98 protein-coding genes and 6 pseudogenes (2 of these 104 running past the window's edge) are annotated in these 113142 nt (G+C 68.4%); 69 read left to right on the top strand and 35 right to left on the bottom strand.

The genetic code is table 11. From position 1 onward, the window contains the following. The 3 genes from B7D75_RS13820 to B7D75_RS13810 all read right to left on the bottom strand — a co-directional run. A protein-coding gene (locus B7D75_RS13820) for a hybrid sensor histidine kinase/response regulator (RefSeq protein ID WP_107114125.1) crosses the window boundary here: on the bottom strand, window positions 1-2571 show its 5' portion. The gene continues 681 nt to the left of window position 1, outside the view; only the first 2571 of its 3252 coding nucleotides appear in the window; the start codon lies at window positions 2569-2571; its stop codon lies beyond the left edge, outside the window. 81 nt (window positions 2572-2652) lie between these two features. Continuing rightward, on the bottom strand, window positions 2653-3852 hold the full coding sequence (locus B7D75_RS13815; protein ID WP_079383563.1) for an EAL domain-containing response regulator: 1200 nt from the start codon (window positions 3850-3852) through the stop codon (window positions 2653-2655). After that, entirely contained in the window at window positions 3849-6656 is a 2808-nt protein-coding gene (locus B7D75_RS13810) for an ATP-binding protein (protein ID WP_053813928.1), read from the bottom strand. Before B7D75_RS13810 ends, B7D75_RS13815 begins: the two co-directional genes overlap by 4 nt. A 322-nt stretch (window positions 6657-6978) precedes the next feature. On the opposite strand from B7D75_RS13810, the gene B7D75_RS13805 reads away from it, so the two are divergent. Next, on the top strand, window positions 6979-7599 hold the full coding sequence (locus tag B7D75_RS13805; protein WP_374954562.1) for a hydrolase: 621 nt from the start codon (window positions 6979-6981) through the stop codon (window positions 7597-7599). 63 nt (window positions 7600-7662) lie between these two features. On the opposite strand, the gene B7D75_RS13800 is transcribed toward B7D75_RS13805, so the two are convergent. Then, window positions 7663-8586: a LysR family transcriptional regulator gene (locus tag B7D75_RS13800; RefSeq protein ID WP_012075784.1), complete on the bottom strand. Its 924-nt coding sequence runs from the start codon at window positions 8584-8586 to the stop codon at window positions 7663-7665. Between the two features lie 375 nt (window positions 8587-8961). Between B7D75_RS13800 and B7D75_RS13795 the strand changes: the two genes are divergently transcribed. From B7D75_RS13795 to B7D75_RS13725, 14 genes are all read left to right on the top strand, one after another. After that, complete coding sequence (locus B7D75_RS13795) at window positions 8962-9558, top strand: transglycosylase SLT domain-containing protein (protein WP_105446857.1); 597 nt, start codon at window positions 8962-8964, stop codon at window positions 9556-9558. 605 nt (window positions 9559-10163) lie between these two features. Further along, complete coding sequence (locus tag B7D75_RS13785) at window positions 10164-11600, top strand: undecaprenyl-phosphate glucose phosphotransferase (RefSeq protein ID WP_034081581.1); 1437 nt, start codon at window positions 10164-10166, stop codon at window positions 11598-11600. After that, the gene (locus B7D75_RS13780) at window positions 11600-13066 is read left to right on the top strand and encodes a mannose-1-phosphate guanylyltransferase/mannose-6-phosphate isomerase (RefSeq protein WP_058129491.1); all 1467 of its coding nucleotides are present in this window, start codon (window positions 11600-11602) and stop codon (window positions 13064-13066) included. The genes B7D75_RS13785 and B7D75_RS13780 overlap by 1 nt, the downstream gene beginning before the upstream one ends. Beyond that, window positions 13066-13635, top strand: a complete 570-nt coding sequence (locus B7D75_RS13775) for a glycosyltransferase family 2 protein (protein ID WP_107114124.1) — start codon at window positions 13066-13068, stop codon at window positions 13633-13635. Before B7D75_RS13780 ends, B7D75_RS13775 begins: the two co-directional genes overlap by 1 nt. A 29-nt stretch (window positions 13636-13664) precedes the next feature. Then, window positions 13665-14435: a polysaccharide biosynthesis/export family protein gene (locus B7D75_RS13770; RefSeq protein WP_003089227.1), complete on the top strand. Its 771-nt coding sequence runs from the start codon at window positions 13665-13667 to the stop codon at window positions 14433-14435. Between the two features lie 14 nt (window positions 14436-14449). Further along, window positions 14450-16438 carry a GumC family protein gene (locus B7D75_RS13765; protein WP_012075778.1) on the top strand — a complete coding sequence of 663 codons (1989 nt, stop codon included), beginning with the start codon at window positions 14450-14452 and terminating at the stop codon, window positions 16436-16438. Beyond that, window positions 16438-17625 (top strand): glycosyltransferase family 4 protein, encoded by a 1188-nt coding sequence (locus B7D75_RS13760; protein ID WP_105446856.1) that lies wholly within the window; start codon window positions 16438-16440, stop codon window positions 17623-17625. Before B7D75_RS13765 ends, B7D75_RS13760 begins: the two co-directional genes overlap by 1 nt. Continuing rightward, on the top strand, window positions 17615-18943 hold the full coding sequence (locus B7D75_RS13755) for a glycoside hydrolase 5 family protein (protein ID WP_034081580.1): 1329 nt from the start codon (window positions 17615-17617) through the stop codon (window positions 18941-18943). Before B7D75_RS13760 ends, B7D75_RS13755 begins: the two co-directional genes overlap by 11 nt. Before the next feature lie 8 nt (window positions 18944-18951). Continuing rightward, window positions 18952-20160 (top strand): glycosyltransferase family 4 protein, encoded by a 1209-nt coding sequence (locus B7D75_RS13750; protein WP_053817213.1) that lies wholly within the window; start codon window positions 18952-18954, stop codon window positions 20158-20160. Next, the gene (locus B7D75_RS13745; protein WP_034081578.1) at window positions 20151-21254 is read left to right on the top strand and encodes a glycosyltransferase family 4 protein; all 1104 of its coding nucleotides are present in this window, start codon (window positions 20151-20153) and stop codon (window positions 21252-21254) included. Before B7D75_RS13750 ends, B7D75_RS13745 begins: the two co-directional genes overlap by 10 nt. 2 nt (window positions 21255-21256) lie before the next feature. Further along, window positions 21257-22693 carry an O-antigen ligase family protein gene (locus tag B7D75_RS13740; protein WP_034081577.1) on the top strand — a complete coding sequence of 479 codons (1437 nt, stop codon included), beginning with the start codon at window positions 21257-21259 and terminating at the stop codon, window positions 22691-22693. 1 nt (window position 22694) lies between these two features. Beyond that, window positions 22695-24104 carry a murein biosynthesis integral membrane protein MurJ gene (murJ, locus tag B7D75_RS13735; RefSeq protein WP_105446854.1) on the top strand — a complete coding sequence of 470 codons (1410 nt, stop codon included), beginning with the start codon at window positions 22695-22697 and terminating at the stop codon, window positions 24102-24104. A gap of 82 nt (window positions 24105-24186) precedes the next feature. After that, window positions 24187-25254 (top strand): acyltransferase family protein, encoded by a 1068-nt coding sequence (locus B7D75_RS13730; protein WP_033999848.1) that lies wholly within the window; start codon window positions 24187-24189, stop codon window positions 25252-25254. Between the two features lie 135 nt (window positions 25255-25389). Beyond that, complete coding sequence (locus B7D75_RS13725) at window positions 25390-26391, top strand: DNA topoisomerase IB (RefSeq protein WP_105446853.1); 1002 nt, start codon at window positions 25390-25392, stop codon at window positions 26389-26391. On the opposite strand, the gene B7D75_RS13720 is transcribed toward B7D75_RS13725, so the two are convergent. Together B7D75_RS13720 and B7D75_RS13715 are read right to left on the bottom strand one after the other, a co-directional pair. After that, entirely contained in the window at window positions 26392-26685 is a 294-nt protein-coding gene (locus B7D75_RS13720) for an inner centromere protein (protein WP_003113727.1), read from the bottom strand. It abuts the gene before it with no gap. A 71-nt stretch (window positions 26686-26756) separates the two neighbouring features. Then, entirely contained in the window at window positions 26757-27218 is a 462-nt protein-coding gene (locus B7D75_RS13715; RefSeq protein WP_003151882.1) for an Lrp/AsnC family transcriptional regulator, read from the bottom strand. A gap of 139 nt (window positions 27219-27357) precedes the next feature. Between B7D75_RS13715 and B7D75_RS29935 the strand changes: the two genes are divergently transcribed. From B7D75_RS29935 to lpdA, 5 genes are read left to right on the top strand one after another with little or no spacing between them, the layout of a single operon-like run. Continuing rightward, window positions 27358-27486 carry a hypothetical protein gene (locus tag B7D75_RS29935; protein WP_255286380.1) on the top strand — a complete coding sequence of 43 codons (129 nt, stop codon included), beginning with the start codon at window positions 27358-27360 and terminating at the stop codon, window positions 27484-27486. A 41-nt stretch (window positions 27487-27527) separates the two neighbouring features. Continuing rightward, on the top strand, window positions 27528-28760 hold the full coding sequence (locus tag B7D75_RS13710; RefSeq protein ID WP_003151886.1) for a 3-methyl-2-oxobutanoate dehydrogenase (2-methylpropanoyl-transferring) subunit alpha: 1233 nt from the start codon (window positions 27528-27530) through the stop codon (window positions 28758-28760). Continuing rightward, complete coding sequence (locus B7D75_RS13705; RefSeq protein WP_012075766.1) at window positions 28757-29809, top strand: alpha-ketoacid dehydrogenase subunit beta; 1053 nt, start codon at window positions 28757-28759, stop codon at window positions 29807-29809. The genes B7D75_RS13710 and B7D75_RS13705 overlap by 4 nt, the downstream gene beginning before the upstream one ends. Continuing rightward, window positions 29810-31093 (top strand): dihydrolipoamide acetyltransferase family protein, encoded by a 1284-nt coding sequence (locus B7D75_RS13700; protein ID WP_105446851.1) that lies wholly within the window; start codon window positions 29810-29812, stop codon window positions 31091-31093. 3 nt (window positions 31094-31096) lie between these two features. Next, window positions 31097-32491: a dihydrolipoyl dehydrogenase gene (lpdA, locus tag B7D75_RS13695; protein WP_043100235.1), complete on the top strand. Its 1395-nt coding sequence runs from the start codon at window positions 31097-31099 to the stop codon at window positions 32489-32491. Between the two features lie 133 nt (window positions 32492-32624). Here lpdA and B7D75_RS13690 read toward each other — a convergent pair whose 3' ends face one another. Further along, window positions 32625-33443 (bottom strand): Cro/Cl family transcriptional regulator, encoded by an 819-nt coding sequence (locus B7D75_RS13690; protein WP_107114123.1) that lies wholly within the window; start codon window positions 33441-33443, stop codon window positions 32625-32627. Between the two features lie 168 nt (window positions 33444-33611). Between B7D75_RS13690 and B7D75_RS13685 the strand changes: the two genes are divergently transcribed. From B7D75_RS13685 to pvcD, 6 genes are all read left to right on the top strand, one after another. Then, window positions 33612-35057 (top strand): alanine/glycine:cation symporter family protein, encoded by a 1446-nt coding sequence (locus tag B7D75_RS13685; RefSeq protein ID WP_034081569.1) that lies wholly within the window; start codon window positions 33612-33614, stop codon window positions 35055-35057. Between the two features lie 97 nt (window positions 35058-35154). Further along, window positions 35155-36141 (top strand): asparaginase, encoded by a 987-nt coding sequence (locus B7D75_RS13680; protein ID WP_012075762.1) that lies wholly within the window; start codon window positions 35155-35157, stop codon window positions 36139-36141. A gap of 214 nt (window positions 36142-36355) precedes the next feature. After that, window positions 36356-37342 carry a paerucumarin biosynthesis protein PvcA gene (gene pvcA / locus B7D75_RS13670; RefSeq protein WP_012075761.1) on the top strand — a complete coding sequence of 329 codons (987 nt, stop codon included), beginning with the start codon at window positions 36356-36358 and terminating at the stop codon, window positions 37340-37342. Between the two features lie 17 nt (window positions 37343-37359). After that, entirely contained in the window at window positions 37360-38235 is an 876-nt protein-coding gene (gene pvcB / locus B7D75_RS13665; protein WP_053813922.1) for a paerucumarin biosynthesis oxygenase PvcB, read from the top strand. Between the two features lie 51 nt (window positions 38236-38286). Beyond that, window positions 38287-39789, top strand: coding sequence for a paerucumarin biosynthesis protein PvcC (pvcC, locus tag B7D75_RS13660; RefSeq protein WP_034081567.1), 1503 nt, complete (start codon window positions 38287-38289; stop codon window positions 39787-39789). Next, entirely contained in the window at window positions 39782-40438 is a 657-nt protein-coding gene (gene pvcD, locus B7D75_RS13655) for a paerucumarin biosynthesis heme-binding protein PvcD (protein WP_053813921.1), read from the top strand. The genes pvcC and pvcD overlap by 8 nt, the downstream gene beginning before the upstream one ends. 34 nt (window positions 40439-40472) lie before the next feature. On the opposite strand, the gene ptxR is transcribed toward pvcD, so the two are convergent. Continuing rightward, complete coding sequence (ptxR, locus tag B7D75_RS13650; RefSeq protein WP_012075757.1) at window positions 40473-41411, bottom strand: HTH-type transcriptional regulator PtxR; 939 nt, start codon at window positions 41409-41411, stop codon at window positions 40473-40475. A gap of 575 nt (window positions 41412-41986) precedes the next feature. Between ptxR and ptxS the strand changes: the two genes are divergently transcribed. The 8 genes from ptxS to B7D75_RS13610 all read left to right on the top strand — a co-directional run bounded on the left by ptxS (window position 41987) and on the right by B7D75_RS13610 (window position 51186). Next, a complete protein-coding gene (gene ptxS, locus B7D75_RS13645; protein ID WP_012075755.1) occupies window positions 41987-43009 on the top strand; it encodes a transcriptional regulator PtxS in 1023 nt (340 codons plus the stop codon). 71 nt (window positions 43010-43080) lie between these two features. Then, window positions 43081-43863, top strand: a complete 783-nt coding sequence (locus B7D75_RS13640) for a sugar phosphate isomerase/epimerase family protein (protein ID WP_034081566.1) — start codon at window positions 43081-43083, stop codon at window positions 43861-43863. Next, window positions 43856-44806: a sugar kinase gene (locus B7D75_RS13635; RefSeq protein ID WP_053813920.1), complete on the top strand. Its 951-nt coding sequence runs from the start codon at window positions 43856-43858 to the stop codon at window positions 44804-44806. The genes B7D75_RS13640 and B7D75_RS13635 overlap by 8 nt, the downstream gene beginning before the upstream one ends. Before the next feature lie 62 nt (window positions 44807-44868). Next, the gene (locus tag B7D75_RS13630) at window positions 44869-46176 is read left to right on the top strand and encodes an MFS transporter (RefSeq protein ID WP_107114122.1); all 1308 of its coding nucleotides are present in this window, start codon (window positions 44869-44871) and stop codon (window positions 46174-46176) included. A gap of 18 nt (window positions 46177-46194) precedes the next feature. Further along, window positions 46195-47181, top strand: a complete 987-nt coding sequence (locus tag B7D75_RS13625) for a 2-hydroxyacid dehydrogenase (protein WP_107114121.1) — start codon at window positions 46195-46197, stop codon at window positions 47179-47181. 179 nt (window positions 47182-47360) lie between these two features. Continuing rightward, complete coding sequence (locus B7D75_RS13620; RefSeq protein ID WP_107114120.1) at window positions 47361-48077, top strand: gluconate 2-dehydrogenase subunit 3 family protein; 717 nt, start codon at window positions 47361-47363, stop codon at window positions 48075-48077. A 2-nt stretch (window positions 48078-48079) separates the two neighbouring features. Beyond that, the gene (locus tag B7D75_RS13615; RefSeq protein WP_003110747.1) at window positions 48080-49855 is read left to right on the top strand and encodes a GMC family oxidoreductase; all 1776 of its coding nucleotides are present in this window, start codon (window positions 48080-48082) and stop codon (window positions 49853-49855) included. An 11-nt stretch (window positions 49856-49866) separates the two neighbouring features. Then, complete coding sequence (locus B7D75_RS13610; RefSeq protein WP_107114119.1) at window positions 49867-51186, top strand: cytochrome c; 1320 nt, start codon at window positions 49867-49869, stop codon at window positions 51184-51186. A gap of 104 nt (window positions 51187-51290) precedes the next feature. On the opposite strand, the pseudogene B7D75_RS13605 reads toward B7D75_RS13610, so the two are convergent. Further along, a pseudogene (locus B7D75_RS13605) lies at window positions 51291-51431 on the bottom strand (LysR family transcriptional regulator); the annotation flags it as partial. Window positions 51432-51433: 2 nt separating this feature from the next. Then, entirely contained in the window at window positions 51434-52639 is a 1206-nt protein-coding gene (locus tag B7D75_RS13600; protein WP_107114118.1) for an MFS transporter, read from the bottom strand. 146 nt (window positions 52640-52785) lie between these two features. On the opposite strand from B7D75_RS13600, the gene B7D75_RS13595 reads away from it, so the two are divergent. The 3 genes from B7D75_RS13595 to B7D75_RS13585 all read left to right on the top strand — a co-directional run bounded on the left by B7D75_RS13595 (window position 52786) and on the right by B7D75_RS13585 (window position 55716). After that, complete coding sequence (locus B7D75_RS13595) at window positions 52786-53376, top strand: TetR/AcrR family transcriptional regulator (RefSeq protein ID WP_003150295.1); 591 nt, start codon at window positions 52786-52788, stop codon at window positions 53374-53376. A 5-nt stretch (window positions 53377-53381) separates the two neighbouring features. Then, window positions 53382-53897: a GNAT family N-acetyltransferase gene (locus tag B7D75_RS13590; protein ID WP_107114117.1), complete on the top strand. Its 516-nt coding sequence runs from the start codon at window positions 53382-53384 to the stop codon at window positions 53895-53897. Between the two features lie 121 nt (window positions 53898-54018). Continuing rightward, complete coding sequence (locus tag B7D75_RS13585) at window positions 54019-55716, top strand: peptidoglycan D,D-transpeptidase FtsI family protein (protein ID WP_053817206.1); 1698 nt, start codon at window positions 54019-54021, stop codon at window positions 55714-55716. A gap of 7 nt (window positions 55717-55723) precedes the next feature. Here the strand turns inward: B7D75_RS13585 and soxR are convergent, their stop codons facing one another. Then, window positions 55724-56194 (bottom strand): redox-sensitive transcriptional activator SoxR, encoded by a 471-nt coding sequence (gene soxR / locus B7D75_RS13580; RefSeq protein ID WP_012075745.1) that lies wholly within the window; start codon window positions 56192-56194, stop codon window positions 55724-55726. A gap of 77 nt (window positions 56195-56271) precedes the next feature. Here soxR and pumA point away from each other — a divergent pair, with 77 nt between their 5' ends. After that, window positions 56272-56649 (top strand): monooxygenase PumA, encoded by a 378-nt coding sequence (pumA, locus tag B7D75_RS13575; protein ID WP_003150300.1) that lies wholly within the window; start codon window positions 56272-56274, stop codon window positions 56647-56649. A 24-nt stretch (window positions 56650-56673) separates the two neighbouring features. Here pumA and B7D75_RS13570 read toward each other — a convergent pair whose 3' ends face one another. After that, on the bottom strand, window positions 56674-57735 hold the full coding sequence (locus B7D75_RS13570) for an NAD(P)-dependent alcohol dehydrogenase (RefSeq protein ID WP_003150303.1): 1062 nt from the start codon (window positions 57733-57735) through the stop codon (window positions 56674-56676). A gap of 214 nt (window positions 57736-57949) precedes the next feature. Here B7D75_RS13570 and B7D75_RS13565 point away from each other — a divergent pair, with 214 nt between their 5' ends. The 5 genes from B7D75_RS13565 to arsH all read left to right on the top strand — a co-directional run bounded on the left by B7D75_RS13565 (window position 57950) and on the right by arsH (window position 61779). Continuing rightward, window positions 57950-58837, top strand: coding sequence for an AraC family transcriptional regulator (locus B7D75_RS13565; RefSeq protein WP_033999866.1), 888 nt, complete (start codon window positions 57950-57952; stop codon window positions 58835-58837). 90 nt (window positions 58838-58927) lie between these two features. Continuing rightward, window positions 58928-59278, top strand: coding sequence for a metalloregulator ArsR/SmtB family transcription factor (locus tag B7D75_RS13560; protein ID WP_053813915.1), 351 nt, complete (start codon window positions 58928-58930; stop codon window positions 59276-59278). A 13-nt stretch (window positions 59279-59291) separates the two neighbouring features. Then, window positions 59292-60575: an arsenic transporter gene (locus B7D75_RS13555; protein ID WP_034081556.1), complete on the top strand. Its 1284-nt coding sequence runs from the start codon at window positions 59292-59294 to the stop codon at window positions 60573-60575. Window positions 60576-60604: 29 nt separating this feature from the next. Continuing rightward, complete coding sequence (locus B7D75_RS13550) at window positions 60605-61075, top strand: arsenate reductase ArsC (RefSeq protein WP_043100213.1); 471 nt, start codon at window positions 60605-60607, stop codon at window positions 61073-61075. 11 nt (window positions 61076-61086) lie between these two features. Further along, a complete protein-coding gene (gene arsH, locus B7D75_RS13545) occupies window positions 61087-61779 on the top strand; it encodes an arsenical resistance protein ArsH (protein WP_043100211.1) in 693 nt (230 codons plus the stop codon). A 12-nt stretch (window positions 61780-61791) separates the two neighbouring features. On the opposite strand, the gene B7D75_RS13540 is transcribed toward arsH, so the two are convergent. Next, window positions 61792-62646, bottom strand: a complete 855-nt coding sequence (locus B7D75_RS13540; RefSeq protein WP_107114671.1) for a helix-turn-helix transcriptional regulator — start codon at window positions 62644-62646, stop codon at window positions 61792-61794. Window positions 62647-62933: 287 nt separating this feature from the next. Between B7D75_RS13540 and B7D75_RS13535 the strand changes: the two genes are divergently transcribed. The 6 genes from B7D75_RS13535 to B7D75_RS13510 are packed head-to-tail and all read left to right on the top strand — an operon-like array spanning window position 62934 to window position 68314. Next, window positions 62934-63362 (top strand): hypothetical protein, encoded by a 429-nt coding sequence (locus B7D75_RS13535; protein ID WP_012075738.1) that lies wholly within the window; start codon window positions 62934-62936, stop codon window positions 63360-63362. Window positions 63363-63368: 6 nt separating this feature from the next. After that, window positions 63369-64826 (top strand): M48 family metalloprotease, encoded by a 1458-nt coding sequence (locus tag B7D75_RS13530; protein ID WP_043100209.1) that lies wholly within the window; start codon window positions 63369-63371, stop codon window positions 64824-64826. Continuing rightward, window positions 64823-65488 carry a hypothetical protein gene (locus B7D75_RS13525; protein WP_034081553.1) on the top strand — a complete coding sequence of 222 codons (666 nt, stop codon included), beginning with the start codon at window positions 64823-64825 and terminating at the stop codon, window positions 65486-65488. The genes B7D75_RS13530 and B7D75_RS13525 overlap by 4 nt, the downstream gene beginning before the upstream one ends. Next, entirely contained in the window at window positions 65485-66147 is a 663-nt protein-coding gene (locus tag B7D75_RS13520; protein ID WP_043100207.1) for a hypothetical protein, read from the top strand. Before B7D75_RS13525 ends, B7D75_RS13520 begins: the two co-directional genes overlap by 4 nt. After that, on the top strand, window positions 66148-67692 hold the full coding sequence (locus tag B7D75_RS13515; protein WP_058129505.1) for a M48 family metallopeptidase: 1545 nt from the start codon (window positions 66148-66150) through the stop codon (window positions 67690-67692). After that, entirely contained in the window at window positions 67679-68314 is a 636-nt protein-coding gene (locus B7D75_RS13510; RefSeq protein ID WP_034081551.1) for a hypothetical protein, read from the top strand. The genes B7D75_RS13515 and B7D75_RS13510 overlap by 14 nt, the downstream gene beginning before the upstream one ends. Before the next feature lie 8 nt (window positions 68315-68322). Here the strand turns inward: B7D75_RS13510 and B7D75_RS13505 are convergent, their stop codons facing one another. The 9 genes and pseudogenes from B7D75_RS13505 to B7D75_RS13460 all read right to left on the bottom strand — a co-directional run bounded on the left by B7D75_RS13505 (window position 68323) and on the right by B7D75_RS13460 (window position 79960). Next, on the bottom strand, window positions 68323-68610 hold the full coding sequence (locus B7D75_RS13505; RefSeq protein WP_053813910.1) for a hypothetical protein: 288 nt from the start codon (window positions 68608-68610) through the stop codon (window positions 68323-68325). 120 nt (window positions 68611-68730) lie between these two features. Continuing rightward, on the bottom strand, window positions 68731-70863 hold the full coding sequence (locus B7D75_RS13500; protein WP_107114116.1) for a TonB-dependent receptor family protein: 2133 nt from the start codon (window positions 70861-70863) through the stop codon (window positions 68731-68733). 129 nt (window positions 70864-70992) lie between these two features. Then, entirely contained in the window at window positions 70993-73404 is a 2412-nt protein-coding gene (locus B7D75_RS13490) for a glucose/quinate/shikimate family membrane-bound PQQ-dependent dehydrogenase (protein WP_034081548.1), read from the bottom strand. A 153-nt stretch (window positions 73405-73557) separates the two neighbouring features. Then, window positions 73558-74916, bottom strand: coding sequence for a carbohydrate porin OprB (gene oprB, locus B7D75_RS13485; RefSeq protein ID WP_107114115.1), 1359 nt, complete (start codon window positions 74914-74916; stop codon window positions 73558-73560). Between the two features lie 459 nt (window positions 74917-75375). After that, window positions 75376-76827, bottom strand: coding sequence for a carbohydrate-binding protein (locus B7D75_RS13480; protein WP_003157560.1), 1452 nt, complete (start codon window positions 76825-76827; stop codon window positions 75376-75378). Between the two features lie 201 nt (window positions 76828-77028). Then, window positions 77029-77256, bottom strand: a pseudogene (locus tag B7D75_RS13475) (YbaK/EbsC family protein); the annotation flags it as partial. Window positions 77257-77403: 147 nt separating this feature from the next. Beyond that, window positions 77404-78021, bottom strand: a complete 618-nt coding sequence (locus B7D75_RS13470) for a LysE family translocator (protein ID WP_003157563.1) — start codon at window positions 78019-78021, stop codon at window positions 77404-77406. Window positions 78022-78116: 95 nt separating this feature from the next. Continuing rightward, the gene (locus tag B7D75_RS13465; RefSeq protein WP_107114114.1) at window positions 78117-79340 is read right to left on the bottom strand and encodes an MFS transporter; all 1224 of its coding nucleotides are present in this window, start codon (window positions 79338-79340) and stop codon (window positions 78117-78119) included. Continuing rightward, complete coding sequence (locus B7D75_RS13460) at window positions 79340-79960, bottom strand: serine hydrolase (protein WP_107114113.1); 621 nt, start codon at window positions 79958-79960, stop codon at window positions 79340-79342. Before B7D75_RS13460 ends, B7D75_RS13465 begins: the two co-directional genes overlap by 1 nt. Before the next feature lie 114 nt (window positions 79961-80074). On the opposite strand from B7D75_RS13460, the gene B7D75_RS13455 reads away from it, so the two are divergent. From B7D75_RS13455 to B7D75_RS13445, 3 genes are all read left to right on the top strand, one after another. After that, entirely contained in the window at window positions 80075-80968 is an 894-nt protein-coding gene (locus tag B7D75_RS13455; protein ID WP_107114112.1) for a LysR family transcriptional regulator, read from the top strand. 103 nt (window positions 80969-81071) lie between these two features. Then, window positions 81072-82370 carry an NAD(P)/FAD-dependent oxidoreductase gene (locus B7D75_RS13450; RefSeq protein WP_012075724.1) on the top strand — a complete coding sequence of 433 codons (1299 nt, stop codon included), beginning with the start codon at window positions 81072-81074 and terminating at the stop codon, window positions 82368-82370. 33 nt (window positions 82371-82403) lie between these two features. Continuing rightward, window positions 82404-82769, top strand: a complete 366-nt coding sequence (locus tag B7D75_RS13445) for a cupin domain-containing protein (RefSeq protein WP_043103636.1) — start codon at window positions 82404-82406, stop codon at window positions 82767-82769. Window positions 82770-82904: 135 nt separating this feature from the next. Here the strand turns inward: B7D75_RS13445 and gntR are convergent, their stop codons facing one another. Then, window positions 82905-83936 (bottom strand): HTH-type transcriptional regulator GntR, encoded by a 1032-nt coding sequence (gene gntR, locus B7D75_RS13440; protein WP_034082904.1) that lies wholly within the window; start codon window positions 83934-83936, stop codon window positions 82905-82907. Window positions 83937-84128: 192 nt separating this feature from the next. Here gntR and B7D75_RS13435 point away from each other — a divergent pair, with 192 nt between their 5' ends. The 4 genes from B7D75_RS13435 to B7D75_RS13420 all read left to right on the top strand — a co-directional run bounded on the left by B7D75_RS13435 (window position 84129) and on the right by B7D75_RS13420 (window position 88053). Next, a complete protein-coding gene (locus tag B7D75_RS13435; protein ID WP_107114111.1) occupies window positions 84129-84650 on the top strand; it encodes a gluconokinase, GntK/IdnK-type in 522 nt (173 codons plus the stop codon). Window positions 84651-84740: 90 nt separating this feature from the next. Then, window positions 84741-86093, top strand: coding sequence for a GntP family permease (locus B7D75_RS13430; protein ID WP_003156838.1), 1353 nt, complete (start codon window positions 84741-84743; stop codon window positions 86091-86093). 26 nt (window positions 86094-86119) lie between these two features. After that, complete coding sequence (locus B7D75_RS29575) at window positions 86120-86263, top strand: hypothetical protein (protein WP_162840001.1); 144 nt, start codon at window positions 86120-86122, stop codon at window positions 86261-86263. Window positions 86264-86427: 164 nt separating this feature from the next. Beyond that, complete coding sequence (locus B7D75_RS13420; protein ID WP_053813905.1) at window positions 86428-88053, top strand: NADP-dependent glyceraldehyde-3-phosphate dehydrogenase; 1626 nt, start codon at window positions 86428-86430, stop codon at window positions 88051-88053. A 155-nt stretch (window positions 88054-88208) separates the two neighbouring features. Here the strand turns inward: B7D75_RS13420 and B7D75_RS13410 are convergent. The 3 genes and pseudogenes from B7D75_RS13410 to B7D75_RS13400 all read right to left on the bottom strand — a co-directional run. After that, window positions 88209-88409 (bottom strand): annotated as a pseudogene (locus tag B7D75_RS13410) (ATP-binding cassette domain-containing protein); the annotation flags it as partial. Further along, window positions 88406-89473: an acyl-CoA dehydrogenase family protein gene (locus tag B7D75_RS13405; RefSeq protein WP_034082909.1), complete on the bottom strand. Its 1068-nt coding sequence runs from the start codon at window positions 89471-89473 to the stop codon at window positions 88406-88408. The gene B7D75_RS13405 and the pseudogene B7D75_RS13410, both read right to left, overlap by 4 nt. A gap of 49 nt (window positions 89474-89522) precedes the next feature. Then, complete coding sequence (locus B7D75_RS13400; protein WP_107114110.1) at window positions 89523-90083, bottom strand: carboxymuconolactone decarboxylase family protein; 561 nt, start codon at window positions 90081-90083, stop codon at window positions 89523-89525. Between the two features lie 104 nt (window positions 90084-90187). Between B7D75_RS13400 and B7D75_RS13395 the strand changes: the two genes are divergently transcribed. The 9 genes from B7D75_RS13395 (at window position 90188) to B7D75_RS13355 (ending at window position 100563) form a co-directional block, all read left to right on the top strand. After that, a complete protein-coding gene (locus B7D75_RS13395) occupies window positions 90188-91093 on the top strand; it encodes an AraC family transcriptional regulator (RefSeq protein ID WP_058135923.1) in 906 nt (301 codons plus the stop codon). 118 nt (window positions 91094-91211) lie between these two features. After that, window positions 91212-92117, top strand: a complete 906-nt coding sequence (locus B7D75_RS13390; RefSeq protein WP_033997601.1) for an AraC family transcriptional regulator — start codon at window positions 91212-91214, stop codon at window positions 92115-92117. Window positions 92118-92274: 157 nt separating this feature from the next. Then, entirely contained in the window at window positions 92275-93585 is a 1311-nt protein-coding gene (locus B7D75_RS13385; RefSeq protein ID WP_053813902.1) for an ABC transporter substrate-binding protein, read from the top strand. 75 nt (window positions 93586-93660) lie between these two features. Next, a complete protein-coding gene (locus tag B7D75_RS13380) occupies window positions 93661-94590 on the top strand; it encodes a carbohydrate ABC transporter permease (protein ID WP_012075710.1) in 930 nt (309 codons plus the stop codon). 10 nt (window positions 94591-94600) lie between these two features. Next, window positions 94601-95434, top strand: coding sequence for a carbohydrate ABC transporter permease (locus tag B7D75_RS13375; RefSeq protein ID WP_107114109.1), 834 nt, complete (start codon window positions 94601-94603; stop codon window positions 95432-95434). Window positions 95435-95473: 39 nt separating this feature from the next. Further along, on the top strand, window positions 95474-96586 hold the full coding sequence (locus B7D75_RS13370; protein WP_043103483.1) for an ABC transporter ATP-binding protein: 1113 nt from the start codon (window positions 95474-95476) through the stop codon (window positions 96584-96586). Window positions 96587-96608: 22 nt separating this feature from the next. After that, window positions 96609-98084: a mannitol dehydrogenase family protein gene (locus B7D75_RS13365; protein ID WP_107114108.1), complete on the top strand. Its 1476-nt coding sequence runs from the start codon at window positions 96609-96611 to the stop codon at window positions 98082-98084. Then, window positions 98081-99589, top strand: coding sequence for a xylulokinase (gene xylB / locus B7D75_RS13360; protein WP_079381744.1), 1509 nt, complete (start codon window positions 98081-98083; stop codon window positions 99587-99589). The genes B7D75_RS13365 and xylB overlap by 4 nt, the downstream gene beginning before the upstream one ends. Before the next feature lie 41 nt (window positions 99590-99630). Then, window positions 99631-100563: a carbohydrate kinase family protein gene (locus B7D75_RS13355; RefSeq protein ID WP_053813899.1), complete on the top strand. Its 933-nt coding sequence runs from the start codon at window positions 99631-99633 to the stop codon at window positions 100561-100563. A gap of 110 nt (window positions 100564-100673) precedes the next feature. Here B7D75_RS13355 and B7D75_RS13350 read toward each other — a convergent pair whose 3' ends face one another. Beyond that, window positions 100674-101909 (bottom strand): NAD(P)/FAD-dependent oxidoreductase, encoded by a 1236-nt coding sequence (locus B7D75_RS13350; protein ID WP_034082315.1) that lies wholly within the window; start codon window positions 101907-101909, stop codon window positions 100674-100676. A 486-nt stretch (window positions 101910-102395) separates the two neighbouring features. Between B7D75_RS13350 and B7D75_RS13345 the strand changes: the two are divergent. Both B7D75_RS13345 and B7D75_RS13340 read left to right on the top strand, forming a co-directional pair. After that, window positions 102396-102536 (top strand): annotated as a pseudogene (locus tag B7D75_RS13345) (ABC transporter permease); the annotation flags it as partial. 177 nt (window positions 102537-102713) lie between these two features. Then, the gene (locus B7D75_RS13340) at window positions 102714-103841 is read left to right on the top strand and encodes a glycerophosphodiester phosphodiesterase (RefSeq protein ID WP_107114107.1); all 1128 of its coding nucleotides are present in this window, start codon (window positions 102714-102716) and stop codon (window positions 103839-103841) included. A 65-nt stretch (window positions 103842-103906) separates the two neighbouring features. Here B7D75_RS13340 and zapE read toward each other — a convergent pair whose 3' ends face one another. Further along, window positions 103907-105061 carry a cell division protein ZapE gene (gene zapE, locus B7D75_RS13335; protein ID WP_107114106.1) on the bottom strand — a complete coding sequence of 385 codons (1155 nt, stop codon included), beginning with the start codon at window positions 105059-105061 and terminating at the stop codon, window positions 103907-103909. A gap of 89 nt (window positions 105062-105150) precedes the next feature. Further along, window positions 105151-105347 (bottom strand): annotated as a pseudogene (locus B7D75_RS13330) (PAAR-like protein); the annotation flags it as partial. Between the two features lie 273 nt (window positions 105348-105620). Between B7D75_RS13330 and B7D75_RS13325 the strand changes: the two are divergent. Then, window positions 105621-106259, top strand: a pseudogene (locus B7D75_RS13325) (LuxR C-terminal-related transcriptional regulator); the annotation flags it as partial. Window positions 106260-106998: 739 nt separating this feature from the next. On the opposite strand, the gene B7D75_RS13320 reads toward B7D75_RS13325, so the two are convergent. The 3 genes from B7D75_RS13320 to B7D75_RS13310 all read right to left on the bottom strand — a co-directional run bounded on the left by B7D75_RS13320 (window position 106999) and on the right by B7D75_RS13310 (window position 110261). Further along, on the bottom strand, window positions 106999-109314 hold the full coding sequence (locus B7D75_RS13320) for a xanthine dehydrogenase family protein molybdopterin-binding subunit (RefSeq protein ID WP_107114105.1): 2316 nt from the start codon (window positions 109312-109314) through the stop codon (window positions 106999-107001). Then, the gene (locus B7D75_RS13315; RefSeq protein ID WP_003154695.1) at window positions 109311-109781 is read right to left on the bottom strand and encodes a (2Fe-2S)-binding protein; all 471 of its coding nucleotides are present in this window, start codon (window positions 109779-109781) and stop codon (window positions 109311-109313) included. Before B7D75_RS13315 ends, B7D75_RS13320 begins: the two co-directional genes overlap by 4 nt. 243 nt (window positions 109782-110024) lie before the next feature. After that, window positions 110025-110261, bottom strand: coding sequence for a hypothetical protein (locus B7D75_RS13310; protein ID WP_003154697.1), 237 nt, complete (start codon window positions 110259-110261; stop codon window positions 110025-110027). A 289-nt stretch (window positions 110262-110550) separates the two neighbouring features. Between B7D75_RS13310 and B7D75_RS13305 the strand changes: the two genes are divergently transcribed. Further along, entirely contained in the window at window positions 110551-110793 is a 243-nt protein-coding gene (locus B7D75_RS13305) for a DUF1654 domain-containing protein (protein WP_003154699.1), read from the top strand. Window positions 110794-110858: 65 nt separating this feature from the next. On the opposite strand, the gene lldA is transcribed toward B7D75_RS13305, so the two are convergent. The 3 genes from lldA to B7D75_RS13290 form a co-directional block, all read right to left on the bottom strand. Then, window positions 110859-112010: an L-lactate dehydrogenase LldA gene (gene lldA / locus B7D75_RS13300; protein ID WP_012075679.1), complete on the bottom strand. Its 1152-nt coding sequence runs from the start codon at window positions 112008-112010 to the stop codon at window positions 110859-110861. 96 nt (window positions 112011-112106) lie between these two features. Beyond that, window positions 112107-113027: a LysR substrate-binding domain-containing protein gene (locus B7D75_RS13295; RefSeq protein WP_058135938.1), complete on the bottom strand. Its 921-nt coding sequence runs from the start codon at window positions 113025-113027 to the stop codon at window positions 112107-112109. Window positions 113028-113068: 41 nt separating this feature from the next. Continuing rightward, a protein-coding gene (locus tag B7D75_RS13290) for a hypothetical protein (RefSeq protein ID WP_003151868.1) crosses the window boundary here: on the bottom strand, window positions 113069-113142 show its 3' portion. It continues 250 nt past the right edge of the window; 74 of the gene's 324 nt are visible here — the last part of the coding sequence; its start codon lies beyond the right edge, outside the window; it ends in the stop codon at window positions 113069-113071.

Below are 113142 nucleotides of genomic sequence, written 5' to 3'. Positions count from 1 at the left end.
GTTGTCCTCGGCGACCAGTACCCGCAGTTCGAGCTTCCGCGAGCGCAGCGCGGGGTCTGGCGCCACCGCCTGCGGTATCTCCTTCCCCAGGGCCAGGGCCACGGCCCGGCCGATGCCCGCCAGATCGTGCAGGCTGACATGCCAGCCGTCTTCACGGAGTTCCGGCTGGCTCGGCGCCGCCGGCGAGGCGCAGACCCGCGGCCCGGACCAGCATAGGGTCGCGTTCGGCGCCGGCAGCAGATCCAGCAGCACCGTCTGGCCAGGCTCCGCGGGGCAGGACGCGCCGCCGGGCACGGTACAGCCCCAGCGCGCCAGCCAGCCGCTCAGGCTGTCGGCCAGTTCGCGCACCGGCGAACGCACCAGAACAGTTCCCTGTAGCCAGCGTTCCGGTTGGCGGGCCAGTCCCTCCGGTTCGGTCTCGGGCAGATCCAGCACCAGGCTGAAGCTGCTGCCCAGCCCCGCTTCGCTGACGACACGCAGCGTGCCACCCATCATCTCCGCGAGATGCCAGCAGATCGACAGGCCCAGCCCCGTGCCGCCGGCATGGGGCATTCCGGGCACCTGGTAGAAAGCCTCGAACAAGCGTTTCTGCTGTTCGATCGCGATACCGATGCCGGTATCGGCAACCTGCCACTGCAAGGCGGCCCGCCCGTCCTCCCGTGACAGCAATTTCAGGCGCAGGACCACACGACCGATATCGGTGAACTTCACTGCGTTGCTCACCAGGTTGGCGAGGACCTGGCGGATCCGCGCCACGTCGCCGATCAACTGCGCGGGTACGTCGGGGTCGATGCAGGCATAGAATTGCAACCCCTTGGCCATGGCGCTGGCGGAGAAGCTGCCAAGCACTTCCTGCGTGAGTTCCAGTGGATCGAAGACGACAGGCGCCAAGGCCATCTGCCCCGCCTCGATCTTCGAGACGTCCAGTACATCGCTGATCAGTTGCATGAGCGTCCCGGAGGCGCCCTGGATGGTCCGCAGATACGCGCGCTGCCTCTCGTTCAGCTCGGTGAGATCGAGCAGTTCGAGGGTGCCGAGGACACCGTACAGGGGAGTACGGATCTCATGGCTCATGCTGGCCAGGAACAACGTCTTGGCCTGGCTGGCAGCGTCAGCCGCCCGCTTGGCGCTAGCCAGCGCCGCCTCCGCCTCGCAATGCACGGTAATGTCGTTGAACACGCACAGCACCGCCTCCGTGCCGGCATAGCGGGTCGCGGCGAAAGCCGCCTGCAGGTAGCGCCCGCCGACCTGCACACAGATGCCTCCCGCCACCTGCCCCTGGGCGTCGAGCAGTTTCCAGCGGGACGTCAGGGCGAGGATCTCCGCGGCCCCGCCCAGCCACTGGCCGGCCAGTTGGTTGCAGGTCACCAGTTGCCGCCCATCCTGGCTGAGAACCACCAGCGCCACCGGCGCGGTCTGGATCAGTGTCCGGCTGAACGTGTCGCTCTCGACGAGTTGCTGGTGCGCCCGATGCGCGGGATGGACGACGCTGCGCGCGTACCAGCGCAGGCCGAGCCAGCCGCCCAGGACGAGCGCCGGAACCAGCAGCAGGCCGGCCAGCAGCCATTGGGCATGGCGAAAGAAACTGGCATAACCGATACGGTAGACCGCGAGCCAGCCGCCTGCGGGTTGGCTGCGCAGTTGAATCGCCACCCCGTGGCGGGTGAAGTTCAGGCCGTCGCCAAGCCCTTCGGCCGGCGTCTCGCCCACCAGCAGATCGCCCTCCGGCGAAACCAGGCTGTACGAGTCGAACACCGGACGCTCCATCAATTGCTCGAAATCGTTGATCCTCCGCAAGTCGAACAGACTCGCGGCAACGATCAGGTGGTTCGGCTCATCCCGCCACCACAGGGCTTCCGGCAGATCGATCCTGACGATTCCCAGCAGTTCGGGCGCCTGCCCCCGATAGCGGTCCGCGCGCACCCAATGCACAGGGTGGTCGGCGGCGCCCGGCGGCGTTTCGCGCAGGCGCGCCAGCATGCGGTCGACCATCATCGGCTGGTTCTCGCGCAGCCTCTCGCGTTCCGCCATGGCGTGGATCGCCGGCACGGCCAGGCGGGTACTGCCGGAAAGATCGTAGATCAGCAATTGTGGCGCGGGGTATGCCGAAAGGCTCCAGAAGCCGCCGTAGAAGTTGGCGAGCAGGACGCCCAGGGAGAACGGCCCCCACGACGCATTCCTGTCGACCCCGTGGCGAGTGGCCAGGAGGAACGGCATGGCAAAGGAAAATTCCCGCCCCTCATAGACCTCGACACCTTCTTCCCTGGCCAGGAGCCGCCGTTGCAGGGGCACCACGTCATGGTCGTGCTTCTGCGTGGCCTTGTCGCTTTTGCGTGCGATGCGCACGAGGAAGGCCTCGTGTTCCCGTATGTCGCCGATCAGCCGGGTGAAGTGGAAGGAAACCTTGTCCTCCTCTTCCTGGAGCAGTCGCCCCAACGACCAGTAGCAGATGCTGAACAGCAATACGGTCAATACCGCCACGCAGAGCAGCCCGATGTTCAGGCTCCGCGAGACGCTCGCCCACTTGAGCAGCAGCTTGTTGTCATGTTCCAGGATACGGACGGACTTCACGGGATGCAGTTTCCTCCAGCGACGCTGGCGCGCTGACTGTTGCTGGCTGCGATCGACTCCGCGATGGTCGGGTGGCCGGCGTCAGGCAAGGGGGCTGGGTCCGTCCTCCCGCAGTTGCTGCTCGAACACGTGCGCCGGCACCGCCTCCGAGATGAGGAAACCCTGCGCCCGGTCGCAGCCAAGGCGACGAAGAAGATTCAACTCCTCGCAGGTCTCCACCCCCTCGGCCACCACGTCGAGATTCAGACGATGGCCGAGCTCGATGCAGCTGGTGACGGCTGCATTGAGGCCGTTGTCTTCCACGCATCCATGTATGAGGGAGCGATCGATCTTCAGCTCCGTGAAAGGGGTCGTGACCAGGTTGAAGAATGAGCTGTAGCCCTGACCGAAGTCGTCCTGGGCCAACCCGAACCCCTTCATGCGCAAACGGCAGGCACCGGCATAGTAATTGCTCGACAGGGTGGCGACACTGCTCTCGGTCAACTCGAAACACAGCGAGCCGGCGCTGGCGCCGCGACTGCCGACGAACTCGCAGAGCCGGTCCGGAAGATCCTGGCTGTCGAGCAGGTGCGGCGGCAGGTTCACCGAGACGGGAATCTCGTAGCCCGCCCTGCGCCACGAGGCCTGGGCCCGCAGCGTCTGTTCGAGTACGCGCCAGAGCAGTGCCTCGTGCAACCCCGAGGCATCGATATCGCTCATGAAGCATCCTGGCAGCAGCAGCCCCCGCTGCGGGTGGTTCCAGCGTATCAATGCCTCCGCCCCGACCATGCGTCCGGTGTGGAGGGACTTCTTGGCCTGGAACCAGGTCACCAGCTGCTCGTTGTGCAGGGCGTCCAGCAGCGCCGTCCGACCATGGGGCAGGTCATCGGCCTCAGGCTCCAGGTCCTGCCTCAGGCATTTCTCCAGCTGTTCAAGGAGCTGGCCGATGGCCTTGGGCAAGGTCGGCTTGGGCAGCAGGTCGATCACCGAAAGCCCGAGGCTCTGGGCGACCCGGCTGGCGCTGAGCAGCATGCGCTGGGACGAGGAACTCATCAGCGCCAGTTTGGGACGATGCTTGAGATACGGCAGTTGCTGGATCATCTGGATGCCATCCATGCCCGGCATCATCAGGTCGCTGAGGACCAGGTCGAACCTCTCCCGCTTCAGGCAAAGCAATGCTTCGGCACCGTCGCCGGCCCCCATCGGGCTCTGCACGCCCCGTTCGCGAAGCAGGTTGAGCAGGTACTCGCGCTGGAACGGCTGGTCCTCGACGACCAGCACCCGATAGGATTTCAAGTTCATCGATCCACCTTGAGGATATCGATCAGGCAGTTCTGGAGCGAATCCAGATCCACCGGTTTGACCAGGCAATCGCTCATGCCGGCGGCGAGGCAACGCTCGCGCTCCTCGCGCATGGCATTCGCGGTTGCGCCGACGATGGGCCGTCGGTAGCCGCGCCGGCGGAGCTCCGTCGCCAGTTGATAGCCGTTCATGTTCGGCATGTTGATATCGGTGAGCACCACGTCGAAGTCACCCGACAGGCATCGCTGCAGCGCCTGCCGGCCATCGAAAGCCAGTTCCACGACACAACCCAGCGCTTCCAGCTGATCGCGCAGGATCAACTGGTTGATCGCATTGTCTTCCGCCACCAGGATGCGTATCCCCAGGTTGCTCAGGGGCGCGATCTGTCCGTGGACAACCGCGCTCTCGCTGACGCAGCCCTGGGCAAGGCCCAACGCGCGACGCAAGCCGCCAAGGCTGTTCAGGCCCACCAGCCAGTCACAGCCCTGGGCCTGGGGCTCTACGCTCCCCTCCGGGGAAAGTACCACCCTGCATCCCGGCCATCGCGCCTGCATCGCCGCCGTACCCGGCAGCAACACTTCGACCAGCACGCTGCTGGCGTCCGCCTCGTCGAGGGTCGACGGCGTGGCGAGGTGGGCCCGGCCTCCCCAGCGGGCGATCCAGCCGCACAGGTTTTCCGCCAGGTCACGGGCTGGCGCCATCACCCGGATGTCCCGCCCGGCCAGTTCCTGCGGTTCCGCCTGTACCGCGATGCGCTCGAGTGGCAGCCTCAGGCTGAAACTGCTGCCCAGCCCCAGTTCGCTGACCAGCCTCAGGTTGCCGTTCATCAGTTGCGCCAGGCGCTGGCTGATGGACAGGCCCAACCCCGTGCCGGCCACCAGCTGTTCGGAGCGACGCACCTGGTAGAACGGGTCGAACAGGCGGTGCTGGTCCTCGGCGGCGACACCCGTCCCGGTATCGTTGACCTGCCAGGTCAGCATCACGCATTCGGCATCGACCACGCTGGCCTTCAGGCGCACGCTGATATGCCCGTTGTCGGTGAACTTCACCGCATTGCTCAGCAGATTGTTGAGTATCTGCCGGATGGAAGCCGCAGCCCCACGCATGCGCTCCGGCAGCTCCGGCGAAAGACAGGCATACAGTTGCAAGCCCTTGGCATGCGCAGCGGCGGCGAACGACTGCACGACCTCTTCGGTCAGCTCGACCGGGGAGAACTCCATGGACTCCAGGTCCAGTTGGCCGGCCTCGATCTTGGATACGTCGAGTACATCGCTGATCAGTTGCAACAAGGTCGCCGAAGAGCGCTGGATCGCCTGCAGGTAGCCGGCCTGCTGGCGGCTCAGCTCGGTGCGCCCCAGCAGTTCCAGGGTACCGAGCACACCATAGAGCGGTGTACGGATTTCATGGCTCATGGTGGCGAGAAACAGCGTCTTGGCTTCGTTGGCCGCGTCCGCCAGCAGCTTGGCCCGGGCCAGTTCCGCCTCGATCTGCTTGCGTGCGCTGATGTCGCTGAAGGCGCAGAACAGTACGTCTTCACCCTTGTAGCGGGTGATGGTGTAACTGAGGTACAGGTGCAACCCGGCCTCGGTTTCCAGCTCCTCCCCGGCAGGCTCGCCGCCTTCGGCGAAGGCCCGGGCAATCCAGCCCGGCGCCGCGCGGCGGACCACCTCGCCGCCCAGCCATTGCCGCGCCTGCGGATTCTCCAGGACCACCGCGGCGTCGGCGCGGCGCAATACGCAAAGGGCCACGGGAGCAGCCTGGATGACCGCCCGGGAGAAAGCCTCGCTTTCCTTGAGCGCCTCGAGACGCTGCGCCGCCGGCTTCATCAGGCGCTCTTCGATACGCCTGCCCAGCCGACGGAGCAGCGTACCCACGCCGATGGCCAGCGAGAACGCCAGCAGTAGCGGCTGCCACAGCGCCAACAGCAGCCGTTCGATACCGATGCAATAGACCAGCACCCAGTTCGAGGAACCTATGTGCTTGAGCAGCGCCACGTGCTGCGGCATGGGAGCGGAACCGATGAAGCCGAAGCCGTCTCCCTGCGCGAGCGCGCGCAGCTCCTCCGCGCGCAGGCTTCCATCCTCCTCGGCGAAGGCTACCTGCCCGTGCCCGTCCAATAGCAGATAGCTGCCTGCGCCAGCCCTGCGCAGTATCGCGTCGAGTATCTCGCCATGGATCTCCAGACCCAACCAGCCACCTCCATGCCCGCCGTCCAGGGCCTCGAAGAGGAACAGGCGCCGACGCTCTCCGCCCTCGGCCAGCCAGTGGATGCGCGCCGCCGGCGCCGCCTGCGAGGCTCGGTACAGCGCCTCGGCCAGCGCGGCGGTAATCGGCGATTCGGAGCCAACCCCGGAGACCAGCCTGTGGATCGCCGGTCCGTTTCCGGCATCGACGGCATACAGCAGCCCCAGGCGCTTGTCCCCGAGTTCGGCAAGCTCGCGGGCAGACAGCAGGAGCCCTTGTCCGCTGCCACCCAGCGGCAGTATGGACGGCGGGAGCGCCTGGCCATCGTTCGACGCTTCGCTGACCAGCGCCCTGCCTGCCGCCAGGGGCACGACACTGCCGCTCAGATGATCGAGCAGCGCTTCACGCTGGCCGAGATAGAGCTGCGCCTCGTACATCGCCGCGTTCATCGCGCGTCGAGCGAGCGACACCTGGTGGTTGAAAGCCATGTTCACGGTGAACGCCAGGCCACACAGCAGGCTCAGCATCAATGCGCCACCGAGCATGCGCAGCAGCTTGAGCGCGGCACTCGGAGTGGAAAACCCGCTATCCAAAGGCTGTAGGAAATTCTGCAACTTCATGCCGAAAGACTGACGGCATGAAGGTAACCCCTCAATCAGACGTTTCTTATTGTGAATTCGCGCACATTGACACCCGCGGATGCGCCTTGACTATGCAACCCGCTCCCACCCGCATGACTCGACCACAGGCGACACCAGCCGACCCGGAAAGACAAGGTTCCGCTCACCGCCCCGGGCCTGGCGTTTCGGCGATGGCGCCGCCCGGCGTTCCTGAAAACGGAACCTCGTTTCCATTTTTACGCCGTTCCGAAGTCCGCACGCATGGACAAGACTGGCGGCGCCACAAGGCCAATCTGACAACGAGGAAAGAACCATGCGCTACATCGGACTCGAGGCACTCCTGACCCCCGAAGAGTGCGTCATGCTGCTGATCGACCACCAGCCCTATCAACTGATGAACCTGCACAGCCATGAACCGAGCATGGTCATCAACAACGTCACCGGCCTGGCCAAGACCGCCAGGGCGTTCGGCATTCCGGTGATACTCACCACGGTCGTCGAGGATCGCGGCGGCCACCTGATCGCCCAGTTGCAGGAGGTCTTCCCGGAGCAACGACCCATCGACAGGACCTTCATCAACACCTGGCAGGATGCGCGCGTGGTGGACGCGGTGCGGAAGACCGGGCGGAAGAAGCTGGTGATGGCCGGCCTGTGGACCGAGATCTGCCTGGCGATGCCGGTCATCCAGGCCCTGGCCGAGGGCTATGAGGTCTACTTCGTGACCGACGCTTCCGGCGGGGTGAGCCCGGAGGCCCACGAAATGGCGGTGCGCCGCATGATCCAGGCCGGCGCCACGCCCATCACCTGGATGGCCGTGCAGGGCGAGCTGCAGCGGGACTGGGCGCGCGAGGACACGGCCGGCGCCGTCAACGCGGTGAATGCCGAGCATGGTGGCGCCACCGGTGTGGCCTTCGCCTGGGAAACCCAGCTTCTGGACAGCTGAGGCGCCTCGCGCCGGGAGCCCCGGACAGGCTTCCGGCGCCATGCCCTGCCGCCTCCGGCGAATTCAAAGCTCTCCCAGCAGCTCGCCAAGCTGCCGGTCCCATGCCGGTGGCTGGCCGATCCGCTGCGCGAGAAACTCGACGAACGCATTGATCTTCGGCGAGGCGCGCTGCGCTCGCCGGTACACCACCGAGATCTCGCCGCCCGGAGGCACGCAGCCGGGCAGGACGATCTCCAGTTGCCCGGCCAGCAGGTACGCGCCGGCGAGGAAGGTGGGCATGATGCTCAGGCCGACACCGGCGAGGGTCGCGCCCAGGAGGATGTCCGCGTTGTCGGAGCGCATCTTGCTGCGGATCCGGAAGGACTGCTCCCGGCCCTCCACGCCCAGCCTCCACATGCCATGGTGGGCGCGGCGCATGGAAAGCAGGCCGTCGTGTTCGCGCAGCTCCTCCGCGGACGCGGGGCGGCCTTTCCTGTCCAGGTAGCCAGGACTGCCGCAGATGACGTGGCGGTTCGCGGTGATGCGCCGGGCCACCAGCGCGGAGTCTTCCAGGACCCCGACCCGGACCGCGGCGTCGTAGCGCCCCAGGTTGAGGTCGACATGGCGGTCGTCGGCGTCGATGTCCATCTTGAGCTCGGGGTAGATCAGCGAGAATTCGGCGATCAGCGGCGCCAGGTGGGCGACGAACGCCACCGGCACGGCGATCCGCAGCACCCCGTGCAAACCACCGTCGAAGGACTGGATGGACTCTTCCATGTCGCGCACGTCGCCGAGCACCTGCACGCAGAAGTCATGATAGTGGCGCCCCAGCTGGGTGACCCGGAACACCCGTCCGCGCTCGATCAGCACCACCCCCAGGTGCCGCTCCAGCTGCTGGATGCGCTGGCTGACCACCGACTTGGCGGTTCCCAGCCGACGCGCGGCCTCGGAGAAGCTGCCCGCTTCCACCACAGTGACGAAACTGGCCATGTCCACGAACTTGTTCATCGCCGCCTCCTGCCTGGCGGGGCCCGGCCCCCGGACTCGAATGGAAGCACCGGCCGACCGGTGCGGAAGGCGGTCATGATTGGTCGTCCGGCGCCGGCACGGCAAGACTGCGGCGAACGGTTTTCTCGATCATCGGGTTCGATTTCCCAGAACGCCTCGCCGAACCAGGGCCCGCCCCGCCGCACGCCGGCTCGTACATTGGCGGGAGCCTCCTTTCCGACAGCGCGGCCCGGTGTCGGCGGGCGCCGTGGCGCGTCCGGCACGATGAGCATGCCGTTCGTCCGGCGCGCGCTCGCCGATTCATATGCGTCCCGAAAGAATGTATAAAGCGCCAGCGTTCCGCGATCCCGTCGCCTGCCAAAGGAATCCCCGTCAATGCTTCGGCTCTCGATGCCGGCCCTGCTCCTGGCTCTTGCCGGTTGCGCCAGCAAGCCTCCCGCCAACCCCGACAACCTCTGCGAGATCTTCCGCGAGAAACCGAAGTGGCACGAGGCGGCGCTGAAGATGCAGCAGCGCTGGGGCGCGCCGATCCAGGTGCCGATGGCGATGATGTACCAGGAATCGTCCTTCCGGCATGACGCCCTGCCGCCGCGCTACTTCTTCCTCGGCTTCATCCCCTGGGGCCGGGTCAGCTCCGCCTACGGCTACGCCCAGGCCAAGGACGAGACCTGGGCCGACTACAAGCGCGAGGCCGGAGGCTGGGGCGCCAGCCGCGACGACTTCGCCGACGCCCTGGACTTCATGGGCTGGTACATCCAGAAGAGCCAGCGCGTCAACGGTGTGTCCAAGTGGGACGCCTACGGCCAGTACCTGAACTACCACGAAGGTTGGGGCGGCTATCGCAACCGCAGCTACGACGCCAAGCCGTGGCTGAAGAACGTCTCGCAGAAGGTCCAGTCGCGCGCCTCGCTGTTCGGCGCCCAGTACCGCAGCTGCCAGCAGGAACTGTCACGCGGCGGCTGGTTCTGGTAGCCCGTCCGCGCGCGATACGGCTTCGCTCCCGCGCCACGGCCAGCGTCCCGCGATGGATGGCGGGGCGAGTTCGTTGACGGCCGGATGGAGGCAGCTCCAGGCCGGATCGGCGCTTTCGCACTGCCAGCGGCCACAGGAACGCCACCGCGCGCTCCCCCTTCACGCGACTCCCTGGGGAACCGGCGCGAAAGCGTGTCGCAGAGCGTGGGTCGACATGCCCTGCCTGCGCGCTTTGGCCAGGCCGTGGCCATAGGTTCGCGACGCTCTCTTTCACTCGCCCGCCGCCCGTCTCCGCCGCCGCCCAGCTTCCCGGGCCAGAGCACCCGCGCATTGGCGACGCCAGTTTCCCTCGTCTACTGTTTGCATAAAAGTTTGGCGCCATAAATTCGTCAATAAATTGACTAAAAAAACTTACCCAGACTACGGTTATTTTCCAGGCAATGCTAAGATAGCTATCACAAAGCCACTATCGACGAATGAACCTATTCGACGGGAAAATGACTAATCCCTGTGGCAAATGAAAAAAAGTCACTAATTTGACGCTTCATCGCCTTGCTCTTCCCTATCCACTCAATGGACTGCCTGTGATCGGCAGAGCAAACAACATGCATTCGAAGTCGGTAGATAGCCTGTCGCTGACACGGGCTGGATTCATCGAGTACTTCCTGGTAGCGACCAAGCTGGTACACGCGCTCACCGCCATCGCCCCGGCGCTGTTCCTGCTGTACTACCCGGGCCTGGTGCCCGTCGAGCTGCGCAGCGACATGCTCGGGCTGCTGCTGTTCTTCGGCGCGCTCACGGTGATCATGTTCCAGGCCCTGGATGTCTATTCCGACGATATCTTCAGCAACCGCCTGCGCTTCCGCATCATGTTCTTCGCCTGGGCCTCGGCGTTCTGCCTGCTGCTGTTCATGTACCAGGGCCTGGGCCTGTTCCCCTACCTGAGCAGCAAGCTGGTGATCTTCTGGTTCACCGGCAGCCTGCTGCTGTTCGGCGTGCAACGCCTGCTGGTGCTGCGCCTGTACCGGGCCTGGATGAAGCGCGGCATGTACCTGCAGCGCACGGTGATCCTCGGCTTCACCGAGAGCGGCATGCACCTGGCCGAATACCTGATGCGCAACCACGACATCCGCTCGGGCATCATCGGCTTCATCGACGACCGCTCCGAGCGGGTCCCGGAGAACTACAACTCGCTGCCGCTGCTGGGCAACACCAAGGACCTGGAGAAGCTGATCCGCCAGGAACAGGTCGACCAGGTGCTGGTCGCCCTGCCCTGGTTCGCCGAAGGGCGCATCGGCGCCATCGTCCACCGCCTGCGGCAGTTGCCGGTGAACGTCCTGCTGGTGCCGGACATGGCTGCCTTCCGCCATGCCCACAACCGCATCGTCGATGTTTCCGGCATCCCCATGTTCAACGCCTCCGAACTGCCGCTGCGCGGCTGGTCGCCGCTGATCAAGCGTTGCGAGGACCTGGTCCTGGCCAGCCTCGCGCTGCTCCTGTTCGCCCCGTTGATGGCGCTGGTGGCGCTGGCGATCAAGCTCGACTCCAAGGGCCCGGTGCTGTTCCGGCAGAAACGCTACGGCTACAACAACCGGCTGATCTGGGTTTTCAAGTTCCGCTCGATGTACGCGGAAAAGGCCGACGCCAACGCCGAGCGCCAGACCACCCGCGACGATGACCGCATCACCCGGGTCGGCCGCTTCATCCGCAAGACCAGCATCGATGAGCTGCCGCAGCTGTTCAACGTGCTCGCCGGCAGCATGTCGATGGTCGGCCCGCGCCCCCACGCCACGGCGACCAAGGCCGCCGGCATTCCCTTCGAGGAAGCGGTCAGCGAGTACAGCTCGCGCCACCGGGTCAAGCCGGGCATCACCGGCTGGGCGCAGATCAACGGCTACCGGGGTGAGACCGACACCCTGCACAAGATCAAGAAACGCGTGGAATACGACCTCGAATACATCGCCAAGTGGTCGGTGTGGTTCGATCTCTACATCCTGTTCCGTACGGTGCCCGCCGTACTCCTGACCAAGGAAGTCTACTGATGAACGCCGTCGCCCCGCTGATTCCCTGCATCGTTTCCGGCGGTTCCGGGACCCGCCTGTGGCCGGTTTCCCGGGAGAGCATGCCGAAGCCCTTCATGCGCCTGGCCGATGACCAGAGCCTGTTGCAGAAGACCTTCCTGCGTATCGCCGGGCTGCCGGACGTCGCCCGCCTGCTCACGGTGACCAACCGCGACCTGCTGTTCCGCACCCTCGACGACTACCGCGCGGTCAACCGCAGCGGCCTGGCCCAGGACCTGCTGCTGGAGCCGGTGGGACGCAATACCGCGCCGGCCATCGCCGCCGCCGCGCTGCATGTGCAGGAACACTTCGGCGACCAGGCGCAGTTGCTGATCCTTCCCGCCGACCACCTGATCCGCGACGAGCAGGCCTTCGCCGCGGCGGTGGCCGAGGCTCGCGAACTCGCGGCACAGGGCTACCTGGTCACCTTCGGCATCACCCCGGAGCGCGCCGAGACCGGCTTCGGCTATATCGAACAGGGCGCCCCGCTGGGCAACGGCTTCCGCGTCGCGCGCTTCGTCGAGAAGCCCGACCAGGCCACCGCCCAGTCCTACCTGGACAGCGGCAAGTACCTGTGGAACGCCGGCATGTTCTGCTTCCAGGCCGCCAGCGTGCTGGCGGAACTGGAGCGCCACGCGCCGGACGTGCTGGTCGCCGCCCGCGCCGCCCTGGCCGACGGCAGCAGCCTGGAGAACGGCCAGTGCCGCCAGCGCGAGCTGGCCGCCGGGGCCTTCGCCGAGGCGCCGGACATTTCCGTCGACTATGCGCTGATGGAACGCTCGGACAAGGTCGCCGTGGTGCCCTGCTCCATCGGCTGGAGCGACATCGGCTCCTGGCAGGCGCTGCGCGAGCTGAGCCCGGCGGACGAAAACGGCAACCAGGTGCGCGGCGAAAGCGTGCTGCACGACGTCAGCAACTGCTACATCGACTCGCCGAAGCGCCTGGTCGGTGCCGTCGGCGTGCACGACCTGATCATCGTCGACACCCCCGACGCCCTGCTGGTGGCCGACGCGGCGCGCAGCCAGGACGTCAGGTTCGTCGCCCAGGAACTCAAGCGCCGCGGCCACGACGCGTTCCGCCTGCACCGCACGGTCAGCCGGCCCTGGGGCACCTACACCGTGCTCGAGGAAGGCCGCCGCTTCAAGATCAAGCGCATCGTGGTGCGGCCCAAGGCCTCGCTGTCGTTGCAGATGCACCACCATCGCAGCGAACACTGGATCGTGGTCAGCGGCATGGCGCTGGTGGAGAACGGCGAGCATGAATTCCTCCTCAATACCAACGAGTCCACCTTCATTCCCGCCGGCCACAGCCACCGCCTGAGCAACCCGGGGATCATCGATCTGGTGATGATCGAGGTGCAGAGCGGCGAGTACCTCGGCGAGGACGACATCGTCCGCTTCAACGACATCTACGGTCGCGCCCCCGCCAGCGACGAGAAGAAAGCCTGATGCGCTGCGCCCTGGTCATTCCCACGCGCAACGCCGGCGCGCACCTGGACCGGCTGCTGCCGGCGCTGGCCGCGCAACGGCGGCAGCCGGACAGCATCCTGGTGGTGGACAGCCGCTCCAGCGACGACACGGTGGAGCGCTTCCGCGCCTTCGGCGCGCGGGTCGAGGTCATCGAGCCGGCCAGCTTCAACCACGGCGGGACGCGGCGCTGGGCCAGCCAGCAGGTCGAGGCCGACGCGCTGATCTACCTGACCCAGGACGCCATTCCCGCCTCGCCCGACAGTTTCGCCAACCTGCTCGACGAGCTCTACGCCGAGGCCGACATCGGCGTGGCCTACGGCCGCGAGCGCTGGATACGTGCCGCCTTCGGCGGCGCGGGTGGCGAGGGCAAGCGCTATGTCCTCGCCGAGATACAGGCCTTGCGTGCCGCCGGCGCCCTGTATCGCGTACCTGAAATAGCGCTGCGTAGCGCGTTCAAGCTGCTCGGCTACCGCCTGGGCCAGCTGGAACGCCACCTGCCGGTCGCCCTCAAGCGCCGCATCAGCATGTTTCCAGGCTACTGGAAGTGAACATCATGACCTACAGGAAGTGCCCCCTCATGAAACGCACCCTCCTCATGCTCGCCATGCTCGCCCTGGCCGCATGCAACACACCCGCACGGATACCCGCACCGGACAGCGACACCGTGGACAGCGGCAAGCGCGCCCTGGAGGAGCTCGCCAGGCTGCCTCCGGCGATGGAACGGGTGCGCGTCGGGGACACCCTGCGGATCGTCCGCGACGCCGGTGAGATGCCCACCCTCTCGGCGTTCAATGTCGCCACCATCTACGAGCTGACGCTCTACACCGTGCTCAACGACGGCAGCATCTACTACCCGTTCATCGGCCGCATCCAGGCCGCGCATCGCACCCCGCAGGAGATCGCCAACGAGCTGACCACCAAGCTCGCGCCGATCTACCGCGAGCCGCGGGTCACGGTGAACATCAACCAGGCGCCGGGCAACACCGTGTTCGTCGGCGGCGCGGTGCGCAACCCGTCGGCGGTGCCGATCCCGGCGGCCAACAACATGGAGCAGGCGATCCTCGGCGCCGGCGGCATCCTGCCGGTGGGCGACGCCCGCCGCGTGGCGCTCATGCGCGAGGATTCCGAAGGCCGCTACCACGCCTACTTCCTCGACTTCAGCCAGTTGATGAAGATCGGCCCGGAAGGCCGCAAGCCCCTGGCCATGCAGCGTGGCGACATCGTCTTCGTGCCCAAGTCGATGGTCGGCGATCGCATCGAGGGCGTCGACGTCTACCTCAACCAGTTGCTGCCCTTCGCCAAGTCCATCGGCGTCGGCGTCAGCTACACCGTCAACAACGATCGCTGAGGAGCGCCATCGCCATGATAGAAATCCGTTCCTTGCGTGACCTGTTGCGCCTGCTGTTCATCTACCAGCGCGAATTCAAGCTGGCCGCCCTCAGCGCGCTGGTGATCATCGTCCTCGGCGCCTTCCTGCTGCCGGCCAAGTACGAGTCCAACGCGCGCCTGCTGGTCAAGCCGGGCCGCGACTCGACCCTGCCGATCGAGATCAGCAACCGCCAGGCGCTGGTCATGCCCAGCACCCAGCGCGACCCGATCGTCGACGAAGAGCGCCTGCTCACCGGCCGGCCGATCGTCCGCCAGGTGGCCGAGCGCTACCTCGAGGTGCTGGCCAACCGGCCGCCGCCGGAGGGCCTGTGGAAGCGCACCAAGTTCTATGTGAAGAAAGCCGTCGGCGCGGTGTTCGACGGGATACGCGTGACCCTGGAAACCTTCGGCGTGATCGAGGAAACCACCGCGGTCGAGCGATTGGCCAAGGACCTGGAGAAGAAATTCGAGGTCACCCACGCGGCCGGCTCGACGGTGATGGAGATCAGCTTCACCTGGAGCGAGCCGGAAGTCGCCCAGGAAGTGGTCAAGGCCTGGATCGAGATCTACATGGAGGAGCGCACCCAGGCGCTCGGCCGCAAGAGCCTGTACGCCTTCTACGAGGCGCAGACCGCCGACAGCGCGGCGCAGATCAAGAGCTACAAGGCGCAGATTCTCAAGCATCTCAATGAGATCGGCGCCTCCAGCATCGAGGACCGCCTGCAGGATCTCTCCGAACGGATCAACGTGCTGCGCGGCGAGCGCTTCAACTCGATCCGCCTGATCGCCTCCTCCGACAGCGCCCTGGAGTCCACCCGCCAGCAGCTGAAGGGGTTGCCGCGGGAAATCGTCACGGTGCGGCAGATCGCCCTGAACCCGGCGCAGCAGGACCTGCGCCGGCTGCTCAACCAGAAGCGCCTGGAGCGCGCCGACATGATGCGCACCTACACCGACGACGCGCCGCCGGTGAAAGCCCTGGATGCGTCGATCCGCGCCCTGGAGAAAGAGGTCCGGGACGAAGGCGCCACCGTGCAGAGTTCCGAGGACCGCGCGCCGAACACCCTGACCACCCACCTGGAGCGCGTGCTGCTCGACGAGACCAGCAACAACGCGGCGCTGCGCACCCAGCTCGCCGAGCAGGAAAAGCAGCTCGCCGAACTCGAGGCGCAACGGCGCGAGGCGCTGGATATCGAGCCGACCCTGGCGCGCCTGCAGCGCGAGCTGAACGCCACCGAGCGCAACTACGCGCTGTACGTCGACAGTCTGGAGAAATCGCGGATCGACCGCGAGCTGGACAAGAGCCAGATCAGCAACATCTCGGTGATCGAGGAAGCCACCTACAACCCCGGACGGATCTTCCCGAAGACCCTGCTGATGCTGTTCCTCGCCGTACCCTTCGGTCTCGCCGTCGGCCTGCTGGTGGTATACCTCTGCTACCTGCTCGACCAGCGCATCCACGATGGCGGCCTGGTCGAGGAGAAGTTCGGCCTGCCGCTGTGGACCACCCTGCCGGAGCTGAGCGACAGCACCGCGGAGAGCAGCAACGCCTTCACCGCCAGTATCTACCGGCTGTACGGGCTGCTGCCCTACGCGCGCATCGAGGAAAAGGGCCTGACCCTCGGCCTGACCTCGGCGCGCCACGGCGAAGGCGTGACCTTCATCATCGAGCAGCTGCGCCGCCTGCTGGAAGAGAACGGCGTGCGCGTGCGGGTCGGCGGCGAGCCGGCCCAGCCGGGCGAAGTGGTGTTGCTCGACGCGCCGGCCCTGCTGGACAGCCGCGAGGCCTTCATCGCCCTGCGCCGCGCCGACCTGATCGCCCTGGTGGTGGAGGCGCAGAAGAGCACCGTGCCGGTGGTCGAGCATGCGCTGACCATCCTCACCACGGCGTTCGGCAAGGTCGACGGGATCATCATCAACCGGCGCCGCTTCGAGGTGCCGAGCAAGGTCCTGCAGACCATCGCCCGCTACCGGAGCGCGTTCTGATGCGCATCGCCCTCCTCGCGCCCCTGCCGCCGGAAAAGAATGGCATCGCCGACTACGCCAGTCATTTCCGCAACGCCCTGCAGGGTCTCGGCATCGAAGTAGCCACGCCGCTCGCCGGCGTGGCGGCCGACAGCGCGAACATCGTCAGCCGGCTGGACAGCGTCGACTGGAACGCCTTCGACCTGGTCCATGCCGAACTCGGCGGCGGCCGCCTCGGCGAGTTCATCGCCCTGCGCGAGCTGCGCAAGCGCTTCCCGCGCCTGCCGCTGAGCGCCACCGTGCATGATCCGGAGCGCATGGTCTGGCGCCGCGAGCGCCTGCCCTGGCCGCTGAACCTGCTGGAACACCTGCCCTCTCCGCTGCCCCAGGCCGCCGTGGTGCTCGCCGACCCGCTGACCCTGCGCGAAGAGCGCGCCGTGGCCCAGGGCCTGACGCGCCTGGTGACCCTCACCGGCCTGGGCGGCGAGTGCCTGGCCCGGCGGATGCGCCTGCCGCCCGGGCGGGTCGAGGTGATCAACCATGGCAACCTGGAGATCGCCCCGGTGCCGCTGCCGTCGCTGGAGACCCTGCGCCTGCTGTACTTCGGCTTCATCTATCGCGGCAAGGGCATCGAGGACCTCCTCGAAGCCCTTGCCGACCTGTTCGACAGCGCCCCGGAGACACGCCAGCGCGTGCGCCTGACCCTCGCCGGCGGCACTGCCGCGGAGATGGCCTTCGGCGCCGGCGGCAACTACCTCGACCAGTTGAAGGGGCAGATCGCCGAACTCGGCCTGGCCGAAGCCATCGACTGGAACCTGAACCTGGCCGCCGCGGATATCCCGCGCACCATCCAGGCCCACCATGTGATGGTCCTGCCGTACCGCGAGTCGAAGAAGCTCGGCCTGCTCGGCCAGCAGCGCGGCACCAGCGGCGCGCTGTCCTGGGCGGCGGCCTGCGGGCGCGGGGCGATCACCTCGGACGCCCGCGCGTTCGCCGAGGAAGTCGCCAGCGGCAACGGCGCCATCTACCCTCAGGGAGACGTGGCAGCCCTCTCCGAACAGTTGTTGAACCTCGCGCGCGAACCCCGCCTGGCCCAGGCCTGGGCCGAGCGCGCCGGAGCGATCGGCCATGCGCGGACCTGGCCGCGCACCGCGCTGCGCTTCCAGGCACTGTTCAACGACATGGTGGGAACCGTTCATGGCACGTAAGGGAATCTATCTGGGCGGCAGCGCGCTGCTGCTCGCCGTGGTACTGCTGCTGGTGTTCTGGGGGCGTCCCGCGGACGCCGAGATCCAGGTGCTGAAGGCGCCTCGCGAAGTGGTCTGGAAGGACTTCCTCGGGGTCAACGCGCAATTCCTCTGGTTCAGTCCGGAGCGCTACAACAAGCAGATCGACCGCCTGCAGGAGCTGGGGCTGGAATGGGTGCGCCTAGACCTGCACTGGGACCGCCTGGAAACCGCCGAGGACCAGTACCAGCTGGCCTCCCTCGACCAGTTGGTCAAGGATCTCGAGGCGCGCCAGCTGAAGTCGGTGTTCTACCTGGTCGGCTCGGCCCGCTTCATTACCACCGCGCCGTTCTACTCGCCGTTCCAGGACCAGTATCCGCCGCGCGACCCGGAAGTCTTCGCCCGGCGCATGGCCATGCTCTCGCAACGCTACCCCAGCGTGGCCGCCTGGCAGGTGTGGAACGAACCCAACCTGATCGGCTTCTGGCGGCCCAAGGCCGATCCGGAAGGCTACGCCAGGCTGCTCCAGGCGAGCACCATCGCCCTGCGTCTGGTCGACCCGGACAAGCCGGTGGTGTCCGCCGGGATGGCCTTCTTCAGCGAGATGCCGGACGGCCGCACCATGCTCGACGCCCTCGGTCACCTGGGCGTGGAAAGCCTCGGCACCATCGCCAGCTACCACCCCTATACCCAGTTGCCGGAAGGCAACCATCCCTGGAACCTGGACTTCGTCGCCCACGCCAACCAGCTCAACCGCGCCCTGCGCAACGCCGGCGTACCGGCGATCTGGAGCACCGAGTGGGGCTGGTCGGCCTACAAGGGACCGAAGGAGGCCCAGGACATCATCGGTGTCGAAGGGCAGGCCGACTACGTGCTGCGCCGCCTGGCGCTGATGAGCGCGCTGGACTACGACCGGATCTTCCTGTTCACCCTGAGCGACCTGGACCAGCGCGCCAGCGTGCGCGACCGCGACTATGGCCTGCTCGACCTGGACGCCAATCCCAAGCCGGTCTATCTGGCCCTGCAACGCTTCCTCGAGGTCACCGGACCGAAACTGCGCCCGGCCGATCCGCCGCTCACCGAGGACTTGCCCGACGGTTCCTTCAGCATCGGCTGGACCCGCGAGGACGGCCACCACGTCTGGCTGTTCTGGTCGGCCCGCGGCGGCAACGTGCGCCTCCCGGACCTCAGGCAGGCTACCCTGCACGACCCGCTCAGCGGCAAGGTCACGCCCCTGAGCGGCAACGACGGCCTGGATGTCCCGGTGAAGTCCAGCCTGCAGATGCTGGTCTGGGAGTGAAACCACGCATGCGTATTCTCTGGATCCTGCCCTACTCGCCCTGGCCCACCACCAGCGGCGGCAAGACCCGCCAGTACCATCTGTTGCGCAGCCTGGCGGCGCGCGGCCACCGCATCACCGTGCTGCTGCACAGCAAGCAGCCGGTCAGCGCCGAGGACCGCCGGGCCCTTGAGCCCTTCCTCGAACGCCTGGTCGTGCTGCCGCGCCGACCGCTGCGCAGTCTCTCCACACTGCTCGCCGCGCTGTTCGCGCCCTACCCGCTGCTGGCCAGCGTCAACGGCCTGTCGGCGGCGCTGCAACGCACCGCCACGGAGTTGCTGCGCGAGCCCTGGGACGTGGTCCAGGTCGAGCACAGCTACAGCTTCCAGCCCTACGAACGACCGCTGCGCGATGCCGGCCAGCCGTTCGTGCTCACCGAGCACAACGTCGAGTCGTCCCTCGGCGCCGCCACCTACGACCGCCTGCCGGGCTGGGCGCTGCCCTTCGCGCGTTACGACCAGTGGCGCTACCGCCGCTGGGAACGCCGGGTGATGAGCCAGGCGGCGGCGGTCGTCGCCGTGACCGAGAAGGATGCGCGGCAGCTCGGCGCGCTGCTCGGGCGCCCGGTGCCGGTGGTGGTCAACGGGGTCGACTGCGAGCACTTCGCCGCCGCCCGGCCGACGCCCGAAGCGCAGCGCGTGCTGTTCCTCGGCAACTACGAATACGCACCGAACGTCGATGCCGTGGAATGGCTGCTCGACGAGATCCTGCCGCGGGTCTGGGCGCGCTGCCCCGAGGCGCGCATGAGCGTCTGCGGCTATGCGCTGCCGGCGGTCTGGGCGCAACGCTGGAGCGATCCGCGCATCGAATGGCAGGGCTTCGTTCCCGACCTGCTGCAACTGCAATCGAGCAGTTCGGTGTTCCTCGCCGCGCTGCGCCATGGCGGCGGTTCGAAGCTGAAGGTGCTCGAGGCCCTGGCCGCCGGGCTGCCGCTGGCGAGTACCGCGCAGGGCGTTTCCGGCCTGGAACTGCGGGACGGCGAGGACTACCTGGGCGGCGAAACCGCCGAGCAGCTAGCCGACGCCGTGGTGCGCCTGTTGCAGGAGCCGGCGCAGGCCCGCGCGCTGGGCGAGAACGGCCGCGCCTACGTGCGCCGCGCGCACGACTGGAGCGTCGCCGCCAGCCAGCTGGAACAGGTCTACGCCGGCCTCGCCGAAGGAGCGCCGGCATGCGCATAGGACTCGACTACCGCACCGTCGGCACCTCGCCGCACTCGGGCATCAGCCGCCAGGTCCATGCCATGGAGCAGGCCCTGGAAAGCCTGCCCGGCACGCAGGTGACCCGCTTCACCGTGGCGCCTCTCGACGACCCGCTGCGCCAGCAGGCGGTCTGCCCGCCGTGGGGCTGCCCGCGCACTGCGATGCACCAGCCGCACCAGCGCCTGCGCTTCGAAGCCGGTTTCCTGCCGCGCGCCCTGCGCGAGCAGGGCATCGAGCTGTACATCAGCACCTTCAACATGGGCCTGCCGCTACCGCCGCGTCCGCCGGGCGTGCGCTACGCGCTGCTGATCCACGACCTGTTCCAGGTCACCCTGAAGAACTACCACGCCAACCGCCTGAAGGCGCTGGTCTACCGGGTCAGCGACTACCTGTCGATCGCCTACGCGCTGCGTGTCGCCGACCGCGTATGGACGCCTTCGCAGTACAGCGCCGACGAGGCCGTGCGGCTGTTTCCCGGGGTCGCCGGGAAGGTCCGCGTGCTGCCCAACCAGGTCGACGGCTTCGCCGGCGAGCCCGCCGACCTCTCGGCACGCGGCCTGCCGTCGCGCTACTGGCTGCTGGTGGGTACTCGCGAGTTGCGCAAGAACGTGCCCTGGTTCGTCCGCGCCTGGGCCCGGGCGCGCGCCCAGGCGCCCGGCGTGCCGCCGCTGGTACTGGTCGGCAGCCTCGACCACCTGCCCGAGGAGCAACGCGACCTGCCCGGCCTGCACGCGCTCGGCGGGCTCGACGACGCCGAGCTGCATGCGCTGTACCGCCAGGCCGAGCGGCTCTGGCAACCGTCCTACGCCGAAGGCTTCGGCCTGCCGGTGGTCGAGGCGCTGAGCGTCGGCACGCCGGTGGCGGTGGCCAGCGGCACCTCGCTGGACGAAATCACCCCGCCGTCGGCGCCGCGCTTCTCGCCCACCGACGGCGCCGCCCTGGAACGCCTGATGCTGCGCCTGGCCGATGCGCCGCGCGAAGCCTCGGCGGAAGAGCTCATCGCCTGGGCCGCGCGCTTCAACCGCGAAGCCTACCGGCAACGCCTGGCCGCACTGATCGAGGAACTGAGTTGAGAATGTCGTTGGGAAACCTCGTCGCTGTCGTCTTCGGCCTGGCGTTCGGCGGAGCGCTGCTGATGCTCAGCCCGGCCAAGGCCGGCGCCGCCATGGTCGGCCTGGCGGCCGCGGTCACCATCCTGCGCTTCCCGTTCTGGGGTCTGCTGCTGTTCGCCCTGGTGGCCACCTTCATGCCCTACTCCACCGTCAACGTGGGGATCCGTTCGACGGTCAGCGAAGCGATCCTCGCCCTGACCTGGGGCGCGGTGCTCTGGCACATCTTCCTCTCGCGCCTGCCACCGGCGCCGGCGCTGCGCTACCGCTCCACCGAGCGCATGCTGCTGTGGCTGATGCTGTTCACCGTACTGCCGTTCGTGGTCGGCCAGGTCAGCATCAAGGCCGAGGCCAGCGGCCTGTCGAACTGGCTGCGCTGGCTGCTCAACCTGTCCATCGTGTTCCTCGCCGGACGCCTGCTGGTGGAGCGCAGGAATCGCGAGACGCTGGTCGTCGCCCTGCTGCTGGGCACCCTGGCGATGCTGCTGATGTCCATCGCGGTGTTCATCCGCTACCGCTCGGCATCGGGGATGGCGCCGATCCTGGCGCTGTTCAACTACGCCAACCTGGACACCCTCAGGTTCGGCCTGGAAGCGCTGTCCTCGCGGATGGGCTCGCCCTGGATGCACCCCAACGCCACCGGCGGGATCATGGCCCTGCTGCTGCCCCTGGCGTTCTGCTACGGGGTCGCCAACCAGGGCTGGCGACGCGGCCTGGGCCTCGCCGTGGCGCTCCTCGGTGCCGCCGCGATCCTCCTCGCCAGTTCCCGCGGGGCGATGCTCAGCCTGGCGGTGGTGCTGTTCTGGATGTCCCTGCGCAAGGTGCCCTACACCGGCCGCCTGCTGTTGCTCGGGGTCGGCCTGGTGGTGGTCCTGGTGCTCAGCTACCCGCCGCTGCAGGAGCGCCTGGCTACCATCTTCTCGCCGCAGAACGCCAGTACCGAGGTGCGCTTCGACGAATACCGGATGTTCCCCAAGGCCGTCGCCCGCTATCCGCTGGGCATCGGCTTCAAGGTCGACCCGCCGGTGCCGGGCACCGACCTGCTGGGCATCTCCAACCTGTGGCTGAACTTCATGTACAAGGTCGGTCTGGGCGGCATGCTGCTGTTCATCGCGGTGACCTGGCGCTGGTGGCGCGAGGCGCGTCCGGAGAAAGGCCCGATCCGCCTGACCCGCGACAACGCGATCTGGCTGGGCAGCACCGGCGGCATCCTGGCGGCGCTGGTCAGCGGCCTGTTCGACCACTACTTCAGCTTCGCCGTGGTGATGATCGGCCTGTTCTGGCTGCTGGTCGGGATCAACCTGCTGGAAGCCCGCCGGCTGTTCCCGGAGCGCCAGCCGCAAGTGCGGGCGGTGGGTTATCGCAAACTCAAGCGGCAGCTCGAGCGCGGGGCCGAGGCCTGAGATGCTCGGCTCCGCCTTCTGGCTGACCCTGGCCACCCTGCTCGGCCTGTGCCTGGGCTTCGCCCGCGAATGGCTGCTGGTCGCCTCGTGGGGCGCTGGCGAGCGCAGCGACGCCTTCCTCATCGCCCTGTTCCTGCCCGAGGCCCTGCGCATGTCGCTGGCCGGTGGCGTGCTCAGCGCGGCGGCGCTGCCGCTGTTCCTCGAACGCCAGGGCGCACGCCGTCTCGACTGGCTGGCGGCGATCCAGCCGGCGCTGCTGGGGATCGCCATGCTGCTCAGCCTCCTGCTGCTGGCCGGCGCGCCCTGGCTGGTGCGCTTCCTCGGCCCCGGCCTGGCCGAGAGCGCCAGCGCCCAGGCCGCGGCCAACCTGAGGATCCTCGCCTGGTGCGTGCCGGGCCTGATGCTCCACGCGCTGTTCAGCATCCCCCTGCAGGCCGGCGAGCGCTTCGTCCTCGCCGGACTCGGCTCGCTGCTGTTCAACCTGCCGCCGGTGCTCTACCTGGCCCTGCACGGCCAGGCCAGCCAGCCCGGGCAACTGGCCCTGGCCTGTCTGATCGGCAGCCTGCTGATGCCGCTGGTGCTGTTGCCCTCGCTGTGGTCCGAGGGCTGGCGCCCCTGGCACTGGCGCCTGTCGGGCGTCGAGCTGGGCCAGCTCGGCGGACGGATCGGCCCGCTGCTGCTGAGCAACGCCGCCAGCCAGGGCCTGGCGCTGGTCGAGCGGCTGGTGGCCTCGCTGCTCGGCGAAGGCGCGGTGACCTGGGTCAACCTGGCGCGCAAGCTGATGAACCTGCCGCTGATCGCCCTGATGAGCCTCAACCAGGTGCTGCTCGGCATGATGAGTCGACGCCAGGGCGGCGAGCGCCTGGCCCTGCTTCGCCGCGGCCTGGAGACCGCCAGCCTGCTGACCTTGCCGGCCGGAGTCGGGCTGGTGGCCGCCGCGCCCAGCCTGGTCGCCCTGTTGCTGCCGCAGCAGACCGCCGGCTCGCCGTTGCCGGCGCTGCTGGCCTGGTTCGCCGTGCCCCTGGTGTTCGGCGCCTGGAACGCCCTGCTGGCGCGCTATGCCTATGCCGCCGGCGACACCCGCCTGCCGCTGCGCTGCGAGCTGCTCGGCAGCGCACTGAACGCCGCGCTGCTGGGCGGCCTGCCCTTCGTTTTCGGGCTGCCGGGGATTCCCCTGGCGGCCCTCGGCGGGGTGCTCTGCACCGCGCTGCTGCTGATGCGCCGCCAGGCCCTGCTCGACGCCCTGCCCTGGGCCCGGCTCTGGCTGCTGAACGCAGTCGCCATGGCGCTCGCCGCCGGCCTGCTGTTCCGCATCGACGGGACCTGGCTGCAACTGGGCCTGGGCACCCTCGCCGGTTGCCTGGCGCTGGCCGGCATGGCGCTCTGGCTGCGGCCCTGGCGCACGAGTTGACCCATGGCTCCGGGTAGCGAGCCTGGCCCTGGGGGCCTTCGAACAACCACACCGAGTTAGCGCGTCAAGCGGGAGTTGCAAAGTGAAAAAACGCTGGATTCAGATGGATGTGACCCGCGGCGTGGGCATCCTGATCATCGTCTTCGGCCACAGCTGGTTCGTCGCCAGCTCGCCGAACGTGCTCTATCCGTTGCTGTCGCCGTTCATCCTGCCGCTGTTCTTCTTCATCTCCGGGGTGTTCTTCAGGACCGAGCAGCCCTTCGGCGAAATGGCCCTGCGCAAGGCCGACGCCCTGCTCAAGCCGTTCTTCGTGACCATGCTCGGCTACGTCATCCTCCGCGACCTGCTGCGCGGCCAGCCGCTGCTGCCGGACATCGGCGGGGTCCTCTACGCCTCGGTCGACACCCTGCCCTGGCAGGCGCTCTGGTACCTGCCGCACTTCTGGGTGGCGACCCTGTTCGCCTGGCTCATGCTGCGCGTCATCCAGCGCCTCGGCCTGTCCCTCGGCGCCGCCTGCGTGCTGGTGGGCATGCAACTGGGCCTGGGCATCCTGTTCCTGAAGACGTTCTGGCAGATCCCGGTGGAGTTCGGTGGCGAGCAGTACCTGCTGCCGGGCCTGCCGTTCAGCCTGGACATCACCCTGATCAGCAGCGCCCATTTCATGTTCGGCTACCTCCTGCGCGACGTCCTGCGCCGCCACCAGAGCTCGCTGCTGACCCTGTGCATCGCCCTCGCCGTGACCATCGGCAGCTTCCTCTACTACCCGACCGTGGTGGACATGGCGCAGCGCCGCTACGACCACTGGTTCTGGGCCACCGTACAGGCGGTGAGCGGGGTCTATGTGTGCTGGGCGCTGTCCGGGCTGATGATGAAGCTCGACTGGCTGGGCAAGGCCATGACCTACATCGGCCAGTCGACCCTCATCCTGCTGATCTTCCATGGAGAGATCCAGCACAAGTCCTTCGCCCTACTGGTGCGCCTGGGCCTGGCGGAGCCGGCCGCCGCCTGCGTCGCCCTGGTGGTCTCGGTGATCGCCTCGCTGCTGATCGGCGAGCTGATCAAGCGCGTCGCGCTGCTGCGCGCCCTGTACTTCCCCTTCCCGGTGCGCAAGAAAGCCCTGGCGCCGCAGGGCGGCGGCGAAGCCCGCTGATGCCCGCCCGGGCCGGACGGCGGCGAACGCCCCGCCGACCGGCCCGTCGAGCCGCCGGGAGGAATACGCAGCGCGGTTGAACGTTCCGCCGGACGCAGCGGCCTAAACAGGCAGCGTCCCTTCGGAACCCGGAACATGAGCGCAGCGCCACCGCCACCCCCCGTCCTGCCCGCCGACCTGTGCTACGTCGACGATCGCCAGCCGGGCATTCGCCGGCGCCGCCAGGGCAAGCGCTTCGTCTACTTCGACCCGGACGGCCAGCGCATCCGCGACGCCGAGCGGATCCATCGGCTGGACCAGCTGGCCATCCCGCCGGCCTACCGCGAAGTGTGGATCTGCCCGGACCCGGCCGGCCATCTCCAGGCCACCGGCCGCGACGCCCGCGGGCGCAAGCAGTACCGCTATCACCCGCGCTGGCGCGAAGTACGCGATGCCGACAAGTACGAGCGCCTGCTGCGCTTCGGCCAGGCGCTGCCGGGGCTGCGCCGGCACATCGACGCCCAGTTGCGCCTGCCCGGCCTCGGTCGCGACAAGGTGGTGGCCCTGGCGGTGGCGCTGCTCGACGCGACCCTGATCCGCGTCGGCAACCACCGCTACGCCCGCGACAACCGTTCCTATGGCCTGACCACGCTGCGTACCCGGCACGTCGCCGTGAACGGCAGTCGCATCCGTTTCCGCTTCAAGGGCAAGAGCGGCATCGAGCACGACGTCAGCCTGGAGCATCCGCGCCTGGCGCGGGTCCTGCGGCGCTGTCTGGAACTGCCCGGGCAGGACCTGTTGCAGTACCTGGACGAGGACGGCCACCCCCACCGCATCGGCTCCCACGACATCAACGAGTACCTGCGCCGCCAGACCGGCGAGGACTTCAGCGCCAAGGACTACCGCACCTGGGCCGGCAGCGCCCTGGCGCTGGAGCGCCTGCGCCGGGTCGGGGCCGACGGGCTCGGCGCGGTGGTGGCGGAGGTCGCTGCCGAACTGGGCAACAGCGTGGCGATCTGCCGGCAATGCTACATCCATCCGGCGATCATCGAGGCCTACCAGGCCGGCCAATTGGGCCAGCTCAGGCGCGCCCGCAAGCGCCGCTGGCTGAGCGCCGAGGAAGCGACCCTGCTGGCCTTCCTCGACACCCCCGGCTGATCAGTTGCCCGGGTGCGGATCGATGCCGTGCCGGCGCAGCAGCCCGAGCAGGCGACCAATCTCGGTCTGGCAGGCTTCCAGTTCCTTGCGCAGGGTGTGTTCGCGGCGCTGCTGCTCCAGCTTCACCCGTTCGAGCTCGGCGCGCGCCTCGCGGCGGATCTGCCGCTCGCGCTCCTTGTCGGAATGCTCGGCGCCGAGGGCTTCCTCGGCCTTGCGCGCGCGGTACTCGCGCATCCGCTGGGCGGCCGACTTGGCCTTGCCGCTCGGCTTGGGCCCGGGTTTGCTGGCTTTCATGAACACATCCATCTGCGTAACGTTACGCAATCAGAATAGCGTAACGTTACACAGATAGACAGGATCCATGCTTAGAGCGGCGGGGCCGAGCGCAGCATCACCGACTTCAGTGCGAAGGCCGACTTGATGCCAGCCACGCCGGGAATGCAGGTCAGGGTATTGGTGAGGAACGCCTGGTAGGCGGCGAGATCCTTGACCACCACCCGCAGCATGTAGTCCGCATCACCGGTCATCTGGAAACAGCTCATGACCTGCGGCGCATCGACGATGCGTTCCTCGAAGCGGGCGAGGTAGTCGCCGGTCTGCTTTTCCAGGGACACCGAGACGAACACGCTCATGGCCCCGGACAGGCGTTCCTCGTCGAGCCGGGCGAAGTAACCCTGGATGTAGTGCTCCTCCTCCAGGCGGCGTACCCGGCGCAGCGTCGGCGTCAGCGAGAGGCCGATCCTCTGCGCGAGATCGCGCCAGCTCAGGCGGCCGTCGTCGGCCAGGGCGCGGAGGATTTTCAGGTCGATGCGGTCGAGTTCGGCCATGGTTCGTTGTTTCTCTTGTTAGTGATTCTTGTAGTTCAAACAACCCAATACTGTCGGAATACCTTAGTCAATTTGGAGCAAAAAACTAGCACCCGAGGCCTATACTGAAATTACAAAAACAAAACCCGAGGGCTTCACCATGAGTGACGTCACCCAGTACGACCGCGCCTGCCGTACCCCGGCATGCCTGCAACCCGCCCCCACCCACGGGCCGGGAACCCGCCATCCGCCCAGTCCGCCGCTTCGAGCGCCGTTCGCCCGTTTCTGATCTCTCCAACCGTTTGGCCCGGACCGGGCCGGAGGCCTGTCATGAGTGATTACGAGCCGTTGCGTCTGCATGTCCCGGAGCCCACCGGGCGTCCTGGCTGCAAGACCGACTTTTCCTATCTGCACCTGTCCCCCGCCGGCGAAGTGCGCAAGCCGCCGGTGGACGTCGAACCCGCCGAGACCAGCGACCTGGCCTACAGCCTGGTTCGCGTGCTCGACGACGACGGCAACGCCGTCGGCCCGTGGAATCCGCAATTGAGCGACGAACAGTTGCTGCGCGGCATGCGGGCGATGCTCAAGACCCGCATCTTCGATGCGCGCATGCTCACCGCGCAGCGCCAGAAGAAGCTTTCCTTCTATATGCAGTGCCTCGGCGAGGAAGCCATCGCCACCGCCCATACCCTGGCCCTGCGCGACGGCGACATGTGCTTCCCGACCTATCGCCAGCAGGGCATCCTGGTCACCCGCGAGTACCCGCTGGTGGACATGATCTGCCAGCTCCTCTCCAACGAGGCCGACCCGCTCAAGGGCCGCCAGCTACCGATCATGTACTCGAGCAAGGAGGCCGGTTTCTTCTCCATCTCCGGCAACCTCGCCACCCAGTTCATCCAGGCGGTCGGCTGGGGCATGGCCTCGGCGATCAAGGGCGATACGCGCATCGCCTCGGCCTGGATCGGCGACGGTGCCACCGCCGAGTCGGACTTCCACACCGCCCTCACCTTCGCCCATGTCTACCGCGCGCCGGTGATCCTCAACGTGGTCAACAACCAGTGGGCGATCTCCACCTTCCAGGCCATCGCCGGCGGCGAAGGCACCACCTTCGCCAACCGTGGCGTGGGCTGCGGGATCGCCTCGCTGCGGGTCGACGGCAACGACTTCCTGGCGGTCTACGCCGCCTCCGAATGGGCCGCCGAGCGCGCCCGGCGCAACCTCGGGCCGACCCTGATCGAATGGGTCACCTACCGTGCCGGCCCGCACTCGACCTCGGACGACCCGTCCAAGTACCGCCCCGCCGACGACTGGACCAACTTCCCGCTGGGCGACCCGATCGCCCGCCTGAAACGGCACATGATCGGCCTCGGCATCTGGTCGGAGGAACAGCACGAAGCCACCCACAAGGCCCTCGAAGCCGAAGTGCTGGCCGCGCAGAAACAGGCGGAGAGCCACGGCACCCTGATCGATGGCCGGGTGCCGAGCGCCGCCAGCATGTTCGAGGACGTCTATGCAGAACTGCCGGAGCACCTGCGCCGGCAACGCCAGGAGCTCGGGGTATGAATGCCATGAATCCGCAACACGAGAACGCCCAGACGGTCACCAGCATGACCATGATCCAGGCGCTGCGCTCGGCGATGGACATCATGCTCGAGCGCGACGACGACGTGGTGGTGTTCGGCCAGGACGTCGGCTACTTCGGCGGCGTGTTCCGCTGCACCGAAGGCCTGCAGAAGAAATACGGCACCTCGCGGGTGTTCGATGCGCCGATCTCCGAGAGCGGCATCATCGGCGCCGCGGTCGGCATGGGCGCCTACGGCCTGCGCCCGGTGGTGGAGATCCAGTTCGCCGACTACGTCTATCCGGCTTCCGACCAGCTGATCTCCGAGGCCGCGCGCCTGCGCTACCGCTCGGCCGGCGACTTCGTCGTGCCGATGACCGTGCGCATGCCCTGCGGCGGCGGCATCTACGGCGGGCAGACGCACAGCCAGAGCCCGGAGGCGATGTTCACCCAGGTCTGCGGCCTGCGCACGGTGATGCCGTCCAATCCCTACGACGCCAAGGGCCTGCTGATCGCCTGCATCGAGAACGACGACCCGGTGATCTTCCTCGAGCCCAAGCGCCTCTACAACGGCCCGTTCGATGGCCACCACGACCGTCCGGTGACGCCCTGGTCCAAGCATCCGGCCAGCCAGGTGCCGGACGGCTACTACAAGGTGCCGCTGGACAAGGCGGCGATCGTCCGCCCCGGCGCGGCGCTGACCGTGCTGACCTACGGCACCATGGTCTACGTGGCCCAGGCCGCGGCCGACGAGACCGGCCTCGACGCCGAGATCATCGACCTGCGCAGCCTCTGGCCGCTGGACCTGGAAACCATCGTCGCCTCGGTGAAGAAGACCGGCCGCTGCGTGATCGCCCACGAGGCGACCCGCACCTGCGGTTTCGGCGCCGAGCTGATGTCGCTGGTGCAGGAGCACTGCTTCCACCACCTGGAGGCACCGATCGAGCGCGTCACCGGTTGGGACACCCCCTACCCGCATGCCCAGGAGTGGGCGTATTTCCCCGGCCCCGCGCGCGTCGGCGCGGCATTCAAGCGTGTGATGGAGGTCTGAATGGGTACCCATGTGATCAAGATGCCGGACATCGGGGAAGGCATCGCCGAGGTCGAACTGGTGGAATGGCATGTCCAGGTCGGCGACTCGGTCAATGAAGACCAGGTTCTCGCCGAGGTGATGACCGACAAGGCCACGGTGGAGATCCCCTCGCCGGTGGCCGGACGCATTCTCGCCCTCGGCGGCCAGCCGGGCCAGGTGATGGCGGTGGGCGGCGAACTGATCCGCCTGGAAGTGGAAGGCGCCGGCAACCTCGCCGACAGTCCGGCCGCGGCGGCGCCGGCGACGCCTGTCGCGGCCGCTCCCGAGCAACCCAGGGAGGCCCCGGCCGCCCCGGCGAAACCCGCCGTCGAGGCACCGCGCGCGTTCCGCGACAGCGAGGCGCCGACGCAACGGCGCCAGCCCGGCGAACGTCCGCTGGCCTCCCCCGCGGTGCGCCAGCGCGCCCGCGACCTCGGCATCGAGTTGCAGTTCGTGCAGGGACGCGGTCCGGCCGGACGCATCCTCCACGAGGACCTCGACGCCTACCTGACCCAGGATGGCAACGCCAGCCGCGGCGGCGTCTCGCCTGGCTACGCCGAGCGCCACGACGAACAGGCGGTGCCGGTGATCGGGCTGCGTCGCAAGATCGCCCAGAAGATGCAGGACGCCAAGCGACGCATCCCGCATTTCAGCTATGTCGAGGAAATCGACGTCACCGACCTGGAGGCCCTGCGCGCCCATCTCAACCAGAAATGGGGCGGCCAGCGCGGCAAGCTGACCCTGCTGCCGTTCCTGGTCCGCGCCATGGTCGTGGCGCTGCGTGAGTTCCCGCAGCTGAACGCGCGCTACGACGACGAGGCCGAGGTGGTCACCCGCTACGGCGCGGTGCACGTCGGCATCGCCACCCAGAGCGACAACGGCCTGATGGTGCCGGTGCTGCGCCACGCCGAATCGCGCGACCTCTGGGGCAACGCCAGCGAAGTGGCGCGCCTGGCCGAAGCCGCGCGCAGCGGCAAGGCGCAACGCCAGGAACTGTCCGGCTCGACCATCACCCTGAGCAGCCTCGGCGCGCTCGGCGGGATCGTCAGCACGCCGGTGATCAACCATCCGGAGGTGGCCATCGTCGGCGTCAACCGCATCGTCGAGCGCCCGATGGTGGTCGGCGGCAACATCGTCGTGCGCAAGATGATGAACCTCTCCTCCTCCTTCGACCACCGGGTGGTCGACGGGATGGACGCGGCGGCCTTCATCCAGGCCGTGCGCGGCCTGCTCGAACATCCCGCCACCCTGTTCCTGGAGTAAGCGATGAGCCAGACCCTGAAGACCACCCTGCTGATCGTCGGCGGCGGCCCCGGCGGCTACGTCGCGGCGATCCGTGCCGGGCAGCTGGGCATCCCCACCGTGCTGGTGGAAGGCGTCGCCCTCGGCGGCACCTGCCTGAATGTCGGCTGCATCCCCTCGAAGGCGCTGATCCATGCCGCCGAGGAATACCTCAAGACCCGCCACTATGCCGGCCGGTCGGCGCTGGGCATCCAGGTACAGGCGCCGAGCATCGACATCGCCCGCACCGTGGAGTGGAAGGACGCCATCGTCGACCGTCTCACCAGCGGCGTTGCCGCGCTGCTGAAGAAGCACGGGGTCACTGTCGTCCAGGGCTGGGCAAGAATCCTCGACGGCAAGAGCGTGGCGGTCGAACTGGCCGGCGGCGGCAGCCAGCGCATCGACTGCGAGCACCTGCTGCTGGCCGCCGGCTCGCAGAGCGTCGAGCTGCCGAGCCTGCCGCTGGGCGGCAAGGTGATCTCCTCCACCGAGGCGCTGGCGCCCGGCAGCCTGCCCGGGCGCCTGGTGGTGGTCGGCGGCGGCTACATCGGCCTGGAGCTGGGTACCGCCTACCGCAAGCTCGGCGTCGAGGTCGCGGTGGTGGAGGCGCAACCGCGCATCCTGCCGGGCTACGACGAGGAACTGACCAAGCCGGTGGCCCAGGCCCTGCGCAAGCTGGGCGTCGAGCTGTATCTCGGGCACAGCCTGCTGGGCCCGGGCGAGAATGGCGTACGGGTCCGCGACGGCGCCGGCGAGGAGCGCGAGATCGCCGCCGACCAGGTGCTGGTGGCGGTCGGCCGCAGGCCGCGCAGCGAAGGCTGGAACCTGGAAAGCCTGGGCCTGGACATGAACGGCCGGGCGGTGAAGGTCGACGACCAGTGCCGCACCTCGATGCGCAATGTCTGGGCCATCGGCGATCTCGCCGGCGAGCCGATGCTGGCGCACCGGGCCATGGCCCAGGGCGAGATGGTCGCCGAGCTGATCGCCGGCAGACGCCGCCAGTTCGCCCCGCTGGCGATCCCGGCGGTGTGCTTCACCGATCCGGAAGTGGTGGTCGCCGGGCTGTCCCCCGAGCAGGCGAAGGATGCCGGGCTGGACTGCCTGGTGGCGAGCTTCCCGTTCGCCGCCAACGGCCGCGCCATGACCCTGGAGGCCAACGAAGGCTTCGTCCGCGTGGTGGCGCGCCGCGACAACCATCTGGTCGTCGGCTGGCAGGCGGTGGGCAAGGCGGTCTCGGAGCTGTCCACGGCCTTCGCCCAGTCGCTGGAGATGGGCGCCCGCCTGGAAGACATCGCCGGCACCATCCACGCCCACCCGACCCTCGGCGAAGCGGTCCAGGAAGCCGCCCTGCGCGCGCTGGGGCACGCCCTGCACATCTGATTCCCGCGAACCTCGGTAGCCGGCCAACCACCGGCGCACATTACCCCCTTGCCCGTCGGGCAAGGGGGCTTTTTTCGTGGCCGCGAACCGGGTCATCGGCAGGCCTCATCGCCCTGCGCGATCCTCCGTCCCCTCACTCCGTCTCCAGCAACCCGTGCCGCAGGCTCCCCGCCGCCAGGCGCCGGCGGACGTCCTCGTCGATCCGCGGGTCGTCCGGGCGGTACAGCCGCACCTGGCGGTAGGCGTTGATCCGGTTGATTTCCGCACCGAGGTACTCCCAGACCACCCGGCTGCACGCCGGGGTCCGCCGGTCGCCGCTGGAAACGCCCATCTTCAGGCCGTTCAGGCGGGTGATGCGACTCTTGAAACTGGGTATGAGGATGGTCTGGCTCATCTCGTTGAGGGTCAGCGATTCGTAGTCGATCAGGAACACCCGGTCCTGCAACTGGAAGGCCGCGCCGAGATAGCGGCAGCGCGCCCACTCCTCCGCCTGCACGTCGGTGCTGCTGGTGCGTTCCTGGCGTTCCTGGCGCTCGAAGAGGAACACGCCGTCCTCCTCGTAGAGATGCACCAGCGAGAGCAGGATGCTGCCCGGCACCGACATGCAGTTGGCGTATTCGAAGTAGTAGCCGCAGTAGCGGCCCAGATCGCCGGCCTCGGCGCGCAGCGGTTCTAGCAGACGCAACAGCGGATCGTTGCTGGACTGGCGCGGCTGGAGGTTGGCGCGCGCGCCGATCAGGCGGGCGAACTGCTCGGGCGGCAGGCCCAGCTCGTAGTCCTCGACGCCGAAGAAATCGCCGATCCGCTTGCGGTTGTAGGGCGTCGGCTGGCTCTGGCCGCTGAGGTACTTGTTGAACTGCGCGCGATTGATCGCCAATTGCCGGCAAACCTCGGAGATCGAGCGGTAATGGCTGCACAGCAGCTTGAGATTGGCGCCCAGGTGCTCGGACATCGGTGGCTCCGAAGATGATGCGATCGATGCGATTCTAGCATCAGGTCGCATCAAGCAGGAGCAACCCGCGAAATTGTAACCAGGTGCGTCATGGCCAACCATGCGCCGCGCAGCAAGGCGCTGCCGCAGTGCACGCCGGTACCAGAATAAGAACCGAGGTAGACCTCCATGCTTGAAATGCTCAACGATTTTCTCTCCGGAAAAGTCCTCATCGTCCTGATCGTCGGCCTGGGTGCCTACTTCACGATCCGTTCGCGCTTCGTCCAGTTCCGCCACTTCGGCCACATGTTCGGCGTGTTCCGCGAATCGCTGCGCGGCCAGGCCGGCCAGCTCAGTTCGTTCCAGGCCCTGATGCTGAGCCTCGCCGGCCGAGTCGGCGCCGGCAATATCGCCGGGGTCGGCATCGCCGTGACCCTCGGCGGTCCGGGCGCGGTGTTCTGGATGTGGGTGACCGCGCTGGTCGGCATGTCCAGCAGCTTCTTCGAGTGCACCCTGGCCCAGGTCTACAAGCGCAGCGACGGCGACGGGCTGTATCGCGGCGGCCCCTCCTACTACATCCAGCACGGCCTGAAGCTGCGCTCGATGGCGGTGGTCTTCGCGATCCTGCTGCTGATCACCTACGGCTTCGCCTTCAACGGCCTGCAGTCCTACACCGTCACCCACTCGCTGCAGAACGCCTTCGGCTTCGCCCCGCAGCACACCGGGATCGCCCTGGCGGTGCTGCTCGGCGTGGTCTTCATCGGCGGCATCAAGCGCATCGCCGCGGTCTCCGACCTGCTGGTACCGATCAAGACCCTGGCCTACATCGGCGTCACCCTGTACGTCATCGCCAGCCAGATCGAGCACGTCCCGGCGATGCTGGAAACCATCGTCAAGAGCGCCTTCGGCCTCGACCCGGCGTTCGCCGGCCTGCTCGGCAGCGCCATAGTGATGGGCGTCAAGCGCGGCGTGTTCGCCAACGAGGCCGGCCTGGGCAGCGCGCCGAACGTCGCCGCGGTCGCCGCCGTGCGCCATCCGGCGGCGCAGGGCGTGGTCCAGGCCTTCAGCGTGTTCCTCGACACCTTCGTGATCTGCACCTGCACCGCCCTGCTGATCCTGCTCTCGGGCTTCTACACCCCGGGCTTCGAGGGCGACGGCATCGTCCTTACCCAGAACTCCCTGGCGGCGGTGGTCGGCGACTGGGGCCGGGTGTTCGTCAGCGTGGCCCTGTCGCTGTTCGTCTTCACCTGCATCCTCTACAACTTCTACCTGGGCGAGAACAGCCTGCAGTTCCTCAGCCGCAACCGCCTGGTGCTGATCGGCTACCGCGCGCTGGTGCTGGCCCTGGTGGTCTGGGGCTCGGTGCAGGACCTGTCGACCGTGTTCGCCTTCGCCGACATCACCATGACCTGCCTGGCCTTCGTCAACCTGATGGCCCTGGCCCTGCTGTTCAAGGTCGGCCTGCGGGTGATGCGCGACTACGACGTGCAGCGTCGCGCCGGTATCAAGCAACCGGTGTTCGACTCGGCGCAGTTCGCCGACCTCGACCTGGACCGCGAAGCCTGGCCCGCCGGCCAGCGCGCCGAAAGCCCGACGCAAGCGGGCACCGAGCCGCTGCCCAGCGGCAACCGCTGAGTCCGGCCGGGCGCCCTCCCCCTGGAGCGGCGCCTGCGCGACAATGGGGCATCTCTTCGCACATCCGTTGCGAAGAGGCCCGACACAAGGATTACGGATGCTCCCAGTCAAGAACCTCTTCGTGCTCTACACCGGCGGCACCATCGGCATGCTGGAAACCCCCCGGGGCCTGGCCCCGGCCGGCGGTTTCGAAACCCGCATGCGCGACCACCTGCGCACCCTCGGCGACGCCCCGGACCTGCGCTGGCGCTTCGCCGAACTGCAACCGCCGCTGGACAGCGCCAACATGAGCCAGGGCAACTGGCTGGCGATGCGCGACGCCATCGTCGCCGCGCTCGACGCCGGCCACGACGGCGTGCTCCTCCTGCACGGCACCGATACCCTGGCCTACAGCGCCGCGGCGCTGTCCTTCCTGCTGCTCGACCTGCCGGTCCCGGTGCTGCTGACCGGTTCCATGCTGCCGGCCGGCGCCCCGGGCAGCGACGCCTGGGACAATCTGGTCGGCGCCCTGCGGGTACTCCAGGCGGGCCATGCGCGCGGCGTGCAGGTCTATTTCAACGATGCCCTGCTGCACGGCGCACGGGTCAGCAAGCTGCGCAGCGATGCGTTCGACGCCTTCGCCGAACTGCCGCGACCACGCCAAGCCGAACATGCGCCGGTACCCGCCACCCTCGGCTACCGCCAGCCGCGCCGGGAAGTGAACCTCGCCGTGCTGCCGCTCTATCCAGGGCTGCGCGCCGCGCATCTGCGCGGGTTGCTCGACAGCGGCGTGGAAGCGCTGCTGCTGGAATGCTATGGCAGCGGCACCGGCCCGTCCGACGACGAGGAACTGCTGGCGGCCCTGCGCGAGGCCCACGCCCGTGGCGTGCTGCTCGCCGCCGTCAGCCAGTGCGCCTACGGCGCGGTCGAGTTCGGCGTCTACGCCGCCGGCAGCCGCCTGCGCGACGCCGGCCTGGTCTCGGCCGGCGGGATGACCCGCGAGGCGGCCCTCGGCAAGCTGTTCGGCCTGCTCGGCGCCGGCCTCGGACGCGACGACGCGCAACGCTGGTTCGCCCTCGACCTGTGCGGCGAGAACGCCGACTGATTCCCCAGCGGCCGCCCGGTGGCGGCCGCTTCCTTCCGCCCTCCCCGCGACACGCGACAACGCCCACGGTCCGCCCGTGTCCGGCGCTCATCGTCAAGCTTCAGCGAACAGTGTTTCCGGCCTTCCGCGGTTTATCCGCCGCCAGCGAATCCACAGGATGTCGGCTTCCGCCGCCGGCCACGCCGGCGTCCGCCCACAAGGAGGAAACACCTGCATGTACGCCATCGCCGAAGACACCCTTCCCGCACGCGTATTGAAAGAACTGCTGCTCTATCGCCGCCGTTACCCCGAGCATCGCCAGAGCGCCAGCGAAGCGGACGAGATCCGCCGCATCGAACAGGTCCAGTTGCCGCGCATCGCCGCCTTCATCGAAGCCGGCGAGCCCATCGAATTCGTCCTGCCGGCGTTTCCGGCCAAGTCGCCGAACCCCGGCAAGGTCCTCGACAGCCGTCCGGACATGGCCGAGCGCCTCTCGCTGTCGTTCCTCAACCACCTGTGCCAGCGCATCCAGCTGTTCTATGCGCCAGGCGCGAAGATCACCGTCTGCTCCGACGGCCGGGTGTTCGGCGACCTGGTGAGGATCGGCGATGCGCACATCAGCGCCTACCAGGATGCCTTGCGCCTGATGATCGAGGAGATCGGCGCCACCCATATCGGCGTGTTCAACCTGGAGGACGTGCGCGCCTTCGAGGCCCAGCGCGACGACCACGAGCAGCTCCGCCAGTTGCTGATCGACGGCTACGCCGAGCCGCTGGAAAGCATCCGCGAGACCCTGCTGGCCAGCGAAGAAGGCCTGCTGCTGTACCGCGCCATCACCCGTTTCCTCTACGAGGACGGCCTGACCCCCGACTACCAGGGTTCGAAGACCGCCCTGCAACGCGACGCCAAGGAGCGCGCCTACGGGGTGATCCAGCGCAGCTGGGCCTGGGGCGCGCTGCTGGCCGACCAGTTCCCCCGCGCGATCCGCCTGTCCATCCACCCGCAGCCGGCGGACAGCCTGAAGTTCGGCATCCACATGATGCCGACCCGCGACGACTGGCTGACGCCCTGGCACGGCGTGGCGGTGAACACCGAGGACCGCTTCGTGCTGATGAAGCGCAGCGAGGTGCTGGAAATGGGCGGCGAACTGGTGCAGATCAACGGCCAGCCCAGTCACTACCGCCTGCCGGCCAGGGCCGCCCGGCGCGCCGCCGTGGCCTGAGTCCGAGGAGCCAGACGATGAACGCCTATGTCAGCGATCAACCGGTACGTCTCTCGCCGCTGCGCGACGAACAGGGCAACCAGCCGCGCTTCGGCCTGCTGCTGGAGCCGGGCCGTCCCGGCATGCACGTCGGCGAGCTGCCGGCACAGTGGCTCAAGGGCCTGGCGCGCAGCCACCACCTGCTGCTCCTGCGCGGCTTCGCCGCCTTCGCCGACGCCGAGAGCCTGACCCGCTACTGCCACGACTTCGGCGAAGTCATGCGGTGGCCGTTCGGCGCGGTGCTGGAGCTGGTGGAGCAGGAAGGCGCCGAGGACCACATCTTCGCCAACAACTACGTGCCGCTGCACTGGGACGGCATGTACCTGGAGACGGTGCCGGAATTCCAGGTGTTCCACTGTGTCGACGCGCCCGGCGACAGCGACGGTGGCCGCACCACCTTCAGCTCGACCCCGGCGGCGCTGCAACTGGCCGACAGTAGCGAGCTGGAACTCTGGCGCCGCGCCAGCGGCCGGTACCAGCGCAGCGCGGCGCACTACAGCAGCCGCTCGGCCGCGCCGATCATCGAGCGCCACCCGCGCCGCGAGTTTCCCATCCTGCGTTTCTGCGAACCGCCGGTAGAGGGCGACGCCAGCTTCATCAACCCCTCCGAGTTCCACTACGACGGCATCGCCCCGGAACAGCGCGGCGAACTGCTCGCCAGCCTGCGCCGCTGCCTGTACCACCCAGAGGCGCACTACGCCCACCGCTGGCGCAGCGACGACCTGGTGATCGCCGACAACCTGACCCTGCTGCACGGTCGCGAGGCCTTCGCCCACCGCGCGCCGCGCCACCTGCGGCGGGTGCATATCCACGCCGAGCCGGCGCTGCGCAACCCGCACCTGCAGCGCGACTGACCGCCCCGCCGGCCGTGCGCGCCACGGCCGGCGTCCCGACAAGGAACCAGCATGAGCCATTCCGTCCCCAACGCGCTGATGACCGGCGCCGACTATCTCGACAGCCTGCGCGACGGCCGCCAGGTCTACCTCAACGGCGAGCGGGTCGCCGACGTCACCCGGCACAGGGCGTTCCGCAATGCCTGCCGGAGCATCGCCGGGCTCTACGACGCCCTCCACGGCGAGCAGCGCGACGTCCTCACCCGGGTCGATGCCCAGGGCCGCCGCAGCCACCGCTTCTTCACCCCCGCGCAGAACGCCGAGGACCTGCTCGGCGCGCGCGAGGCGATCGGCTGCTGGTCGCGCATGACCTACGGCTTCATGGGGCGTACCCCGGACTACAAGGCGGCGTTCATGTCCGGGCTGGAGGCCGGCGCCGGCTTCTACGGCGACTACCGGCAGAACGCCTGCGCCTGGCACCGCGCCTTCGCCGACCGCGGGCTGTTCCTCAACCATGCGATCATCAATCCGCCGCTGGACCGCAGCAAGGCGATCCACGAGATGCGCGACGTGTTCGTCCACGTCGAACGCGAGACCGACCAGGGCATCGTCGTCAGCGGGGCGAAGATGCTCGCCACCGGCAGCGCCATCACCAACGCCACCTTCGTCGCCCCGGTGGCCTCGGCGCAGATGGAAGCCGGCAAGGCCGAGGACTTCGCCCTGGTGTTCTTCGCCCGCCTGGACAACCCCGGCCTGCGCCTGATGTGCCGGCCATCCTACGAGGAGCGCGCGAGCAGTCCCTTCGACTATCCGCTGTCCAGCCGCTTCGACGAGAACGACAGCGTGCTGCTGTTCGACAAGGCGCTGATTCCCTGGGAAGACGTCCTGGTCTACCGCGACCTGCGCCGCGCCACCGGCTTCTATGCCGAGTCGGGCTTCGCCAACCTGTACAACTTCCAGTCCGGCATCCGCCTCGGGGTGAAGCTGGAGCTGATGATCGGCCTGCTTTCCCTCGGCGTGCGCGCCAATGGCACCCAGGGCTTCCGCGGGATCCAGGCGGCCCTCGGTGAGCTGATCGCCCTGCAGCACCTGCTGCAGGCGCTGACCACCGCCATGGCCCGCGACCCGGAGCGCAACGCCGCCGGTTCGGCGGTGCCGCGCCTGGAGTACGCCAATGCCCTGCGCATCCAGGTGCCGCAGATCTGGAAGCGTGTCCGCGAGTTGCTGGAAAACGCCCTCGGCGGCGCCCCGCTGGTCACCGTCTCGGCCGCCGCCGACCTGCGCGACGGCGAGGCGCGGCGGCTGGTGGACAGCTACTACCGCGGCGCCGAACTGGAGCCGGAGCAGCGCCTGAAGCTGTTCAAGCTGATCTGGGACGCCACCGGCAGCGAGTTCGGCGCGCGCCATGCGGTCTATGAGAGCCATTACTCCGGCAATGCCGAGCAGATCCGCCTCGACTCGCTGGCCTGGGCCAGCCGTCGCGGGCACCTGGCCGACTGCGAGGCGATGGTCCGGCGCTGCATGGCCGACTACGACATCCATGGCTGGCTACGGGGGCCCTGGCAGCATGACTGAGCGCAAACGCTGGCTGGCCGGCTGCCTGTCGGCCCTGGTTTCCCTGCCGCTGGCTGCCGCCGTGCCGGGCCCGGACGCCCCCGCCGACCTGGCGCGCGGCAAGGCGATGGCGCAGAAGATGTGCTCGCGCTGCCACGACGACGACGGCAACGGCGGGCCGCGGCCGAACCGCAGCTACCCGAAGCTCGCCGGGCTCGACCGGGAATACCTGTACAAGCAGATCTACGACCTCAAGACCCAGCGCCGGCGCAACCCGGCCACCAACGGCCGCGGCGAGGAGCTGAGCGCGGCGGACGTGGTCAACGTCTCCGCCTGGTTCGCCGCCCAGCGCATGAGCGCCGGCGAGCAGACCCTGGCCGACCCGGCGCAACGCGAACGCGGCCGGCAGCTCTTCGAGAACGGCCTGGCGCAGCGCGGCGTACCGCCCTGCGTCACCTGCCACGGGCGCGCCGCCCGGGGCCTGGCGGCGCTGAAGGCGCCGCGCCTGGCCGGGCAATGGGCGGAGTACCTGGCGACCCAGCTGCAGCGTTTCCGCGACGGCCAGCGCGATAACAGCCAGACCATGCGCGCGGTCGCCGACGGCCTGGAGGATAACGACATCCAGGCGCTCGCCGGCTACCTGGGCAGCCTGGGGCCGCAGGGCGAATAACGCCCTACAGCCCCCCAGGCATGGATGCCCAGCCTCATTCGCCCTGCGCCAGGCGGAACGGCTCGCGGCCGAGATGCTCGCGCAGCGACTCGATGAACGCCCTGACCCGCACCGGCATGTAGCGCGCCGAGGGATACAGGGCATAGATGCCGCCCTGCGGCAGCCGCCAGTCGGGCAACAGATGGACCAGCCGCCCGCGGGCCAGCTCGCGGGCCACGAGGAAGCTCGGCAGCACGCTGACCCCGGCACCGTCGAGGACCAGGCGGTACACCGCCAGGGTATTGTTCGCCAGCAGGCGGCCGCGGGTCTGCACCGTGGCGCGCTCGCGCTGGCGCTCGAAAGTCCAGTTCCAGGGGGTGCTCAGGCGGGTATGGCCGATCCACTCGCAACGCTCCAGATCGCATGGCTGGCGCAGCGGCGGCAGGCCGGCGAGGTATTCCGGCGTAGCCACCGCGACCTGCTGGAAATCGCAGAGCTTGCTGGCGTGCAGCCCGGAGTCACGCGGCCAGCCGATACGCACGGCGAGATCGATACGCTGGCCGACCAGGTCGCTGAACTGGTCGTCGGCGAGCATCTCCACCTGGACCTTGGGAAACTGCCGGATGAACGCCGCGGAAACGCTGCTGATATGCCATTTGACGAAGTCCTGCGGCGCGGTGATGCGCAGCCGGCCGCTGGGTTCGCCCTGCAGGTCGCGGACATCGGAGAGCGCCCCGTCGAGTTCGCCGAGCATGCGCTGGGCTACGCCGAACAGCAGTTCGCCGCGATCGGTGAGGGTCATGCGCCGGGTGGTGCGGGTCAGCAGCTGGATCCCGAGGTCGGCCTCCAGGCGCCGCAACTGCTCGCTGAGCAGCGACTTCGACAGGCCGAGCGCCTCCGCCGCGGCGGTGAAGCTGTTGTGCTCGGCGATGGCGACGAAGGCATACAAGTGATTCAGGTTCAGATGATTCAATCGCTCCAGGGCGGCGCTCATCCTGTCATTCCTTAGCCGGGAAGTGGGGCCGGACGGGTCTGTCGAAGCAGCATCCTGCGGCGGCGGACGGCGATATTCGGCAGGGCCCCGCGACGATGGGTAAGCGTGATGACGAAACCGGGTGGTCAGGTGGTCGATACGGACCGCCACAGCGCCATAAGTTTCACCGCAGCACCTTCGTCTTCCGATAAATGAGAACTGCTTCAGACGGTCGGTCGGGTAGACATCGGTGGTCGAACTTCGGCACACGCCTGGCCGATTGATCACGTCCTACCGACAAATCGTTCCTCAAGTAGTTTCTTAAGTATTAGGCAAACTTTCTTTTTATTTATGGAGATATGGCACATTCATGTCATTCGACATTAATAATTGAATCCGATCACTCCAGGTTATTATTCGTTTTTCATGAACAACATCAGCGTTCGCCTTGCTGACTTCACGGAGGTCGTACATTTTTCCCGTTGACGGACAAGCCGCTTCTGGTGTTTTCTGAAACCGGTTTCAGACCCCTGGCATCCGCTGGTGCGGACCAGCCGGACACACCAATAAGAACAGCACCAAGAGGTACCAGGTCCGTGAATGGTTCAATACTGCCCAGCCGTGGCCGCGCCACCATCAACCAGGTGGCCGAGGCCGCCGGCGTCTCCAAGGCCAGCGTGTCGCGCTATATCGGCGGCGACCGCCAGCTTCTCGCGGATGCCACCGCCGAGCGCATCGAGCGTGCCATCGACCAGCTCGACTATCGCCCCAACCAGATGGCCCGTGGCCTCAAGCGCGGCCGCACGCGGCTGGTCGGAATGCTGGTGGCGGACATCCTCAATCCCTACTCCGTGGCCGTCATGCATGGCGTGGAAACCGCCTGCCGCGAACACGGCTACAGCCTGGTGGTGTGCAATACCGACCGCGACGACGAGCAGGAGCGCCATCACCTGGCCGCCCTGCAGTCCTACAACGTCGAAGGACTGATCGTGAACACCCTCGGCCACCACCCGGGCGAGCTGCGCGCCCTGCACCAGCACCTGCCGATGGTGCTGGTGGACCGCCAGCTGGCCGAGCTGGACACCGACCTGGTCGGCCTGGACAACGCCGACGCCGTCGAACAGGCCCTGGACCACCTGCAACAGCGCGGCTTCCGCGACATCCTGCTGGTCACCGAACCGCTCGACGGCACCAGTTCGCGGATCGAGCGGGTGCAGGCCTTCAACGCCTCCATCGGTCGCCGGCCGGCGCTCAAGGGCCAGGTCCTGCAGACCGACGACTTCTTCCGCGACGGCCTGCGCGCCTTCCTCGCCGCCAGCGGCCCGGGGCCGAAGGCGCTGTTCAGCTGCAACGGCGTCGCCACCCTGTGCGCCACCCGCCAGTTGCGCGACCTCGGTTGCCGGCTGTTCGACGAGGTCGGCCTGCTGGCCCTCGACGAACTCGACTGGTACCCGCTGGTGGGCAGCGGCATCACCGCCCTCGCCCAACCCACCGACGAAATCGGCCGCACCGCCTTCGAGCGTCTCCTGGCGCGACTCGAGGGCGACCGCGAGCCGGCGCGCCGGGTGACCTTCCCGGCACAACTGATCGTTCGCGGCTCGACCCATCCACGCGGTTAGCGGCCTGCCGCCGACGCGTTGCCGGCGGCCTTCGCTCGGCCTGAAATGAAACCGGTTTCAGAGGAATGCCAATGTCCCTTCATCCCGTCTCCATCAGTCTTTCCAGCTACGGCGCGGATCTCGTCCGCAGTCGCGGCCAGGCCAGCTTCCTGCCCCTGCTGGCGATGGCCGGCGCGCGGCGCGTGGAACTGCGCGAGGAACTCTTCGCCGGCCCGCCGGATACCGAGGCGCTGACCACCGCCATCCAGTTGCAGGGGCTGGAGTGCGTGTTCTCCTCACCCCTCGAGCTGTGGCGCGAGGACGGCCAGTTGCACCCCGAGCTGGAGCCGACCCTGCGTCGCGCCGAAGCCTGCGGGGCCGGCTGGCTCAAGGTCTCGCTCGGTCATCTGCCGGAGCAGCCCGACCTCGCCGCCCTTGGCCGACGCCTGGCGCGGCACCCGCTGCAACTGCTGGTGGAAAACGACCAGACGCCCCAGGGCGGCCGGATCGAGGTGCTGGAGCGCTTCTTCCGCCTCGCCGAACGCCAGCAACTGAACCTGGCGATGACCTTCGACATCGGCAACTGGCGCTGGCAGGAACAGGCGGTGGACGACGCCGCCCTGCGCCTGGGCCGCTACGTCGGCTACGTGCACTGCAAGGCGGTGATCCGCAACCGCGACGGCAAGCTGGTCGCGGTGCCGCCGTCGGCCGCCGACCTGCAGTACTGGCAGCGCCTGTTCCAGCATTTCCCGGAGGGCGCCGCGCGGGCCATCGAATACCCGCTGCTGGGCGACGACCTGCTCAGTCTCAGTCGTCGGCACATCGCCGCCCTCGCCCGCCTCGGGCACATCCAGGAGGAACGCCAGCATGGCTGACTTCGAGATCCTCTGCTTCGGCGAGACCATGGCCATGTTCGTCGCCGAACAGCCCGGCGAACTGCACCGGGTCGAGCAGTTCGGCAAGCGCATCGCCGGCGCCGACAGCAACGTCGCCATCGGCCTCGCCCGCCTCGGCTTCGCGGTGGCCTGGCTGAGCCGGGTCGGCGACGACTCGCTCGGCCGCTTCGTACTCGACAGCCTGACCCGCGAGGGCCTCGACTGCCGCTTCGTCGAGGTCGACGCGCAAGCGCCCACCGGATTCCAGATGAAGTCCCGCGAAGTCGATGGCACCGACCCGCGGGTCGAGTACTTCCGCCGCGGCTCGGCGGCCAGCCGGCTGGGCCTCGCCCACCTCCGCGAAGAAATGCTCGGCGCCCGCCACCTGCACGCCACCGGCATTCCTCCGGCGCTCTCGGCGAGTGCCTGCGAATTGTCCCACGAACTGATGCGGCGCATGCGCGACAACGGTGCCAGCCTGTCCTTCGACCCCAACCTGCGGCCCTCGCTGTGGCCCGGCGAGCGCCGCATGATCGCCGAGATCAACGCCCTCGCCGCGCACGCCCACTGGGTCCTGCCGGGCCTGGAGGAAGGTCGCCTGCTCAGCGGCTGGCAGGAACCGGCGGATATCGCCGCGTTCTACCTGGACATGGGCGTCGACGCGGTGGCGATCAAGCTCGGCCCGAGCGGCGCCTACTATCGCGATGCCCACGGTGAAGGGCTGGTTCCCGGCGTGCCGGTGGCGACCGTGGTGGACACCGTCGGCGCCGGCGACGGCTTCGCGGTCGGGCTGGTCAGCGCGCTGCTGGAAGGCCTGCCGCTGCCCGACGCGGTGGCCCGCGGCAACTGGATCGGCAGCCGCGCGGTGCAGGTCCGCGGCGACATGGAGGGTCTGCCGGAACGCAGCCAGCTGCTCGACCGCGAGCGCCGCAAGAGCGCCTGACCTCGCCGCCCACGCGGCACCTGTTGCGACAAGAACAAGACAAGCTCAGGAGATACCCGACCATGACCATGCCTCGCCTCGCCAGCAGCCGCTGGTGGTACATCATGCCGATCGTTTTCGTCACCTACAGCCTGGCCTACCTGGACCGCGCCAACTACGGCTTCGCCGCCGCCTCCGGGATGGCCGACGACCTGCGGATCACCCCCGGGCTGTCCTCGCTGCTGGGGGCGCTGTTCTTCCTCGGCTACTTCTTCTTCCAGGTGCCGGGGGCGATCTACGCGGAAAAGCGCAGCGTCAAGAAGCTGATCTTCGTCAGCCTGATCCTCTGGGGCGGGCTGGCCACCCTGACCGGAATGGTCGCCAACGTCTACCTGCTGATCGGCATCCGCTTCCTTCTCGGCGTAGTCGAGGCGGCGGTGATGCCGGCGATGCTGGTCTACCTCTGCCACTGGTTCACCCGCGCCGAGCGCTCGCGGGCGAACACCTTCCTGATCCTCGGCAACCCGGTGACCATCCTCTGGATGTCGGTGGTCTCCGGCTACCTGGTGGAGCATTTCAGCTGGCGCTGGATGTTCATCATCGAAGGCCTGCCAGCGGTGATCTGGGCTTTCATCTGGTGGCGCCTGGTGGATGACCGCCCACGCCAGGCCGCCTGGCTCGGCGCCGCGGAAAAACGCGACCTGGAAGACGCTCTGGCCGCCGAGCAGCAGGGCATCAAGCCGGTGAAGAACTACCGCGAGGCGTTCCGTTCGCCAAAGGTCATCGTCCTCTCGCTGCAGTATTTCTGCTGGAGCATCGGCGTCTATGGCTTCGTCCTCTGGCTGCCGTCGATCCTCAAGCACGGCGCCAACATCGACATCGTCGAGGCCGGCTGGCTGTCGGCGCTACCCTACCTGGCGGCGGTGATCGCCATGCTCGGGGTGTCCTGGGCCTCGGACCGGATGCAGAAACGCAAGCGTTTCGTCTGGCCGCCGCTGCTGATCGCCTCCATCGCCTTCTACGGTTCCTACGCCCTGGGCAGCGAGCACTTCTGGCTGTCCTACGCCCTGCTGGTGCTGGCCGGGGCCTGCATGTACGCGCCCTACGGGCCATTCTTCGCGATCGTCCCGGAAGTCCTCCCGGCCAACGTCGCCGGCGGCGCCATGGCGCTGATCAACAGCATGGGCGCGCTGGGCTCGTTCTCCGGCTCCTGGCTGGTCGGCTACCTGAACGGCATCACCGGCGGGCCTGGGGCGTCCTATCTGTTCATGAGCGGCGCGCTGCTGCTGTCGGTGCTGCTCACCGTGTTCCTCAACCCGCACGCCGACAGGCGCGAGCCCGATGCCGGTCGCGCGCCTCCCTCGCGGCGGGCGGCGCCGGCCCATCCCTGAGCGACTCCGGAGCATCCGATGAAGAAAGTGGTTCTCTACAAACGTCTCTCCACGCCCCTGATGGAGCGCCTGCGCGAGCGGGCCGAGGTGCTCCTGGTCGAGGAGCCCGGCCGCGACGGCCTGGCCCGCCTGCGCGACGCCCTGCCCGAGGCCCACGGCCTGCTCGGCGCGAGCTTGCGCCTGGACGCCGGGCTGCTCGACCTGGCGCCGCGACTGGAAGCCATCGCCAGTGTCTCGGTGGGCGTCGACAACTATGACATCGACTACCTCGACCGCCGCGGCATCCTCCTCAGCAATACCCCCGACGTGCTCACCGAGACCACCGCCGATACCGGCTTCGCCCTGATCCTGGCCACCGCCCGGCGGGTGGTGGAGCTGGCCGGCTGGGTGCGCGCCGGGGAATGGAAGAAGAGCATCGGCGGCGCCCAGTTCGGCACCGACGTGCATGGCAAGACCCTCGGTATCGTCGGCATGGGCCGCATCGGCGAGGCCCTGGCCCGGCGCGGGCACCACGGTTTCGGCATGCGTGTGCTGTACCACAGCCATAGCCCGAAGCCCCGGGTCGAGGAACGCTACGCGGCGAGCTACCGCTCCCTCGACGCGCTGCTCGAGGAATCCGACTTCGTCTGCCTGACCCTGCCGCTGACCGCCGCCACCGAAGGCCTGGTCGGTGCCGCGCAGTTCGCCCGGATGCGCCCGCAGGCGATCTTCATCAACATCTCCCGTGGCCGGGTGGTCGACGAGGCGGCCCTGATCGAGGCCCTGGAGCAGCAGCGGATCCGCGCCGCCGGCCTCGACGTGTTCGAGCGCGAGCCGCTGTCTCCCGACTCGCCGCTGCTGCGCCTGCCGAACGTGGTGGCCACCCCGCACATCGGCTCGGCCACCGAGGAAACCCGCGAAGCCATGGCCCGCTGCGCGGTGGACAACCTGCTCGCCGCCCTCGCCGGCGAGCGGCCGCTGAACCTGGTCAATCCTTCGGCCTGGGCGCGACGCCAGCGCGCCTGAAGCGGTCGCCAGCGGGCGCGCCGGGCCGACACCCGGCGTGCCGTTCTGCTTCACTTGCCGTATTGGCCTGCCCTGAATCCTTGCTGAAACGTTTCTCCAGCGTGACACATGAACTTATAATTAGCCTGCTAATCATTATCAGAAAGACGAAACCGTGATGATCCAGAGAGGACCCCACCATGCCCGATGACAAGGCCGTCAACGGCCGCCGCGACTTCCTGCGCAAGACCCTGACCGTGATCCCGGCGGTGACCCTGGCCGGCTATGGCGTCGGCCATGCCATGCAGACGCCCGCCGCCGAGCGGGACAAACCCGGCGAACGCTACCAGCCTCGCTTCTTCACCAGCACCGAATGGGCTTTCGTCAACGCCGCGGTGGCGCGCCTGATCCCCAGCGATGACAACGGCCCCGGCGCCATCGAGGCGGGGGTGCCGGAGTTCATCGACCGACAGATGGAAACCCCCTACGGGCACGGCGCCCTCTGGTACATGCAGGGGCCGTTCGTCACCGACGCCGCGCCGGAGTTCGGCCATCAGCTGAAGCTGGTGCCGCGCGACATCTACCGGGTCGGCATCGCCGCCCTGGAACGCTGGAGCAAGGCCAACCAGGGCAAGCCGTTCGCCGAGCTGGAGCCGTCGGCGCAGGACGACATCCTGCAACGCCTGGAAGCCGGCCAGATCGACCTGCAGGACCTGCCGGCCAACCTGCTCTTCGGCCAGTTGCTGCAAAACACCCACGAAGGCTTCTTCTCCGATCCGCAGCACGGCGGCAATCGCGGCCTGGTGGGCTGGAAGCTGGTCGGCTTCCCTGGCGCCCGCGCCGACTTCATGGACTGGGCCGACCGCGGCGAGAAGTATCCCTTCCCGCCGGTGGCAATTTCCGGCGAGAGGGGCTGAAGATGGCGACGACACTCAAACCGGTGGATGCGGTGGTGGTCGGCTTCGGCTGGACCGGAGCGATCCTGGCCAAGGAGCTGACCGAGGCCGGGCTCAACGTGGTGGCGCTGGAGCGCGGCGAGAACCGCGATACCTATCCCGACGGCGCCTACCCCAACACCCTCGACGAGCTGACCTACAACACCCGCGGCAAGCTGTTCCAGAATCTCTCCAAGAGTACCGTGAGCATCCGCCACGGGATCAACGACACCGCGCTGCCCTACCGCCAGCTCTCCGCCTTCCTTCCCGGCGACGGCGTCGGTGGCGCCGGCCTGCACTGGTCCGGCGTGCACTTCCGGATCATGCCCGAGGAGCTGCGCCTGCGCAGCCATTACGAGGAACGCTACGGCAAGAAATTCATCCCCGAAGGCATGACCATCCAGGACTACGGGGTCAGCTACGAGGAGCTGGAACCGCACTTCGATTTCGCCGAGAAGGTCTTCGGCACCTCCGGCACCGCGCATACGGTCAAGGGCCAGGTGGTCGGCAAGGGCAATCCGTTCGCCGCCGACCGCTCGGACGACTTCCCGCTGCCGGCGCTGCGCCAGGTGTACTCCGCGCAACTGTTCCGCAAGGCCGCCGAGGAACTCGGCCTGCACCCCTACGACCTGCCGGCGGCCAACGCTTCCGGGCCCTGGACCAACCCCTACGGGGTGCAGATGGGACCGTGCAACTTCTGCGGCTTCTGCAGCGGCTACGCCTGCTACATGTATTCCAAGGCCTCGCCGAACCTGAACATCCTCCCGGCGCTGCGCCAGACCCCGCTGTTCGAACTGCGCGCCAACTGCAACGTGCTCAAGGTCAACCTCGACAGCGACGGCAGGCAGGCCACCGGCGTGACCTACGTCGACGCCCAGGGGCGCGAGATCGTGCAGCCGGCGAAGCTGGTGATCATCAGCGCCTTCCAGTTCCACAACGTGCGCCTGCTGCTGCTCTCCGGCATCGGCAAGCCCTACGACCCGCGCACCGGCGAGGGCGTGGTGGGGAAGAACTTCGCCTACCAGAACATGGCCACCATCAAGGCGTTCTTCGACAAGGACGTGCACACCAACCCCTTCGTCGGCACCGGCGGCGGCGGCGTGGCGGTGGACGACTTCAACGCCGACAACTTCGACCACGGCCCGCTGGGCTTCGTCGGCGGCTCGCCGATGTGGGTCAACCAGGCCGGTTCCAAGCCGATCGGCGGCCTCGCCGTGCCGCCCGGCACGCCGAGCTGGGGCAGCGGCTGGAAACAGGCGGTCAAGGACGCCTACACGCACACCGTGTCGATGGACGCCCACGGCAGCAACATGACCTACCGCGACAACTACCTCGACCTCGACCCGACCTACAAGGACGCCTACGGCCAGCCACTGCTGCGCATGACCTTCGACTGGAAGGACAACGAGATCCGCATGAGCCGCTACGTCACCGAGCACATGCGCAAGATCGCCGAGGCGATGAACCCCAAGGCCATCTCGGTGAGCGTGAAGAACTTCGGCGACCACTTCAATACACGGGTCTACCAGACCACCCACCTGCTCGGCGGGGCGATCATGGGCAGCGATCCGAAGACCAGCGTGCTCAACCGCTACCTGCAGAGCTGGGACGTGCACAACGTCTTCGTCATGGGTGCCTCGGCCTTCCCCCAGGGCACCGGCTACAACCCCACCGGGCTGGTGGCGGCGCTGGCCTACTGGTCGGCCAAGGCGATCCGCGAGCAATACCTGAAGAACCCCGGTCCGCTGGTGCAGGCATGAGGAGCGCAACGATGAAACCGACAGCCTTGCTCGCCCTCTCCGTCCTCGCCTGCGGCATCGCCCAGGCCGCCGAGGCGCCGGACCCGGCCCTGATCAGGCAGGGCGAATACCTGGCCCGCGCCGGCGATTGCGTGGCCTGCCACACCGCCAGGGACGGCAAGCCGTTCGCCGGGGGCCTGCCGATGGAAACGCCGATCGGCGCGGTGTACTCGACCAACATCACCCCGGACCGCAAGACCGGCATCGGCGACTACAGCTTCGAGGACTTCGACCGCGCCGTGCGCCACGGCGTGGCCAGGTCCGGCGACACGCTCTACCCGGCGATGCCCTACCCGTCCTACGCACGAGTCACCGAAGCGGACATGCGCGCCCTCTACGCCTACTTCATGCATGGCGTGGAGCCGGTGGAGCAGCCCAACAAGGCCAGCGACATCCCCTGGCCGCTGTCGATGCGCTGGCCGCTGGCGTTCTGGCGCTGGACCTTCGCTCCCGAAGTGAAGGACTTCCAGGCCGCCGCCGGGCAGGACCCGGTGCTGGCGCGCGGCGCCTACCTGGTCGAAGGCCTTGGCCACTGTGGCGCCTGCCATACCCCGCGTGGGCTGGGCATGCAGGAGAAGGCCCTGGCGGCGAGCGATGGCGCGGCCTACCTGTCCGGCAGCGCGCCGCTGGAGAACTGGATCGCCAAGAGCCTGCGCGGCGACCACCGGACCGGACTGGGCAGCTGGAGCGAAGCCGACCTGGTGAGCTTCCTGCGTACCGGTCGCAGCGAGCGCAGCGCGGTGTTCGGCGGCATGTCCGACGTGGTGGTGCACAGCATGCAGTACATGAGCGACGCCGACCTCACCGCCATCGCCCGCTACCTCAAGTCGCTGCCGCCGGCGGACCCGGCCGACCAGCCGCACGTCTACGACGAGAGCGTGGCCCGGGCACTGTTCCACGGCGACGACAGCAAGACCGGCGCGGCGCTCTACGTCGACAACTGCGGGGCCTGCCACCGCACCGACGGCAAGGGCTATGCGCGGGTCTTCCCGGCCCTGGCCGGCAACCCGGTGGTGACCGGCGGCGACCCGACCTCCCTGGTGCACATCGTGCTCAAGGGCGGCACCCTGCCGGCCACCCACCAGGCACCGTCGAGCTTCACCATGCCGCCGTTCGGCTGGCGGATGAACGACCAGGAGATCGCCGACGTGGTCAACTTCATCCGCACCAGCTGGGGCAACCAGGCGCCGAGCGTCAGCGTCGACGAGGTCAAGCGCCTGCGCAAGGCCACCGGCGCGGCGGCGGTGGGCGACGTCCCGCTGCCGGGACCGGCCGCGGCGGATCGCGGCTGAACGCCAGGCCTCTCGGGAAACGCCATTCCAGCCCCCTCTCCCGCTCGCGGGAGAAGGTTGGGCGAGGGAGCGCGCAGTACCGGCATGGCCAGTGCCCTCACCCCTCACTCATCTCCCAATCGCACATGCCGCCCCAGCTCGTCGAACAACGCGACCACCGAGCGCAACGCCCGGCAGTCCGGACGGGTCAGCAGCCACAAGGCGCTGGCGCAGCCCTCGGGGTCGGCGTCCAATACGCCTTCCCCGCTCAACCGGGCACCGCGCAGTCTCCGGCCTCGTCCTGAGCCAGCACCCGGAAGCAGGCCAGGGCCAGCAACCAGGCCAGCCAGCCGGCGCCGACCGCGACGAGGAAACCGCTGGCGGCGCCGTAGCCTTCCACCACCCAGCCGGCCAGCGCCGAGCCCAGGGCCATGCCGATGCCCAGCCCGGTGACGGCCCAGGTCAGGCCTTCGGTGAGGCGCGCCGGGTCCACCGCGCGCTCGATCAGGCCCATGGCCAGGATCATCGTCGGCGCCACGCTGAAACCGGCCACCAGCACGGTCAGGGCAAGCGCGAGGATGCTGTCCACCCCGAGCAGCGGCACCAGGCTCAGGGCCATCAGCGTAATCATGCAGAGCAGTTGCCGGGAAAGCGCCAGGCGCCAGCGCAGCAGCCCGAACAGCAATCCCGCGAGACATGAGCCGACGGCATAGACCGACAACACCAGGCTTGCCGCCGCCTTGTTGCCGTGGGTCTCGGCGAAGGCCACGCTGACCACCTCCACCGCGCCGAAGATCACCCCGATGGCAGCCAGCACCAGCGCCAGCACGCGCACCGCCGGATAGGCCAGCGCACTGCCGGCGCGGCGCCGCGGCTGGGCATGCAACGGCGGTTCGGTGCCGCGTTGCAGGCTGAACAGGCTCACCCCGGCGACCAGGAACAGCGTCGCCAGCAGCGGCCCCGCCTCGGCGAACCAGCCGACGCTGAGGCTCACCGCCAGCACCGGCCCGATGATGTAGCAGACCTCGTCCATCACCGATTCGAAGGAGAACGCCGTATGCAGCTTCGGCGAACCCCGGTACAGCTCGCTCCAGCGCGCCCGCACCATGGCCGGCATGCTCGGCATCACCCCGGCCAGCAGGGCGAACAGGTAGAGCCAGGCGTTCGGCGCGCGATAGTGCGTGCAGAGCAGCAGCGCGGCCATCGCCAGGGCGCTGGCCAGCGCCGCCGGGAGCAGCACCCGGCCCTGGCCGAAGCGGTCCACCAGGCGCGATACCTGCGGCGCGAGCAGCGCATTGCAGAACACGAAGGTGGCCGCCACGGTGCCGGCCAGCCAGTAGTCGGCATGTACCTGGGAAAGCATGGTGACGATGCCCAGGCCGGTCATCGACAGCGGCATCCGCGCCAGCAGGCCGGCGGCGGAAAAGCCCTTGGCGCCAGGCGCGGAAAACAGTTCGAGATAGGGATTGCTCATGGAAAGCCTCGGCTGGCCGGTTCCAGCGGAACCGGCGACGACGGGAGAAAACGAAAATTGCATACGCTGCGTATGTAAAAAATCATGGAGACATACGCAGCGTATGTCAATTATCCTGAAGCTCCCTTGCCACCCGGAGACCTCGCATGGCCCGCAAGCCTCGCGCCGAAATGATCGAGGAGACCCGCGCCAAGCTGATCGATGCCGCGCGCCGGGCGTTCGCCGCCAGCGGCTACGCCGACGCCTCGATGGACGAACTGACCGCCAGCGCCGGCCTCACCCGTGGCGCGCTCTACCATCACTTCGGCGACAAGAAGGGCCTGCTGGCCGCCGTGGTGCAACAGATCGACGACGAGATGAACGCCCGCCTCGGCGCCATCCTCGCCGCCGGCAGCGACCTCTGGCACGGCTTCCGCGCCTACAACCGGGCCTACCTGGAAATGGCCCTGGAACCGGAGATCCAGCGCATCGTCCTGCGCGATGCGCCGGCGATCCTCGGCTGTACCAGCAGCGAGGCCAGCCAGTTGCGCTGCCTGCAATCGATGACCGGACAACTGCGCGAGCTGATGGACAGCGGACGGATCCGCCGCGCCGACGCCGAGGCCCTGGCCTGGTTGCTCAATGGCGCGCTGGTGGATGCCGCGCTGCGCATCGCCAACGCCGAACATCCGCCGCAGAGCCTGGCCAGGGCCTGCCAGGCCCTGGACGTGCTGCTCGACGGCCTGCTCATGGAGTGAAGCCAATGGACTACCGCATCAGAACCAGCCGCGACGAGGACGCCGCGCTGCTCCCGGCCATCGAGCGCTCGGCCGGGGAAAGCTTCCGTCTGCTGCCCGAGCTGGCCTGGATCGCCGACGCCGGGGTCGCCGGGGTGGACTTCCATCGCCGCCTGATCGAACGCGGCAGCCACTGGCTGGCGGAAGACGCCGATGGCCAGCCGGTCGGCTTCCTCGCCGCCGAACGCTGCGCCGACGAATTGCACATCGCCGAGCTGTCCATCGCCCAGGCCCACCAGCAGCAGGGCCTGGGCCGCCGCCTGCTGGAACGCGCGGTGACCTACGCCCACGCCAGCCACTGCCGGGCGCTGACCCTGACGACTTTCTGCGAGGTGCCCTGGAACGCGCCGTTCTACGCGCGCCTGGGCTTCCAGCGGCTGACCTGGCAGGAAGCCGGCGAGCGCCTGCGCGCGATCCTCGGCCACGAGCAGGAGATCGGCTTCGCCGCCGACAGCCGCTGCGCGATGCGCCTGGTGCTCTAGACGGCGGCAAAGGGCTTGACCGGCGGGTGGCGGGTGACGGTACAGTTGCCAACTGCAACAGGATGTTTCAGCGCTGCCCCGGACGGGCTTCCGGTCTCCCTCTTCCCCAGTGTGCCCTTGCATGAGCAGCCAACGCCGAAACTACCGCTTCATCCTTGTCGTCACCCTGTTCATCCTCGCCTCCCTGGCCGTCTCCGGACGGCTGGTCTATCTCCAGGTCCACGACCACGAGTTCCTCGCCGACCAGGGTGACCTCCGCTCGATCCGCGATCTGCCGATCCCGGTGACCCGCGGCATGATCACCGACCGCAACGGCGAGCCGCTGGCGGTCTCCACCGAAGTCGCGTCGATCTGGTGCAACCCCAGGGAAATGGCTGGCCACCTCGACGAGGTGCCGCGCCTGGCCGGGGCCCTGCACCGCCCCGCCGCGCCGCTGCTGGCCCAACTCAAGGCCAACCCGAACAAGCGGTTCCTCTACCTCGAGCGCGGCCTGTCGCCGATCGAGGCCAGCGAGGTGATGGCCCTGGGCATAACGGGCGTACACCAGATCAAGGAATACAAGCGCTTCTACCCCAGCTCCGAGCTGACCGCGCAATTGATCGGCCTGGTCAACATCGACGGCCGCGGCCAGGAAGGCACCGAACTGGGCTTCAACGACTGGCTGAGCGGCAAGGACGGCGTCCGCGAGGTGGCGATCAACCCGCGCGGCTCGCTGGTCAACAGCATCAAGGTACTGAAGACGCCCAAGGCCAGCCAGGACGTGGCCCTGAGCATCGACCTGCGACTACAGTTCATCGCCTACAAGGCGCTGGAAAAGGCCGTGCTCAAGTTCGGCGCGCACTCCGGCTCGGCGGTGCTGGTGAATCCGAAGACCGGACAGATCCTGGCGATGGCCAACTTCCCCTCCTACAACCCGAACAATCGCGCCAGCTTCGCCCCGGCCTTCATGCGCAACCGCACCCTTACCGACACCTTCGAGCCGGGCTCGGTGATCAAGCCGTTCAGCATGTCGGCGGCGCTGGCCTCCGGCAAGTTCGACGAGAACAGCGAAGTCAGCGTGGCGCCGGGCTGGATGACCATCGACGGGCACACCATTCACGACGTCGCCCGGCGCGACGTACTGACCATGACCGGGGTGCTGATCAATTCCTCGAACATCGGCATGAGCAAGGTCGCCCTGCAGGTCGGGCCCAGGCCGATCCTCGAACAGCTCGGCCGGGTCGGTTTCGGCGCGCCGCTGTCGCTTGGCTTCCCCGGCGAGAACCCGGGCTACCTGCCGTTCCACCAGAAGTGGTCGAACATCGCCACCGCCAGCATGTCGTTCGGCTACAGCCTGGCGGTGAACACCGCCGAGCTGGCCCAGGCCTACTCGGTGTTCGCCAACGACGGCAAGCTGGTGCCCCTCAGCCTGCTCCGCGACAACCCGCAGGGCCAGGTGCGCCAGGCAATGGATCCACAGATCGCGCGGCGCATCCGGGCCATGCTGCAGACCGTGGTGGAAGACCCCAAGGGCGTGGTCCGCGCCCGCGTGCCCGGCTATCACGTGGCCGGCAAGAGCGGCACCGCGCGCAAGGCCTCGGGCCGGGGCTACGCTGACAAGTCCTACCGTTCGCTGTTCGTCGGCATGGCCCCGGCGTCCGACCCGCAACTGGTGCTGGCGGTGATGATCGATTCGCCGAGCAAGATCGGCTACTTCGGCGGCCTGGTCTCGGCGCCCACCTTCAGCGACATCATGGCCGGATCGCTACGCGCCCTGGCGATCCCGCCGGACAACCTGCAGGACAGCCCGGCCGTCGCCGACCGCCAGCACCACGGCTGACCGCCGCCTAGCCGTCGTGCTCGCGACCCTCGGCGTCCAGCCAGTGCGCCCCCGGCCCCTCGGCGGAGAGCTGGTCGCCGGGATTGCGCAACGGGCAGGCCTGCAGCGACAGGCAGCCGCAGCCGATGCAGCCGTCCAGCTGATCGCGTAACAACAGCAGCTTGTCGATTCGCTCCGTGAGGTCGGCCTTCCACTGCGCCGACAGCCGCGCCCAGTCCGCCGCCGTGGGGCTGCGCCCGGCCGGCAGGGTATCCAGGGCACGGGCGATCTGCGCCAGGGGAATGCCGACCCGCTGGGCGACCTTGATCACCACCACCCGGCGCAGCGTCTCGCGGCTGAAACGACGCTGGTTGCCGGCGTTGCGCTGGCTGCTGATCAGCCCCTTGGATTCGTAGAAGTGCAGCGCGGAGACCGCCACGCCGGCACGCTTGGCCAGTTCGCCAACGCTCAGTTCGCGGGATGCGCAGGAATTCTTCATGATTGGCTTGACCTCAAGTTTGCTTGATGTTTTACCCTGGGCCGGCCCTCGACACAAGTCATCCGGAGTAACCCGCCATGCTCATCCCCTGCTCCTACTGCTGTACCGACGACCAGTGCCCGGCCGATGGCGAGCGGTCGCCGTGCTACGCGCAATTCATCGATATCGAGGTGGAGCCCGCCAGCCAGTTGTCGCTGGCGCTGGAACAGAACGCGCACCTGCAACGCCTGGAACGCTGCTTCAGGAAATGCCCGGGCTACCTGTCCGCCAGCCTGCACCCCAGCGAGGACGGCCAGCACGTGCTGAACTACACCTGCTGGCGTTCACGCGAGGACTGCGAACGCGCCTGGCAGGCCCGGGAGGACGCGCAAGGCCCGCTGAGCGCGGGCGTCTGGCGGCTGGGCGCGAAAAGCGTGCGTTTCGAGACCTTCCTGGTCGGCGCCGAGGGCTGCTGAGCCCACCGGCGCCGACGGTCGGTCTCAGAAGGACTTCCGCAGGGACGCCATGTCGATCACGAAGCGGTACTTCACGTCGCTGGCCAGCATCCGCTCGTAGGCCTGGTTGATCTGCTGGATCTCGATCATCTCGATGTCGCAGGCGATCCCGTGGGTCGCGCAGAAATCGAGCATCTCCTGGGTCTCGGCGATGCCGCCGATGGCCGAGCCGGCGATCGAGCGGCGCCCCATCACCAGTTGCGCGCCGTGTACCGCCGGCTCCAGCGGCTCGAGCAGGCCGACCAGTACGAGGGTGCCGTCGCGCCTGAGGGTCGCCAGGTAGGGATTGAGGTCGTGCGGGTGCGGCACGGTGTCCAGGACCAGGTCGAAGCGCCCGGCGACGGCGGCCATCCGCTGCGGGTCGGTGGAAAGGATCACCTGGTCGGCGCCGAGCCGCCGCGCTTCCTCTTCCTTGCCCGGCGAACGGGTGAACAGGGCCACCTCGGCACCGAGCGCCCTGGCGAACTTCAGGCCCATGTGACCGAGGCCGCCCAGGCCGACCACCGCCACCCGGCTACCGGGGCCGACCTTCCAGTGGCGCAGTGGCGAGTAGGAGGTGATCCCGGCGCACAGCAGCGGCGCCGCCGCCTTCGGGTCGAGCCCCCGGGGGATGCGCAGGACGAAGCGTTCGGAAACCACGATACGCTCCGAGTAGCCGCCGAAGGTCGGCAGGCCGTCGTGGCGGTCGCGGCCGTTGTAGGTCAGGGTCGGGTATTCCGCGCAGTACTGCTCCAGGCCCTCGGCGCAGGCGGCGCAGTGCTGGCAGGAGTCGACCATGCAGCCAACGCCGACCAGTTCGCCGACCGCGAAACCGCTCACCGCGGCGCCGACGCTGGCGACCCGGCCGATGATCTCGTGGCCCGGCACCAGCGGGTACAGGCTGTTGTGCCATTCGTTGCGTGCCTGATGGATGTCCGAATGGCAGACGCCGCAGTAAAGGATGTCGATCACCACGTCGTCGACGCGCGGCGCGCGCCGTTCGAAGCGGTGGGCGGCCAGCGGGGCGCTGGCGGACTGCGCGGCATAGCCGCGGATCTGAAGGGTCATCGGCGTGTCCTCTTGACGGGAAGGCGGGCCGCGCGTTCCGGCATGGCGGAGGGCGGCCCGGTACGGGCGGCAATTGTTGGCCGGATGGCCGCCGGCGCAGAATGTCCATTCCTGTCGAAGCCTTGCCTATTCGTGCCGAAGTGAGGCGCCACCCCTGCCCAGGCACGCGCGAGGTTGCTACGTTTGCCTCCCCTTCCGGAGAATCGCTCAAGGCATGACCGCACAGAACCCACTGGCGCAACTGATCGCCGACCTGCACCCGCAGCCCGGCATCAGCGCCACCCGCATCCCCGGCGTGCACCTGATGCAGGCCGAGCGCGACTATCCGCGCGGGCCGATCTTCTATGAGCCGCGCATCTGCATCATCGCCCAGGGGCAGAAGATCGGGCACCTCGGCGGCGAAACCTATCGCTACGACGCCCACCACTACCTGGTGATGTCGGTGCCCCTGCCCTTCGAATGCGAGACCCATGCCTCCCCCGGCGAGCCGCTGCTCGGTTTCAAGGTCGATGTCGAGATCGGCGTGCTGAAGGAGTTGCTGCTGCAGATGGAAGACGTTCCCGGCGACCCCGAGGACAGCGAGGTGGCACCCAGCGCGCCGATGGCCTCGGTGCCCCTGGACGCGGGCATGCAGGATGCCGCGCTGCGCCTGGTGCGCTGCCTGCACAGCCCGATGGACAGCCATATCCTCGGCCCGCAACTGGTCCGCGAGATCATCTTCCGCGCCCTGCGCAGCGAACAGGGCAGCGCGCTGCGCGCCGTCGCCGGCCGGCACAATGGCTACGGGCGGATGGCGCGCGCCCTGCGGCGCATCCACACCGACTACGCCAGCGCCCTGGACATCGACACCCTGGCCCGCGAGGCGAACATGAGCGTGTCGACCTTCCACCACAACTTCAAGGCGATGACCTTCACCTCGCCCCTGCAATACCTGAAGAGCGTGCGCCTGTACAAGGCCTGGAGCCTGATGGTGCAGGACGGCCTGAACGCCAGCACCGCGGCCAGCCAGGTCGGTTACGAGAGTCCGTCGCAGTTCAGTCGCGAGTTCAAGCGCTATTTCGGCCGCACGCCGAGCGAAGAAGTCCAGGCTGCTCGCGGTTGAGAGGCGCGCGGCCCGCTATGGCGGGCGTGCTGCTTGCAATATATATGGATATCCGTATATTCGATTTTCCATATACAAGAGCGCGACACCATGCTCATGCCCCCCGACCTGTTCAAATGCCTGGCCGACGAGACGCGCCTGCGCGCCACCCTGCTGATCGTCGACCAGGGCGAACTGTGCGTCTGCGAACTGATGTGCGCCCTCGCCGACAGCCAACCGAAGATCAGCCGTCACCTGGCCCAATTGCGCAGCGCCGGGCTGCTTCTCGACCGCCGCCAGGGCCAGTGGGTGTATTACCGCCTGAACCCGGCGCTGCCGGCCTGGATCCACGAAGTCCTGCAAATGACCCTGCGGGCCAACGGCGACTGGCTGCAAGCCGACGCCGCGCGCCTGCGCAACATGGACGGCCGCCCGCAGCGCGCCTCCGCCTGCTGCCCATAGCGCGAGCCGCCCCATGCTGATCGCCTTCGCCATCTTCCTGTTCACCCTGGTCCTGGTCATCTGGCAACCCAGGGGCCTCGGCATCGGCTGGAGCGCCAGCCTCGGCGCGCTGCTCGCCCTGGCCCTGGGCAGCGTCGCGCCGGGCGACATCCCGACCGTCTGGAACATCGTCTGGAATGCCACCGCCACCTTCATCGCGGTGATCGTCATCAGCCTGCTGCTGGACGAGGCCGGCTTCTTCGAATGGGCCGCGCTGCACGTCGCGCGCTGGGCCGGCGGCGACGGCCGGCGCCTGTTCGCCTTCTGCGTGCTGCTCGGCGCGGCGGTCTCGGCGCTGTTCGCCAACGACGGCGCGGCGCTGATCCTCACGCCCATCGTGATGTCGATGCTGCTGGCCCTGCGCTTCAGCCCGGCGGCGACCCTGGCCTTCGTCATGGCGGCAGGCTTCATCGCCGACAGCGCCAGCCTGCCGCTGGTGGTGTCGAACCTGGTGAACATCGTCTCGGCCGACTACTTCGGGCTCGGCTTCGGCGAGTACGCCGCGGTGATGCTGCCGGTCAACCTGGTGAGCGTCGCGACCTCCCTGCTGGTGCTGTTCCTGTATTTCCGCCGCGACCTGCCGCCGGTCTATGCGCTGGAGCAATTGAAGCCGCCGCGGGCGGCGATCCGCGACCGTGCGACCTTCGTCGTCGGCGGCTGGATGCTGCTGGTCCTGCTCGCCGGGCTGTTCGCCCTGGAGCCGCTGGGCGTCCCCGTCAGCGCGGTGGCCGCGGCCTGCGCGGCGCTGCTGCTGGCGGTGGCCGGGCGCGGGCGGGTGATCTCGACCCGGCGGGTGCTGCGCGAAGCGCCCTGGCAGATCGTGGTGTTCTCGCTGGGCATGTACCTGGTGGTCTACGGCCTGAAGAACGCCGGGCTCACCGACCTCCTGGCGCAGTTCCTGAACCGCCTGGCCGGACACGGCGTATGGGCGGCCGCGCTGGGCACCGGGCTGCTTTCCGCCGCGCTCTCCTCGGTGATGAACAACATGCCCAGCGTGTTGCTCGGCGCCCTGTCGATCCAGGCCAGCGACGCCGCCGGCGCGGTGCGCGAAGCGATGATCTACGCCAACGTCATCGGCTGCGACCTTGGGCCGAAGATCACCCCTATCGGCAGCCTGGCGACGCTGCTCTGGCTGCACGTGCTGGCGCGCAAAGGCACGCGCATCACCTGGGGCTACTACTTCAGGGTCGGCGCCCTGCTGACCCTGCCGGTCCTGCTGGCAACCCTTTCGGCCCTGGCCCTGCGCCTGAGCCTCTGAGATCCGCCGCACGGCGGAAGGAGCATGCGATGCGAGTCCTGTTCATGTGCACGGCCAACAGTTGCCGCAGCATTCTTTCCGAAGCCATGTTCAACCACCTGGCCCCGCCAGGTTTCGAGGCATGCAGCGCCGGCAGCCAGCCCAGCGGCAGGGTGCATCCGCGCAGCCTGGCGACCCTCGAACAGGCCGGCATCGCCACCCACGGCCTGTACAGCAAGGGCAGCGAAGCTTTCGAAGGCGCGCCGCCGGACATCGTCATCACCGTCTGCGACGCCGCCGCGGGGGAAGCCTGCCCACTGTATTTCGGCGCAGCGCTGAAGGCCCATTGGGGCCTGGCCGATCCCTCCACCCTGGACGGCGACGAGGCCCAGCGGGATGCGGCGTTCCGCGCCACCCTGGCACGTATCGAACAGCGTTGCCGGGCCTTCCTCGGCCTGCCCTTCGCCACCCTGGATCGCGACCAGCTCAAGCGCGAGCTGGAGCGCATCGGCTCGCTCTGACCGGAGGAAGCATGTCCGAACAACTACCCAACCTCGATCCCGCACTGCTCGGCGACCCGCCACCCGTCTTCGGGCACAGGCCGCGCATCCTCCTGCTCTATGGCTCGACCCGCGAGCGCTCCTTCAGCCGCCTGCTGGTGCTGGAGGCCGCACGCCTGCTCGAACGCTTCGGTGCCGAAACGCGGATTTTCAACCCTTCCGGACTGCCATTGCCCGACGACGCACCGCTGGAGCATCCCAAGGTCCGCGAGTTGCGCGACCTGGTGCAGTGGTCGGAAGGCCAGGTCTGGTGCTCGCCCGAGCGCCATGGCGCGATGGCCGCGGTATTCAAGGCGCAGATCGACTGGATTCCCCTGGCGCTCGGGGCGGTGCGCCCGACCCAGGGCAAGACCCTGGCGGTGATGCAGGTCTGCGGCGGCTCGCAGTCGTTCAACGTGGTCAACCAGTTGCGCGTGCTGGGTCGCTGGATGCGCATGTTCACCATCCCCAACCAGTCCTCGGTGCCCAAGGCCTACCTGGAGTTCGACGAAGAAGGCCGGATGAAGCCGTCGCCCTACTATGACCGGGTGGTCGACGTGATGGAGGAGTTGTTCAAGTTCACCCTGCTCCTGCGCGAGCGCACGGACTTCCTGGTGGACCGCTATTCGGAGCGCAAGGAAAGCGCCGAGCAGCTTTCGGCGCGGGTCGACCAGCGTTCGCTCTGAACCGCGCCCGCCTCACTCGCGCCCCGGCGGATGGCCGAAGCGCGCGCGATAGGCATGGGTGAAGTTCTCCGGACTGGAGTAGCCCAGGCGATAGGCTATCTGCGCGATCTGCCAGCGGCCCTCGCGGACCATCTGCCGGCCGATCTCGAGACGCCGGTCGCGGACGTACTGCAACATCGAGCGACCGAACTCGTTCTTGAAAATCCGCCGCAGGGTGGTTTCGCCGACGCCCAGTTGGCGCGCCAGTTCGAGGCTGGCAGGCGGCTGGCCGAGGTTCGCCTCCAGCAGGCGGCGCGCCTCGTGGGCCAGGTCGCGCTGGGCGCGCGGGGTACGCGCGCGACGAAGGTCCGCGCCGCCCAGGTGGGCCGCCAGCTCCACCAGCAGGCCCAGGGTCAGGCTCTCTTCGTGCAGGCGTGCGAGGGCACCACGGTAGGGATTCTGGTAGAGGCGCTCGAACAGGGCGGTGATGGCGCCGCAACGGGACAACTGGGTGAAGCTCGCGCCGTCGCCCTTCAGCCGCGCCAGCGGACGCAGGGCGCCATCGCCGGTTTCCAGTTCTTCCTCCAGGTAGCTGGCGGCGATCCGCAGTCCGCCCAGGCGCACGCGGCTGCCCGCCGGCAGGATATCGAAGGCCTCCATCGGCTCGCCGGTGCCGAGCACCGAAGGACCACCCAGGTTGTAGAGATAAGGCTCGCCGCCGTCGACGCTGTGCCGCCACTGGCCGTCGAACATCTGCACGATGCACAGGCCTCCCGGCAGCACCTTGTGGGTTCGCAGCGGCTCGGTGAAGCTCAGGTCGCAATCGAAATACTGCATCGACGGGCGCACCGTCCGCGCCTGGTAGTGGCCGGTGGCGCTGCCGAGCATCTCGCGCGCGTCGAGGATGCGCGACTGGCACAGGGGCGAAGGCGCGTCGAAGTAGAGTTCCGTGTCGTGGTAGGGATTCCAGCTTTCCATGGCGAAGATATCGGTGGTACGCAGCCATCTGAACCGGTTCAGGCAGCGGCTTTCCAGGTTGGTTCCGTGCGCTGATCGAACCGAACCTGTGGGCCGCGACGCTTTTCCTGTGAGCAGCGGCCGCCTCGGTTGTTCGTGATCCGCGCCTGTATTAATACATGCGCCCCTTTTATATCGCGTTGCCAAAGGGGGCGAGAATGATAGCAAAGTGGAGTGCGGCGCTGCTGCTTGGCGCGCTGACCTGGGGTGCCTGCGTGGCGCATGCCGAAGAGGCGCGGCCGCCAGTCGCCGACAAGGTGGTGGCCTACCAGGGCCAGCAGGGGCTCAAGGTCTGGACCCTGCGCATCGGCGAAGCGGCGGCCGGCGAAGCGCTGTTGCAGGTCGAAGGCCTGGACCACGACTGGGACCGCCTGATCCACAAGGTGAAGGTGGAAAAGAGCAGCAGGGACAGTCGCTATTCCACCGAACTGAACGGCAGCAAGTACGTGATCCTGATCGTGCGCGACGGCTGGGGCGAGCTCTACCTGCCCGGCGAGCAGCAGACGCGGCAGGTCGCCTATAGCGAGGCGCTGTCGTCCGCCGGCGAGCCGCAGGCGTTCCTGACCGACTACCTCGAGCAGAAATAAGCGCGGATGAGCCACGATACGCTGCGGGTCAGGCTGCTCGCATTCCTCTTCCTGATTCCCCTGGCGCTCTACGCCTGGTCCGCCGTGCAGGCCTTCCGCGTCGACTCCAGCCTGCGCGACGAACAGTTCATGCGCGACTGGAGCGCCTCAGCGCGCAACGACCCGGAAGCCGCCGGCGCCATTCCCCGTCACCTGTTCCGCCCGGCCTATGGCGTCGAAGGTCATCTTCACCAGTTCGCCGAAGACGCCGAGGCCATCCGCCGCGACCATCCATGGCTGGCCCTGCGCGGCTGGCTGGCCGCTCTCGGCAAGCTCTGCGCGCTGGCCTCGGCGCTGGTCGCGGCCGCGTTACTGGCGAAACTGGAATACGACGGGCGCCGCTCGATGCGCTCGCAAGCCTACCTGCTCGGCCACCTCGCGCCGGCCTGGCGACGCCTCGGTCGACTGGTCCCGTTGCACGCCGGCCTGCTGGTCGCCGCCCTGGCCAGCCAGTTGCTCTACGAAGCGCTGTGGAGCTACAGCCACTGGCACAGCCACGGTTTCACCGCCCTGCTCTTCTCGCTGCCGCTGTGGCTGCTGTTCCTCGGCGGCCTGCTGATGCTGCGGCGCCTGCGCGGCGAACTGCTGCCGCTGGAGGAGCCGGAGCTGCACCTGCTCGGCCGCGAACTCGACCGGGTCGCCGCGCCGGGGCTCTGGCAATGGCTGGGACAGATCGCCGAGCGCGCCGGAGCGCCGCTGCCGGACCACGTCGTCACCGGCATCGAGCACTGCTACTTCGTCACCCAGGCCAGGGTCCTGCTGGCACCCCGCGGCATTCCCCTGGCGGGGCGTACCCTGTATATCCCGCTGACCTACGCCTCGGTCATGAGCGAGGCCGAAAGCGCCGCGATCATCGGCCACGAACTGGGCCACTTCGCCGCCGGCGACACCGCCCACGGCGCCTCCCTGTCGCTGCTGCAGCGGCAGGTGCGCCTGCGCATCGAACGCATCGCCGCGCCCGAGGATGGGCATGTCGGCCTGCTCGGCAAGCCGGGCCTGTGGGCCGCGCTGTACTTCCTCGAACGCTTCGAGCGCGCCTACCTGCACTGGAACCGTCGCCAGGAACTGGCGGCCGACAAGGTCGGGGCGCGGGTGGCCGGCGCACGGACCTTCGCCATCGCGCTGCTGCGCACCTGCGCCCTGGCAGGACTGATCGAACGCCTGCTGGCCAGCCCGCAGACGCGCAACCTGGTGCATGCGCTGACCGACCATCTGCGCGGGAACTCCCTGGAGCTGGACGAACACGACAGCGCTCGCCGCCTGGAGCACCCGTTCGACAGCCATCCGCCAACCTGCCAGCGGATAGCGGACCTGTCCCTGGCGCTCGATGACGACCTGCTGCGGCAGGCGAGCCGCGTCGTCAGCGCTGACGACACGCAGTGGCTCAACCGCCTGCTCGCCGCCGGTCACGGGGGAAGCCGATGAACCCGCCTGGCGCGCGATCTCCCTGCCCCACCGGGACAAGGGACGACGAAGCCACGCGGTTGCGGCGCTTCGTCGGCAGCGTTCCCAACCGGATAGGCATCGGCGCCGCCCGTGGCGCGGCGCCGCTGTCCGCCTTGCTCGGCCTGCTGCTGCTCGGCGGCGCCTGGACGCTGCGCGACCACCCCGGGCGCGAAGCGCTGGCGCTGTGCCTGCTGGCATCGGCCGCGCTCCTCCTGGGCCTGGCCCACCTGCAGCGCAACGCCAGGAACGCGCCGTTCCTCGTGCTCGGCGATGGATGCTTGCGCGCACGCGGCCTGTCGGCGCCGCTGGACCTGCTGGAGGTCGCCGACCTGCGCCTGGAGGACGGCGTCTGGTTCTCCACGATAACCCTCGAACTGCACGGCAAGGCGCCGCCGGCGCCATCCACGCGCCCGCTCGATCCGTTCGCCGCGCGGGCCGTCAGCGAATGCCGGGGCGGCCCCCAGGTTCGCCTGCTGTCCCCCGGCTGGCGGCTCAATGGTCGCAACCTCTCGCTTCTGGAAGCCGCGGAGGTCATCGACCTCTACCTGGACATCGCCCGCGCCCAGGCCCGGCTCCGCCAACTGGGCGGAACGCCGCCCAGCACTCCTTCTTTCTCCCCAACGCCAAGGATATCTCCATGAGCAACCAGGAACCCCGGGACCTCGTCTCCAACCTCGCCGAAACCCTCGGCGCCGAGCATGAAGAACTGAACCAGGCGAAGACCGCCGAGGTCATCGCCCACCTGGAAAAGGTAATCGCCAGCGTGCCGCCGGCCACCGAATTCACCAATACCCGCAAGTACGTGGTGCTGGGTCCGCTGCTGAGCATCGTGCCCTTCATCATGACCGGCATGTGGTTCTCCCAGGGCAAGCCGGGGGTCGGCGTCGTCGGCTTGCTGCTCGGCCTGTTCGGGCTGTTCCTCGGCTACCAGCATCGCAACTCCGGCAAGACCCCCTTCATGCGCCTGACCCGTACCCAGCTCTGGGCCGACAGCCTGTCGGCTCCGGTCGAGCTGGCCGACGTCATCGATTTCAGCGTCAAGGCCGACATGCTGCAAACCACCCAGACCCTCCACCTGCGCCCCGAAACGCCCCTGCCGACCCATCGCGCCGTACGCCAGGTGTTCGCCTCCCAGGCCATGGCCTTCAAAGGCAAGGACCCGCGCATCACCATCATGTCGGCCGGCCTGCAGAGCGACGGCAAGAAGCTGGACTGCGACGACATGGCGGCGATCCTCGACGCCTACATCCAGGCCGCCCACGCCCAGCGCTACCTGCAACAACTGCGCAGCCAGGGCTGAGTGAAGGGCACGGTCCATCCGCGAAGGCTGCTGCTTTGCCTGGTGCTGGTACCAGCGCTGCTGGCGGGGCTCGGCGCCTGGCAGTCCTGGCGCGCCGAGCAGCAGGCCGAGCGACTGGGCGCCGCGCAGCAGCAGGTCGAGCGCGCGCTCGCCGAAGCGCGGGCGCTGCCGCCGAGGGCCAGCGTCCGGGTGGACGGCCGGGCCTATGTGCGCGACCTGGCTCTGGCGCGGCTCGACGAGCAACTCGTCGACACACGAAGCGCACAGCGCCTGAATCGCTTCGCCGCCGTCCTCGCCGATAGCGGAGCCTGCCTGGCGGCGCTGGTCGCCGTACTGGGAGCCGTCTCCCTGGCCGGCATCGCCGGCGCCGCACGCAGCGCACTGCGCTCGCGGCGCTGCCTGCTCCTGTGGTTCGGGCTGGGCCGACGCCTGCTGCCCTGCCTGCTGCTGGCCCAGATCGGCCTGCTCGCCCTGGCCCTGGCCTGTGCCGGAACGTTCGAGATCCTCGGGCTGTGGCGGGTCGGCCAGGTTCCGGTCAGCGAAGGACGCACCCAACTGAGCGTGGCGCTGATCCTTCTCGGCCTGCTGGCGTCGGCGTTGCAGATGCTGGCGAAGATCGGCCGCTTGCGACTGCGCCCGGCGCCGGCCCTGGATGTCATCGGCCGCCGGCTGGGCGAAGAGGATGCACCGGAACTCTGGACGCTACTGCGCGAGCTAGCGGCGCGCCTCGATACGCCAGCCCCGCAGCACCTGCTGGTGGGCCTCTGCGACGGCTTCTACGTGACCGCCAACCGCGTCTGCCTGCAACCTTCCGGCGAGCATCTGGAAGGACGCAGCCTATACCTCTCGCTACCGTTGCTGGGCCTGCTGGATCGCGCCGAACTGAGTGCAGTGATCGCTCACGAACTGGCCCACTTCGCCGGCCGCGACGCCCATTACAGCCTGCGCTTCCTGCCGATCTACCAGGGCGCCGCGAGCCAACTGGCCGCCATCGAGGAGCAGCAAGCCAACGTCTTCGAACGTGCGGCGCTGGAACCGGCGCGACTGTTGGCCGGGTACTTCCTCGAACGTTTCGGCCTCGCCGTGAACCACTGGAGCCGCCTGCGCGAATTCGCCGCCGACCGCCACGCCGCGCAACTGGCCGGTGCGCCGGCGATGGCCTCGGCCCTGCTGCGCAGCGCGGCGGCCGGCGCGCCGATACGGGCGTTCCTCGAACATTGCCTGCTCGCTCCGGCGCGCGCGCCGGACAACCTGGTGGACGCCATCCACGTCTACCTGGGCCAGTCCGGCCTGGAAGCACCGGACCCCGGCGCGGAGGGACTCCAAGTCCATCCGCAGGATACCCACCCTCCGCTGGGCATGCGCTGCAAGGCGCTGGGAGAGAGCTTCGAACGCACCTGGGCCGGGACCGCTGGCCGGGCCGTTGCGACACGACCGCCGAGCCAGGCGCTGAGCGTCTGGTTCGGCGCCCCCCTGGCGTTGAGCAGAGCGCTCAGCGCCGACCTGCTCGGCAAGACCTGTGAGAATCCCCATGCAAGAAACTGACGAAACCCTCGACGAACTACCCCCGCTGCAAGCCCGCTGCGTGATCCGCGAGGTCTCGCGGGGCACCGCCTGCGTCGCCCTGCTCGCTGGCCTGGCCGCTGGCGCCACCGGTCTCTGGCTCGCTTCGCTGCCCCACGCCTGGCATCTCGCCAGCGGCCAATGGCTGTTCTGGCTGCCGGCCGCGCTGCTACTGGCCGGGGGCCTGTATGCCAGCCTCGTGGGGCTGTTCCTGTTCCGGCGCCACGGCCAGGTCGCGCTGATCCTGACGCCGGAGAGCATCGCCTTCGCCAACGCGCCGCAGGTGCCGATGTACACCTTCCAGTCGCTGGAGATCGAGCGCGGGCGCTGGCTGGAGCTGACCTTCGCGACCACCTTCGACTGCACCGCGCCACGCTTCTCCAGCCATCCGCGCTTCGATCCAAGGGGCCTGGCCAGGCCGGAAGCGCGCGCGGTAGCCGGTGGCAAGCGAGTGAAGCTGGCGCTGTGCGGAGCCGAGGTGAACGGCGAGAAGATGCCCCTGGAGCCGCTCGCGCAATTGATCTACCACTACATTCTCGCCGGCCACCACCAGCGTGCCATGCAGTACCATCGCGCGCCGCCGACGGCCCCCACCCTGCCCTGAAGCGCGGCTCAGGCCGCGCGCCGGCGCTGCCACTCCACACAGGCCCGGAGGCGGGTCACCACCTTGCGCACGAAGAGCGGGTCGTCGGCCACGCAGAGTTCCGCGCTGACCCACTCCGGCCAGCCGACCCCCTGGCGTTCGCGGGCACCCAGCAGGCGCTCGACTTCGTCGCGCACAGCGCGCTCCAGGCGTTCGCTGGCACGATTGCGGGACAGGTGGAGGCGCAGGCAGGCCTGTTTCTCGCGCTCCAGGGCGCGGCGTCGGGACAGCGGCAGTTCGGCAAGGTTGTGGCTCATGATCGGTGCTCCTTGTCGCGCAGGCAGGCGATTTCCGATTACTGTTCATCCATACAGTAGTCGGAATTGACGACGCTGACAAGGGCTGGCCGGGTAGCGCGAACAAGCGCGTCCGGCACTTCAGAACTGGTATTCGACTCCGGTTCCCGCGTACCAGGACAGCCCTGGGGCCGCTTCGTAGTAACGCCGGTTGCCGTCGCCGACGATGACCGAGCCGACGTACTGGCGGTCGAACAGGTTGTCCAGGCGCACCAGTTGGTGGAAAGTCCAGGCCCCCAGGCGCTGTTCGAAGCGGGTGCGCCAGTTGAATACCGCATAGCTCGGCGCGGCCTTTTCGCTGTTGCTGTCCTCGACGTAGACCTGGCTGCGGTACATGCCTTCCCAGCCCATGCTGATGCCCTCCGCGGGCTTCCATACCAGTTCGCCGAACAGGCTGCTTTCCGGCACGCCCGGCAGGTGCTTGCCCTTGCCGATGGTCTTGCCGCCGGCCTCGAAAGCCGAATCGTAGGTGGCGGATAGCCGGGTATAGGCCAGGTTGGCGTTCCAGTGCTCGCTCAGTTCGCTCTCCAGGCCCAGTTCGAAGCCGCGGCGCAGGGTCTTGCCGGCGTTCTGGTAGCTGGTGCGACCGCCGAGGGAGCTGGCGACGACGATCTCGTCCTCGGTGCGGATCTGGAAGATCGCCGCGTTGACCCGCGTATTGCCCCACAGGCGCGCCTTCAGCCCGGCTTCGTACTGGCTGCTGGTGGCCGGCTTGAGGCCGAAGTTGAAGACGTCCGGCGCGTTCGCCGCCACCGGCGCATAGGCCATCTCCGCCTGGGTCGGGGTCTCGAAGCCCTTGCCGGCGCTGAGGTAGCCGTGCAGGTCGGGGGTGAAGGCGTACATCAGCGAGAACGACGGGGTGTTCTTCCGGTAGCGCCGCGAGCCACTGGCGTCGCCGTTGCTCAGGTAGTGGTCGTCGACCTCCATCTTCATGGTGCTGTGGCGCACCCCGGCCTGCAGAGTCCAGGCGTCGATGGCCCAGCTCGCCTGCAGGTAGGGATCGAGGCTGGTGGCGGTGTCCACCTCGTCGCGGCGCAACCCGCCCTTCACGCCGAGCTGGTCGCCGTTGAAGTTCTGGTAGCCGCGGCGGTCGTCGCGGCTCTGGTCGTAGTCGAGGCCGAGGGTCAGGTTCAGCTCGCCCGGCGCCTGGCGTACCGGTTGCAGCCAGCGCACGGTGCCACCGTGGAAGTCGCGGTCGAAGTCGATCACCGCGCCGTTCCTCTGGCAACGCGGATTACTCTCGCATCCTATCTGCTTGGGTATCGCCTGATACTGCACGACACTGCGCTTGCCCACGTAGGCGTTGACCTGCAAGGTCGCCTCGCCGAAGTAGCGCTCGTAGTTCATCCCGGCCTGCTGGTGGTCGATGCTCTTGCGCGTATCGTAGAGCTCGGCGTTGGCGGTGACGGAGCGCGGGTCGTGCCTGTAGGCGTCCCAGGTCTGCCCCAGCGGGTCCTCGGTGCCGTTCTGCTCCAGGCTGCTGTAGATCAGCGCCAGGCGACTGTCGGCGTCGGGCCTGAAGTTGAGCTTGGCGAAGGTCTGGTCGCGCCGCGCGGCGCTGTGGTCGCGGTAGCCGTCGGTGTCCATCCGCGAGGCATCCACCAGGAAACCGACGCCGTCGCCCTCGCCTTCCGTGTACAGGTGGTTGCGGCTCAGGCCATCGCTGCCGACGGTGGTTTCCGCGCCGACCCGCGGGGCGCCCTGGCCGTCGCGGGAGAACATCTGGATCACCCCGCCGGCGTTGCTGCCGTAGATCGTCGAGGCCGGCCCGCGCAGTACCTCGATGCGCTCGGCGACGTCGAGGTTGAGGGTGGCGGCCTGGCCCTGGCCATCCGGGGTGCTCGCCGGGATGCCATCGGCGAGCAGCTTCAGGCCGCGGATGCCGAAGGCCGAGCGGGCGCCGTAGCCGCGCGAGGATATCTGCAGGTCCTGGGCGTAGTTCTGGCGGTTCTGCACCACCAGGCCGGGTACCCGCGGCAGGACTTCGGAGAGGTTGATGCCGAGTTGGCCGTCGGCGATCTGCCGGCGCTCGACGCTATCCACCGAGAACGGCAGGTCGAAGGTGTCGCTGGGGTTGTAGCTGCCGGTCACCACCATGGGTTCGAGGCTGCGTCGCTCCTCGCCCTGGGCGGCGCAGGCGAAGGCCAGGCCACAGAGGGCCAGGGAACCGGGCAACAGGTGGGAAACGGTGGTAAGGCGGGGTCGGGACGGCATGCAGGGTTCCGCGAATCACAGGTATCGAAGGGGCTTTGCCAAGGGCGGGCGCGTAACCGCCCTTGGCAAAGCCCCTTCCGGGCCGCAGCCCGGAAGGCCGGGAGCCGCATCGGGCTCCCGCTGGGCGGGTCATTGCCTGGGCAGGGCGTAGGCGATGATGTAGTCGCCCATGCGGGTACCGAAGGAGCCGTGGCCGCCAGCGACGATCAGCACGTACTGGCGACCGTCCTTGCCGGTGTAGCTCATCGGCGTGGCCTGGCCGCCGGCCGGCAGGCGCGCCTGCCAGAGCTGCCTGCCGTCCTTCACGTCGTAGGCGCGCAGGTACTGGTCGAGCGTGCCGCTGAGGAAAGCCACGCCGCCGGCGGTGGTGATCGAGCCGCCCATGCTCGGCACGCCGACGGAGAGGCCGATCGGTACCGGGGTGTTGTCGCGGCTGGTGCCGTTCTTGTGCTGCCAGACGACCTTGGCGGTGGTCAGGTCGATACCGGCCACGTCGCCCCAGGACGGCGCCTGGCACGGCAGGCCGAGAGGCGACATGAACGGATGCATGATCACCGCGTAGGGCGCGCCGGTGTTCGGCTGCACGCCGCTGGTCTCACCCTCGCGCTTGCTGCCGGTGGGCACCTTGTCGCGCGGCACCATCTGCGAGACGAAAGCCATGTAGTTGGGGCTGGTGAAGAGGATCTGGCGCACCGGGTCGACCGATACCCCGCCCCAGTTGAACACCCCGACGTTGCCCGGATAGATCAGGCTGCCCTGCTCCGACGGCGGGGTGTACTGGCCCTCGTAGCGCAGCGAGCGGAACTGGATGCGGCAGAGCATCTGGTCGAACGGGCTGCTGCCCCACATGTCGCGCTCGGTCAGCGGCGGGCGCAGCAGGTTGAGGTCGGAACGCGCCTGGGTCGGCGCGGTATGGTCGCCCTCCACCGCCCCCTGCGGCGCCGGCACCTCGCGGATCGGCACGATCGGCGTACCGTCGCGGCGATCCAGCACGTACAGGCTGCCCTGTTTGGTCGGCGCGATCAGCGCCGGCTTGATGCCATCGGCGGTCTTCAGATCGAGCAGGGTCGGCTGGCTGCCGACGTCCATGTCCCACAGGTCGTGGTGGGTGAACTGATAGTTCCAGCGCAGCTTGCCGGTGTTCAGGTCGAGAGCCACCAGGCCGGCGCTGAACTTCTCCGCGCCGGGGGTGCGGTTGCCGCCCCACTGGTCGGGCATCTGGTTGCCCAGCGGCAGGTAGACCTGGCCGAGCTTCTCGTCGACGCTGGCCAGCGACCACATGTTCGGCGAGTTGCGGGTATAGAACTTGCCGGGGGCCAGGGGCTCGGTCTGGTCCGGGTTGCCGCTGTCCCAGTTCCACACCAGTTTGCCGTCGTGCACGTCGAAGGCGCGGATCACCCCGGACGGCTCGTTGGTCGACTCGTTGTCGGTGACGTGACCGCCGATGATCAGCAGGTTGCGGGTGACCGCCGCCGGCGAGGTGGAGTAGTAGCCGCCCGGGGTGAACGGACCGATGCCGGCCTTCAGGTCGACCGCGCCCTTGACCCCGAAGTCCTCGCAGACCTTGCCGTTGTCGGCGTTGATCGCGATCAGGCGGGCGTCGGCGGTGGGCAGGAACAGCCGCCGCGGGCAACTGGCGGCGACCGCCTTGCCGGCCTCGGAAAGCGCGGCCGGCGGCGCGCCGACGTCGCTCCTGGCGTACTGCTCTTCGTCGTAGTAGGAGACGCCACGGCAGGTCATGTGGGCGAAGCCCTTGAAGCCTACCGGGCTCTGGATCTGCGGATCGAAGCGCCAGATTTCCGCGCCGGTGTCCGGGTCGAGGGCCAGCACCTTGCTGTGCGCGGTGCAGGCATAGAGCATGCCGTTGACCTTCAGCGGGGTGTTCTCGTTGGTCAGTTCGAGCGGATCGTCGGCGGTCGGCAGGTCTCCGGTACGGATGCGCCAGGCTTCCTCGAGCTGGCCGACGTTGGCCGGGGTGATCTGCTTCAACGGCGAGTAACGGTCGCCGAACTCGGTACGGCCGTAGGCCTGCCAGTCGCCGTCCGGCATCGCCGGGGCGGTGCTGGTCATGCCGCTGTCGCGGTCGATGCGGCCGACGATCTGTCCGGGATTGGTGAACTGGCTGCCCACCGCGGTGGCACCGGCCAGGACCACCGCCACGCCCAGCGCCGCGGTGCCCAGCGGCGCCGGACCGTCGGCCAGCAGCGGACGGCGGAACCAGGGCAGCCAGAGCAGCAGGCCGAAGACGAACCACAGGGCCAGGCGCGGCACCAGCTGCCACCAGTCCAGGCCGACTTCCCATAGCGCCCAGACGGTGCTGGCGAACAGCACCAGGGCATACAGGCCCAGCGCCGCGCGCTTGCCCAGCAGCAGCAACAGTCCGCTCAGGGCCAGGCCGATGCCGGCCAGCAGGTAGTACAGCGAGCCACCCAGGCTCGCCAGCTTGATGCCGCCGGCCAGCAGCGCCAGGCCGGACAGCAGGATCAACAGGCCGAGCAGGCTCGGCAGCAGGCGCGATCGACTCCGGTTACCTTCGCTCATCGTCCGGTACTCCGTTCGGGGTTGATGACAGGCATTGCTTGCTCTCCTATTACGTTCTGCACGCAGGGCTGTTCAGCCCGCCGCGCCGCGTTGGGCGGCGCTGAAAAAATGGCCGCTGGCCATGACCGAATCGCGGTTGTCCGAAGCAACAGCCTAGAACACCGTCTGGATCTTGATCCCCGCCACCAGCGCGTTGTCGACCTCGTCGACCCCGCCCGGGCGCTTGATGTACTGCAGGTTCGGCCGCACTGTCAGCCAGTCGGTCACATGCACCCCGTAGTACAGCTCGGCGTTGTACTCGGTGTCCTGCAGCGGCTGGTACAGCGGGTTGTCGTAGTCGTCGATGCCGTTCACCTGGTTCACCAGGCGCTGGCGCTTCTTCACATCGTCGTTGACGTGGATGCGCGCGATGCCCAGGCCGATGTCGTCCTTCGGCCGCGCATCGAACGGGCCCTTGTAGACCACCCCGAGCTGCTGGTAGTTGTCCACCACGTTGGTCGCCTTGTCGTGGACGGTCAGGTTGGCGAACAGGTTCAACCCGCGCGACGTATCGCCGTTGTGCGACGTGACCTGCTGCTGCGCCACCACCCACCAGCCATGCTTGCTGCCGCGCGACTTGAAGTCGTTGCCGGTCAGCCCCTGCGGCTGGCCGTCGACGTCGTCGTACACGTCGTCGGCCTTCGCCGTGCTGTAGTAGTAGCCCAGCCAGTACTCGCCCGGCAGTTGCTCGGCGCCGACCTTCGGCTGCCAGATCAGCTCCACCGGCAGCAGCGCGCCCTTGGTCCCGCTGCCGCTCATCTTGAAGCCATTGCCGGTCTCCAGGTTCGACGGGTTCTGCTCGTAGGCGCCGACCTGCACGTACCAGTCCGGCGCGAAGTTGTACTTCACCCGCAGCGCCCACTGGCTGACCGGCCAGTTGTACCAGATGCTCCCCGCCCAGTTGCCCACCTGCGAGCCGCAGAAGGCCAGGTTCTGGAAATCGCAGGGGAAGCTGTTGAAGTCCTCGCCCTCGCCGAAACGGCCGAATTTCACATCCAGCGCGCCGTCGAAGTACTGCTGCTTGAGCCACAGCTGGGTCAGCCGCCAGGTCTGCCCGCGGCCCCAGACCTCCTGCACCGAGCTGATGTGGCCGGCGCGCGGGTCGCCGATGCGGTCGTTGGAGAGGTTCTTGCCGTTGCGCTCGGTGACCATGAACTGGAACTCGGTGGCCTTCCAGCCGAAGATCTTCTCCAGGTCCATGTGCACGCCCAGGGCGAACTGGTCGGTGTAGCGCCCGGTCTTGTCGTCGTCATAGCCGCCATCGAGATTGGCCGCCGCCTCGCCGACGTACTCCAGCTTGAAGTCGTAGCCCTTCTCCAGCAGCTCGGTGCGCTTGCCGCCCCAGTCGCCGAGCATCCATTTCGAATTCGGGTCGAAGGCCTCGGCGGCGTGCGCCGCGTTGCACAGCAGGGAGGCGGACAGCAGGCCGCCGGCCACGGGGTGCAGGGCCGGGCGGAGAAGATGGGATTTCACGCGAGCGCTTCCTCGTTGCGAATGGTCGACTGGCCGCGCGCAGCGACCGCTCTACTCCCTCGATAGCCTTGCAAGGAGCAAGGACTCATGAAGAGGGCTCATGATCTGAGCCAAGCAGAACAATGGTTGATTTGCGAATGATAAGGACTTTGCAGGCAAAGCTGAAACGTTTCAGGTTGGAAAACAGTGTTACGAAAACGATAACGAAGCCCAGCCTCGGCATTCCCACCCTGGAAGCCGGACGCGCGGAGAAATGCCGTGAAAGCACGCGAAGCCGGAAACAAACGGAAATCCATGAGCATGGTTCACGTTGTATCCAGAAAGGAGTAATCCTCCCCTGCCACCGCGCTCCTCTCGGAACGCCCCCAAAGAGCCGGGCCTCCCTTGGAGGAAGGCCCGGGACGAGCCAGCCCTGCCGGTATCAGACTCGGCTTCCGGCGAATGGACCGGCCCACCGGCTCAGCGCAGCGGCCGCCAGAGGGTGAAGGCCGCCGGTGGGGTCCAGCCGGCATTCGAGGTGTGCGCCTGCAGGCAGACATAGCGCAGCCCTTCGTAGGTCACTCCGTCGTCCACCCGGTAGGCGTGGTTCAGTTGCCATTGCGGGAACTGCGGGTCGACCTCGCCGCCGCTGGTGCTGGCCTCCAGGCCTTCGCTGGGCAGCGACTGGTTGCCCTGGGTGTCGGTGGCGGTGACGAAGTAGCTGTAGCGGGTGTCCGCCGTCAGGCCACTGTCGGTGGAACCCAGCGCGGCGCTCTGGCCGACCATGGCGCCATCGCGATAGAGGCTGTAGTAATCGATCGGGCGCTGCCCGCTGGAGGCGTTCCAGGCCAGTACCAGGCTGGTCTCGCCGCGCTCCAGCAGGCGCAGGCCCTGTGGCGCGCGAGGGCGTTCATCGCCGCCCTGCTCGCCGTGGATCAGGCCGGCATAGCGATTGCGGAACTCCCAGTTGTAGCGCTGGCCGCGCTTGTTCAGGCCGTCGTCCCAGTTCACCGACCAGGTCATCAGGCCCTTGATCGCGTGACCGGCGGCCTCCAGACGGCGAAACGCGTTGCTCACCGCGACGGGGTCGACCACGTAGCCGGTGGCCGCCGCGTCGACGTTGCTCGGCAGGCCGATGGCCAGGCGCTGCGCCGGGATCCGCACGAAGTCGCGGCTGCCGGTGGCCAGGCTCTCGGTGAGGTAATAGAGGAAATCCTCCTTCAGCGCGTCGTTGTTCTGCGCGATCCAGGCGCCCTTGCCACCGTTCGCTTCCTGGACCCACAGGCCGTCGCCGCCCTGGTTGTAGTACTGCGGCGCGATGAAGTCGTAGACGCCTTCCAGGGCCTGCAGGTAGGGCACGTACTTGCCGTTCGTGTGCAGATAGGGGAACTCCGGGGCCATGCTGACGATGAAGTGCTTGCCCTGCCCCGCATAGTGCTCGCGCACCAGTTTGAGGGCCGCCGGCAGCACCCGCTGGTTGTCGGCCAGGTCGATGGCGCTCTGCTCGAGGTCGATGTCCAGGCCGTCGAAGCCGTAGGTTTCCACCAGGCGGACGATCTCCGCGGCCAGCGCCTGCTCCTGGCCGGCATGCAACTCGATGTGCGCGTCGGCGCCACCCAGCGAGATCAGCACCGCGCGGCCCTGGGCGTTGAGCACGCCGACCTGGCGGCGGAACTCCGCGTCGGACAGGTTGTACGGTTGGAAGGTGGGGATGCCGCGCCCTTTCATGAAGGCTACGGCGACCACGTTGTACTCGCTCGGCACGTCTTCCAGCGCGATGTTGGCGAACGAGCCCTGCTGGTAGCCGTCGGCGGCGCCCGCCGGCCAGTTGTGCCAGAAGCCCATGAGTATCTTCTTGCCGGCGATGCTCGGCATGGCCGCCGCGGCGTCTTCGCGGGCCTGGTCCAGCTGGGAAAAGTCGATCCTGGTCATGTAACGCTCCTCGGATGAAGGTAGGAAACGCATCCGGAGGGGCTGCTCGACGAAGCGCCCCGTGGCCGCCGCGAGCGCCTGGGAAAACAGGCACGAGCGTCTACCACGGGGCATTCGGCGTTTGTCGCGATCAGGGCGGGGGCATGGTTGCAGAGACGACGCAAGGCTTCACCTACCACAATTGGCAGAGCCGCGCCGGGCTCAACCGGCTTCGCTGAGCTCGGCGACCACGACTCCGGGAGGGCCTTTCAGCAGTTCCGGGGACAGCAGCAGCTTGGTCCCGCGGATCCCGGCGCCCATCTCCGCCAGCGGTCGTTCGAGGGCCGCCGCATCGACCAGCAGCGGCATGCCTTCGGACAAGCCGAACGCGGTGATGCCGCCGAACTGCATGCCGGCCAGCTCGGCGGCGACCTCGCGGGCGGCGAACACCCGCAGTTCGACGGACGGCCGGCTGCGTAACGCTAAGCCATGCCGCTCATGCATCGCACGTCTCTTCCGAGGCTGGGAAGCGAGCGAAGAACCCTTCACGCCATGGCGGCGGTGGCGAGCTAATACGCTTGATAGGGTGGTGCCAGGTCAGGTCGAATGATGCTCGGCCAGGATCGGATACAACGAGGCCACCAGCAGCAGCGCCATCGCTATGTTGAACAGCCGCAGCCAGCGCGGGTCGCGCAACACGTTGCGCAGCATGCTGCCGAAACCGGCCCAGATACCGATGGTCGGCGCATTGATCACGGCGAAGATCGTCGAGATCACCACCACGTTGGTGAAATAGCCCTGCAGAGGGGTGTAGGTGCTGATGGCGCCGACCGCCATCACCCAGGCCTTCGGGTTGACCCACTGGAACGCTGCCGCGCCCCAGTAGCTCAGCGGCTTGCCGCGCCCCTCCGGGTCGTTGCCGGCCGGGCCGGAAGTGGCGATCTTCCAGGCCAGGTACAGCAGGTAGGCCGCGCCGACGTAGCGCAGGATGGTGTACAGCACCGGGTAGGCCTCGAACACCGTGCCCAGGCCGAAGCCCACCGCCATCACCATGATGAAGAAGCCGCAGCTGATCCCGAGGATATGCGGGATGGAACGGACGAAACCGAAGTTGACCCCCGAGGCCAGCAGCATGGTGTTGTTCGGACCGGGCGTGACGGAGGTGACGAAGGCGAACAGGGAGAACGCCAGCAGCAGATCCACGGAGAGCGACATTCGTTCCATCCTTTGAAGTGGGTGCGGGCAAGACGTTACTCCGCTTCGCCGCCGCGCCAGCGCAACAGTTGCCGAGAAAGTTGCCGTAACACTCCCTACTCGTCACCTCTGCGCGGGCCAACGCGGAAAGCGTGCTCGGCATTGCCCCAGGCCAGCGCGGCGGCCAGGCCGATCAGCGGTAGCAGGGTCCAGGGCAGGATCTCGCTGCCCCAGCGCTGCAGCAGCATGCCGCCCAACGCTCCGCCACCGGCGATGGCCAGGTTCCAGGCCACTACTATCATCGACTGGGCCAGATCGGCGCCCTCCCCGGCGGCGTCCGCCGAGGCGGTCTGCAGCAGCGTCGCCGCGCCACCGAACGTCAGCCCCCAGATGGCCAGGCCGGCGAACGCCAGCCAGCTCCAGCGAGCGCCCAGGCACAGCGCCAGCGCCGCCACGGCGAACAGCGCCAGGCTGGCCAGGACCATCCGCCGCAGGTGCCGGTCGACCAGTGCGCCGACCAGCCAGATTCCCGCCACCGCGGCGCTGCCGAATACCAGCAGCGCCAGGTCCACCGAGGCGCCCAGGCCGACCTTGGCGAGGAACGGCGCGATATAGGTGTAGAGGATGTTGTGGGCCAGCACCCAGGCGACGATCACCAGCAGTACCGGGCGCACGCCCGGCGTGCGCAGCACCCCGAGCAGGCGCAGGCGCCGCCCGGCCGGTTGGCCAGGGAAGTCCGGCACGCTGCGCAGCACCCAGCCGACCAGCAGCAGCGCGGTCAGCGACAACAGGCCGAAGGCCCAGCGCCAGCCGAGCAGGCCGCCCAGCCAGGTGCCCAGCGGAACGCCGAGCGACAACGCCAGGGGCGCACCGAGCATGGCCACCGCCAGCGCCCGCCCCTGCTGTTCCGGCGGCACCAGGCGCCGCGCGTAGCCGGCCAGCAGGCCCCAGGCGAGGCCGGCGGCGACGCCGCTGCCGAAGCGCGCCAGCAGGGTCAGGCGATAATCCGTGGAGACGGCGGTGAAGCTGTTGCAGACGAAGAAGATCAGCAGCGCCAGCAGCAGCACCCGGCGCCGCCGCCAGCCCTGGGTCAGGCTCGCCGCCGGCAGCGCGGCCAGTAGCGAACCCAGGGCGTAGACACTGACCAGTTGCCCGGCCAGCGCCTCGCTGACCGCCAGCCCCGCGCCTATTTGCGGCAGCAGGCCGGCCGGCAGGGTTTCGCTGAGAATGGCGACGAAGCCGGACATCGCCATCGCCAGCAGCGCGCTCAGCGGCAGCCGCGGCGCCACGGCCGACGCATTGGCCCCGGTAGTCTCCGGAAACGCTTCGCGACGTCCCATCAGCGCACCTCCGCGGAACGGTAGACGGCGTCGCGCAGGTCGTTGACGAAGCGTCCCGACATGCCCTCGAACAGGGTGTTGGTGAGCGCCACCACCGACAGTTCGCGGGTCCGGTCGACGAACCAGGAATGCCCATAGGCGCCGCCCCAGCACCAGGTGCCGGGAGACTCCGGCGATTGCGCGATGGCCGGGTCGCGCAGCACGGAGAAGCCCAGGCCGAAGCCGAAACCGGGATTGGCCGGCAGTTCCATGCCGGGCACCTGGTCGCGTCCCATCTCCTCCACCAGGCCAGGCGTCAGCAACGGCGCGCCGCCCTGGCGGAGGATTTCCAGAAGGCGCAGCACGTCGCCGGCGCTGTCGATCATCCCCGCTCCGCCGGACGCATAGGCAGACGGTTCGAAGGTCCGACGCGGCTCGCAGCGGATGCCGACGCTGTCCTCGCCCATCATCCGGCCGGCCTCGCGGTCGGCCAGGCCGGCGGCCCGCCGATAGGGCCACTGCCCCCGGTGCGCCACCAGCACCACCGCCCCCACCAGGCGCTGGTCGGCGACTGCCGCCTCAATCGCCTGATCGACATTTTCCGCCAGGCTGCGCCCTGGCCCTTGTTCGAAACCGCACATGCGGGACTCTCCGCGGATGAAAGATGCGGACAGGCTAAAAGCGCTGCAAAAGCGGAAAAAGACGGATAGAGTTCCGCTCTATCCGGACTTTCATGTCCGTAATCGGAGCCTTGCATGGACAGCCTCAGCGGTTTCACCGTCTTCGTCCGCGTCGCCGAGACCCGCAGCATCGTAGGCGCCGCCCGGACCCTTGGGGTCAGCGCCTCGGCGGTAGGCAAGCGGGTCGCCCGCCTGGAAGAGAAACTCGGCGTGCGCCTGTTCCACCGCAGCACCCGCAGCATCACCCTGACCGCCGAAGGCAGCCTGTTCCTCGAGCGCAGCCGGCGCATCCTGGCCGAGATCGAAGCCACCGAGCTGGAGCTGTCGCAAAGCCGCGAGACCCCGCGTGGGCGCCTGCGGGTCAGCCTGCCGCTGGTCAGCGGGCTGGTCCTGCCGGCGCTCGCCGACTTCATGCAGAGCTATCCGGACATCGAGCTCGACCTCGACTTCAGCGATCGCGTGGTGGATGTCGTCGATGAAGGCTTCGACGTGGTACTGCGCACCGGCCAGCCGGTGGATTCGCGGCTGTCCATGCGCGAACTGGGCGAGTTCCAGCTGAAGCTGGTCGGCTCGCCGGGCTACTTCGCCCGCCACGGTACGCCGCGATGCCCGGAAGATCTGCTGCGGCACACCTGCCTGCACTACCGTTTCTCCAGTACCGGCCGGCTCGAGGAATGGCCGCTGCGCCGCGCGGACGGCGAAGCCCCGCCGCAGATCCCGGTGTCGATGGTCTGCAACAACATCGAGACCCGCGTCTGCTTCGCCCTGCGCGACCAGGGCATCGCCTGCCTGCCGGACTTCTCGATCCGCGAGGCGCTGCGCGAAGGACGCCTGGTCAGCGTCCTCGACGCTTTCTGCGAGCGCCGCGCGCGGTTCTTCCTGCTCTGGCCGTCCGGCCGCCAGGTCTCGCCCAAGCTGCGCGCCTTCATCGACTTCGTCGCGCCACGGATGATCGCCACACTGGGCTGAGGCGCGCCTGGCAGGGCCGGTCAAGCCGGCGGCAGACAGGATCAAGACCGCGGCGGCGGCCGATCGTCTAATAAGATCATCCATACCTTGCCGGGCCGCATCCATGATCAACATCGAGACGCCGACCTACTACACCGCGACCAAGAAATACGAGCTGTCCTTCCCTTCCCTGGAAACCGATCTGGACGCCGACGTGGTCGTCATAGGCGGCGGCTTCTCCGGCATCAACACCGCGCTGGAACTGGCCGAGCACGGCATCACCGACATCGTCGTACTGGAGGCCCGCCACCTCGGCTTCGGCGGCACCGGGCGCAACGGCGGGCAGATCATGGCTGGCATCGGCCACGACCTGGAGAAGATCCGCAAGGACGTCGGCGAGGACGGCCTGCGGGCGATCTTCGAGATCAGCGACCTCGGCGCCGACATCATCAAGAACCGCATCGAGAAATACGCCATCGACGCCGACTTCCAGCACGGCTACGGCTACATGGGTTTCAACGCCCGCCAGGCGAAGACCCTGCAGGCCTGGGAAAAGGAATTCCGGTCGCTCGGCTCGGCCCATGAGATCCGTTACCTGCACGGGGCCGAGGTGCGCCAGATCATCGGCTCGGACGCCTATGGCAGCGCCCTGCTGCACATGGGCGGCGGCCACGTGCACTCGCTCAACCTGCTGCTCGGCGAAGCCAAGGCGCTGGCCGGCCTCGGCGCGCGGATCTTCGAATACAGCCCGGCGCTGGAGGTGCGATACGGCGAGCGCATCCGCGTGCGCACGGGCAAGGGCTCGGTCAGCGCGAACAAGCTGCTCTGGGCCTGCGACAGCTTCCTCAACCGGCTCGAACCCGAGCTGCACCGCACCACCATCAATACCTACGCGTTCCAGATGATGACCGAGCCGCTGCCGGACGAGCTGATCCAGCGGATCAGCCCGATCCGCGGCGCCTACAGCGACATCCGCCCGGTCATCGACTATTACCGGGTGACCAACGAGAACCGCCTGCTGTTCGGCGCCGCCACGCCCTTCGTCGAACGCATTCCCGGCGACCTCAAGGCCTGGAATCGCAAGCTGATGCTGAAGATCTTCCCCTACCTGGAGAACGTCCGCATCGACCTCGCCTGGGGCGGACCGATGGCCTGCAGCGCCAACCTGTTCCCGCAGATCGGCAGCCTCTCGGGGCGGCCCAACGCGTTCTTCGTCCAGGGCTACTCCGGGTTCGGCGTCACCCCCAGCCACATCGTCTGCAAGGTACTTGCCGAAGGCATGAGCGAAGGCTCGGCGCGCTACGACCTGCTCAGTTCGGTGCGGCGCATCCCGATCCGCGGCAAGGACCACTTCCGCCCGCTGCTGCTCAGCGCGGGCAAGACCTGGCACCAGCTCTCCGGCTACTGGAACGGCCGGCGCTGAAACCTACCTATCACTTCTACAAGGAGCATTCCCATGGCCATTATCGCCATCCGTCACGGCATCACCCTCGACGAACTGGATGCCTGGGGCAGCGTCGCCGACCTCGGTTCGGAGATCCTCGAAGGCGAGGTGAAAGCCTTCGGCAAGATGACCGCCGGAGCCCCCTCCGACCCGGTCAGCGCCGCCTACTTCGGCACTACCGCCGGCAGGTTCCGCATGACCTACCCGTTCAGCGAACAGGCCACGGTGGTCAGCGGCGAGGTCCGCCTCACCGACGAGTCCACCGGCCAGAGCACGCTCTACAAGGCCGGCGACAGCTGGTTCGTCAGCAAAGGCACCGCGGTGCTCTGGGAGGTTGCCGACGGCGGCTTCGTCAAGCACTACTACGCGGTGGCTTGAAACACCGAAGTAACGGCGAGCCGTTGCGCAAGGCATGTGCCTTCGGCGCTGCCCAACCTTCGACACCAGCCCCCGTAGGGCGAATAACCGCTCGCGGTTATCCGCCATGAACGGACGCACCCTCAGGCCGCGGGTTCAGGTGCTCTCCCGCGCCATCAACTCGAACCCCATGTCCAGCGCGCTATCGCGCACCTCCTTGCCGGCGATCAGCGCCAGCAACTGCTCCGCCGCGCGCCGGCCGATGGCTTCGCGCGGGGTGCGGATGCTGCTCAGGCGCGGGACCATGCAGTCCGAACCGGGCAGGTCGTTGAAACCGAGCACGGCGATCTGCTCCGGCACCTTCACCCCACGGCGCAGGGCCTCCAGCAGCGCACCCTGGGCCAGGTCGTCGTTGCAGAAGAACACCCCGTCGACCTGCGGCTGGCTGGCCAGCAACTGCACGAAGAGCTCGCCGCCGAGGGCCACCGAGGACGGCCGCGGCGTAAGGATTTCCAGCCCCGGGTCGTAGCAGCCGGCCTTTTGCAGGGCGCGGCGGAAACCCTCGCCGCGCAGCAGGGTGCGCTGGTCGAGCTGGGCGCCGATGTAGGCCAGGCGCCTGCGGCCGCGTGCCAGCAGGTGCTCGGCGGCGGCCTCGCCGGCGCGCAACTGGGAGAAGCCGACGCAATTGAGCCCGGCGCCGGAGTCCAGGTCCATCATGTACACGCAGGGAATGCCGCTGGCCTCGATCATCCGCCGGGCGCTCTCGGTGCGGTCGAAGCCGGTCAGCAGCAGGCCGCGCGGCTGGTAGGCCAGGTAGTTGCGGATCAGGTCCTCTTCCTCGTTGCGCGAGTAATGGAAGTTGCCGATCAGCACCTCCAGGCCCTGCGGCCGCAGTACCGCGTGGATCGCCTCGAGGGTCTCGATGAACAGCAGGTTGGCCAGCGACGGCACCAGCACCGCCACGCTGTGGCTTTGCGCCGAGGCCAGCGCGCGCGCCGCGGGGTTGGCCACGTAGCCGAGTTCGCGGGCGGCGTCGCGGACCTTCTGCGCCAGTTCCTCGGCGACGCTGGCGACGCCGCGCAGCGCGCGCGACGCGGTGATCGGGCTGACCCCGGCGCGACGCGCGACTTCGTTGAGGGTGGGACGTCCGGTGGTTCGCGTGTTCTTGTCGTTCTTGGTGATGCTCATCGTGGCCTGCTTGCCAAACAAAATTCCAGGCACTAAGGTAGCGCTGTCTCGCGACCTGGGCAATCGCCTGAGGCGGTCTTCCGCCACAGCCCGCGCGGGATTCGACAGACCACAACGACAAGAAGGCGGAGCCAGGCTCGCGCGATTTTTTCAGGTCGCAAAGACAGCGCTGTCTCACGCTTGAGGTGTTCCATGCATCCACCCCTCCAAGCCCTGGTCATCATGGGTGTCGCCGGTTGCGGCAAGTCCAGCGTCAGCCAGGCCCTCTGCCAGCGCAGCGGCGCCCACGGCATCGAAGGCGACAGCTTCCATCCCGCCGCCAACATCCGCAAGATGAGCGCCGGCATTCCCCTGACCGACGACGACCGCGCCGGCTGGCTGGACACCCTCGCCGAGCAGCTGCGCCAGGCGGTGGCCGCCGGCAGGCTGCCGGTACTGACCTGCTCCGCCCTCAAGCGCGCCTACCGCGACCGGTTGCGCCGCGCGGTGCCCGGACTGGGCATCGTCTACCTGGAACTGACCCCGGAAGTCGCCGCCGAGCGCGTCGCCCAGCGCCCCGGCCACTTCATGCCGGCGACCCTGATCGACAGCCAGTTCGCCGCCCTCGAGCCACCGTTCGACGAACCCCTGACCCTGCGCCTGGACGCCACCCTGCCGGTGGAACGCCTGGCGCAGGCCGCCCATGCCTGGTGGCTGGAGCACGCCGCCGCCTGAAGTCTTTCGCTTGTCCGACAAAGATAGCGCTATCCCAAAGCGCTTCAAAACAGCAACTCCGGTAGAACAACGACAAAAGGAGAGCCCTCCATGTTCGGCATGTCACACGATGCCTACCTGCTCCTCGACGCCCTGGTGACCATCATCGGCCTGATCGTGCTGATCACCCGCTTCAAGGTGCATCCCTTCATCGCCCTGATCATCGCCGCCGGCTTCCTCGGCCTGACCTCGGGGATGCCGGTGGAGAAGATCGTCAAATCCTTCCAGGACGGCTTCGGCGGCGTGCTCGGCTTCGTCGGCGTGATCCTCGCCCTGGGCACCATGCTCGGCAAGCTGATGGCCGATTCCGGCGGCGCCGACCAGATCGCCCGCACCCTGATCCGCGCCTTCGGCAAGGAGCGGGTGCACTGGTCGATGATGCTCGCCGCGTTCCTGGTAGGCATCCCGCTGTTCTTCGAGATCGGCTTCATCCTGCTGATCCCGCTGGTGTTCATCGTCGCCCGGCGCAGCGGCGTGTCCCTGATCAAGATCGGCATCCCGTTGCTCGCCGGCCTCTCCGCGGTGCACGGTCTGGTGCCGCCACACCCCGGCCCGCTGCTGGCGATCGGCGTGTTCGGCGCCGACATCGGCAAGACCATCCTCTACGGTCTGATCGTCGCCCTGCCCACCGCCGCCATCGCCGGCCCGCTGTTCGGTTCGCTGGTCTCGCGCTATATCCCCGGCACGCCATCGGCGGAACTGGTCGAGCAGATCGCCCACGAGCCGGAGACCCAGGACCTGCCCAGCTTCGGCGTGACCCTGGCGACCGTGCTGCTGCCGGTGTTCCTGATGCTGCTGAAGACCTTCGCCGACGTCGCCTTCGCCGATGGCCACGCGTTCCGCGCCTGGATGGACATGATCGGCCACCCGATCAGCGCCCTCCTCCTGGCCCTGCTGGTGGCGCTCTATACCTTCGGCTACGCCCGCGGCTTCGACTCGAAGAAGATCCTCAGGCTGCTCGACCAGAGCCTGGCGCCGACCGCCGCCATCGTGATGATCATCGGCGCCGGCGGCGGCTTCAAGCAGATGCTGGTGGCCAGCGGGGTCGGCGATGTCATCGGCCATCTCGCGGTGAACGCGCAGATCTCACCGATCCTGCTGGCCTGGCTGGTGGCCGCGGTGATCCGCATCGCCACCGGCTCGGCCACCGTCGCCACCATCACCGGGGCCGGCATCGTGGTGCCGGTTATCGACCTGATCCCCGGGGTCAACCGCGAGCTGCTGGTGCTCGCTACCGGCGCCGGCTCGCTGATCCTTTCCCATGTCAACGACGCCGGATTCTGGCTGGTCAAGCAGTACTTCAACATGAGCGTCAGCGAGACCTTCAAGACCTGGACCGCGATGGAGACCATCCTCTCGGTGGTCGGCCTGGTCTTCATCCTGCTGCTGTCGCTGGTGCTCTGAGCGCCAGCCCGACCCGGAGCCCCGCCATGACCGAACCCAGACAACGTCCCGACGACGAAGCGTCGCGCTGGCCGCGCGACTTCGACATCCGCCAGCGCTATGCCGAGCAGCAGGAATTGCTTGAGCCGCCGCCGGCGCAGCCCCGCCAAGAGCGTACCGCCGACGCCTGAAGCCAGCCGGCGCCGTGCCGCCACTCCCGCCTCACCGCGAAGCGGGAGCAGAGGCTGACCTCCGGCAAGGGCGCGACGGTTTTTCTGCTGAAACGATTTACCTTCGCCCCGGACCGCGCTACAACGGTCCCACGCCTTTCATCCACGTCATTCGAGGACCCGCCATGACCGCCCCGCTCCACCTCGATTCGCTGTTTCCCAGCCTCGACGCCATCCCCGAGCAGTACCGCCCCGACGCCCCCATCGAGCAGCGCGACTACCTGGTCGACGGACAGTTGCGGCATTGGGACGGCCCGCTGGCGCCGGTACGCAGCCCGGTATTCCTCGCCGAGGCCGGCGGCGAGCGCCAGGTGATCCTCGGCAGCACCCCGCTGCTCGACGCCGACGCCGCGCTCGCCGCCCTCGACGCCGCGGTGCGGGCCTACGACCACGGCCAGGGCCTGTGGCCGAACCTGCGGGTAGCCGAACGCATCCAGCACGTCGAACGCTTCCTGGCGCGGATGCGCGAGCAGCGCGAGGCGGTGGTCAAGCTGCTGATGTGGGAAATCGGCAAGAACCTCAAGGACTCCGAGAAGGAGTTCGACCGCACCTGCGACTACATCGTCGACACCATCGAGGCGCTGAAGGAACTCGACCGCCGCTCCAGCCGTTTCGAACTGGAACAGGGCACCCTCGGCCAGATCCGCCGGGTGCCGCTGGGCGTGGCGCTGTGCATGGGGCCGTACAACTACCCGCTGAACGAAACCTTCACCACCCTGATCCCGGCGCTGATCATGGGCAATACCGTGGTGTTCAAGCCGGCCAAGTTCGGCGTGCTGCTGATCCGCCCGTTGCTGGAAGCCTTCCGTGACAGCTTCCCGCCAGGAGTGATCAACGTCATCTACGGGCGCGGCAGGGAAACCGTGTCGGCGCTGATGGCCAGCGGCAAGGTCGACGTGTTCGCCTTCATCGGCACCCATTCCGGCGCCAGCGACCTGAAGAAGCTGCACCCCCGCCCGCATCGCCTGCGCGCCGCCCTCGGCCTGGACGCGAAGAACCCGGGTATCGTCCTGCCGCAGGTCGACCTGGACAACGCGGTGAACGAGGCGGTCACCGGCGCGCTGTCCTTCAACGGCCAGCGCTGCACCGCGCTGAAGATCCTGTTCGTCCACGAAAGCGTGCTGCAACCGTTCCTCGACAAGTTCAGCGCGCGCCTGGCCAGCCTCAAGCCGGGCATGCCCTGGGAACCCGGAGTGGCGCTGACGCCGCTGCCGGAGCCGGGCAAGGTCGACTACCTCCAGGGCCTGCTGAACGACGCCCTGGCCAAGGGCGCGCGGGTGGTCAACGCGGGCGGCGGCGAGCATCGGCAGAGCTTCTTCTACCCCGCCCTGCTGAGTCCGGTGAGCCCGGACATGCGCCTCTACCACGAGGAGCAGTTCGGCCCGCTGGTGCCGGTGGTGCCCTATCGCGAGCTGGACGAGGTGATCGACTACGTCCTGCGGTCCGACTACGGCCAGCAGCTGAGCCTGTTCGGCAACGACCCGGCGCAGATCGGCCGGCTGGTCGATGCCTTCGCCAACCAGGTCGGCCGGATCAACCTCAACGCCCAGTGCCAGCGCGGCCCGGACAGCTACCCGTTCAACGGCCGGAAGAATTCGGCGGAAGGCACCCTGTCGGTCCATGACGCGCTGCGGGTGTTCTCCATCCGCACCCTGGTGGCGACCCGCGACACCGAGGCGAACAAGACCCTGGTCAGCGAGATCATCCGCAACCGCGCGTCGAACTTCCTCACCACCGACTACATCTTCTGAGGCGCCTGTCCCTCTCCGCCCGGGAGAGGGACAACCCCATCGCCCTCGCCACTATCCGCCCTGCTCCGCCGCGTGCGCCCAGCGCCGGTAGAGTCCGCGCCGCCGCGTCGAGCAGGTAGCCGAGCAGGCCGATCAGCAGCACCATCGCAATCAGCTCGGAGTACGCCGGCGGCGGGTTCCTGCAGGCCGACCAGCACGCGCAGCAGGCTGGACTTGCCGGCCCCGCTGGGGCCGAGGATCGAAACCACCTCGGCGGCGCCCAGACGCAGTTCGAAATCGCCGAGCACCGCCTGCCAGCCGGCACCGCGCGGATAGCCGAGGGCGATCCCGCGAGCGTCGAGGAGCGCCTCGCTCATGCCTTGGCCTCGGCCTGGCGTTGCAGTTCGGCGCGCAGCTGCACCAGGCTCGGGGTGACGATCGGGACGAACGCCGACTCGCGCCAGCGGCGGGCGAAGCCGGCGCCGTGCTCGCTCAGGTAGGCCTTGCCGCCGCTGGCCTGCAGCTCCAGTTGCACGGCATTGGCGGCGGCTTCGGCGAGCCCGATGCGGATGCGGAACAGGCGTGCCGGCTGGTTGGCGAACTCGCCGCTGGCCAGTCCGGCGTGCAGCGCCGCCACGTGCCCGTCGAGGGTTTCGCGCTGTGCCGCCAGCTCGTCATCCAACAGCGAACGGCTGCCGCCCAGGTGCCGCCGCACTTCGTCCAGCGCGCGGCGCGCCAGGCCGATGGCCATGCCGCATTGCAGGCCGAGGAAGGCCGGGCGCACCCGTGGCAGGAACTGGCGGGCGTCGTCGTGCAGCAGCCAGTCGCGGCCGACCGCCACCGCGCGCAGGTCGAGGGCGGCGGTGTTGCTGCATTGCAGGCCGAGCAGGCGCAGGTCGTCGGAGCGCCGCAGGCCGGCCAGGCCCTCGGGAATCGCCAGGACGAAGGGCGAACCGCCGGCGCCGTGCTCGATCGCCGCCGCCACCACGAAGTCGCCGCGGCGCAGGTTGGTCACCCAAGGCAGGCGGCCATCCAGGCGCCAGCCGGCTTCCTCCGGCTGCGCGACCACCTGCAGCGCCTCGATCCCGGAGAGGAACTTCATCGCGTTGGACAATCCGGTGGCGCCGGCCAGGCGGCCGGCCAGCAGGTCGCCGAGCAGGCGTTCGCGCAGGACCTGGTTGGGACTCTGCAACAGATACTCGATGAAGGCGCGCTGGCCCCAGAAGACGAACGCCGCGGTCAGCGAACGCGCCGCCAGCGCAGCGACCCGCTCCACCGCGTCGGCGAGCGCGCCGCCGCTGCCGCCGAGGCGCTCCTCCACCGCCACGCCGAGCACGCCGGCGGCGGCCAGGCGAGGCAGCAGCGCGGCAGGATCGGCGTCGCCGCGGTCGAGGGCCTCGGCGTGTTGGTCGAGCCAGTCGCTCAGGGTCGGGTCAAGCATGGTCGTCACTCCTTGCGCCGGCGCGGCGCACCGCCCGGCAAGCGCAGGCTCAGGCCTGCGGGTTGGTCCAGCGATATTGCTGCAGCTCGGGATTGAGCGGCGTGCGGGCGAACACATTGGCGAAGTTGCAGAGCGTCGCCAGGCTCACCCCGAGGATCACTTCCAGGGCCTGTGCCTGGTCGAAACCGGCGGCGCGGAAGGCTTCGAACTGCGCATCGGTGACCGCGCCACGGCTGGCGATCACCGCGCGGGTGAAGTCGGCCAGCGCCTCGTAGCGCGCGTCGGGCAACTCGCCGCGAGCGCGCAGGGCCTCGATCACCGGCTCCGGCAGGCGCGCCTTGTTGCGCGCCACCGCGGTATGCCCGGCGACACAGAAGTCGCAGCCATGGGTGGTGGCCGCCACCAGCTGCACCACTTCGCGCTCGGGCAGGCCGAGGCTGGCCTTGGCATTCAGCCCGGAAACGGTGAGGTAGGTTTCCAGGGCGGCCGGCGCGTTGGCCAGCACACCGAGTAGATTCGGGATATAACCCGAGTTGTTCAACGCGGTCTGCAGGAACGGACGCGCCGCCTCGGGGGCGTTTTGCAGGGTGAGCACGGGAACGCGTGACATGCTTTCGACTCCGATGGTTGAGGTGTCGAGGAAGTCTCTTGGTAATAAGAAATCCATTCAATATTCTAAAGTCGCTATCACTTGCTCTTGAGTCTTTCCCTTAGATGAATCCGTCCAACCCCCTCGTCGATTGGTTATTAGACAGCCTCGAAATCGACACCAGCCTGTTCCACGTCGGCCGCTATTGCGGCGGCTGGCACGCTTCCACCCACGGACTGGCGCGCGCCAGCTTCCATCTGGTGGTGCAGGGACACTGCTGGGCGCACGTCACCGGCAGCGCGCGGGGCTGGCGGCTGGACAGCGGCGACGCGCTGTTCTTCCTGCGCGACGTGGAATTCCGCCTGTCCAGCGAGGCCGATGCCGATGCCGCGCGCTGCCAGCCGCGCGGCGAAATGCAGGCGCTGGAATGGAATGCCGCCGACGGGGCCGGGCTGGTCTGCGGTTTCTTTCATTTCCACTCGGGTCTTTCCGGGCTGATCGTCGACGCCCTGCCCGACTGGCTGATCCTGCGTGCCGGCGATCCGGCGCTGGACGCGGCGCGACGCCTGTTCGCCCTGATCGTCGACGAATGCCGCCGCCAGCCGGCGCCGTCGCCAGTGCTGCTGGAACGCCTCAGCCACCTGCTGTTCCTCTACGTGCTACGCCAGCAGGTGCTCGACGATCCGACCCTCGGCGGCCTGGTGGCACTGGCGCGCCAGCCGCAGTTCGCCGGCCTGCTGGAAGCGCTGATCGAGGCACCCGAGCAGCCCTGGAGCCTGGAACAGATGGCCGAGCGCACCGGGCTGTCGCGCTCGGCCTTCTTCAAGCGCTTCAACGAACTCAGCGGTCAGTCGCCGGGCCAGGTCCTGCTGGTCCTGCGCATGCACCGCGCCTGCGCCCTGCTGCGCGCCGACGCCAGTGTCGCCGAGGTCGCGGCGGCGGTCGGCTACCAGTCCACCGCCGCCTTCACCCGCGCCTTCCACAAGGCCACCGGGCAGCAACCGGGGGCCTACCGCAAGGCCAGTCGCTGAGCACAGGCCAGGCAGGGGATCGGCGCCCGCAATCCTGCGCCGATACCGCCAGGTCCCCTGCCCAGCCCCGCCGCTTCGGGCTAGGATGTGCCTTCGTTCCCCCGATCGGCCCGCGCCCATGCCCAGAGCCAGCAAAGTCACCGATCCGTCCTACGAGCTGATGGACGACCACGAAGGCCATTCGCTGATCTATCGCCAGCACGGCTTCCCCAGCCCGCTGGTGCGCTGGCACTTCCACAAGGAATACGAGCTGCACCTGATCGTCGCCAGCTCCGGCAAGGTATTCATCGGCGACTACATCGGCAACTTCGCCCCCGACACCCTGTTCCTCACCGGGCCCAACCTGCCGCACAACTGGATCAGCCAGGTCGAGCCCGGCGAGGTGGTGGCCCGGCGCGACATGCTGGTGAACTTCACCGACGAGGTGCTGGAGGACGGCAGCGGCGTGTTCTCCGAGCTGAACCGCCTGGCCCCGCTGCTGGCGCGGGCGCGCTACGGCATCGAGTTCCGCGACCCGGCGCTGATCGGCGAAAGCCGGCGACTGTTGCAACGCATCGCCGACAGCGGCGGCATGACCCGCCTGGGATACTTTTTTATCCTCCTGGAACAGCTCGCCGAATGCGAGGACTACCAGTTGCTCTCCACCGTCACCTCCTCGCAGCTGGCCGACGAGCACAACGTCGAACGGATCAACCGGGCGGTGGACTACATCTTCCAGCACTACGCCCAGGACCTCACCCAGGAACAGGTCGCCGCCCACCTGGGCATGACGCCCACCTACTTCTCGCGTTTCTTCAAGCAGGCCGCCGGGCGCGGCTTCGTCGAGTTCGTCAATCGCCTGCGCATCAGCAAGTCCTGCGAGCTGCTGGCCCGCAGCGAGCTGCCGGTGACCGAGGTGTGCTTCGAGTCGGGCTTCAGCAACCTGTCCAATTTCAACCGGCGCTTCCAGCAGCTCAAGGGCATGACGCCCACCGGCTACCGGCGCCTGGTGACCCAGCGGCTGACCGAGCAGAACCTGCTCTGAGCGTCCAGCGCTCCAGCCCCGGAGTGCAAAAAAGTATCGGTCGAAGTGCAGTCGAGGCTTTGTCGGTTGCGTGACGCGCCTGTGTAATCGGCAGCGAGCGACACAAAAACAATAATGTCTTCCGCGCCGCCCGCCGGCCCGGAAGAGGAGTTCACCGATGAACGACTCGATCAAGGCCTGCCTGGCCGCCGCCTGCCTCGCCCTGCCGCTGCTGGCCCAGGGCGCCGAGACCCTGACCATCGCCACGGTCAACAACAACGACATGATCCGCATGCAGCGTCTGTCCAAGGTGTTCGAGGAAAGCCACCCGGACATCGCGCTGAAATGGGTGGTGCTCGAAGAGAACGTCCTGCGCCAGCGCCTGACCACCGACATCGCCACCCAGGGCGGGCAGTTCGACGTGCTCACCATCGGCATGTACGAAGCCGCGCTGTGGGGCGCCAAGGGCTGGCTGGAGCCGATGAGCGGGCTGCCCGCCGACTACGCCCTGGACGACCTGTTCCCCTCGGTGCGCGACGGCCTCTCCGCCAAGGGCACGCTGTACGCCCTGCCGTTCTACGCCGAAGCCTCGATCACCTACTACCGCAAGGACCTGTTCCAGGAGGCCGGGCTGCGGATGCCCGAGCAACCGACCTGGACCCAGCTCGGCGAGTTCGCCGCCAGGCTCAACCGCCCGGACCAGGGCCAGTACGGCATCTGCCTGCGCGGCAAGGCCGGCTGGGGCGAGAACATGGCATTGATCGGCACCCTGGCCAACGCCTTCGGCGCACGCTGGTTCGACGAGCAATGGCAGCCCGAATTCAGCGGCGGCGAATGGAAGAAGGCCCTCGACTTCTATGTCTCCACCCTCAGGCGCTACGGCCCGCCCGGTGCCTCCAGCAACGGTTTCAACGAGAACCTGGCGCTGTTCAACAGCGGCAAGTGCGCGATCTGGGTGGACGCCAGCGTCGCCGGCTCGTTCGTCACCGACAAGAGCCAGAGCAAGGTCGCCGACGCCACCGGCTTCGCCTTCGCGCCCCGGGAAGTCACCGACAGGGGCGCCTCCTGGCTGTATTCCTGGGCGCTGGCGATTCCCGCCAGTTCCCGCGCCAAGGACGCGGCGAAGGCCTTCGCCACCTGGGCCACCTCGCAGGCGTACGGCAAGCTGGTGGCGGACCGGGAAGGCGTGGCCAACGTGCCGCCCGGCACCCGCGCCTCGACCTACAGCGAGGCCTACCTGGCCGCCGCGCCGTTCGCGCGGGTCACCCTGGAGTCGCTGAAGCGCGCCGATCCCAACCATCCGACGCTGAAGCCGGTGCCCTACGTCGGCATCCAGTTGGTGACCATCCCCGAGTTCCAGGCCATCGGCACCCAGGTCGGCAAGCTGTTCTCCGCCGCCCTCACCGGGCAGATGAGCACCGACCAGGCGCTGGCCGCCGCACAGCAGACCACCGCCCGCGAGATGAAGCGCGCCGGCTATCCGAAGTAGCCCGCCGACGAGCAAGGCCACGCCCGGCGCGGCCCTGCTCGAGCGCTTGCCCTTGAAGATCCAGACGGAGTCGCCATGAACACCTCGGCCCTCGATACCCCACTCCCGGCCCGCCCCGCCCGCCGCCTCCAGCGCCGCCGGCGCGGACCCGGCTGGCTCCTGGTCAGCCCCTCGGTGGCGCTGCTGCTGTTGTGGATGATCGTGCCCCTGGGCATGACCCTGTATTTCTCGCTGATCCGCTACAACCTGCTGTATCCCGGCGAGAACGCCTTCGTCGGCCTGGAGAACTTCACCTTCTTCGTCACCGACGCCGGCTTCCTGCCCGGCGCGCTGAACACCCTGCTGCTGGTGGGCAGCGTGCTGGCGATCAGCGTGGCGTTCGGCGTGCTCATCGCCGCGCTGCTGGAAGCCGGCGAGTTCTTCGGCCGCGGCGTGGTGCGGGTGTTGCTGATCTCGCCGTTCTTCATCATGCCGACGGTGAGCGCGCTGCTCTGGAAGAACCTGATCTTCCACCCGGTATCGGGCATCCTCGCCGCCGTCTGGCGCCTGTTCGGCGCCGAGCCGGTGGATTGGCTGGCGCACTATCCGCTGCTGTCGATCATCCTCATCGTCTCCTGGCAATGGCTGCCCTTCGCCATCCTGATCCTGATGACCGCCATGCAGTCCCTCGACCAGGAGCAGAAGGAGGCCGCCCGCCTCGACGGCGCCGGTCCGCTGGCGATCTTCTGGCACCTGACCCTGCCGCACCTGGCGCGGCCCATCGCGGTGGTGCTGATGATCGAGACGATCTTCCTGCTCTCGGTATTCGCCGAGATCTTCACCACCACCAGCGGCGGCCCCGGCTACGAATCGACCAACCTCGCCTACCTGATCTACAACCAGGCTCTGCTGCAGTTCGATGTCGGCATGGCCTCGGCCGGGGGCCTGATCGCGGTGCTGATCGCCAACATCGCCGCCATCGTGCTGGTGCGGATGATCGGCAAGAACCTTACCGAGCGCAGCTGAGGAGCCCGCCATGCTGACACTCAAGCAATCCCGCCGCCTGCGCAACGGCCTGCTCGGCCTGCTCTGCTGGGGCATCGCCCTGCTGCTGTTCTTCCCGATCTTCTGGATGCTGCTGACCAGCTTCAAGACCGAGATCGACGCCTTCGCCACGCCGCCACAGTTCATCTTCCAGCCGACCCTGGAGAACTACCTGCACATCAACGAGCGCAGCGACTACTTCGCCTACGCCTGGAACTCGCTGCTGATCTCCTTCTCGGCGACCCTCCTGTGCATGCTCGTCGCGGTGCCGGCGGCCTACTCCATGGCCTTCTTCGAGACCCGCCGCACCAAGCGCACGCTGCTCTGGATGCTGTCGACCAAGATGCTTCCGCCGGTCGGCGTACTGATGCCGATCTACCTGCTGGCCAAGCAGTTCGGCCTGCTCGATTCGCGGCTGGCGCTGATCATCGTCTACACCCTGATCAACCTGCCGATCGTGGTCTGGATGGTGTACACCTACTTCAAGGACATCCCCGTGGACATCCTCGAAGCGGCGCGCCTGGACGGCGCCGGCACCTGGCAGGAGATCATCCGCGTACTGCTGCCGATCGCCCGCGGCGGGCTCGCCTCGACCCTGCTGCTGTCGCTGATCCTGTGCTGGAACGAGGCCTTCTGGTCGCTCAACCTGACCTCCTCGGCCGCCGCCCCGCTGACCGCCCTGGTGGCCTCCTATTCCAGCCCCGAAGGACTGTTCTGGGCCAAGCTCTCGGCCGTCTCCACCCTCGCCTGCGCGCCGATCCTGGTCTTCGGCTGGATCAGCCAGAAGCAACTGGTACGCGGCCTTTCCTTCGGCGCCGTGAAATGAAGCGCATCCCCATCCTTTCGTCCACGGAGGTATTCCACCATGGCTGATCTCAGGATCCGCAACCTGCAGAAAGGCTTCGACGGCCAGGCCATCATCAAGGGCATCGACCTCGACGTCCGCGACCGCGAGTTCGTGGTCTTCGTCGGCCCCTCCGGCTGCGGCAAGTCGACCCTGCTGCGCCTGATCGCCGGCCTCGAAGAGGCCAGCGGCGGCAGCATCGCCCTCGACGGCACGGACATCACCGACACTCCGCCGGCGAAGCGCGACCTGGCCATGGTCTTCCAGACCTACGCGCTGTACCCGCACATGACGGTGCGCAGGAACCTCTCCTTCGCCCTCGACCTGGCCGGCGTCGACAAGCGCGAGGTCGCCGCCAAGGTCGACGCCGCCGCGCGCATCCTCGAACTGCAAGCGCTGCTGGAGCGCAAGCCGCGCCAGCTCTCCGGCGGCCAGCGGCAGCGGGTGGCGATCGGCCGGGCGATCGTGCGCAACCCGAAGATATTCCTCTTCGACGAACCGCTGTCCAACCTCGACGCCGCCCTGCGCGTGCAGATGCGCCTGGAACTGGCGCGGCTGCACCAGGAACTGGCGGCGACCATGATCTACGTGACCCACGACCAGGTCGAGGCGATGACCCTGGCGGACAAGGTGGTGGTGCTCAACGGCGGGCGCGTCGAGCAGGTCGGCTCGCCGCTGGAGCTCTACCACCATCCGGCCAACCTGTTCGTCGCCGGCTTCCTCGGCACGCCGAGGATGGGCTTCCTGCGCGGCCATCTGAGCCGCAACCAGGGCGAGCACTGCGAGGTCGCCCTCGAATGCGGCGCGCGCGTCGGCCTGCCGCTATGCGCCGGCGAGCTGGCCACCGGCAGCCCGGTGACTCTCGGTATCCGCCCGGAACACCTGAACCTCGCCTGCCCGGGCCATGCCTTCCAGGGCCTGCTGCGGGTCACCGCCGACGTCAGCGAGCGCCTGGGCAGCGACAGCTTCTGCCATGTCCGCGCCGACTCGGGGGAGATGCTCACCCTGCGCGTGCGCGGCGATTTCGCACCGGACTACGGCGCAACCCTGGAGCTGGGCTTCGATCCGGCGCACTGCCACCTGTTCGACAGCAACGGCCAGGCCCTCGACAAACGACTGCAACAGGCGGCCTGAAGCCGCCAGCGGGAACCCACCGATGAAACTCAACCGGCAGCACCTCCCCCTGCTGGCGACCGCTGTCGCCCGCCCGTCCTACGACCCCGCGCAACTGCGCCAGGGCATCGTCCACATCGGCGTCGGCGGCTTTCACCGCGCGCACCAGGCGGCCTACACCGACGCCCTGATGAACCGCGGCGAAGCCCTCGACTGGGCGATCTGCGGCGCCGGCCTGCGCGGCGACGACCGCGCCATGCACGACGCCCTGGCCGCCCAGGACTACCTCTACACCCTCTACGAGCTGGGCGACCAACCGGACACCGAGGTCCGCGTGATCGGCGCCATCAGCGGCATGCTGCTCGCCGAGGACGGCGCCGAGGCGCTGCTGGAAAAACTTGCCGAGCCGGCCATCCGCATCGTCTCGCTGACCATCACCGAAGGCGGCTACTGCATCGACGACGGCAGCGGCGAGTTCCTCGCAGAACTGCCGCTGGTGCGCCACGACCTGGCCAACCCGCGGACCCCGCGCGGGGTCTTCGGCTTTCTCTGCGAGGCTCTGCGGCGGCGCCGCGACACTGGCGTGCCGGCGTTCACCGTGATGTCCTGCGACAACCTCCCGCACAACGGCGAGGTGGCGCGCAAGGCGCTGCTGGCCTTCGCCGAACGGCTCGACCCGGGGCTGGCGCGCTGGATCTCGGCGCACGTCAGCTTCCCCAACGCCATGGTCGACCGCATCACCCCGATGACCAGCCCCGCCCACCGCCGCCAGCTGGCCGAGCGGCACGGCGTGGAGGACGCCTGGCCGGTGGTCTGCGAACCCTTCGTGCAATGGGTGCTGGAAGATCGTTTCAGCGCCGGGCGTCCGGCCTGGGAAAAGGTCGGCGTGCAGTTCACCGACGACGTCACGCCCTACGAGGAGATGAAGATCGGCCTGCTCAACGGCAGCCACCTGGCGCTCACCTACCTGGGCTTCCTGCGCGGCTACCGCTTCGTCCACGAGACCCTCGGCGACCCGCTGCTGCGCCGCTACGTGCGGGCCTTCATGGACCGCGACGTGGCCCCGCTGCTGGCGCCGGTGCCGGGGATCGACCTGGAGCGCTACAAGGACAGCCTGGTCGAGCGCTTCGCCAACCGCGCCATCGCCGACCAACTGGAACGGGTCTGCTCGGACGGCTCGTCGAAGTTTCCCAAGTTCATCGTCCCCACCGCCAATCGGCTGATCGCCGCCGGCCGGCCGCTGGAACGGGTGGCCCTGGTGGCGGCGGCCTGGGCGCTGTACCTGGGCGGGGTCGACGAGCATGGCGAGCGCTACCCGATTCCCGATCCGCGCGCCGCCGAATGCCAGGCGCTGGTTGCCGAACGCCACGGCCTGGGCCGGCGCCTGCTCGGCGTGGAGACCGTGTTCGGCCCGGCGATCCCGGCCTCGGAGGCCTTCGTCGAGGCCTTCGAGCGGCTCTACGACAGCCTGCGCCGGCACGGCGTCAATGAAACCCTGCGCCAGGTACTCGGCGAATGACTCCGGAGGGCCGCATGCGCGGATTGTTCCTCGGCATCGATTGCGGCACCCAGGGCAGCAAGGCGCTGCTGCTCGACGCCGGCAGCGGCCGCACGCTGGGCCTGGGCAGCGCCGCGCAGCGCCCGCCGGAAGGCCGCGACGGACGCCGCGAACAGGACCCGGCGGACTGGCTGGAAGCCATGGCCAGCGCGGTACGCATGGCCCTGGAGGAAGCCGCGGTGGACGGCCGGGAGGTCCGCGCCCTGGCGGTTTCCGCCCAGCAGCATGGGCTGCTCCTGCTCGACGCCGAGGGCCGGGCGTTGCGCCCGGCCAAGCTCTGGTGCGACACCGAGAGCACAGAGGAGAACCGCGAGCTGCTGGAAGCCCTCGGCGGCCCGGCCGGCTCGCTGGAACGCCTGGGACTGGTGCTCGCGCCGGGCTACACGCTGTCCAAGCTGCTCTGGAGCAGGCGCCGCTTTCCCGAGCTGTTCGCCCGCGTCGCGCACATCCTCCTGCCCCACGACTACCTCAACCACTGGCTCACCGGCCGCGCCTGCAGCGAAGCGGGCGACGCCTCCGGCAGCGGCTACTTCGACGTGCGCCGGCGCACCTGGGCCAGCGACGTGCTGGAGCTGGTCGAGCCGGGCGGGCGCCTGGCGGCAGCGCTGCCGGAGCTGATCGAGCCCGGCGCCTGCATCGGCAACCTGCGCCCCGAAGCGGCCGCCGCCCTCGGCCTGGCTCCCCACACGCGGGTGGCCGGCGGCGGCGGCGACAACATGCTCGCCGCTATCGGCACCGGCAACATCCGCCCCGGCCTGCTCACCGCCAGCCTGGGCACCTCCGGCACCCTGGCCGCCTATGCCGAGCGGCCCCTGGTCAGCCCGCACGGTGAGCTGGCGAGCTTCTGCGCCTCGTCCGGCGGCTGGCTGCCGCTAGCCTGCACGATGAACCTCACCGGTGCCTGCGGCCTGGTACAGGACCTGCTGCATCTCGACCTCGACGAATTCTCCCGGCTGGCGGCCCAGGCGCCGGTCGGCGCCGAGGGCCTGCTGATGCTGCCGTTCTTCGACGGCGAGCGGGTTCCGGCGCTACCGCAGGCCAGCGCCAGCCTGCACGGCATGACCGCGGCCAACCTGAGCCGCGCCAATCTTTGCCGGGCGGTGCTCGAAGGCACCGCCTTCGGCCTGCGCTACGGCCTCGACCTGCTGCGCGCCAGCGGCCTGCCGGGCGAGGAAATCCGCCTGGTCGGCGGCGCGGCGAAGAGCCCGCTGTGGCGGCGGACGCTCGCCGACCTGCTCGGCCTGCCGCTGGTCTGTCCACGGCAGACCGAGGCCGCCGCCCTTGGCGCGGCGCTCCAGGCGGCCTGGAGCCTGGGCCGCGAAAGCGGCGCCGGTGAAAGCCTGGAAGCCCTGTGCCAGCGCTGCGTGGCACTCGACGAGTCGACCCGCACCCGCCCCCAGGCGCGACAACAGGCGGCTTACGAACAGGCCTACCGGCGTTACCTGGAGCACCTGCCTGCGCGATAATGGCCGGCTTTCCTTCCTCTTCTGGCGTTCTGGAGAACTGCATGTACCTGGTCTGTGGCGAGGCCCTTTTCGATGTCTTCAGCCTGGAAAGCGCTGCGCGCAGCAACGAGCTGGGCTTCACCGCGATCGCCGGCGGCTCGCCGTTCAACGTCGCCGTCGGCCTGCGCCGGCTGGGCGTGGAGGCGGCGCTGTTCGGCGGGCTGTCCGGCGACTACCTGGGCGCGCGACTGCGCCGGGTGCTCGAGGAAGAAGGCGTGGACTGCGGCTTCCTGGTGCCCAGCGACGCGCCGACCACCCTGGCGATGGTCGGCCTCGACGCCAGCGGCTCGGCGCAATACCAGTTCCGCGGCGACGGCTGCGCCGACCGCCAGGTGCGCCTGGAACACCTGCCGACGCTGGATGGGCGGATACGCGGGCTGCACGTCGGTTCCTACACCCTGGTGGTGACGCCGGTGGCCGACACCCTGCTGGCGCTGGTCCGGCGCGAGAGCGGCCGGCGCCTGGTCAGCCTGGATCCCAACGTGCGCCTCGACCCGCAACCGGACATCGACCTCTGGCGTCGCCGGGTCGAAGCCTTCGCCAGCCACGCGCACCTGATCAAGGCCAGCGAGGAAGACCTGGCCCTGCTCTACCCCGGCCGCGACCCCGGCGACGTGGCTCGCGGCTGGCTGAACCCGCGCTGCCGGCTGGTCTTCGTCACCCACGGCGGCGCCGGCGCCAGCGTGCACTGCGCCCACGGCAGCTGGAGTCGCCCGGCGGATAGCGCCCTGGCGCTGCGCGATACGGTCGGCGCCGGCGATACCTTCCAGGCGGCGACCCTCGCCTACCTCCGTCGCCTCGACGCCGACAGCCCGGCCGGGCTAGCCACGCTGTCGCGGGAAGCGATCGACGCGATGCTCGCCTTCGCCATCCGCGCGGCGGCGATCACCTGCTCGCGGGTGGGGCCGGACCTGCCGTTCGCCCACGAGCTTTGAGGCCGGCCGCGCAGAGGGTTCCTAAAGGGTCGGGTGAGGACCGCCGCATCCTGGCGCGGACATCCGGCGGATAACACCCCTGGCGTTAGTCGCCCTGCGGCCGGTGGAGCCTAGCGCCCCGGCCGCGCCAGCCACTCCCGGCCCTTGAGCATGGCGTTCCAGTACACCCAGGGCAGTACGTGGCGCTTGAGCAGCCAGGCGAAGCGGCTGGCCGCGGTGGGCTCCAGCGGGAAGGTCGGCAGCAGCTTGCCGGCATAGCCGAACTCCGCCAGCACCACCCGGCCGCGTTCCACGGTCAGCGGGCAACCGCCGTAGCCGTCGTAGCGCAGCGGCAGGCCACGGCCGCTGCGCAGGCCGAGCAGGTTCTCGGCGACCACCACGATCTGCTTGCGCGCCGCCGCCGCGGTCTTCGCGTTGGCGGTGCCGCAGACGTCGCCGAGGGCGAAGATCTCCGGATGGCGGACGTGCTGCAGGGTCGCCGGATCGACTTCGCACCAGCCGGCCGCATCGCCAAGGCTGCTGGCGGCGATAAAGTCCGGCGGCAATTGCGGCGGCACCACGTGCAGCAGGTCGAAATCCTTCTCCACCCGGCTGGCGTTGCCGTCGGCGTCCTTCACCTCGAACCAGGCCTTGCGCGCTGCGCCGTCGACCTTCACCAGGTTGGAATTGAACACCAGCTCGGCCGAATACTTGCGCACGTACTCCATCAGCGGCGGGACGAAGTCGGCGACGCCGAACAGCGCCGCGCCGGCCAGGTCGAACTCGACCTCGATGTCACGCAGCACGCCCTCCCGCAGCCAGTGGTCGCAGGACAGGTACATGGCCTTCTGCGGCGCCCCGGCGCACTTGATCGGCATCGCCGGCTGGGTGAACAGCGCCTTGCCACCACGCAGTCCGCGCACCAGCTCCCAGGTATAGGGCGCCAGGTCGTAGCGGTAGTTGGAGGTGACGCCGTTGCGCCCGAGGCTCTCCTCCAGGCCCTCGATGCGCTCCCAGGCCAGGCGCAGGCCGGGACAGACGATCAGGTTGCGGTATTCCAGGCTGCCGCCGTTCTCCAGCAGCAATCGCCGCTCCCCGGGCTCGACCCGCTCGACGCGGGTGCGCAGCCACTCCACGCCGGCCGGCACCAGCGCGGCCATCGGCCGCGCGGTGTCGCCCTGGGCGTAGGCGCCGCCACCAACCAGGGTCCAGCCCGGTTGGTAGTAGTGGGTGTCCGCCGGTTCGACCAGGCTGATGCGCAACCCCGGCGATCGTTTCAGCAGGCTGGCGATCACGCCGATGCCGGCCGCGCCGCCGCCGATCACGGCGATGTCGGTGGTGAGTTGTGAAGCGTTAGCGCTCTGCATGGGAGCTCCTTCGACGATCCGGGTGGGTGGGCGCGCGACAGACCGCCGCGCGCGAAACCCTATCACCCTAGCAGCACGGCTGCCGGCACGCGGCATCCGGCTGTAATCCGCCGGTAACCGTTGCCCTGGCGACAGCGGAGCAACAGGCGACGTCCGCGAGCCAGCAAAGACTGCTGCCTGGAAAACGCAACCACTTGATTAAAAAGGAAATCAAAGGGACGCCACGGCTTGTGCAAACAACCCGGGCAGAGGATTGGCGACTCCGCGAGCCACCTATCCAAACTGTCAGAGCCCGTCGAGCATGTCGTTACCACCTGTTTCCTCCGGGCGCCCGTCCGCGACAGCGAACCCGCGAAGCGCACCGATGGCGCTGGCGGAACCACCCCGTTTCAAGGCTGGACCATGAACAGCCAAAGCGTACCCAAGGACTTCCGTGACCAGGCGCGCCGCGCACCGCCAGCGAACGCCTGGCCCGGCTTGCGCGCCGGCGCCCTCGCCTACCGCCAGGGCTATCAGCGCCTCGACAGCCAGGTGATGCCCACCGTGATCATCGTCCTTGTGCTGCTGGTCACGTTGATCCAGTTCGGCGGCGACCGCCTGGCCCGCCTGCTGAACAAACGCCTGTAGAATCCGCCCTCCCGGCCTGGGAGGGCTGGTGCTTTGCCGAGGGCGACAGGAACCAGCGTCGCCGCGACAGCGCATCTTTCCCCGCGCCGGACAGACCTGTATCTGTCGTCCTGCGGTCATCCGGCAACGCCAGACTGGTCGGCAATCCCGTGAAAAAGAAAGAAGGAAAGGCGCCTCATGCGGCAAAGATTCTGGCAAGGAACATTCAAGACCCTGGGCCTCCTCGGCCTGACGGCGGGGCTCGCCGCCCAGGCCGCGGAGCCGTCCGGCAAGGCCCTCAGCGCCGCCGCCGGCGTGCCCTGGCCGGCGGTCATCGCCCACCGCGGCGCCTCGTACGACGCCCCCGAGGAAACCGCCGCGGCCTACCTGCTGGCCCGCGACCTCGGCGCCGACTACCTGGAAGCCGACGTGCAGCGCAGCCGCGACGGCGTGCTGGTCGCCCTCCACGACGACACCCTGGAGCGCACCACCGACGTCGCCGAGGTGTTCCCGGGGCGCGCCAAGGACCCGGTGAGCAGCTTCAGCCTCGCCGAACTCAAGCGCCTGGACGCCGGCTCCTGGTTCAATCGCGCCTTTCCCGAGCGCGCCCGGCCCGGCTTCGTCGGCCTGCGCATCCTCACCCTCGACGAGCTGCTCGACATCGCCGAGGGCGGCGCCAACAAGCCGGGCCTGTACCTGGAAACCAAGGTACCGGCGCAATTCCCCGGCATCGAAGACGACCTGCGCAAGCTGCTGGAACGCCGCGGCTGGCTGCAACCCCGCGAGCGCGCCACCGCCGGGCATGTGGACGTGGCCCACGGCAATGGCCGGGTGATCCTGCAGACCTTCGAGAAGAGCAGCCTGGAACTGCTGCAAAAAAGCATGCCGCAAGTGCCGAAGATTCTCCTGCTGTGGCTCGGCGACGGCTACCTGGAAGCCCGCTCGCCAGTGACGTTCAAGGAATCCGGGGAAACCGACAAGGCGGCCTTCTACGCCAGGCAGGAAGTGAAGTCCGAAGCCGAGTTCGGCGCCTGGCTGGACTGGGCCAAGGCCCACGGCGCGCTGGGCACCGGGCCCTCGGCGACCCTCGCCGAGCGCGGCGAACAGAGCTATGCCGACCTGGTGAAACCCTGGATGAACCGCATGACCCACGCGCGCGGGCTGTTCATCCATGCCTACTCGGTGGACTCGGCGGAAGACTTCGAGGCCCTCGGCGCGGCCGGCGTCGACGGTTTCTTCACCAACCGCACCTCGGAACTGCTGAAGTTCCAGGGCCGCCCGGCGGCGCAAGACATGGACGCGCTGCTGCGCCGGCACGGCTACTGAGCCTCGGCCTGGCCGGTGGATGAGCGCGGGCGGCCATCCGCACGCCCCGCCTCGGCGGCGCGGCGCTAACCGGCGCTGTCGCTGCCGAAGCGCGCCAGCTGCATCTCGCGCAGCCGGCTGAGGGTGCGACGGAAGGCGAAGGCCAGGTAGCCCTCGGTATAGAGTGCCTCCAGCGGCACCCTGGCCTCCAGGTAGAGCGGCACCTTGCGGTCGTAGCATTCGTCCACCAGGGCGATGAAGCGCCGCACGCCGTCGTCGTGCACCGACAACTGCGGCAATTCGCGATCGCCCGCCTCCACCAGTTGCGCGCCGTCCTCGGTGCCACGGGCGATGCGACCTTCGCGCTGGCTGGCGCTCAGGCACGGCAGGTCGTCCATCAGGATCGCCCGGTAGCGGTCGCAAAGGCCGATGAAGTCCAGCGCCGACAGCGGCGCCTCGCAGAGCTGCGCATAGCTGCACCAGAGCACCGATTCGCTGTGCCGGCGCACCGCCACCTGCCGGTGGCCCAGTTCGATGGGCTGCTCGGACACCGCCTCGCCGGCGCTCAGGCGCGCGAAGAGTCCGGCGAAACCGCCCGCCTGCCCCGCCTCCACCACCCAGTAGCGTTGCTCGGCCCGGCCGGGATGCAGGCGGTGGTCCTGGCCGCCATCCACCGCGACCACTGCCATGTGCCGCTGGATCGCCTCGATCGCCGGGAGGAAGCGTTCGCGGTTGAAGCCGTCGGCGTACAGCTGCTCCGGCGGCTGGTTGGAGGTGGCGACCAGCACCACGCCCTCCTCGAACATGATTCGCAGCAGGCTGCCGAGAAGGATGGCGTCGCCGATGTCGCTGACGAACAGCTCGTCGAAGCACAGTACCCGCACCTCCCGCCCCAGCTCGCGGGCCAGGGCGTGCAGCGGGTCGGCGGTGCCGGTCAGTTCGAACTGGCGCTGGTGCACCCATTGCATGAAGTGGTGGAAGTGCTGGCGCCGCGCGGGCACGCGCAGGCACTGGTAGAAGTGATCCATCAGCCAGGTCTTGCCGCGCCCCACCGGCCCCCACAGGTAGACGCCCTGGATCGCGGCGTGGCGATGAGCCTCGTGCAGGGCCTGGAAACAACGCTCCAGCGCCTCGGCGGCACGCCGCTGCGCCTCGTCGGGAGCGAAACCGCGCTGTTCCACGGCCTGGCGATAGGCGGCGAGCGGCGTCGTGGCCGGCAGTTCGGGAGAGGTATCGGGCATCGGGCGGTTCCACCTGGCGTAGAGCGCGGAGCCAGACGCTCCGCAAGGCAGCCAGTCTACTGCGGCCGGCGCGGCTTGGGCGAATGCCGGGCGGCGGCGGTGGCGGCGGCCACCAGGGGGTTGGCCGGGCTCTGGCAGAGACCGCAGGTGGGAATGTTCAGCAGCGCGATGGTCCATGACGTTCGCCGCCGGCATCCCGCTGGGATGGGTGCGGTTCTGCGACCACACGTCGAGCCCCGAAGCTGCATTGCAGAGTGGCGCCGGCGCAGACCTGCGGGCAGCCCATGCCGATCTCCCGAGCGCGACGGCGTTGTAGCAGGATAGGCCAGCCCATCGCGCCGCCGCGGAGCTGGCTGCTGTTTTTCTGACGAATGTCCGACATGCGTGCCGCCAGCGGCGCTAGAATTCCTCCGTCATACGGGGCGGAGCTCCGCGACAGGAATCGACGAAAAAGGATTTTCGGCGGATCGAACGGTGCCCGCAGCGCCCTCGCCGGCTGGCCTGCGGCCGGTCGATGCAGGGGTTGCCGTACCCTGGCCGCCCCATGGACGGGACGACAATGCCTAGCACAAGAAGCCTCCCCGCACGGGTCATCGTCGCCGATGACTACCCCCTGTTCCGCGACGGCCTGAAACGGGTCGTCCGCCGCTACCTGCCGCAATCCGCCGTGAGCTTGGCGGACAGCTTCGACGAGGTGTTGCGCCAGGCGCAGGCCTGCCCGGCGGAACCTCCCGTTCTCTTCGTCCTCGACCTGCAGCTTCCCGGCCTCGCCGCGCCACAGTCCATCGATCGGCTGCGCCGCGCCTACCGAAATAGCTCGATCGTCATCGTCTCGATGCTCGACGACCCATGCCTGGTGGACGAGGTGCTGGCCGCCGGCGCCGACGGCTATCTCGGCAAATCCCTGGAGGCCGGGGAAATCGGCGCGGCGCTGCGGGCGCTGGGCAGCGACGAGCCGGTGGTGCGCCTGCGCAGCGAAGGAGCGAGTCCCGCCAGGCCAGGGCACGACCGGGTGGACGCGCTGACCCCGCGACAGCGGGCGGTCCTGCGACTGATCGTCGACGGCCTGTCGAACAAGCAGATCGGCCGCGCGCTGTCGATCTCGCCGTTCACCGTGCGCATCCACGTATCCTCCCTGCTGCGCACCCTGGACGTGAGTACGCGAGCGGCGGCGGCGGCACTCGCCGTGAAGGCCGGGGTCCAGGGCAACTGCGCCGAGGTTCCTCGCGGCGTTGCCGAAAATCACAGAGCGAAAACCTCCCCGCGGCTTTCACAAAGCCTCCCACGTACTTGAGAGAACCCTCTCCATGGAAGCGGCACTTGCGCGCGGCGGTTCCAGGGGCCCATGCCGCCAGGCGGTGCTGTCCTGCCTCCGCCCGCTCGAATTCCGCTCCGGCTATGGCGGCGAAGCGTTCGCATGTAGCGGAGATGTTCGGTCCGCTGGTCGGCGGTGACGCGATCCGCAACCGGTGAGCCTGCCGGACCTGTCGATCCACTGACTCGCCAAGACGGCCTCGCACGGTCGGCGCGGGTCGTCGATAGCGGAAAAATGGATGGGCTAACCCGGCTTCGAAGGCCCGCAGAAAGCCCGGGACGCCTCGCGAGACGACGACGTCGGCTGCCAGGCAGGAGATATTCTCCTTACAAAATACTTTTAATAAAAAACATAACTTATTGATTTATATCATTAATTAAAACCTAGAATTTACTTCAAGTGGGTGAGCGAAGCGGCGGATAACGCTGCGCGTTATTCCCCCTACCGCCCGGCCCCTGGGTTCCGCAGGGCGGATAACGCCACAGGCGTTATCCGCCGTTGATGTGTCGCTGCAAGGAAAGACATGCCCCGTAAAAACCTTTATTTTACGGAGACTTGCGAGCGAAACCTGAGCCACAGCCTGCGGTTGCGCGCCCTGCGGGCTGTGGCCAGCCGGGAAGGACTACGCCTTGCGCCACCCCTGCAACTGGTTGCGGATCGGCAGTTCGCGGATGCGCTTGCCGGTGGCGGCGAAGATCGCGTTGCACAGCGCCGGCGCTATCGGCGGCACACCGGGCTCGCCGACCCCGCCCAGCGGCAGATCGCCGTCCGGCTTGAGCAGATGCACCGACACCGCCTTGGGCGCCAGCGGCATGCGCGCCAGCTCGTACTGGTGGAAGTTGTCCTGCTGGACCTTGCCATCCTTGAAGCTGATCTCGCCCAGCGCCGCCAGGCCCAGGCCCATCACGCAGGCGCCCTCGAGCTGCGAGCGGATGCGCTCGGGGTTGATCTGCGGACCGCAGTCGGCGGCGATGGTGGCCTTGTGCACCAGCAGCGCGCCGTCGTCCTTCACCTCCACCTCGATCACCACCGCCACGTAGGTGACGAAGCTGTAGTGCGCGGCGATTCCCCGCGCCCTGCCCCTGGGCAGCTCGCCGCCCCAGCCGGACTGGCGCGCCGCCTCCTCGATCACCCCGCGCAGGCGGCCGACATCGAGCGGGTAGCGCTGCGGCGACTCGCCGTAGTTCCAGCTGTCGCCGAGTTCGGCGGTGTCGATCCGCCGCGCCGGGCCGAGCAGCTTGAGCAGGTAGTCCTTCGGGTCCTGGCCAGCCTTCGCCGCCAGTTCGCCGACGAAGCTCTGGATGGCGAAGGCATGGGGGATGTTGGAGACCGAGCGGAACCAGCCGACCCGGGTGTGCGCCGGGGCCTCGGGGTTCTCCAGGCGCACGTTGGGGATGGCGAACGGCAGATTGGTCAGGCCCATGCCCAGTTCGAAGGCGCCCTGATGCTTGCTGTCCGGGCCGAACAGCGCGGTGATGCTCGGCGCCACCGAGCGATGCAGCCAGGCCTGCGGCAACCCGTCGGCGCCGAGCACGGCCTGCAGGCGCTCCACCGAGACCGTGTGGAAATAGGAGAAATGCAGGTCGTCCTCGCGGGTCCACTGCACGCGCAGGTGGCGACCGGGGAACTCCTTGGCCAGGATCGCCGCTTCGAGCACGTAGTCGGGCTTGGACTTGCGGCCGAAACCGCCGCCGAGCAGGGTCACGTTGACCGTGACCTTGTCGAACGGCAGCTTCAGCCGCTCGGCGATGCGCTCGCGGGTCACTTGCGGCGCCTGGGTCGGGGCCCAGACCTCGCAGGCACCGTCCTTGTACCAGGCGGTGGAGACCGGCGGTTCCATCGGTGCCTGGGCCAGGTGCGGCAGGTAGTACTCGGCCTCGACGATATCCCCGCCCCTGGCGAACAGCGCCGCGGCATCGCCGCTGTCACGCACCACCTTGCCCGGCTTGCGCGCGGCCTCCTCCAGTTGCTTGCGGTAGGCCGCCGAATCGTAGCCGCCGTTGACCCCGGCGTCCCACTCGAGCACCAGCGCCTCGCGGCCCTTGATCGCCGCCCAGGTGTTCCTCGCCACCACGGCGACACCGCCCAGCGGCTGGAACTCGGACGGGATCGGCCGGCTTTCGATCTCGATCACCTTGAGCACCCCCGGCACCTTCAGCGCGGCGGCGGCGTCGTAGCGCTTGAGCTTGCCGCCGTAGACCGGCGGCCGGGCGACCACCGCGTAGAGCATGTCGTCGAAGCGCGCGTCGAAGCCGAAGCCGGCGCGGCCGTTGACGATGTCGGCGCCGTCGATGGCGCGCGCCACGTCCTTGCCGATGTAGCGGAACTGCTCGGGCTTCTTCAGCACCAGCTTGTCGCGCGCCGGCACATCGAGGCCGGCGGCAGCCTCGGCCAGCTCGCCGAAGGACAGCGAACGGCCGCTGGGCGCGTGGAGCACCCTGTTCTGTTCGGCGCGACACTCGCCCAGCGGTACCTTCCACTGGTTGGCCGCGGCCTGTTCGAGCATCTGCCGCGCCGCCGCGCCGCAGCGGCGCATGGGTTCGAACCAGTGGCGCATGCTGCGCGAGCCATCGGTGTCCTGGTTGCCATAGCGCGCTTCGTCGCCAGGCGCCTGGATCACCCTGACCCGGCTCCAGTCGGCCTCCAGCTCGTCGGCCACCACCATCGCCAGGCTGGTGCGCACGCCCTGGCCCATTTCCGAGCGGTTGCAGACGATGCCGACCGTGCCGTCCTTGTCGATGCTCACGTAGATCTTCGGGTTGTCCACCCAGCCGTGGGGCATGGCGTCGGCGCCGAAAGCCTTCTGTTCCGCCGCCAGAGCGTCGCGCCAGCCCCAGTTGGCGGCGACCAGCAGCACGCCGGTGGCGCCGACGCCCTTGAGGAAGCCGCGGCGGCTGAGGTTGCCGATGACCAGGTCGTCGAGAGTCGAGCGCTTCATGCCTTGGCCTCCTGCAGCTTGGCGGAGGCGTTGTGGATCGCCGTCTTGATCCGGTTGTAGGTGCCGCAGCGGCAGATGTTGCCGGCCATGGCCGCCTCGATCTGCTCGTCGCTGGGCGCGGGATTGCTCTTCAGCAGCGCGGTGGCGGACATGATCTGCCCGCCCTGGCAATAGCCGCACTGCGCCACGCCGATGTCCAGCCAGGCCTGCTGGACGACCTCGCCGATCTTGTCGGTGTGCAGGTGGTCGATGGTGGTGACCTTCCTGCCCTGCGCCAGGCTCACCGGCGTGATGCACGAGCGCGTGGCCTGGCCGTCGATGTGGATGGTGCACGAGCCGCACAGGCCCATGCCGCAGCCGAACTTGGTCCCGGTATAGCCGACGACGTCGCGGATGGCCCAGAGCAAGGGCATATCCTCGGTGACATCGAGCTGATGATCCTGACCGTTGAGGTTGAGGGTAATCATCGGTGCACGCCTTTTCTGGTTTCTGTTTATGGATCAGCGCGGCTCTGCGATGCGCCCCAAGGCGCCGCGAACCGCCTCCCAGGCTGAAGCGGAAGATTATTCGCCAGCGCGCCGCGGCGGATAACCAGGCAGGACTGAACGTATCGTTGAATGAAATTCAACGATACCGAGACTGAGGCGGAATGCGCCGCAACGCTGCCATCCATCACCCTAGCCAAGCGCGAGGCGCTTCGCCGGCCAGGACTAGCCGCGCCGGATGCGCAGGCGCTCGGCGTGATAGATCAGCGGGCCGTACTGGTCCTCGGCGCCGCCGGGGTCGTCCAGCAGCACGCCGGTGATACGGCCCTGGCGGAACAGCAGGCGGATCGCCATCAGGTTGGCCCTGGGATCGCCCTTGAGATCGTGGAGGGAACGCGGGGTGTCGGCATCCAGCTGACAAAACACCGATTCGAGCAAAACATCGGAAGGTTCTAACGCCATGCAGTCGTATCCATCGAGAAGTACCGGCCACCATGCCCTGCCCGGGCCGCCGGTCAAAGCCCATCCCTGGAAAAACGTCTTTCCGCGCATTGAAACAATGCGCAACGATTTTCCCCGGCGCAGTGTCGCCCGGCGCCAGACCCGTTGCCAAGAACCATACATCTCCACCCGGCCCCTGCGACAACGTTGCAATACTTTCTTCACACGACTTCCGCTACAAAGGTAGCTCGCGGAACCGAGGGTTCCTTGTCCAACCCACCCATAACCGAGAAAGCAAGCGGAGGCACCCATGAACCACACTGCATCGATCCCCGCCCTGCCCACGGCCTATGACCTGCTGAACACCCGCATCCAGCGCATCATCCACGCCCCGGCGGCCCAGCAGGCCTGCCAGGCCTGCATTTCCCGATTGCCCGGTGAAGACGAGGGCGACTGGGCCCACCTGCTGGAAGACCTCGACCGTTCCAGCCAGTGGCTGCTCGACCCGCAACGCGACGGCAGCATCGTCCTGCGCTGGAGTTCCGCCGCCTGATCCTCTTTGCCGCGCGGCCGCCGAGCCGCGCGGCTTCCGCTCTTCCCTCCCGCCGCCGTTCCCGGCTATCGCGGATAGGTTCCCGGCAACAGGATGTCCCGGCCGACCTCACGGATGTCGGTATGCCCGCAGAAGGCCATGGTCAGGTCCAGCTCGCGGGCGATAATCTCCAGCGCCCGCGTCACCCCGGCCTGCCCCAGCGCGCCCAGCCCATAGAGATAGGGACGGCCGATCATGGTCCCGCGCGCGCCGAGGGCGATCGCCTTGAGCACGTCCTGCCCGGAACGGATGCCGCTGTCGAGCCAGACCTCGATGCGCTCGCCCACCGCCTCGACGATCGCCGGCAGCGCGCTGATGGTCGAAGGCGCCCCGTCCAGCTGGCGTCCGCCATGGTTGCTGACAATCAGTGCGTCCGCGCCGGAATCGGCGGCCAGGCGCGCGTCCTCGGCGTCGAGGATGCCCTTGAGCACCAGCTTGCCGCCCCAGCGCCGCTTGATCCATTCGACATCGCCCCAGTTCAGCCGTGGGTCGAACTGGCGAGCGGTCCACTCGGACAGCGAGCCCATGTCGTCGACGCCCTTGACGTGACCGACGATGTTGCCGAAACCGCGACGCCGGGTGCCGAGCATGCCCAGTGCCCAGCGCGGCTTGGTGGCGATGTTCAGCAGGTTGGCCAGGGTCGGCCGCGGCGGCGCCGAGAGGCCGTTCTTCAGGTCCTTGTGGCGCTGGCCGATGATCTGCAGGTCGAGGGTCAGCACCAGCGCGTCGCAGCCTGCGGCCCTGGCGCGCTCGATCAGGCGTTCGATGAAATCGCGGTCGCGCATCACGTAGAGCTGGAACCAGAACGGCTGGCCGACTTCCGTGGCGATGTCCTCCAGGGAACAGATGCTCATGGTCGACAGGGTGTAGCGCACGCCGAACTCGGCGGCGGCGCGTGCGGCGAGGATCTCGCCGTCGGCGTGCTGCATGCCGGCCAACCCGGTGGGCGCGATGGCCACCGGCATGGCCATCTCCTGGCCGAGCATGCGGGTGCGCAGCGAGCGGTTCTCGATGTTGCGCGCGACCCGCTGGCGCAGCTTGATCGCTGCGAAGTCGTCCTGGTTGGCGCGGTAGGTGCCCTCGGTCCAGGAACCGGAGTCGGCGTAGTCGTAGAACATCCGTGGCACGCGCTTGCGCGCCAGGCGGCGCAGGTCTTCGATATCGGTGATGACGCTCATGCAGTCCACTCCTTCGGGGGTGGCTGGATGGTAGAGCGCGACGCGCCGCCGCAGGCGGAATAATTCTCGGCATCGGCGGAAGGAAATTCCGCCGCTTCAGTCGTCCGCCGCCGGAAGGAATTCCCGGCCCTGGGCCACCGCTTCGCGGCAGATCGCCGCCAGCCAGGCGGCGAAACGCTGGCTGGCCGGCGAGGCCTGGTGGCTGCGCAGATGATAGTGATGGGTGGGCGCCGAACGCAGCGCGAACAGCGCCACCAGCCGCCCCTCGGCAAGCCAGGCGCGTGCCAGCGACGGTCGCGCCAGGGCCACGCCCTGGCCGTTGGCCGCGGCCTCCAGGGTCATGCCCAAATCGAGCAGGCGCGGCCCGGCGCAAGGCTCCGGCCAGTCCAGCCCGGCCACGCGGAACCAGGGCTGCCAGGGCTCCAGCGGCGAGCGCAGCAGCGGCAGGCCGGCGAGCATCGATGGCATCCAGGGCCGCGGCAGGCCGAGCAGCAGCCCCGGCGCGGCCAGCGGCAGCACGCGCTCCTCCAGCAGCCGCTCGCCGGCCGCCACGCCATGGCTGTCGCCGCGCACCTCGACGTCGGCCAGCGGCAGGTCCTGGCCGTCCGAGGGACTCGACAGGAGGATCTCCAGCTCGATTTCCGGACAGGCCTCGGCGAAGGACGCCAGGCGCGGAATCAGTATCTGCCGGGCGAAGGTCGGCGGCGTGCGCAGGGTCAGCCGCTGCTGGCGCTGGACCTGGCGACGATGCAGCGGAACCGCCGCGAGCTGGGCGAGGATCGGCGCGATCTGTTCGAGGTACTCGCGGCCGTGGGAGGTCAGCGCCAGGGAGCGGCCATCACGCTGCAGCAGATTGACCCCGAGCATCCCCTCGAGACCGGAGACCCGCTTGCTGGCGGCGCTGCCGGTGATCGACAGGAGTTCGGCGGCACGCTCGAAGGTGCCCAGCCGGGCAGCCGCCTCGAACGCCTGCAACGCTTCGATGGAAGGAAAACGGAAATCGTCGGGATTGAGCATGGGGCAGACTTTACCCGCTGCCCGAGGTCAGGGATAGCGGATCAGAGCCGCTGCTCGTTGGCCGCCTCGCGACGCTCCGGCGCGCCGCGCCCGCCGGAAACGTCGGCACACGCCC

It is taken from the genome of Pseudomonas paraeruginosa, from assembly GCF_003025345.2.
Lineage (GTDB): Bacteria > Pseudomonadota > Gammaproteobacteria > Pseudomonadales > Pseudomonadaceae > Pseudomonas > Pseudomonas paraeruginosa.
This window is presented reverse-complemented; position numbering and strand designations above follow the sequence as displayed.

Bases quoted from the DNA above. Each gene is read 5' to 3' on its own strand.
- B7D75_RS13350 (WP_034082315.1), bottom strand. From the start codon at position 101,909: ATGCAGAGCGCTAACGCTTCACAACTCACCACCGACATCGCCGTGATC.
- B7D75_RS13500 (WP_107114116.1), bottom strand. From the start codon at position 70,863: ATGCCGTCCCGACCCCGCCTTACCACCGTTTCCCACCTGTTGCCCGGT.
- ptxR (WP_012075757.1), bottom strand. From the start codon at position 41,411: ATGAGCGCCGCCCTGGAGCGATTGAATCATCTGAACCTGAATCACTTG.
- B7D75_RS13715 (WP_003151882.1), bottom strand. From the start codon at position 27,218: ATGGCCGAACTCGACCGCATCGACCTGAAAATCCTCCGCGCCCTGGCC.
- pvcC (WP_034081567.1), top strand. From the start codon at position 38,287: ATGAGCCATTCCGTCCCCAACGCGCTGATGACCGGCGCCGACTATCTC.
- B7D75_RS13540 (WP_107114671.1), bottom strand. From the start codon at position 62,646: ATGCTCGGCAGCGCCACCGGCCACTACCAGGCGCGGACGGTGCGCCCG.
- murJ (WP_105446854.1), top strand. From the start codon at position 22,695: ATGCTCGGCTCCGCCTTCTGGCTGACCCTGGCCACCCTGCTCGGCCTG.
- B7D75_RS13520 (WP_043100207.1), top strand. From the start codon at position 65,485: ATGAGCAACCAGGAACCCCGGGACCTCGTCTCCAACCTCGCCGAAACC.
- B7D75_RS13700 (WP_105446851.1), top strand. From the start codon at position 29,810: ATGGGTACCCATGTGATCAAGATGCCGGACATCGGGGAAGGCATCGCC.
- B7D75_RS13365 (WP_107114108.1), top strand. From the start codon at position 96,609: ATGAAACTCAACCGGCAGCACCTCCCCCTGCTGGCGACCGCTGTCGCC.
- B7D75_RS13530 (WP_043100209.1), top strand. From the start codon at position 63,369: ATGAGCCACGATACGCTGCGGGTCAGGCTGCTCGCATTCCTCTTCCTG.
- B7D75_RS13560 (WP_053813915.1), top strand. From the start codon at position 58,928: ATGCTCATGCCCCCCGACCTGTTCAAATGCCTGGCCGACGAGACGCGC.
- B7D75_RS13455 (WP_107114112.1), top strand. From the start codon at position 80,075: ATGGACAGCCTCAGCGGTTTCACCGTCTTCGTCCGCGTCGCCGAGACC.
- B7D75_RS13340 (WP_107114107.1), top strand. From the start codon at position 102,714: ATGCGGCAAAGATTCTGGCAAGGAACATTCAAGACCCTGGGCCTCCTC.
- B7D75_RS13525 (WP_034081553.1), top strand. From the start codon at position 64,823: ATGAACCCGCCTGGCGCGCGATCTCCCTGCCCCACCGGGACAAGGGAC.
- B7D75_RS13490 (WP_034081548.1), bottom strand. From the start codon at position 73,404: ATGAGCGAAGGTAACCGGAGTCGATCGCGCCTGCTGCCGAGCCTGCTC.
- xylB (WP_079381744.1), top strand. From the start codon at position 98,081: ATGACTCCGGAGGGCCGCATGCGCGGATTGTTCCTCGGCATCGATTGC.
- B7D75_RS13615 (WP_003110747.1), top strand. From the start codon at position 48,080: ATGGCGACGACACTCAAACCGGTGGATGCGGTGGTGGTCGGCTTCGGC.
- B7D75_RS13710 (WP_003151886.1), top strand. From the start codon at position 27,528: ATGAGTGATTACGAGCCGTTGCGTCTGCATGTCCCGGAGCCCACCGGG.
- B7D75_RS13510 (WP_034081551.1), top strand. From the start codon at position 67,679: ATGCAAGAAACTGACGAAACCCTCGACGAACTACCCCCGCTGCAAGCC.
- B7D75_RS13785 (WP_034081581.1), top strand. From the start codon at position 10,164: ATGCATTCGAAGTCGGTAGATAGCCTGTCGCTGACACGGGCTGGATTC.
- B7D75_RS13760 (WP_105446856.1), top strand. From the start codon at position 16,438: ATGCGCATCGCCCTCCTCGCGCCCCTGCCGCCGGAAAAGAATGGCATC.
- B7D75_RS13755 (WP_034081580.1), top strand. From the start codon at position 17,615: ATGGCACGTAAGGGAATCTATCTGGGCGGCAGCGCGCTGCTGCTCGCC.
- pvcA (WP_012075761.1), top strand. From the start codon at position 36,356: ATGTACGCCATCGCCGAAGACACCCTTCCCGCACGCGTATTGAAAGAA.
- B7D75_RS13390 (WP_033997601.1), top strand. From the start codon at position 91,212: ATGCCCAGAGCCAGCAAAGTCACCGATCCGTCCTACGAGCTGATGGAC.
- B7D75_RS13770 (WP_003089227.1), top strand. From the start codon at position 13,665: ATGAAACGCACCCTCCTCATGCTCGCCATGCTCGCCCTGGCCGCATGC.
- B7D75_RS13465 (WP_107114114.1), bottom strand. From the start codon at position 79,340: ATGGGACGTCGCGAAGCGTTTCCGGAGACTACCGGGGCCAATGCGTCG.
- B7D75_RS13780 (WP_058129491.1), top strand. From the start codon at position 11,600: ATGAACGCCGTCGCCCCGCTGATTCCCTGCATCGTTTCCGGCGGTTCC.
- B7D75_RS13310 (WP_003154697.1), bottom strand. From the start codon at position 110,261: ATGGCGTTAGAACCTTCCGATGTTTTGCTCGAATCGGTGTTTTGTCAG.
- B7D75_RS13620 (WP_107114120.1), top strand. From the start codon at position 47,361: ATGCCCGATGACAAGGCCGTCAACGGCCGCCGCGACTTCCTGCGCAAG.
- pvcD (WP_053813921.1), top strand. From the start codon at position 39,782: ATGACTGAGCGCAAACGCTGGCTGGCCGGCTGCCTGTCGGCCCTGGTT.
- B7D75_RS13565 (WP_033999866.1), top strand. From the start codon at position 57,950: ATGACCGCACAGAACCCACTGGCGCAACTGATCGCCGACCTGCACCCG.
- B7D75_RS13570 (WP_003150303.1), bottom strand. From the start codon at position 57,735: ATGACCCTTCAGATCCGCGGCTATGCCGCGCAGTCCGCCAGCGCCCCG.
- B7D75_RS13775 (WP_107114124.1), top strand. From the start codon at position 13,066: ATGCGCTGCGCCCTGGTCATTCCCACGCGCAACGCCGGCGCGCACCTG.
- soxR (WP_012075745.1), bottom strand. From the start codon at position 56,194: ATGAAGAATTCCTGCGCATCCCGCGAACTGAGCGTTGGCGAACTGGCC.
- B7D75_RS13435 (WP_107114111.1), top strand. From the start codon at position 84,129: ATGCATCCACCCCTCCAAGCCCTGGTCATCATGGGTGTCGCCGGTTGC.
- B7D75_RS13610 (WP_107114119.1), top strand. From the start codon at position 49,867: ATGAAACCGACAGCCTTGCTCGCCCTCTCCGTCCTCGCCTGCGGCATC.
- B7D75_RS29575 (WP_162840001.1), top strand. From the start codon at position 86,120: ATGACCGAACCCAGACAACGTCCCGACGACGAAGCGTCGCGCTGGCCG.
- B7D75_RS13585 (WP_053817206.1), top strand. From the start codon at position 54,019: ATGAGCAGCCAACGCCGAAACTACCGCTTCATCCTTGTCGTCACCCTG.
- B7D75_RS13720 (WP_003113727.1), bottom strand. From the start codon at position 26,685: ATGAAAGCCAGCAAACCCGGGCCCAAGCCGAGCGGCAAGGCCAAGTCG.
- B7D75_RS13460 (WP_107114113.1), bottom strand. From the start codon at position 79,960: ATGTGCGGTTTCGAACAAGGGCCAGGGCGCAGCCTGGCGGAAAATGTC.
- B7D75_RS13470 (WP_003157563.1), bottom strand. From the start codon at position 78,021: ATGTCGCTCTCCGTGGATCTGCTGCTGGCGTTCTCCCTGTTCGCCTTC.
- B7D75_RS13535 (WP_012075738.1), top strand. From the start codon at position 62,934: ATGATAGCAAAGTGGAGTGCGGCGCTGCTGCTTGGCGCGCTGACCTGG.
- zapE (WP_107114106.1), bottom strand. From the start codon at position 105,061: ATGCCCGATACCTCTCCCGAACTGCCGGCCACGACGCCGCTCGCCGCC.
- B7D75_RS13395 (WP_058135923.1), top strand. From the start codon at position 90,188: ATGAATCCGTCCAACCCCCTCGTCGATTGGTTATTAGACAGCCTCGAA.
- B7D75_RS13640 (WP_034081566.1), top strand. From the start codon at position 43,081: ATGTCCCTTCATCCCGTCTCCATCAGTCTTTCCAGCTACGGCGCGGAT.
- B7D75_RS13295 (WP_058135938.1), bottom strand. From the start codon at position 113,027: ATGCTCAATCCCGACGATTTCCGTTTTCCTTCCATCGAAGCGTTGCAG.
- B7D75_RS13810 (WP_053813928.1), bottom strand. From the start codon at position 6,656: ATGAAGTTGCAGAATTTCCTACAGCCTTTGGATAGCGGGTTTTCCACT.
- B7D75_RS29935 (WP_255286380.1), top strand. From the start codon at position 27,358: ATGAGTGACGTCACCCAGTACGACCGCGCCTGCCGTACCCCGGCATGC.
- B7D75_RS13450 (WP_012075724.1), top strand. From the start codon at position 81,072: ATGATCAACATCGAGACGCCGACCTACTACACCGCGACCAAGAAATAC.
- B7D75_RS13600 (WP_107114118.1), bottom strand. From the start codon at position 52,639: ATGAGCAATCCCTATCTCGAACTGTTTTCCGCGCCTGGCGCCAAGGGC.
- lpdA (WP_043100235.1), top strand. From the start codon at position 31,097: ATGAGCCAGACCCTGAAGACCACCCTGCTGATCGTCGGCGGCGGCCCC.
- B7D75_RS13445 (WP_043103636.1), top strand. From the start codon at position 82,404: ATGGCCATTATCGCCATCCGTCACGGCATCACCCTCGACGAACTGGAT.
- pumA (WP_003150300.1), top strand. From the start codon at position 56,272: ATGCTCATCCCCTGCTCCTACTGCTGTACCGACGACCAGTGCCCGGCC.
- B7D75_RS13690 (WP_107114123.1), bottom strand. From the start codon at position 33,443: ATGTCCGAGCACCTGGGCGCCAATCTCAAGCTGCTGTGCAGCCATTAC.
- B7D75_RS13815 (WP_079383563.1), bottom strand. From the start codon at position 3,852: ATGAACTTGAAATCCTATCGGGTGCTGGTCGTCGAGGACCAGCCGTTC.
- B7D75_RS13705 (WP_012075766.1), top strand. From the start codon at position 28,757: ATGAATGCCATGAATCCGCAACACGAGAACGCCCAGACGGTCACCAGC.
- B7D75_RS13800 (WP_012075784.1), bottom strand. From the start codon at position 8,586: ATGAACAAGTTCGTGGACATGGCCAGTTTCGTCACTGTGGTGGAAGCG.
- B7D75_RS13380 (WP_012075710.1), top strand. From the start codon at position 93,661: ATGAACACCTCGGCCCTCGATACCCCACTCCCGGCCCGCCCCGCCCGC.
- B7D75_RS13555 (WP_034081556.1), top strand. From the start codon at position 59,292: ATGCTGATCGCCTTCGCCATCTTCCTGTTCACCCTGGTCCTGGTCATC.
- lldA (WP_012075679.1), bottom strand. From the start codon at position 112,010: ATGAGCGTCATCACCGATATCGAAGACCTGCGCCGCCTGGCGCGCAAG.
- B7D75_RS13400 (WP_107114110.1), bottom strand. From the start codon at position 90,083: ATGTCACGCGTTCCCGTGCTCACCCTGCAAAACGCCCCCGAGGCGGCG.
- B7D75_RS13795 (WP_105446857.1), top strand. From the start codon at position 8,962: ATGCTTCGGCTCTCGATGCCGGCCCTGCTCCTGGCTCTTGCCGGTTGC.
- B7D75_RS13305 (WP_003154699.1), top strand. From the start codon at position 110,551: ATGAACCACACTGCATCGATCCCCGCCCTGCCCACGGCCTATGACCTG.
- B7D75_RS13745 (WP_034081578.1), top strand. From the start codon at position 20,151: ATGCGCATAGGACTCGACTACCGCACCGTCGGCACCTCGCCGCACTCG.
- arsH (WP_043100211.1), top strand. From the start codon at position 61,087: ATGTCCGAACAACTACCCAACCTCGATCCCGCACTGCTCGGCGACCCG.
- B7D75_RS13315 (WP_003154695.1), bottom strand. From the start codon at position 109,781: ATGATTACCCTCAACCTCAACGGTCAGGATCATCAGCTCGATGTCACC.
- B7D75_RS13505 (WP_053813910.1), bottom strand. From the start codon at position 68,610: ATGAGCCACAACCTTGCCGAACTGCCGCTGTCCCGACGCCGCGCCCTG.
- B7D75_RS13725 (WP_105446853.1), top strand. From the start codon at position 25,390: ATGAGCGCAGCGCCACCGCCACCCCCCGTCCTGCCCGCCGACCTGTGC.
- B7D75_RS13385 (WP_053813902.1), top strand. From the start codon at position 92,275: ATGAACGACTCGATCAAGGCCTGCCTGGCCGCCGCCTGCCTCGCCCTG.
- B7D75_RS13480 (WP_003157560.1), bottom strand. From the start codon at position 76,827: ATGACCAGGATCGACTTTTCCCAGCTGGACCAGGCCCGCGAAGACGCC.
- B7D75_RS13685 (WP_034081569.1), top strand. From the start codon at position 33,612: ATGCTTGAAATGCTCAACGATTTTCTCTCCGGAAAAGTCCTCATCGTC.
- B7D75_RS13405 (WP_034082909.1), bottom strand. From the start codon at position 89,473: ATGCTTGACCCGACCCTGAGCGACTGGCTCGACCAACACGCCGAGGCC.
- B7D75_RS13750 (WP_053817213.1), top strand. From the start codon at position 18,952: ATGCGTATTCTCTGGATCCTGCCCTACTCGCCCTGGCCCACCACCAGC.
- B7D75_RS13680 (WP_012075762.1), top strand. From the start codon at position 35,155: ATGCTCCCAGTCAAGAACCTCTTCGTGCTCTACACCGGCGGCACCATC.
- B7D75_RS13635 (WP_053813920.1), top strand. From the start codon at position 43,856: ATGGCTGACTTCGAGATCCTCTGCTTCGGCGAGACCATGGCCATGTTC.
- B7D75_RS13375 (WP_107114109.1), top strand. From the start codon at position 94,601: ATGCTGACACTCAAGCAATCCCGCCGCCTGCGCAACGGCCTGCTCGGC.
- B7D75_RS13430 (WP_003156838.1), top strand. From the start codon at position 84,741: ATGTTCGGCATGTCACACGATGCCTACCTGCTCCTCGACGCCCTGGTG.
- B7D75_RS13740 (WP_034081577.1), top strand. From the start codon at position 21,257: ATGTCGTTGGGAAACCTCGTCGCTGTCGTCTTCGGCCTGGCGTTCGGC.
- B7D75_RS13320 (WP_107114105.1), bottom strand. From the start codon at position 109,314: ATGAAGCGCTCGACTCTCGACGACCTGGTCATCGGCAACCTCAGCCGC.
- B7D75_RS13630 (WP_107114122.1), top strand. From the start codon at position 44,869: ATGACCATGCCTCGCCTCGCCAGCAGCCGCTGGTGGTACATCATGCCG.
- B7D75_RS13590 (WP_107114117.1), top strand. From the start codon at position 53,382: ATGGACTACCGCATCAGAACCAGCCGCGACGAGGACGCCGCGCTGCTC.
- B7D75_RS13370 (WP_043103483.1), top strand. From the start codon at position 95,474: ATGGCTGATCTCAGGATCCGCAACCTGCAGAAAGGCTTCGACGGCCAG.
- B7D75_RS13595 (WP_003150295.1), top strand. From the start codon at position 52,786: ATGGCCCGCAAGCCTCGCGCCGAAATGATCGAGGAGACCCGCGCCAAG.
- B7D75_RS13355 (WP_053813899.1), top strand. From the start codon at position 99,631: ATGTACCTGGTCTGTGGCGAGGCCCTTTTCGATGTCTTCAGCCTGGAA.
- gntR (WP_034082904.1), bottom strand. From the start codon at position 83,936: ATGAGCATCACCAAGAACGACAAGAACACGCGAACCACCGGACGTCCC.
- pvcB (WP_053813922.1), top strand. From the start codon at position 37,360: ATGAACGCCTATGTCAGCGATCAACCGGTACGTCTCTCGCCGCTGCGC.
- B7D75_RS13420 (WP_053813905.1), top strand. From the start codon at position 86,428: ATGACCGCCCCGCTCCACCTCGATTCGCTGTTTCCCAGCCTCGACGCC.
- B7D75_RS13765 (WP_012075778.1), top strand. From the start codon at position 14,450: ATGATAGAAATCCGTTCCTTGCGTGACCTGTTGCGCCTGCTGTTCATC.
- B7D75_RS13550 (WP_043100213.1), top strand. From the start codon at position 60,605: ATGCGAGTCCTGTTCATGTGCACGGCCAACAGTTGCCGCAGCATTCTT.
- B7D75_RS13625 (WP_107114121.1), top strand. From the start codon at position 46,195: ATGAAGAAAGTGGTTCTCTACAAACGTCTCTCCACGCCCCTGATGGAG.